Annotated in this window: 82 protein-coding genes, 2 tRNA genes and 5 pseudogenes (1 of these 89 cut by a window edge); 41 read left to right on the top strand and 48 right to left on the bottom strand. The window is 72.0% G+C overall.

Features of this window, described 5'->3' with window-relative positions:
- From KKZ08_RS14030 to KKZ08_RS14015, 4 genes are all read right to left on the bottom strand, one after another.
- Positions 1-278 carry the 5' portion of a GH1 family beta-glucosidase gene (locus tag KKZ08_RS14030; RefSeq protein ID WP_223774770.1) on the bottom strand. Its footprint begins 1,168 nt before the window's first position, so 278 of the gene's 1,446 nt are visible here — the first part of the coding sequence; the start codon lies at positions 276-278; its stop codon lies beyond the left edge, outside the window.
- Positions 279-368: 90 nt separating this feature from the next.
- Positions 369-1,241, bottom strand: coding sequence for a carbohydrate ABC transporter permease (locus tag KKZ08_RS14025; protein WP_223774769.1), 873 nt, complete (start codon positions 1,239-1,241; stop codon positions 369-371).
- Positions 1,238-2,242 carry a sugar ABC transporter permease gene (locus KKZ08_RS14020; protein WP_223774768.1) on the bottom strand — a complete coding sequence of 335 codons (1,005 nt, stop codon included), beginning with the start codon at positions 2,240-2,242 and terminating at the stop codon, positions 1,238-1,240. Before KKZ08_RS14020 ends, KKZ08_RS14025 begins: the two co-directional genes overlap by 4 nt.
- 5 nt (positions 2,243-2,247) lie before the next feature.
- Positions 2,248-3,561, bottom strand: a complete 1,314-nt coding sequence (locus tag KKZ08_RS14015; protein ID WP_223774767.1) for an extracellular solute-binding protein — start codon at positions 3,559-3,561, stop codon at positions 2,248-2,250.
- 301 nt (positions 3,562-3,862) lie between these two features.
- Here KKZ08_RS14015 and KKZ08_RS14010 point away from each other — a divergent pair, with 301 nt between their 5' ends.
- Positions 3,863-4,918 carry a LacI family DNA-binding transcriptional regulator gene (locus KKZ08_RS14010; protein ID WP_223774766.1) on the top strand — a complete coding sequence of 352 codons (1,056 nt, stop codon included), beginning with the start codon at positions 3,863-3,865 and terminating at the stop codon, positions 4,916-4,918.
- 101 nt (positions 4,919-5,019) lie between these two features.
- Here the strand turns inward: KKZ08_RS14010 and KKZ08_RS14005 are convergent.
- From KKZ08_RS14005 to KKZ08_RS13990, 4 genes are all read right to left on the bottom strand, one after another.
- Positions 5,020-5,092, bottom strand: a tRNA-His gene (locus tag KKZ08_RS14005).
- A gap of 111 nt (positions 5,093-5,203) precedes the next feature.
- Positions 5,204-5,806, bottom strand: coding sequence for an oligoribonuclease (orn, locus tag KKZ08_RS14000; RefSeq protein WP_223774765.1), 603 nt, complete (start codon positions 5,804-5,806; stop codon positions 5,204-5,206).
- A gap of 10 nt (positions 5,807-5,816) precedes the next feature.
- The gene (locus KKZ08_RS13995; protein WP_223774764.1) at positions 5,817-7,046 is read right to left on the bottom strand and encodes a helix-turn-helix domain-containing protein; all 1,230 of its coding nucleotides are present in this window, start codon (positions 7,044-7,046) and stop codon (positions 5,817-5,819) included.
- A gap of 423 nt (positions 7,047-7,469) precedes the next feature.
- Positions 7,470-7,742 (bottom strand): hypothetical protein, encoded by a 273-nt coding sequence (locus tag KKZ08_RS13990; protein ID WP_223774763.1) that lies wholly within the window; start codon positions 7,740-7,742, stop codon positions 7,470-7,472.
- Positions 7,743-8,279: 537 nt separating this feature from the next.
- Here KKZ08_RS13990 and KKZ08_RS13985 point away from each other — a divergent pair.
- Positions 8,280-8,804, top strand: a complete 525-nt coding sequence (locus KKZ08_RS13985; protein WP_223774762.1) for a universal stress protein — start codon at positions 8,280-8,282, stop codon at positions 8,802-8,804.
- A gap of 295 nt (positions 8,805-9,099) precedes the next feature.
- Here KKZ08_RS13985 and glmS read toward each other — a convergent pair whose 3' ends face one another.
- The 3 genes from glmS to KKZ08_RS13970 form a co-directional block, all read right to left on the bottom strand.
- Positions 9,100-10,917, bottom strand: coding sequence for a glutamine--fructose-6-phosphate transaminase (isomerizing) (gene glmS / locus KKZ08_RS13980; RefSeq protein ID WP_223774761.1), 1,818 nt, complete (start codon positions 10,915-10,917; stop codon positions 9,100-9,102).
- Between the two features lie 10 nt (positions 10,918-10,927).
- Positions 10,928-11,185 (bottom strand): hypothetical protein, encoded by a 258-nt coding sequence (locus KKZ08_RS13975; protein WP_205034437.1) that lies wholly within the window; start codon positions 11,183-11,185, stop codon positions 10,928-10,930.
- Positions 11,186-11,283: 98 nt separating this feature from the next.
- The gene (locus KKZ08_RS13970; RefSeq protein ID WP_223774760.1) at positions 11,284-12,171 is read right to left on the bottom strand and encodes a DUF4429 domain-containing protein; all 888 of its coding nucleotides are present in this window, start codon (positions 12,169-12,171) and stop codon (positions 11,284-11,286) included.
- Between the two features lie 166 nt (positions 12,172-12,337).
- On the opposite strand from KKZ08_RS13970, the gene KKZ08_RS13965 reads away from it, so the two are divergent.
- Positions 12,338-13,963, top strand: a complete 1,626-nt coding sequence (locus KKZ08_RS13965; RefSeq protein WP_223774759.1) for a beta-N-acetylhexosaminidase — start codon at positions 12,338-12,340, stop codon at positions 13,961-13,963.
- Between the two features lie 79 nt (positions 13,964-14,042).
- On the opposite strand, the gene KKZ08_RS13960 is transcribed toward KKZ08_RS13965, so the two are convergent.
- The 5 genes from KKZ08_RS13960 to KKZ08_RS13940 form a co-directional block, all read right to left on the bottom strand.
- Positions 14,043-15,098, bottom strand: coding sequence for an ABC transporter substrate-binding protein (locus tag KKZ08_RS13960; protein ID WP_223774758.1), 1,056 nt, complete (start codon positions 15,096-15,098; stop codon positions 14,043-14,045).
- Between the two features lie 126 nt (positions 15,099-15,224).
- On the bottom strand, positions 15,225-16,379 hold the full coding sequence (locus KKZ08_RS13955) for an acyl-CoA dehydrogenase family protein (protein WP_223774757.1): 1,155 nt from the start codon (positions 16,377-16,379) through the stop codon (positions 15,225-15,227).
- Between the two features lie 7 nt (positions 16,380-16,386).
- Positions 16,387-17,331 carry a hydroxymethylglutaryl-CoA lyase gene (locus tag KKZ08_RS13950; protein WP_223774756.1) on the bottom strand — a complete coding sequence of 315 codons (945 nt, stop codon included), beginning with the start codon at positions 17,329-17,331 and terminating at the stop codon, positions 16,387-16,389.
- Positions 17,328-19,319: an acetyl-CoA carboxylase biotin carboxylase subunit gene (locus KKZ08_RS13945; protein WP_223774755.1), complete on the bottom strand. Its 1,992-nt coding sequence runs from the start codon at positions 19,317-19,319 to the stop codon at positions 17,328-17,330. The genes KKZ08_RS13950 and KKZ08_RS13945 overlap by 4 nt, the downstream gene beginning before the upstream one ends.
- A 65-nt stretch (positions 19,320-19,384) precedes the next feature.
- A complete protein-coding gene (locus tag KKZ08_RS13940) occupies positions 19,385-21,016 on the bottom strand; it encodes a carboxyl transferase domain-containing protein (protein ID WP_223774754.1) in 1,632 nt (543 codons plus the stop codon).
- Between the two features lie 88 nt (positions 21,017-21,104).
- On the opposite strand from KKZ08_RS13940, the gene KKZ08_RS13935 reads away from it, so the two are divergent.
- The 4 genes from KKZ08_RS13935 (at position 21,105) to KKZ08_RS13920 (ending at position 24,903) form a co-directional block, all read left to right on the top strand.
- Positions 21,105-21,698, top strand: a complete 594-nt coding sequence (locus KKZ08_RS13935) for a TetR/AcrR family transcriptional regulator (protein ID WP_223774753.1) — start codon at positions 21,105-21,107, stop codon at positions 21,696-21,698.
- A 101-nt stretch (positions 21,699-21,799) separates the two neighbouring features.
- On the top strand, positions 21,800-22,957 hold the full coding sequence (locus KKZ08_RS13930; RefSeq protein ID WP_223774752.1) for an acyl-CoA dehydrogenase family protein: 1,158 nt from the start codon (positions 21,800-21,802) through the stop codon (positions 22,955-22,957).
- A 36-nt stretch (positions 22,958-22,993) separates the two neighbouring features.
- A complete protein-coding gene (locus KKZ08_RS13925) occupies positions 22,994-23,902 on the top strand; it encodes an acyl-CoA thioesterase II (RefSeq protein WP_223774751.1) in 909 nt (302 codons plus the stop codon).
- A gap of 20 nt (positions 23,903-23,922) precedes the next feature.
- Positions 23,923-24,903 carry a cation diffusion facilitator family transporter gene (locus KKZ08_RS13920; RefSeq protein ID WP_223774750.1) on the top strand — a complete coding sequence of 327 codons (981 nt, stop codon included), beginning with the start codon at positions 23,923-23,925 and terminating at the stop codon, positions 24,901-24,903.
- Here KKZ08_RS13920 and KKZ08_RS13915 read toward each other — a convergent pair.
- Positions 24,864-25,652, bottom strand: coding sequence for a phosphatase (locus tag KKZ08_RS13915; protein ID WP_223774749.1), 789 nt, complete (start codon positions 25,650-25,652; stop codon positions 24,864-24,866). The two genes, KKZ08_RS13920 and KKZ08_RS13915, sit on opposite strands and share 40 nt — an antisense overlap.
- 189 nt (positions 25,653-25,841) lie before the next feature.
- Positions 25,842-27,326: a PucR family transcriptional regulator gene (locus KKZ08_RS13910; RefSeq protein WP_223774748.1), complete on the bottom strand. Its 1,485-nt coding sequence runs from the start codon at positions 27,324-27,326 to the stop codon at positions 25,842-25,844.
- Positions 27,327-27,487: 161 nt separating this feature from the next.
- Here KKZ08_RS13910 and KKZ08_RS13905 point away from each other — a divergent pair, with 161 nt between their 5' ends.
- The 7 genes from KKZ08_RS13905 to KKZ08_RS13875 all read left to right on the top strand — a co-directional run bounded on the left by KKZ08_RS13905 (position 27,488) and on the right by KKZ08_RS13875 (position 38,749).
- Positions 27,488-28,945, top strand: a complete 1,458-nt coding sequence (locus KKZ08_RS13905; protein WP_223774747.1) for a sodium:solute symporter — start codon at positions 27,488-27,490, stop codon at positions 28,943-28,945.
- A 105-nt stretch (positions 28,946-29,050) separates the two neighbouring features.
- Positions 29,051-30,052, top strand: coding sequence for an agmatinase (gene speB / locus KKZ08_RS13900; protein WP_223774746.1), 1,002 nt, complete (start codon positions 29,051-29,053; stop codon positions 30,050-30,052).
- The gene (locus tag KKZ08_RS13895) at positions 30,049-31,737 is read left to right on the top strand and encodes a thiamine pyrophosphate-binding protein (protein ID WP_223774745.1); all 1,689 of its coding nucleotides are present in this window, start codon (positions 30,049-30,051) and stop codon (positions 31,735-31,737) included. The genes speB and KKZ08_RS13895 overlap by 4 nt, the downstream gene beginning before the upstream one ends.
- A 176-nt stretch (positions 31,738-31,913) precedes the next feature.
- Positions 31,914-32,855 carry a serine hydrolase gene (locus tag KKZ08_RS13890; RefSeq protein ID WP_223774744.1) on the top strand — a complete coding sequence of 314 codons (942 nt, stop codon included), beginning with the start codon at positions 31,914-31,916 and terminating at the stop codon, positions 32,853-32,855.
- A gap of 87 nt (positions 32,856-32,942) precedes the next feature.
- The gene (locus KKZ08_RS13885) at positions 32,943-36,665 is read left to right on the top strand and encodes an ABC transporter ATP-binding protein (RefSeq protein ID WP_223774743.1); all 3,723 of its coding nucleotides are present in this window, start codon (positions 32,943-32,945) and stop codon (positions 36,663-36,665) included.
- Positions 36,666-36,784: 119 nt separating this feature from the next.
- Positions 36,785-37,192: a hypothetical protein gene (locus KKZ08_RS13880; protein ID WP_223774742.1), complete on the top strand. Its 408-nt coding sequence runs from the start codon at positions 36,785-36,787 to the stop codon at positions 37,190-37,192.
- A 117-nt stretch (positions 37,193-37,309) separates the two neighbouring features.
- The gene (locus KKZ08_RS13875) at positions 37,310-38,749 is read left to right on the top strand and encodes an aminopeptidase (RefSeq protein ID WP_223774741.1); all 1,440 of its coding nucleotides are present in this window, start codon (positions 37,310-37,312) and stop codon (positions 38,747-38,749) included.
- A gap of 41 nt (positions 38,750-38,790) precedes the next feature.
- On the opposite strand, the gene KKZ08_RS13870 is transcribed toward KKZ08_RS13875, so the two are convergent.
- The 3 genes and pseudogenes from KKZ08_RS13870 to KKZ08_RS13860 form a co-directional block, all read right to left on the bottom strand.
- Entirely contained in the window at positions 38,791-39,453 is a 663-nt protein-coding gene (locus KKZ08_RS13870; protein WP_223774740.1) for a hypothetical protein, read from the bottom strand.
- A gap of 165 nt (positions 39,454-39,618) precedes the next feature.
- Positions 39,619-41,486: pseudogene (locus KKZ08_RS13865) on the bottom strand (glycoside hydrolase family 3 protein).
- Between the two features lie 97 nt (positions 41,487-41,583).
- Positions 41,584-42,480: a LysR family transcriptional regulator gene (locus tag KKZ08_RS13860; RefSeq protein WP_223774739.1), complete on the bottom strand. Its 897-nt coding sequence runs from the start codon at positions 42,478-42,480 to the stop codon at positions 41,584-41,586.
- Positions 42,481-42,572: 92 nt separating this feature from the next.
- Between KKZ08_RS13860 and KKZ08_RS13855 the strand changes: the two genes are divergently transcribed.
- Positions 42,573-43,580 carry an EamA family transporter gene (locus KKZ08_RS13855; RefSeq protein ID WP_223774738.1) on the top strand — a complete coding sequence of 336 codons (1,008 nt, stop codon included), beginning with the start codon at positions 42,573-42,575 and terminating at the stop codon, positions 43,578-43,580.
- Here the strand turns inward: KKZ08_RS13855 and KKZ08_RS13850 are convergent.
- The 3 genes and pseudogenes from KKZ08_RS13850 to KKZ08_RS13840 form a co-directional block, all read right to left on the bottom strand.
- A pseudogene (locus KKZ08_RS13850) lies at positions 43,555-44,247 on the bottom strand (sugar phosphate isomerase/epimerase family protein); the annotation flags it as partial. The gene KKZ08_RS13855 and the pseudogene KKZ08_RS13850 sit on opposite strands and share 26 nt — an antisense overlap.
- 49 nt (positions 44,248-44,296) lie before the next feature.
- Positions 44,297-44,743 (bottom strand): Uma2 family endonuclease, encoded by a 447-nt coding sequence (locus KKZ08_RS13845; RefSeq protein ID WP_223774737.1) that lies wholly within the window; start codon positions 44,741-44,743, stop codon positions 44,297-44,299.
- Positions 44,744-44,864: 121 nt separating this feature from the next.
- A complete protein-coding gene (locus tag KKZ08_RS13840; RefSeq protein WP_223774736.1) occupies positions 44,865-45,464 on the bottom strand; it encodes a LysE family translocator in 600 nt (199 codons plus the stop codon).
- Positions 45,465-45,492: 28 nt separating this feature from the next.
- On the opposite strand from KKZ08_RS13840, the gene KKZ08_RS13835 reads away from it, so the two are divergent.
- Positions 45,493-47,028 (top strand): PLP-dependent aminotransferase family protein, encoded by a 1,536-nt coding sequence (locus KKZ08_RS13835; protein ID WP_223774735.1) that lies wholly within the window; start codon positions 45,493-45,495, stop codon positions 47,026-47,028.
- 39 nt (positions 47,029-47,067) lie between these two features.
- Here KKZ08_RS13835 and KKZ08_RS13830 read toward each other — a convergent pair whose 3' ends face one another.
- Positions 47,068-48,111, bottom strand: a complete 1,044-nt coding sequence (locus KKZ08_RS13830) for a LacI family DNA-binding transcriptional regulator (RefSeq protein WP_223774734.1) — start codon at positions 48,109-48,111, stop codon at positions 47,068-47,070.
- Positions 48,112-48,308: 197 nt separating this feature from the next.
- Here KKZ08_RS13830 and KKZ08_RS13825 point away from each other — a divergent pair, with 197 nt between their 5' ends.
- From KKZ08_RS13825 to KKZ08_RS13815, 3 genes are read left to right on the top strand one after another with little or no spacing between them, the layout of a single operon-like run.
- Entirely contained in the window at positions 48,309-49,460 is a 1,152-nt protein-coding gene (locus KKZ08_RS13825; protein WP_223774733.1) for a Gfo/Idh/MocA family oxidoreductase, read from the top strand.
- Positions 49,457-50,626, top strand: a complete 1,170-nt coding sequence (locus KKZ08_RS13820; protein ID WP_223774732.1) for a dihydrodipicolinate synthase family protein — start codon at positions 49,457-49,459, stop codon at positions 50,624-50,626. The genes KKZ08_RS13825 and KKZ08_RS13820 overlap by 4 nt, the downstream gene beginning before the upstream one ends.
- Positions 50,623-51,486 (top strand): sugar phosphate isomerase/epimerase family protein, encoded by an 864-nt coding sequence (locus KKZ08_RS13815; protein WP_223774731.1) that lies wholly within the window; start codon positions 50,623-50,625, stop codon positions 51,484-51,486. The genes KKZ08_RS13820 and KKZ08_RS13815 overlap by 4 nt, the downstream gene beginning before the upstream one ends.
- Positions 51,487-51,510: 24 nt before the next feature.
- On the opposite strand, the gene KKZ08_RS13810 is transcribed toward KKZ08_RS13815, so the two are convergent.
- On the bottom strand, positions 51,511-51,678 hold the full coding sequence (locus KKZ08_RS13810; protein ID WP_223774730.1) for a DUF937 domain-containing protein: 168 nt from the start codon (positions 51,676-51,678) through the stop codon (positions 51,511-51,513).
- A 347-nt stretch (positions 51,679-52,025) separates the two neighbouring features.
- Here KKZ08_RS13810 and KKZ08_RS13805 point away from each other — a divergent pair, with 347 nt between their 5' ends.
- Together KKZ08_RS13805 and KKZ08_RS13800 are read left to right on the top strand one after the other, a co-directional pair.
- On the top strand, positions 52,026-54,260 hold the full coding sequence (locus KKZ08_RS13805; protein ID WP_223774729.1) for an ATP-dependent RecD-like DNA helicase: 2,235 nt from the start codon (positions 52,026-52,028) through the stop codon (positions 54,258-54,260).
- A gap of 205 nt (positions 54,261-54,465) precedes the next feature.
- Entirely contained in the window at positions 54,466-55,764 is a 1,299-nt protein-coding gene (locus KKZ08_RS13800; protein ID WP_223774728.1) for a citrate synthase, read from the top strand.
- Positions 55,765-56,171: 407 nt separating this feature from the next.
- On the opposite strand, the gene KKZ08_RS13795 is transcribed toward KKZ08_RS13800, so the two are convergent.
- From KKZ08_RS13795 to KKZ08_RS13775, 5 genes are all read right to left on the bottom strand, one after another.
- A complete protein-coding gene (locus KKZ08_RS13795) occupies positions 56,172-58,451 on the bottom strand; it encodes a heavy metal translocating P-type ATPase (RefSeq protein ID WP_223774727.1) in 2,280 nt (759 codons plus the stop codon).
- A 94-nt stretch (positions 58,452-58,545) separates the two neighbouring features.
- Complete coding sequence (locus KKZ08_RS13790) at positions 58,546-58,869, bottom strand: heavy-metal-associated domain-containing protein (protein WP_223774726.1); 324 nt, start codon at positions 58,867-58,869, stop codon at positions 58,546-58,548.
- 134 nt (positions 58,870-59,003) lie between these two features.
- On the bottom strand, positions 59,004-59,201 hold the full coding sequence (locus KKZ08_RS13785; protein WP_127912920.1) for a MerR family transcriptional regulator: 198 nt from the start codon (positions 59,199-59,201) through the stop codon (positions 59,004-59,006).
- Between the two features lie 374 nt (positions 59,202-59,575).
- Positions 59,576-60,466 (bottom strand): helix-turn-helix transcriptional regulator, encoded by an 891-nt coding sequence (locus KKZ08_RS13780; protein WP_223779044.1) that lies wholly within the window; start codon positions 60,464-60,466, stop codon positions 59,576-59,578.
- 122 nt (positions 60,467-60,588) lie between these two features.
- On the bottom strand, positions 60,589-61,488 hold the full coding sequence (locus KKZ08_RS13775) for a sugar phosphate isomerase/epimerase (protein WP_223774725.1): 900 nt from the start codon (positions 61,486-61,488) through the stop codon (positions 60,589-60,591).
- Between the two features lie 180 nt (positions 61,489-61,668).
- Here KKZ08_RS13775 and iolC point away from each other — a divergent pair, with 180 nt between their 5' ends.
- The 6 genes from iolC (at position 61,669) to KKZ08_RS13745 (ending at position 69,596) form a co-directional block, all read left to right on the top strand.
- The gene (gene iolC / locus KKZ08_RS13770; RefSeq protein ID WP_223779043.1) at positions 61,669-62,598 is read left to right on the top strand and encodes a 5-dehydro-2-deoxygluconokinase; all 930 of its coding nucleotides are present in this window, start codon (positions 61,669-61,671) and stop codon (positions 62,596-62,598) included.
- Positions 62,595-63,533, top strand: a complete 939-nt coding sequence (locus KKZ08_RS13765; protein ID WP_223774724.1) for a deoxyribose-phosphate aldolase — start codon at positions 62,595-62,597, stop codon at positions 63,531-63,533. Before iolC ends, KKZ08_RS13765 begins: the two co-directional genes overlap by 4 nt.
- Before the next feature lie 28 nt (positions 63,534-63,561).
- Positions 63,562-64,374, top strand: coding sequence for a 5-deoxy-glucuronate isomerase (gene iolB / locus KKZ08_RS13760; protein WP_223774723.1), 813 nt, complete (start codon positions 63,562-63,564; stop codon positions 64,372-64,374).
- Complete coding sequence (gene iolD, locus KKZ08_RS13755; protein WP_223774722.1) at positions 64,371-66,260, top strand: 3D-(3,5/4)-trihydroxycyclohexane-1,2-dione acylhydrolase (decyclizing); 1,890 nt, start codon at positions 64,371-64,373, stop codon at positions 66,258-66,260. Before iolB ends, iolD begins: the two co-directional genes overlap by 4 nt.
- A gap of 17 nt (positions 66,261-66,277) precedes the next feature.
- On the top strand, positions 66,278-67,780 hold the full coding sequence (mmsA, locus tag KKZ08_RS13750) for a CoA-acylating methylmalonate-semialdehyde dehydrogenase (protein WP_223774721.1): 1,503 nt from the start codon (positions 66,278-66,280) through the stop codon (positions 67,778-67,780).
- A 388-nt stretch (positions 67,781-68,168) separates the two neighbouring features.
- The gene (locus KKZ08_RS13745) at positions 68,169-69,596 is read left to right on the top strand and encodes an APC family permease (protein ID WP_223774720.1); all 1,428 of its coding nucleotides are present in this window, start codon (positions 68,169-68,171) and stop codon (positions 69,594-69,596) included.
- A gap of 77 nt (positions 69,597-69,673) precedes the next feature.
- Here KKZ08_RS13745 and KKZ08_RS13740 read toward each other — a convergent pair whose 3' ends face one another.
- On the bottom strand, positions 69,674-70,906 hold the full coding sequence (locus tag KKZ08_RS13740) for a pyridoxal-phosphate dependent enzyme (protein ID WP_223774719.1): 1,233 nt from the start codon (positions 70,904-70,906) through the stop codon (positions 69,674-69,676).
- A 181-nt stretch (positions 70,907-71,087) separates the two neighbouring features.
- Here KKZ08_RS13740 and KKZ08_RS13735 point away from each other — a divergent pair, with 181 nt between their 5' ends.
- The 3 genes and pseudogenes from KKZ08_RS13735 to KKZ08_RS13725 all read left to right on the top strand — a co-directional run.
- Positions 71,088-73,754 carry an alpha/beta fold hydrolase gene (locus KKZ08_RS13735; RefSeq protein WP_223774718.1) on the top strand — a complete coding sequence of 889 codons (2,667 nt, stop codon included), beginning with the start codon at positions 71,088-71,090 and terminating at the stop codon, positions 73,752-73,754.
- Positions 73,751-74,614, top strand: a complete 864-nt coding sequence (locus KKZ08_RS13730) for an ABC transporter permease (protein ID WP_223774717.1) — start codon at positions 73,751-73,753, stop codon at positions 74,612-74,614. The genes KKZ08_RS13735 and KKZ08_RS13730 overlap by 4 nt, the downstream gene beginning before the upstream one ends.
- Positions 74,615-74,733: 119 nt before the next feature.
- Positions 74,734-76,222, top strand: a pseudogene (locus KKZ08_RS13725) (von Willebrand factor type A domain-containing protein); the annotation flags it as partial.
- A 132-nt stretch (positions 76,223-76,354) separates the two neighbouring features.
- Here the strand turns inward: KKZ08_RS13725 and KKZ08_RS13720 are convergent.
- From KKZ08_RS13720 to KKZ08_RS13710, 3 genes are all read right to left on the bottom strand, one after another.
- Positions 76,355-79,519, bottom strand: a complete 3,165-nt coding sequence (locus tag KKZ08_RS13720) for a glycoside hydrolase family 2 TIM barrel-domain containing protein (RefSeq protein ID WP_223774716.1) — start codon at positions 79,517-79,519, stop codon at positions 76,355-76,357.
- Positions 79,520-79,637: 118 nt separating this feature from the next.
- Complete coding sequence (locus KKZ08_RS13715) at positions 79,638-81,329, bottom strand: hypothetical protein (RefSeq protein WP_223774715.1); 1,692 nt, start codon at positions 81,327-81,329, stop codon at positions 79,638-79,640.
- Between the two features lie 66 nt (positions 81,330-81,395).
- Positions 81,396-81,875 (bottom strand): SCP2 sterol-binding domain-containing protein, encoded by a 480-nt coding sequence (locus tag KKZ08_RS13710; protein ID WP_223774714.1) that lies wholly within the window; start codon positions 81,873-81,875, stop codon positions 81,396-81,398.
- A gap of 231 nt (positions 81,876-82,106) precedes the next feature.
- On the opposite strand from KKZ08_RS13710, the gene KKZ08_RS13705 reads away from it, so the two are divergent.
- Positions 82,107-84,050, top strand: coding sequence for an AMP-dependent synthetase/ligase (locus KKZ08_RS13705; protein ID WP_223774713.1), 1,944 nt, complete (start codon positions 82,107-82,109; stop codon positions 84,048-84,050).
- Here KKZ08_RS13705 and KKZ08_RS13700 read toward each other — a convergent pair whose 3' ends face one another.
- Both KKZ08_RS13700 and KKZ08_RS13695 read right to left on the bottom strand, forming a co-directional pair.
- On the bottom strand, positions 84,051-86,501 hold the full coding sequence (locus KKZ08_RS13700) for an NB-ARC domain-containing protein (RefSeq protein ID WP_223774712.1): 2,451 nt from the start codon (positions 86,499-86,501) through the stop codon (positions 84,051-84,053).
- Between the two features lie 151 nt (positions 86,502-86,652).
- Positions 86,653-88,452 carry a hypothetical protein gene (locus KKZ08_RS13695; RefSeq protein WP_223774711.1) on the bottom strand — a complete coding sequence of 600 codons (1,800 nt, stop codon included), beginning with the start codon at positions 88,450-88,452 and terminating at the stop codon, positions 86,653-86,655.
- Between the two features lie 594 nt (positions 88,453-89,046).
- Between KKZ08_RS13695 and KKZ08_RS13690 the strand changes: the two genes are divergently transcribed.
- On the top strand, positions 89,047-91,437 hold the full coding sequence (locus tag KKZ08_RS13690; protein WP_223774710.1) for an Orn/Lys/Arg decarboxylase N-terminal domain-containing protein: 2,391 nt from the start codon (positions 89,047-89,049) through the stop codon (positions 91,435-91,437).
- Between the two features lie 166 nt (positions 91,438-91,603).
- Positions 91,604-91,831: a hypothetical protein gene (locus KKZ08_RS13685; RefSeq protein ID WP_223774709.1), complete on the top strand. Its 228-nt coding sequence runs from the start codon at positions 91,604-91,606 to the stop codon at positions 91,829-91,831.
- A 249-nt stretch (positions 91,832-92,080) separates the two neighbouring features.
- On the opposite strand, the gene KKZ08_RS13680 is transcribed toward KKZ08_RS13685, so the two are convergent.
- From KKZ08_RS13680 to KKZ08_RS13670, 3 genes are all read right to left on the bottom strand, one after another.
- Positions 92,081-92,677, bottom strand: coding sequence for a hypothetical protein (locus KKZ08_RS13680; protein WP_223774708.1), 597 nt, complete (start codon positions 92,675-92,677; stop codon positions 92,081-92,083).
- 377 nt (positions 92,678-93,054) lie between these two features.
- Entirely contained in the window at positions 93,055-93,513 is a 459-nt protein-coding gene (locus tag KKZ08_RS13675; protein ID WP_223774707.1) for a type II toxin-antitoxin system VapC family toxin, read from the bottom strand.
- Positions 93,514-93,972: 459 nt separating this feature from the next.
- Positions 93,973-94,045: transfer RNA gene (locus tag KKZ08_RS13670), tRNA-Arg, on the bottom strand.
- 310 nt (positions 94,046-94,355) lie between these two features.
- Between KKZ08_RS13670 and KKZ08_RS13665 the strand changes: the two genes are divergently transcribed.
- From KKZ08_RS13665 to KKZ08_RS13635, 7 genes and pseudogenes are all read left to right on the top strand, one after another.
- Positions 94,356-96,026, top strand: a complete 1,671-nt coding sequence (locus KKZ08_RS13665) for a GTPase domain-containing protein (protein ID WP_223774706.1) — start codon at positions 94,356-94,358, stop codon at positions 96,024-96,026.
- Positions 96,023-98,035 (top strand): annotated as a pseudogene (locus KKZ08_RS13660) (GTPase). Before KKZ08_RS13665 ends, KKZ08_RS13660 begins: the two are co-directional and overlap by 4 nt.
- Positions 98,036-98,205: 170 nt before the next feature.
- The gene (locus KKZ08_RS13655; protein ID WP_223774705.1) at positions 98,206-98,625 is read left to right on the top strand and encodes a single-stranded DNA-binding protein; all 420 of its coding nucleotides are present in this window, start codon (positions 98,206-98,208) and stop codon (positions 98,623-98,625) included.
- 330 nt (positions 98,626-98,955) lie between these two features.
- Positions 98,956-100,346: pseudogene (locus KKZ08_RS13650) on the top strand (Cys-Gln thioester bond-forming surface protein).
- Positions 100,347-100,511: 165 nt separating this feature from the next.
- Positions 100,512-102,176: an energy-dependent translational throttle protein EttA gene (ettA, locus tag KKZ08_RS13645; RefSeq protein WP_223774704.1), complete on the top strand. Its 1,665-nt coding sequence runs from the start codon at positions 100,512-100,514 to the stop codon at positions 102,174-102,176.
- Positions 102,177-102,183: 7 nt separating this feature from the next.
- Positions 102,184-102,624 (top strand): thioesterase family protein, encoded by a 441-nt coding sequence (locus KKZ08_RS13640; RefSeq protein WP_223774703.1) that lies wholly within the window; start codon positions 102,184-102,186, stop codon positions 102,622-102,624.
- Positions 102,621-103,307 (top strand): hypothetical protein, encoded by a 687-nt coding sequence (locus tag KKZ08_RS13635; RefSeq protein ID WP_223774702.1) that lies wholly within the window; start codon positions 102,621-102,623, stop codon positions 103,305-103,307. Before KKZ08_RS13640 ends, KKZ08_RS13635 begins: the two co-directional genes overlap by 4 nt.
- 41 nt (positions 103,308-103,348) lie before the next feature.
- On the opposite strand, the gene KKZ08_RS13630 is transcribed toward KKZ08_RS13635, so the two are convergent.
- A complete protein-coding gene (locus KKZ08_RS13630; protein WP_223774701.1) occupies positions 103,349-103,762 on the bottom strand; it encodes a globin in 414 nt (137 codons plus the stop codon).
- Between the two features lie 125 nt (positions 103,763-103,887).
- Between KKZ08_RS13630 and KKZ08_RS13625 the strand changes: the two genes are divergently transcribed.
- Positions 103,888-104,850, top strand: a complete 963-nt coding sequence (locus KKZ08_RS13625) for a methyltransferase domain-containing protein (protein ID WP_223774700.1) — start codon at positions 103,888-103,890, stop codon at positions 104,848-104,850.
- Between the two features lie 33 nt (positions 104,851-104,883).
- On the opposite strand, the gene KKZ08_RS13620 is transcribed toward KKZ08_RS13625, so the two are convergent.
- The 7 genes from KKZ08_RS13620 to KKZ08_RS13590 form a co-directional block, all read right to left on the bottom strand.
- Positions 104,884-106,161 (bottom strand): FHA domain-containing protein, encoded by a 1,278-nt coding sequence (locus KKZ08_RS13620; protein ID WP_223774699.1) that lies wholly within the window; start codon positions 106,159-106,161, stop codon positions 104,884-104,886.
- Positions 106,162-106,242: 81 nt separating this feature from the next.
- The gene (locus KKZ08_RS13615; protein WP_223774698.1) at positions 106,243-107,598 is read right to left on the bottom strand and encodes a VWA domain-containing protein; all 1,356 of its coding nucleotides are present in this window, start codon (positions 107,596-107,598) and stop codon (positions 106,243-106,245) included.
- A 70-nt stretch (positions 107,599-107,668) separates the two neighbouring features.
- Positions 107,669-108,970, bottom strand: coding sequence for a PP2C family serine/threonine-protein phosphatase (locus KKZ08_RS13610; RefSeq protein ID WP_223774697.1), 1,302 nt, complete (start codon positions 108,968-108,970; stop codon positions 107,669-107,671).
- A gap of 3 nt (positions 108,971-108,973) precedes the next feature.
- Entirely contained in the window at positions 108,974-111,514 is a 2,541-nt protein-coding gene (locus KKZ08_RS13605; protein ID WP_223774696.1) for a serine/threonine-protein kinase, read from the bottom strand.
- A complete protein-coding gene (locus KKZ08_RS13600; RefSeq protein WP_223774695.1) occupies positions 111,511-112,830 on the bottom strand; it encodes a hypothetical protein in 1,320 nt (439 codons plus the stop codon). Before KKZ08_RS13600 ends, KKZ08_RS13605 begins: the two co-directional genes overlap by 4 nt.
- A gap of 85 nt (positions 112,831-112,915) precedes the next feature.
- On the bottom strand, positions 112,916-113,908 hold the full coding sequence (locus tag KKZ08_RS13595; protein ID WP_223774694.1) for a glutamate ABC transporter substrate-binding protein: 993 nt from the start codon (positions 113,906-113,908) through the stop codon (positions 112,916-112,918).
- Between the two features lie 32 nt (positions 113,909-113,940).
- Positions 113,941-115,332: a hypothetical protein gene (locus KKZ08_RS13590; protein WP_223774693.1), complete on the bottom strand. Its 1,392-nt coding sequence runs from the start codon at positions 115,330-115,332 to the stop codon at positions 113,941-113,943.
- Positions 115,333-115,343: the final 11 nt, after the last annotated feature.

The following is a 115,343-nucleotide window of genomic DNA, read 5'->3' as shown; positions in this document are numbered from 1 at the left end:
GACCAGGAGACGGAGAACCGGTAGGCGTTCAGGCCGAGGTCCGCCATGAGCGCCACGTCGTCGCGGTAGCGGTGGTAGTGCTCGACGGCGACGTCACCGGTGTCACCGCCGACCGTGCGTCCCGGCGTATGGCTGAAGGTGTCCCAGATGGAGGGGGTGCGGCCGTCCTCGCGCACGGCGCCCTCGATCTGGTACGCGGAGGTAGCGGCGCCCCAGAGGAAACCGGCGGGAAAGGTGAGGGGGGAGAGAGGGGTGAGGGGGGTGAGGGATTCGGGCATGGAAGCGCTCCCATAGAGGGGTGAGAGAAGTGCGGGGAAGGGGGAACAGGGGGAGGCGGCGGTGTCCGGGGCCCGTGGGCCCCGGACGGCTCAGCCCTTGACCGCGCCCTGCATGATGCCGCTCACGATCTGCTTGCCGAACAGGACGAACGCCAGGAGCAGCGGCAGCGTGCCGAGCAGGGCGCCCGCCATGATCACCGCCCGGTCGGGGATGTACCCCGTGCCGAGGGAGTTGAGCGCCACCTGCACGGTGGGGTTCGACTGGTTCAGCGCGATGATCGGCCACAGGAAGTCGTTCCAGGCCATGACGAACGTCAGCAGGCCGAGCACGGCCATCGCGGGCCGCGCCGCCGGGAACACCACGTGCCAGATGATGCGCAGGCTGCTCGCCCCGTCCATCCGCGCCGCCTCGATCAGCTCGCTGGGCAGCGCCTGGAGCAGGTACTGCCGCATGAAGAAGACACCGAAGGCGCTCACGAACGTCGGCAGGATCACGGCCTGGAGCTGGTTGGTCCACTGGAGGTCGGCGACCCACAGATACAGCGGTACGACGCTCAGCTGCGGCGGCACCATCATCGTGCCGATGGTCAGCAGCAGCAGCGCCCCGCTGAAGCGGAACTTCAGCTTGGCGAAGGCGAATCCGGCGATCGTGGAGAACAGGACGGTGCCGATGGTGATGCTGCCCGCCACGATGGTGGTGTTGAGCATCGCGTCGCCGAGGCTCGCCTCGGTCCAGGCCCGTTCCAGGTTCTTGAAGAGGTTCCCGCCGAACCACAGGGGCGGCGGCGTCTGGGCGAGCCGCCCGCTGGTGCGCGAGGCCGCGATCGCCGTCCAGATCAGCGGGGCCAGCGAGACGGCGGTGAACAGCGCGAGGACGAGGTAGGTGAGCGGCCCCGCGTGCATCGTGCGGCCGGCCTTCAGGCCCATGGGGCGGGACGTCGGGCCCGTGGCGCGGGACTTCATCGGTCCTTCCTCAGACGTCGGGCGATCAGCAGATTGACCGCGGCGATAAGCAGCAGGATCGCGAGCATCAGCCAGGCGACCGCGGACGCCCGCCCCAGGTGGCCGTTGATCCAGCCCTGGTCGTACAGATACAGGCCGAGCGTCTGGAACTGGTGGTCCGCGCCGCCCTTGGACCCGGCCGTCCCGCCGAACAGCAGCGGCTCACCGAAGAGCTGGGTCGCGCCGATGGTCGAGACGACGACCGTGAACAGGATCGTCGGCCGCAGCATCGGGATCGTCACGTGCCGGAACTGCTGCCAGCGCGAGGCGCCGTCGAGGGAGGCCGACTCGTACAGGTCGTGCGGCACGGCCTGCATCGCCGCCAGGTAGATCAGCGCGTTGTAGCCGGTCCACCGCCAGATGACGATGGACGACACCGCGAACTGCGAACCCCACGACGACTCCCGCCAGTTGACGGGGTCGAAGCCCACCGACCCGATCATCCAGTTGACCATGCCGCCGTCCCACGCGAAGAGCAGCGTGAAGACCAGTGAGGCGCTCGCCACCGAGGTGGCGTACGGGGCGAGCATCGCCACCCGCCACAGGGTGGAGCCGCGCAGTTTGTAGTTGAGCAGGTGCGCGATGCCGAGCGCGACGGCCAGCTGCGGGACGGTGGAGATGACACCGATGGTGAAGGTGTTGCCGAGCGCGTTCCAGAAGTAGTCGCTCTGGAGCAGGTTGGTGTAGTTCTCCAGGCCGAGCCAGGTGCTCTCGTCGAGGTTGGTCAGCTCCAGGCGGTGCAGCGAGGCCCACCCGGTGTAGAGGAGCGGGAAGAGGCCGAAGGCGCCGAAGAAGAGGAAGAACGGCGCCACGAAGACGTACGGCGACGCCTTGATGTCCCAGCGGTACAGGCGGCTGCGCCACGAGGACGTGGGGGAGTCCTTGCGGCTCCCGGACGCGGCCGGGGCCGCGTCCCCCTCACCGGGGGACGCGGTCTCGGCGTACTCAGCGGTCTCGGACATGGGCGTCACTGTCCCAGAACATCCTTGATCTCCTTCTGGGCGGCGCTCCAGCCCTCCTCGGGGGACTTGCCCTGCTGCTCCACCTGGAGCACACCGATGTCCGTGATGGACTGGCCGATCTGGGCGTCCTTGAGGCCGTAGACGGCCGAGGGGGTGTTCTTGGCGATGCCGGCGAAGATCTCCGTGATGGGGGCGTCACTGAAGTACGCCTTCGTCGCCGGCGACGGCTTCAGCGTGTCGTAGACCGCCGGGGTGGAGGGGAAGCTGGCCTGCTTGGCGAAGACCTTCGCGAGCTGCTCGGGCTGGGTGAGCCAGACCGCGAGCTCGGTCGCCTCCTCCTTGTGCTTGCCCGCGCTCGGCACACCGAGGAACGTGCCGCCCCAGTTGCCGTCCGTCGGCGCCTTGGCCATGTCCCACTTGCCCTTGCCGTCCGGGCCCGTCTTCTCCTGGATGTAGCCGGCCATCCAGGCGGGGCAGGCCACGGTGGCGAACTTGCCGTTGGCGAAGCCCTGGTCCCACGTCGGGTCGAACTGCTTGAGCTTGGCGGACATGTCGCCCCGCGCGACCTTCATGGCCGCGTCCCAGGCGTCCTTGCGGCCCTGGCTGTCCTCGTAGATCTCCTTGCCGCTCTTGTCGTAGTACCGCTCCTTCGCACCCGCGAAGACGGCGTTGTAGACACTGGAGGCGGAGTCGACGAACTTGGTGCCGTCGGGCGCCTTGTCCATGTACTTCTCGCCCATCGCGACGTACTTGTCCCAGTCGCCCTCCCACTCCTTCGCGAGCTTCTCGCGGTCGGTGGGCAGCCCGGCCTTCTCGAAGAGGTCCTTGCGGTAGCAGAGCGCGGTCGGGCCGATGTCGACGCCGAGGCCGATCGTCTTGCCGTCCTCGGTGGTGGCCTGCTTCCACTTCCAGTCGAGATACGTCGACTTCTGTACGCCGTCCGCCTTGCCCAGATCCTCGAACTTGGCGCCCTGGGTCTGCACGACCTCGGTGATGTTGCTGACCTCTATGGCCGCGACGTCGTTGACACCGGCGCCTGACTGGAGCTGGGTGAGGAGCTTCGGGTAGTAGGCGTCGTTCCGCTCGATGACGTTCTCTTTGATCTCGATGTTCGGGTGGGCCTTCTCGTACTCCTCGTACAGACCTGCCTGCTTGAGGCCCAGCACACCGAACGTGCCCACATTGAGCGTGATCTTGCCGTCGCCGCCCGCTGAGCCGCTGTCGTCGTCGCTCGAACAAGCGGCCAGCAGGCTCGTGGCCAGCGCGGTCACGGCCGCGTAGGTCACGATCCTTCGGGTCCGGCGGGAACTGCTGTGCATGACGTCCTCCTGTTGCCTGACGTGCCGACCCCCCGGCCAACTGCACTGCTGGGCCCGTTGGTTCACTCTGCGGCTCGGGCGGGGAACGTGCGGGATGTGTACGTGTCAGGTACTGTGGGAGCGCTCCCACGGGTGATGAGTTGAAGACTCGTGGTTGGGGGCGGGGGTGTCAAGGGACCGGACAGAGAGTTCTGTCTTCGGTTATCGGGCCGTTACGGGCGGCCGCGGTTTCGGCCCAGGCGCCAGGCGAAGATCCGGCTGTTACATTCCTCGCCGGGGGACGTGTGACGGGAGGCGGACAATGGCAGGTCACGCAGCGCGCGGCCGCGGCGGCGGACGACCGACTCTGGAGGAGGTCGCCGCGCGGGCGGGAGTGGGCCGGGGGACGGTGTCCCGCGTGATCAACGGCTCGCCCAGGGTCAGCGCGGCCACCCGGACGGCCGTCGAGGCCGCCGTTGCGGAACTGGGCTACGTACCCAACACCGCGGCCCGCGCCCTGGCCGCCAACCGCACGGACGCGATCGCCCTGGTCGTACCCGAGCCCGAGACCCGCTTCTTCGCCGAGCCGTACTTCTCCGACGTGCTGCGCGGGGTGGGCGCCCAGCTCAGCGAGACCGAGATGCAGCTGCTGCTGATCTTCGCGGGGAACGACCAGCGGCGGCAGCGCCTGGCCCAGTACCTCGCGGCCCACCGCGTCGACGGCGTACTGCTGGTCTCCGTGCACGCCGACGACCCGCTGCCGGACCTGCTGAGCCAGCTGGAGATCCCCGCGGTGATCAGCGGCCGCCGCTGTGCCGATGAGCCGCTGCCCTCGGTCGACTCCGACAACTTCGCCGGGGCGTGCGCGGCGGTGGACCACCTGCTGGCGCGCGGGCGCACGGCCATAGCCACCATCACCGGCCGCCTCGACGTGTACGGCGCCCAGCGCCGCCTCGACGGCTACCGCGCCGCGCTGCGGGACGCGGGCCGCCCGGTCGACGAGCGGCTGATCGCGCCGGGCGACTTCACGGAGGAGGGCGGCCGCCGCGCGATGCGGGAGCTGCTCGCGGCCTGCCCCGAGGTGGACGCGGTCTTCGCGGGCTCCGACGTGATGGCGGCGGGCGCCCGGCAGGCGCTGCGGGAGGCGGGCCGCCGGATACCCGACGACGTGGCGCTGGTCGGCTTCGACGACTCGGCGATCGCCCGCCACATGGATCCGCCGCTCACCAGCGTGCGGCAGCCGATCGAGGAGATGGGGCGGGCCATGATCGACCTGCTCCTCGCGGAGATCGCCGACGACCGCCCGGCGGCCGTCCGCCGCCTGGAGCGACGCCAGCTTGTGCTCCCGACGGAACTGGTGGAGCGGGACTCTTCCTGAGCCCGCCCGGATTCCCCGCCATTCCCCGCCCTCCGGGAGCCGGGGAGCCGCGGAACGCGGAAAGGGCCCCGGTTCTCTCGAACCGGGGCCCTTTCCTTCAGGGTGAGTGACGGGACTTGAACCCGCGGCCACCTGGACCACAACCAGGTGCTCTACCAACTGAGCTACACCCACCATGTCCGGTCGTTTTGCTTTCTTCCGACCGGCCGAGAAAAAGTGTACAGGGTCCGAAGGGGTGCTCGCGCACACGTTTTCCGGACCCCGTACACGGAGCCCCCGCGAGGGCTACTCCGAGGCCAGCACGTGCTTGGCCGCGATCGACTTGGCGGTGTCCGAGTCCGGCCCGGGCTGCGGGACGAAGATCGCCTCGCGGTAGTAGCGCAGCTCGGCGATGGACTCGCGGATGTCGGCGAGCGCGCGGTGATTGCCGTTCTTGTCCGGGCTGTTGAAGTACGCCCGGGGGTACCAGCGCCGCGCGAGCTCCTTGATGGAGGAGACGTCGACGATCCGGTAGTGGAGGTACTCCTCCAGCATCGCCATGTCCCGCAGCAGGAAGCCGCGGTCGGTGCCGACCGAGTTTCCGCACAGCGGAGCCTTCCGCGGCTCCTTGACGTGCTCGCGTACGTACGCCAGGACCTGCTCCTCGGCGTCGGCCAGCGTGGTGCCGCCGGCCAGCTCGTAGAGGAGCCCCGAGGCGGTGTGCATCGCGCGCACCACCTCGGGCATGGTCTCCAGCGCCGCGTCCGGCGGGCGGATCACGATGTCCACACCTTCGCCGAGCACGTTCAGTTCCGAGTCGGTGACCAGTGCGGCCACCTCGATAAGTGCGTCATCCGTCAACGAGAGCCCGGTCATCTCGCAGTCGATCCACACCATGCGATCGTTCATGCGTCTTACCCTACGGCGCGCTCCTCTGGCCGGGCAGAGGAGGACGGCCCGGCGCGTAGACGTCCGAGTGCGGCTTGCCGGGCTCGGCGGGCATGGAAGCCGACGGTCCGAGGGCGCTTGCGGCCGCCGTACGCCGGGTCTGCGTCGGCACCGGGCCTGCCTCCACGAGGGTGGGCACGGCCTGCGAGGACGCCTGGGCGGCCTCCAGCGCGCGCTCGCCCTGCGGCCTGCGGGCGCGGTAGGCGGCCCGGTAGGCGGCGGGGGATGAGCCGAGCTGACGGCGGAAGTGGCCGCGCAGCGCGACCGGTGAGCGGAAGCCGCAACGGCCCGCGACCTCGTCGACGGAGTAGTCGGAGGTCTCGAGGAGCCGCTGCGCCTGGAGCACCCGCTGGGTGATCAGCCACTGCAGGGGAGCGCTGCCGGTGAGCGAGCGGAACCTGCGGTCGAAGGTGCGCCTGCTCATATAGGCGCGCGCGGCGAGCGTCTCCACGTCGAACTGCTCGTGGAGGTGCTCAAGGGCCCAGGCGACGACCTCGGCGAGCGGGTCGGCGCCGATCTCCTCGGGTAAAGACCTGTCGAGATAGCGCTCCTGACCGCCGGCGCGGCGCGGCGGCACCACGAGCCTGCGGGCGAGCGCACCCGCCGCTTCGTTGCCGTGGTCCGTGCGCACGATGTGCAGACAGAGATCGATTCCGGCCGCGGTGCCCGCGCTCGTCAGGACGTCTCCGTCGTCGACGAACAGCTCACGGGGGTCCACGTGGACGGACGGATAGCGCTTCGCGAGCGTCGGCGCGTACATCCAGTGGGTGGTCGCGGGCCGCCCGTCGAGCAGTCCCGCGGCAGCGAGCACGAACGCGCCGGTGCAGAGCCCGACGATGCGGGCCCCTTCCTCGTGCGCGCGGCGCAGCGCGTCCAGCGCCTCGGGGGGAGGCGGCGAGGTGATCGACCGCCAGGCCGGCACGACGACCGTCCCCGCCCGGCCGATCGCCTCCAGGCCGTGCGGCGCCGTCAGTTCGAGACCGCCGGTGGTCCGCAGCGGTCCGTCCTCACCGGCGCACACCAGCAACCGGTAACGGGGGACGCCGGCGTCCTGCCGGTCGATGCCGAAAACGGAGAGCGGTATGGAACTCTCGAAGATGGGACCACCGCTGAAGAGCAGCACCGATACGATCTCCCGGCGGCGGCGCCCGGAGAGCTTCCGAGCCGTGGTCTCCGGCGCGGCAGTGGAGTCGTGACTCATGGTGCTAAACCCCCCTCGGTCGTAGCGGCTCCCTGTGCTTGACGTTCTTGACGTTCTTGACGTTTTTCACGTGCTTGCTGGGCCTGTCGCTCCTGCACGTTTCCCCTCGGTCCTCCACCAGTCCCCCGCCGTAATACAGTCAAGATCGAATCTACTGTGTCCCGTGCTGCCGGGGTGACCAGTTCAGCACCCGGCAGATTGTCGACATGGCAACTTGGCGTGAAGCTTTCGATCACGAAGCGTTGCACTCGTGGGCCCGACAGGGAAGTGCGCCTCTGCTCCATGGCCGGTCCCCGTAGGGTGCGCAGGCCCTCGGTGCACCTTTCAGTCCTGGTCGGACCGGGGTTGAGGGCCCGTTCGGCCAAGGAATGCCCGACCTCCGGAAGTTGGCTGAAAAGCTACGGGATCGTGTGTGCGAATCGGTCAGTCGACCGGCGTGCTCCCGGAGCCGTGCCGCACGCCCCGGTGCGCCCCTGTACCCGTCCTGCTGTGCCGTCCGCGGTGCCCGCCGTTCTGTTCCGCGAGCTGCCGCGCGGCGCCCCGCTCGGACTGCCGCAGCAGCACTCGGCAGACCCCGGTGACGGCCGCCAGGCCCAGCGCGGCGCCACCCGCTCCCGCCAGGGAGGTCCCGTACCCCACAAGGACGACCGGAACCAGGACGCAGCTGAACGCCGCCCAGCGCACCACGTCGCCCACCGAGTCCTGCGGGGCCGCCCGCCGGGGCCCCCGGGCCCGGGGCCCGGAGGCCGGGCGGCGCCTGCGGCCGGGCGGAGACGGTGGAGGCGGTGAGGACGGTGAGGACGGTGAGGACGGTGGGGACACGGTCGGGGGTCCAGGCACGGCGTGCTCCCTGTCGCGGTGGCGTACGGGGGTTCAACGCGCGTTCGGGCGACCGGTCACTGGTGAGCCGCGGGGCGGCCGCCGGACGGGTGCGCAAACCGCCTGTACGAGGCAGCAACCATTGCCATACGGGCGAGGCTCATGCATGCTCCGGTGAACGCCGGGAGGCCCTGTGCACGGCCCGGCGCGGGCCCGCACGGGCTCTTCGCAGGCTCTGGGCAGGAAAGGAGTGTCGCCGTACCCTTGGGGGTATGGGGTTGGGAAGATGATTCCCGGACGACCTTCAGGTCTTGATCTTTCTCGGACTTCCCTGAACTCCCCTGAACCTTCCTGAACTGCCGCACCACCTGAACAGCAGACCCTCCCACAGAGGACTCCTTCGCCGAGACACCCATGGCCGGTCACGAATTCTTCGAACCCGCGGACCGCAAGCGGCAGGTCGCCGATCCGACAGCGACCCCCCGAGCGGCGGAAGAACCGCGTCATTCCTGCGATCCGGCGTTCCGTCACGGCGTCGTCGTCGGCTTCGACGGCTCGACCTCCAGTGAGCGCGCCCTCGCCTATGCCATCGGCATGGCCCACCGCTCGGGATCGGGCCTGATCATCGTCCATGTCGCCAACCGGCTGCCCACCACGGTGTGGGCGGGCTGCGAGCCGCCGGTCTTCGTCGACGTGCCGGACCACCGCACCGAGGTGCTCGGCCTGGAGCTGGCCTGCGCGGACTATCTGACCGAGGTGCCCTGGATCCTCGTCGAGCGCGGCGGCGACATCTGTCACGAGCTGGAGGAGGTCGGCCGCGAGTACAGCGCGGACGCGATCGTCGTCGGCTCCACGCACGGCATCGTGGGGCGCATCTTCGGTTCCGTCGCGGGGCGGCTGGCGCGGCGCGCGCAGCGTCCCGTCATCGTCATCCCCTGACGGACCATACGGTTCGGCCGGCCCGTACGGCTCCCAAGTCCCCTGGGTAGCAGCCCCGTTGGGCAGATAAATCTACTCGCGCGTAGAGGTGGTTCGCGCCCTCGGGGCGGGTACATAGAGGTCGCAGGCATACCGCCCTGTCGGCCCGGGGGGTGACGGCCGCCGGACGCCGAGGGCGCGGGTCGGGGTAATGGGCGACCCCGGCCCCTGAGGAACGACCCCCTGCGCGCCGGTGGCACGCGCAGGGGGTCGTTCACATGTCCGCGGCGGGGGCAGCCCCAGGCGGGGGGCGGCCCTACTCGACGGTGACCGACTTCGCGAGGTTGCGCGGCTTGTCGATGTCCCGGCCCAGCGCCAACGCCGTGTGGTAGGCGAGGAGCTGGAGCGGGATGCCCATCAGGATCGGGTCGAGCTCGTTCTCGTTCTTCGGGACGATGATCGTCTGGTCGGCCTTCTCCTGCTCCTGGTGCGCGACCGCGAGGATCTTGCCGCTGCGGGCCTTGATCTCCTCCAGGGCGGCGCGGTTCTTCTCCAGGAGGTCGTCGTCCGGGACGATCGCGACGGTCGGCAGGGCGGGCTCGATGAGCGCGAGCGGGCCGTGCTTCAGCTCGGACGCGGGGTAGGCCTCGGCGTGGATGTACGAGACCTCCTTGAGCTTGAGCGAGGCCTCGCGGGCGACGGGGTAGCCGCGTACGCGCCCGATGAAGAGCATCGAGCGGGCGTCGGCGTAGCTCTTGGCGATCTTCTTGATCTCGTCCTCCTGCTTGAGGATCTCCGAGATCTGGCCGGGCAGCTTCCGCAGGCCCTCGATGATCCGCTTGCCGTCGGAGACCGACAGGTCGCGGATGCGGCCGAGGTGCAGGGCGAGCAGGCCGAAGGCGACGGTGGTGTTCGTGAAGCACTTCGTCGATACGACGCAGACCTCCGGGCCCGCGTGGACGTACACGCCCGAGTCGGCCTCACGGGCGATCGCCGAGCCGACCACGTTGACCACACCCAGGACGCGGGCGCCCTTGCGCTTCAGCTCCTGGACGGCGGCCAGCACGTCGTACGTCTCACCGGACTGGGAGACCGCGATGTAGAGGGTGTCGGGGTCCACGACCGCGTTGCGGTAGCGGAACTCGGACGCCGGCTCCGCGTCGGCGGGGATGCGGGCCAGCTCCTCGATCATCTGGGCGCCGATCATGCCCGCGTGGTACGAGGTGCCGCAGCCGAGGATCTTGACGCGGCGTACCTTGCGGGCGTCGTGCGCGTCGAGGTTGAGGCCGCCGAGGTGCACGGTGGAGAAGCGGTCGTCGATGCGGCCGCGCAGCACGCGGTCCACCGCGTCGGGCTGCTCGAAGATCTCCTTGTGCATGTACGTGTCGTGGCCGCCCATGTCGTACGACTCGGCCTCCCACTCCACGGTGGTCGGCGAGGCGGTCGTGCGGGAGCCCTCGGTGGTGTACGTGCGGTAGTCGTCGGCCTTGATGGTGGCCATCTCGCCGTCGTCGAGGGTGACGACCTGGCGGGTGTGGGAGACGAGCGCGGCGACGTCCGAGGCGACGAACATCTCCTTCTCGCCGATGCCGAGGACGACGGGGGAGCCGTTGCGGGCGACGACGATGCGGTCGTTGAAGTCGGCGTGCAGGACGGCGATGCCGTACGTGCCCTCGATGTGGCGCAGCGCCTCGCGCACCTTCTCTTCCAGGGTGTCGGCCTGGGAGCGGGCGATCAGGTGGGTGAGGACCTCGGTGTCCGTCTCGGAGAGGAACTCGACGCCGTCGGCGGTGAGCTTGGCGCGCAGCTCGGAGGCGTTGTCGATGATGCCGTTGTGGACGAGGGCGACCTTGCCGTCCTGGGACAGGTGCGGGTGGGCGTTCTCGTCGGAGGGGGCGCCGTGCGTGGCCCAGCGGGTGTGGGCGATGCCGGTGGTGCCCTTGAAGCGGGCGGGCACCTTGGCCTCCAGGTCGCGTACGCGACCCTTGGCCTTCACGGTCTTCAGGCCCGTGGCCTTGGGACCGGTGACGGCGATGCCCGCCGAGTCATAGCCGCGGTACTCCAGGCGCTGGAGGCCTTCGAGGAGCAGCGGGGCGACGTCACGCTTGCCGATGTAACCGACGATTCCGCACATAGAGGGTGTCCTAGCCGTAGATGATGCGGCGCAGCTGCCTGAGGCTCAGCTCGGGCGGCGCGACCGCGCGGTATTCGAGGTCCGCCGAGATCTGCTGGAAGATCGCCGCGTTCAACAGGCCCTGACCCTGCAGCTCGCGGTGGCGGCGACGGACGAAGTCTTCGGTCGTCTCGTCGAAGTAGGCCAGCACGTCCTGGATGACCCGCAGGGCTTCGCCCCGCTGGAGCGGGGTGCTGCGGGTGAGGTGGTCCACCAGGTCGTCGTGCATTCGATGATCCTGGGGGATCTTCTCCGCTTTCGCAAGAATCCTGCCCGGAATCGGGCAGGAGCGTGGCGTGATGGGCCGGAGGGTGGTTTCTGTGGGGCTCACATACGGCGCAGGACCGCCTGCTTGGCCGCGGTGAACTCGTCCTCCGTGAGGATCCCCGCCCGGTGCAGTTCGCCCAGCTCGCGCAGGCGCCGCAGAAGGGCGTCGTGGTCCTCGGCCGGGGGCGCCGGGGCCGTGGACTTCGTGAGGGCGGGCGGCGCGTCCTCGGGGGCCGCCGGGGCGGTGGGCGCCGAGGGGTGGGGGAGGCGGGCCTGGACCGCGGCGGCGACCAGGGCCATCAGCGGGTCCTTCTTGAAGCCCCAGAGTTCCACCGCGTTGGGGTCGTACTTCGGCGGGGTCTTGCTCGGGGTGTTGCGCACGGTGAAGCGGAGGTAGCCGTTCTCCAGGCCGACCGCCGGCTGCCACTCCACCGCCGCGACCTCGGCGAGCGGCAGGGACCGGGTGCCGGACGCCGACTTCGCCTCCTCCGTCTTCCAGTTCCACTCCAGGCGTATCCGCTCCCCGTCGAAGCTCGCGGTGCCGTCCCCGGCGGAGACCGACAGCGGCACGGACGGGCCGGGGAGGAGGTAGGCCTGGCAGGGGGCGGTCGGCACCTGTTCGATCAGATGGGCGTTGCGCACCTCGTCGACCAGGTACTCCGCCACGCCGTACCGGTCGGGTTCCACGATCAGCTGATACGGGTCGCTGTCCGCCAGCTTGCCGCCCGTCGCCTGGAGCAGCGGGTCGGCGCCGTCGCGCAGGCGCAGCCGCAACCGGCCCGACTTCTTTCCGTGCTCGAAGGCGATGCCCGCCAACGCGCCCAGCGATACGGTCAGTTCGCCCAGTGTCTTGCGGAGCAGGGAGACGCTCTTGTCGTGGCCCGGCACGAGCCGCAGCGTCTGTCCGTCGAAGGTCCAGGTCCCGTCGCGCTGGATGATTTCCGCCATGCGGGGATTCTCGCACCGCTCCGGGGACAGCTGGTCTACACCCCTTGACCCCTAGTGGGGGCCGGGTTACCAATGGGAACCGTTCGAACGGTATGCACCACAGCTGCGCCCCCGTCGAAGGGACCCGCTTGTGAGAACGCACCACAGAACACCGAGCGCACAGAGAGTGCACAGAACACCGAGAGCACACCGCCGGACGTCACGGCTGCTCGGCTCGCTGCTGCTCGTGGCGGCCGCCGGGATCTCCTCCTTCGCCGCCGCGCCCGCGCCCGCGGGGAAGCCGAAGCCCCCCCTCACCCCGCTCGGCCAGATCGTCCCGGCGCCCCTGAAGGCCGAGCCGGGCGGTGCCGGGTACGAGATCACCGCGAAGACCCGCATCCGCGTCGGCAAACCGGAGGAGAGGCGCATCGGCGAGTACCTCGCCAAGGTGCTGCGCCCCTCCACCGGCTACGAACTGCCCGTCGTCACCGGCGAGGGCGGCGACGGCATCCGCCTGCGCATCAGCGCCGAACCGGAGAACAAGGTCCTCGGCAACGAGGGCTACCGGGTCATCTCCACGCGCGGCTCCCTCACCATCACCTCCTGGTCGGACGCCGGGCTCTTCCACGGCGTCCAGACAGTGCGCCAGCAACTGCCCGCCGCCGTCGAGAAGAAGACCAGGCAGCGCGGCCCGTGGCGGATCGCGGGCGGCACCATCAGGGACATGCCGCGCTACGGCTACCGCTCCACGATGCTCGACGTCTCGCGGCACTTCTTCACCGTCGAGCAGGTCAAGCGCTACATCGACCAGGCGGCGCTCTACAAGATGAACAAGCTGCACCTGCACCTCAGCGACGACCAGGGCTGGCGCATCGCCATCGACTCCTGGCCGCGCCTGGCCGCATACGGCGGCTCCACGCAGGTCGGCGGCGGCAAGGGCGGCTACTACACCAAGGCCCAGTACAAGGAGATCGTCGCCTACGCCGCGTCGCGTCACCTGGAGGTCGTCCCGGAGATCGACATGCCGGGGCACACCAACGCGGCCCTCGCCTCGTACGCCGAACTGAACTGCGACGGCGTCGCCCCGCCCCTCTACACCGGCACCGCCGTCGGCTTCAGCTCGCTGTGCGTGAAGAAGGACGTCACGTACGACTTCGTGGACGACGTGATCCGCGAGCTGGCCGCCATGACGCCCGGCAAGTACCTCCACATCGGCGGCGACGAGGCGCACTCCACCAGCCACGAGGACTTCGTCGCCTTCATGGACAAGGTGCAGCCGGTGGTCGCCAAGTACGGCAAGACCGTCATGGGCTGGCACCAGCTCACCGGCGCCGAGCCCGCCGAGGGCGCCGTCGCCCAGTACTGGGGCTACGACAGGACGGGCGCCGCCGAGCGCGAGCAGGTCGTGGACGCCGCGAAGAACGGCACCAAGCTGGTCCTCTCGCCGGCCGACCGCTCCTACCTCGACATGAAGTACACCAAGGACACCCCGCTCGGCCTGTCCTGGGCGGGCCTCGTCGAGGTGCAGCGCTCGTACGACTGGGACCCGGCGACCTACCTGAAGGGCGCGCCCGCGGACGCCGTCATGGGTGTCGAGGCGCCGCTGTGGACGGAGACGCTCTCGACCTCCGCGCACCTGGACTACATGGCGTTCCCGAGGCTGCCCGGGATCGCCGAGCTCGGCTGGTCGCCCGCGGCCACGCACGACTGGGAGAAGTACAAGGTGCGGCTCGCCGCGCAGGCCCCGCGCTGGGACGCGCTCGGCATCGGCTACTACAAGTCGCCGCAGGTCCCCTGGCCGGCCGTCGGCTAGGCGTACCGGATCCGGACGGACAGGCGGGGCCGCCGGGGACCGTCCCGGGGACCCCGCCCGGGCGGGCGGAACGTAGGGGTCAGGCGCCCTTCTTGAGCTTCTTCGCCTTCTCGATCGCGTCGGCGAGGTCCTCGAGGATCGGCGCGCACTTGTCGTACGAGAAGATCGGCTCCGTGACGCGCGGGATGACCTGCCCGGCCTTGACCGCGGGGAGCTTGCGCCAGGTCGGCTTGGACTCGTCGAGGACGGCCGGCTGGAGGGCGGAGGTGCGGTTGTCCATCATGATGAGGTCGGCGTCGTACTGGTCGACGTTCTCCCAGCTGAGGTTCTCGAACCAGCCGCCGGACCCCTTCTTGGCCTTCTCCGGCGGCTCGATGATGTTCACGCCGAGCGCCTTGAAGTACTCAAGGTCGACGGAGAGGTTCGAGCCGGAGACGTAGAACAGCTCCTGGCTCGCGGAGCCCACGAGGACCTTGATGTCCTTGTGCGCCTTGGCGACCTCGCGCAGCCGCTCGGAGGCGTCCTCGAAGCGCTTCTTCGCCTTGACGACCTTGTCGGACTTCACGTCCGCGCCGAGCGACTCGGCGAGCGCGAGGATGCGCTGGAGCGGCTGGGTCATCTGACGGTCGTAGACGCTGATGCCGACGCTCGGGGCGAGCTTGAGGATCTTGTCGCTGGGCTCCTCCGGCACGTACCAGAGGGTGCCCTTGGCGTCGAACATGGTGGAGATCAGCACGTCGGGGGCGAGGCTCGCGTACTTCTCGACGCTGAACCGGCCCCATTCGTTGCCGAGGACCGTCAGCTTGCTGACGTCCATGTCGCCGGCCTGCACGTCGGCCTTGCCGTCCTTGGTCTTCGTCGGGCCGAAGACGCCCTTGCACTCGATGCCGTAGTCGAACAGGGCGGCGGCGACGCCGGTGAACGCGACGATGTTCTTCGGTGCCGCGTCGCGCTTCGCCGTCTCGCCCCGGTCGTCCTTGAAGCTCCAGGGGCCGGAATCGGCCGCACCGCCCTTGGTCTTCTTCCCGTCCTTTTTCTCGCTGCCGCAGGCCGCCAGGACGGCGGTCAGGCCGAGGGCGCCACCGGCGGCGAGCATGCCGCGGCGGGAGAGGTGGGAGGGACGGGACTGGGGCATGGGGTCTCTGCTTTCGTGACGGTACGGTGGCCGGAGCCACTGGCCGGAAGTAGAGCTTAGGCTAGCCTAAGCTCACTCCGGTTCCAGGGGTCCCTCACGCACCGTCGGCCGGGCAGGGCGGCCGGCTCAGCCCGCGAAGCCCAACTCCCGGGCGATGAGCATCCGCTGCACCTCGCTGGTGCCCTCACCGATCTCCAGGATCTTGGAGTCCCGCCACATCCGGGCCACCGGGTACTCGTTCATGAAGCCGTATCCGCCGTGGATCTGCGTGGCCTCGCGGGCGTTGTCCACGGCGACGGTCGAGGAGTAGAGCTTGGCGATCGCCGCCTCCTTCTTGAACGGCTCCCCGGCGACCAGGCGCGACGCCGCGTCCCGCCAGCCGACCCGGGCCATGTGCGCCCGCGTCTCCATGTCGGCGATCTTGAACTGGATGGCCTGGTTCGCCCCGATCGGCTTGCCGAAGGCGTGCCGCTCCTTGGCGTACTTCACCGACTCGTCCACGCAACCCTGCGCGAGGCCGGTGGCGAGCGCGGAGATCGCGACCCGGCCCTCGTCCAGGATGCGCAGGAACTGGGCGTAGCCCCGGCCCTCCTCGCCCAGGAGGTTCGCCGCGGGCACGCGGACGTCGGAGAAGGACAGCTCTCGGGTGTCCGAGGCGTTCCAGCCGACCTTCGAGTACGGCGCCGCGACCGTGAAGCCCGGTGTCCCCGACGGGACGATGATCGAGGAGATCAGCGGGCGGCCGTCGGCCTTGCGGCCGGTGACGGCGGTGACCGTGACCAGGCCGGTGATGTCCGTACCGGAGTTGGTGATGAAGCACTTCGAGCCGTTGATCACCCACTGGTCGCCGTCGCGCACGGCCGTGGTGCGGGTGCCGCCCGCGTCCGAGCCGCCGTCCGGCTCGGTCAGGCCGAACGCGCCGAGCATCTCGCCGGAGCACAGCTTCGGCAGCCACTGCCGCTTCTGCTCCTCCGTGCCGAACAGGTGCAGCGGCATCGCGCCGAGCGAGACGCCCGCCTCCAGGGTGATCGCCACCGACGAGTCGACGCGGGCCAGCTCTTCGAGGGCGATGCCGAGCGCGAAGTAGTCGCCGCCCATCCCGCCGTACTCCTCGGGGAAGGGCAGGCCGAACAGGCCCATGCGGCCCATCTCGCGGACGATCTCGTACGGGAACTCGTGGCGCTCGTAGAAGTCGCCGATCTTCGGGGCGACGACGTCGTGCGCGAACGCCTCGACCGTGCGGCGCAGTTCCTCGTGCTCGGGGCTCAGACGGTGGTCCATCTTCTCTTCACTGCTCCTGGTGGGTCAGGGCGCGGACGGTGCGGGACGGGCTGGGTCGGCCCAGGTGGCCGGCCATCCAGGCGCTGGTGGCGCAGAGACGGCCGAGGTCGACCCCGGTGTCGATGCCGAGGCCGTGCAGCATCCAGACGAGGTCTTCGGTGGCGAGATTGCCGGTGGCGCTCTTCGCGTACGGGCAGCCGCCGAGACCGCCCGCGGAGGCGTCCACCGTCGTCACGCCGTGGCGCAGGGCGGCCAGGGTGTTGGCGAGCGCCTGGCCGTACGTGTCGTGGAAGTGCACGCCGATCCGGTCGGTCGGGACCTCCGCCTCGTTCAACGCGGTGAGCAGGGCGGCCACATGGCCCGGGGTGGCCACGCCGATGGTGTCGCCGAGGCTCAGCTCGTCGCACCCCATGTCGAGCAGCGCGCGGCAGACGTGAACGACCTGCTCGACGGGGACCGGGCCCTCCCACGGGTCGCCGAAGCACATCGAGAGATAGCCGCGCACGTGCATCCGCTGCTCACGCGCGCGGGTGACCACCGGGTCGAACATGGCGAGGGCCTCGTCCACCGTGCGGTTGAGGTTGGCCTTGGCGAAGGACTCGGTGGCGCTGGCGAAGACGGCGACGCGGTGGGCGCCGAGCGCGAGGGCCCGCTCCAGGCCGCGTTCGTTCGGCACGAGGACCGGCAGGCGCACGTCCTGGAGGTCGCCGAGGAGGGGGAAGAGCCGCTCGGCGTCGGCCAGCTGGGGCACCCACTTGGGGTGCACGAAGCTGGTCGCCTCGACCGTGGTCAGGCCCGCGTCGGCCAGGCGGTGGATGAACTCCGCCTTGACCTCGGTGGGGACGACCGCCTGCTCGTTCTGCAGGCCGTCCCGGGCGCCGACCTCGTGGATGCGGACGCGGGGCGGCAGCTGCGGGTCCGGGACGGTCATCGGGAGCCCGGCGGCGGTCATCGCCCTGCCTCGTGCGCTTCGTCGTGTGTCCCGCCGTGTGCCTCGTCGTGTGCCTCGTCGTCCGGGAGGACCACCGCGAGGACCTGGTCCATGGCGACCGTGGTGCCCGCGGTGACGTCCAGCTCGGTGACCGTGCCGGCGTGCGGGGCGCAGATGACGTGCTCCATCTTCATCGCCTCGACCACCAGCAGGCTCTGACCCGCGCTCACCCGGTCGCCGGGGGAGACCTTCACGACCGTGACGGTGCCCGGCATGGGGGCGGTGAGCGCGTCGGCCCCGGCGTGCGCGGCGCCGGTGAGGCTCGCCTCCACGGGGTCGTGGTCCCGCACCTGCCAGGCGTCGCCGTCCCGGCCCAGCCAGTCGCCCGCGCGGTGGAAGGTGTGCCGGGTGCCGTCGACGGTGACCGAGACGCGGTCGGGGGTGACGGTGTGGCCGCTTCCCCGGAGCTGGTGAGTGACGGGTTCAAGTCCCGACGCGTGCAGCCAGTGGGTCAGGGGCGCCGGGGTGCCGCCGAGCCGCCAGCCGCTCGGCACGGAGAAGGGGTCCCGCCAGCCGTCCTCCGCGTCCGCCGGCGCGAGCGCGGCCCGGCGCACGGCGGCCGCCGCCTCGTACACCTCGTCGGGCACGCCGTCCGGGACCAGGCCGTCCACCTCGCGCTCCACGAGGCCGGTGTCCAGCTCGCCCGCGACCACCGCCGGGTGGGCCAGCAGTCTGCGCAGGAAGCCCGCGTTCGTCGGCACGCCCAGGGTGACCGTCCCGGCGAGCGCGGCCCGCAGCTTGCGCAGGGCCGTGGCGCGGTCGGGGCCGTACGCGATGACCTTGGAGAGCATCGGGTCGTAGAGGCTGCCGACCTCCGTGCCCTCGCTCAGGCCGGAATCCGTGCGCACGCCGTCACCCTGCGGCTCGCGCAGGGCGAGGACGGTGCCGCCCGAGGGGAGGAAGCCGCGGGAAGGGTCCTCGGCGCAGATCCGGGCCTCCACCGCGTGCCCGGTGAGGGTGATGTCCTCCTGCGCGAACGGCAGGCGCTCCCCGGCGGCCACCCGCAGCTGCCACTCCACCAGGTCGAGGCCGGTGACCAGCTCCGTGACGGGGTGCTCCACCTGGAGGCGGGTGTTCATCTCCATGAAGTAGTACGAGGAGGGGTCCTTGACCGGCACGATGAACTCGACCGTGCCCGCGCCCGCGTACCCGCAGGAGCGGGCCGCCTGGACCGCCGCCTCGCCCATCGCCGCGCGCGTGGCCTCGTCCAGGAGGACGCTGGGCGCCTCCTCGATGATCTTCTGGTGGCGGCGCTGGAGGGAGCACTCGCGCTCGCCGAGGTGGATCACATGTCCCTGGCCGTCCGCGAGGACCTGGATCTCGATGTGCCGGGGGCGGTCGATCCACCGCTCCACGAGCAGCGTGTCGTCGCCGAAGGAGGCGCGGGCCTCCCGGCGGGCCGCCGCGATCTCCTCGGCGAGCAGGGCCTCGTCGCGCACCAGGCGCATGCCCTTGCCGCCGCCGCCCGCGCTCGGCTTGAGCAGCACCGGGGTGCCGATCTCCCGCGCGGCGGCGGCCAGTTCTGCGTCGGTCAGGCCGCTCCCTGAGGAGCCGGGGACGACCGGGACGCCGGCCTCCTTCACCGTCTCCTTGGCGCGGATCTTGTCGCCCATCAGCTCGATCGCCGAGGCGGGCGGGCCGATGAAGACGAGTCCGGCGTCGGCGCAGGCCCGCGCGAACGTGGCGTTCTCCGCGAGGAATCCGTAGCCCGGGTGGATCGCCTGGGCGCCCGAGGCGGCCGCCGCCGCGAGGATGCGCTCCACGGACAGATAGCTTTCGGCGGCCGGCGCGGGGCCGAGCCGCACCGCCGTGTCCGCCTCGCGCACATGGCGGGCGTCCGCGTCCGCGTCGCTGAACACGGCCACCGAGCGGACGCCGAGCGCCCGCAGCGTGCGGATGACGCGGACCGCGATCTCGCCGCGGTTGGCGACGAGCACCGTGTCGAACATGGTCCCTCTCCCCGAGGTGGTCCCTTGCCTGGTGCCTTGCTGGAAGTCGCTCATCGTCCCGCCCCTCACATCCGGAAGACGCCGAAGCCGGGCGCCGCGGGGTCCCTCTGGGGAAGTGGGGCGCCCGCGCACGCGGTCAGCGCCAGGCCGAGCACCTGCCGGGTCTCCAGGGGGTCGATCACGCCGTCGTCCCAGAGGCGGGCCGTGGCGTAGTAGGCGTTGCCCTGGTCCTCGTACTGCGCGCGGATCGGGTCCTTGAAGGCCTCCTCGTCCTCGGCCGCCCACTGCTCGCCGCGCGCCTCCAGCTGGTCGCGCTTGACCGTGGCGAGGACGGAGGCGGCCTGCTCGCCGCCCATCACGGAGATCTTGGCGTTCGGCCACATCCACAGGAAGCGGGGGCTGTAGGCCCGGCCGCACATCGAGTAGTTGCCCGCGCCGTACGAACCGCCGACGACGACCGTCAGCTTCGGGACGCGGGCGCAGGCCACGGCCGTGACCATCTTCGCGCCGTGCTTGGCGATGCCGCCCGCCTCGTAGTCCTTGCCGACCATGAAGCCGGAGATGTTCTGGAGGAAGACCAGGGGGATGCCGCGCTGGTCGCACAGCTCGATGAAGTGGGCGCCCTTCTGGGCGGACTCGGAGAACAGGATGCCGTTGTTCGCGACGATCCCGACCGGGTGGCCGTGGATGTGCGCGAAGCCGGTGACCAGCGTCGTGCCGTACTCCGCCTTGAACTCCTGGAAGCGCGAGCCGTCCACCACGCGCGCGATGACCTCGCGGACGTCATAGGGGGTGCGGGAGTCCGTCGGCACCGCGCCGTACAGGCCCAAGGGGTCGACCTTGGGCTCCTCCACGGGCTGTACCGCCCACGGCAGCTCCCCGCGCGCGGGGAGGGTGGCCACGATGTTCCGCACGATGCGCAGCGCGTGCGCGTCGTCCTCGGCGAGGTGGTCGGTGACGCCGGAGGTGCGGGAGTGGACCGCGCCGCCGCCCAGCTCCTCCGCGGTCACGACCTCGCCGGTCGCGGCCTTCACCAGGGGCGGGCCGCCGAGGAAGATCGTGCCCTGCTCGCGCACGATCACCGCCTCGTCGCTCATCGCCGGGACATACGCCCCGCCGGCCGTGCACGAGCCGAGCACGGCCGCGATCTGCGCAATGCCCGCGCCCGACATCCGCGCCTGGTTGTAGAAGATCCGCCCGAAGTGCTCGCGGTCGGGGAAGACCTCGTCCTGCATCGGCAGGAAGGCGCCGCCCGAGTCGACGAGGTAGAGACACGGGAGGCGGTTCTCCAGGGCCACCTCCTGGGCGCGCAGGTGCTTCTTCACCGTCATGGGGTAGTACGTGCCGCCCTTGACCGTGGCGTCATTGGCGACGATCACGCACTCGCGGCCCGAGACCCGGCCGATCCCGGCGATGACACCGGCCGCCGGGGCGTCCCCGCCGTACATCCCCTCGGCCGCGAGGGGAGCCAGCTCCAGGAAGGGCGAGCCGGGGTCGAGGAGCGTGTCCACCCGGTCCCGGGGCAGCAGCTTGCCGCGCGCCACATGGCGGGCGCGGGCCCGCTCGCCGCCGCCGAGCGCGGCCGCCGCGAGCTTGGCCCGCAGCTCTTCGACGAGGGCGGTGTGCGCCGTCTCGTTCGCCCGCCACGCCTCCGACGCGGGATCAGCCGCGCTCGTCAGCACTGGTGCCTGCCGCATCAGTTCGAGCCCCCTTGCCCGGTTAATGAGCGTTAACGCGTTTCCCTCAGGTTAACGACCGCTAACCGGCCTGTCTAGAATCAATTCCATGGCCACCAGAACCGACGCCCCCACCCGCCGCGAGCAGATCCTCAAGGAGGCTGCCCGGCTCTTCGCCGAGCGCGGCTTCCACGGGGTCGGGGTGGACGAGATAGGGGCCGCCGTGGGGATCAGCGGACCCGGTCTCTACCGGCACTTCGCGGGCAAGGACGCGATGCTCGCCGAGCTGCTTGTCGGCATCAGCGGGCAGCTCCTGACGGGCGGCAAGCGGTGCCTGGCCGACACGGACGGGGCGCCCGGGCGGGTGCTGGACTCGCTCATCGAGGGCCACATCGACTTCGCCCTCGACGACCGCTCCCTGATCACCCTGCACGACCGCGAGCTGGACCGCCTGCGGGACAGCGACCGCAAGCTGGTCCGCCAGCTCCAGCGGCAGTACGTGGAGATCTGGGTGGAGGTGGTGCGCAAGGTCTACCCCGACCTCGCCGAGAAGGCGGCCCGGGTCGCGGTGCACGCCGTCTTCGGGCTGCTGAACTCCACGCCGCACCTCAGCCGCCGCGACGTGCTGCCCAGCCGGGCCGGCATGGCGGAGCTGCTGCACCGCCTCGCGCGGGGGGCCTTCGCGGCGGCGGCCGCCGAGTGACGTGCGTCTCTGGACGCCTCTGGTGACCGCCGGGTAACCTGCCTCTGAGCAAGCGCTTAGTCCGCTGAGTCGACGTTGGCAGTAGGCAGAGGGAGTTCTCCGTGCGCCGTACCGTTTTCAATGAGGACCACGAGGCGTTCCGGGAGACCCTGCGCGCCTTCATCGAGGCCGAGGTCGTACCCGTCCACGATGAGTGGTTCGCCGCCGGTCAGGTCCCCCGCGAGTTCTACTACAAGCTCGCCGACCTTGGCCTCTTCGGGATCAACGTCCCCGAGGAGTTCGGCGGCGCCGGCCTGGACACGCACAAGTTCGAGGCCATCCAGTACGAGGAGACGGCCCGCGCGGGCGTCAGCTTCGGCGGCTCCGGCGTCCACGTGCTGCTCGCCCTGCCCTACATCAAGATGCTCGCCACCGACGAGCAGAAGAAGCGCTACCTGGAGAAGTTCGTCTCCGCCGAGGAGATGTGGGCCCTCGCGATGACCGAGCCGGGCACCGGCTCCGACGTCGCGGGCATGAAGACCACCGCCAAGCTCTCCGAGGACGGCACCCACTACGTCCTCAACGGCGCCAAGACCTTCATCACCGGCGGCGTGCACGCCGACCGTGTCATCGTCTGCGCCCGCACCTCCGCGCCCACCGCCGAGGACCGCCGCTTCGGCATCTCCCTCTTCGCCGTCGACACCAAGTCCGAGGGCTACTCCGTCGGCCGCAAGCTCGACAAGCTGGGCCTGAAGACCTCCGACACCGCCGAGCTGGCGTTCGTCGACGTGAAGGTGCCCGTCGAGGACCTCCTCGGCGAGGAGAACAAGGGCTTCTACTACCTCGGCAGCAACCTCCCCTCGGAGCGCTGGGGCATCGCCTTCGGCGCCTACGCCCAGGCCAAGGCCGCCGTCCGGTTCGCCAAGCAGTACGTCCAGGAGCGCACCGTCTTCGGCAAGCCGGTCGCCTCCTTCCAGAACACCAAGTTCGAGCTGGCCGCCTGCCAGGCCGAGGTGGACGCCGCCGAGGCCGTCGTCGACCGCGCCCTGGAGGCCCTGGACGCGGGCGAGCTGACCGCCGCCGAGGCCGCCTCCGCGAAGCTGTTCGCCACCGAGGTCGCGCACCGCGTCATCGACAAGTGCCTCCAGCTGCACGGCGGCTACGGCTTCATGAACGAGTACCCCATCGCCCGCCTGTACGCCGACAACCGCGTCAACCGCATCTACGGCGGCACCAGCGAGGTCATGAAGATGATCATCGCCAAGGACATGGGCCTGTAGGGGCACTCTCCGTAGAAGCCCGGTAGAACTACCTTTATGAACCAGGCACTTGACGCCCTCCTCGATCTGCTCGACCTGGAGCAGATCGAGGAGGACATCTTCCGGGGCGTGAGCCGTTCGGCGCTCGTGCCCCGCGTCTTCGGGGGTCAGGTCGCCGCGCAGGCCCTGGTCGCCGCCGGGCGCACCGTCCCCGACGACCGTTCCCCGAGCTCTCGGCTTCGCTCGAGCAGGGGAGGCCCCAATGCCCACTCCCTGCACGCGTACTTCCTGCGCCCCGGTGACCCCGGCGCGCCGATCGTCTACACCGTCGACCGCATCCGCGACGGCCGCTCCTTCACCACGCGGCGCGTCGTCGCCGTCCAGCACGGGCAGCCGATCTTCCACCTCTCCGCGTCCTTCCAGACGTACGAGGAGGGCCTGGAGCACCAGGCCGTGATGCCGCACGCGCCCGACCCCGAGACGCTGCCGACCGCCGCCGAGACGCTCCCCCTCCATCTGCCGGGACACGTCGCCGAGCGGCTCATCGAGGCGCGCGCCGCCGTCGACCTTCGCTACGCCGACGTGCCGCCCTGGGGGACCGTCGGGCAGCCGCGCGAGCCGCGCTCCCAGGTGTGGTTCCGGACCAACGGCAAACTCGCCGACGACGCGCCCGGCTCCCTGCTGCACGTGTGTCTCGCCACGTACGTCTCCGACATGACGCTGCTCGACTCGGTGCTGCTCGCGCACGGCAGGGGCGGCTGGGCGGTCGGCGACGTCGTCGGCGCCTCGCTCGACCACGCCATGTGGTTCCACCGGCCCTTCCGCGCGGACGAATGGCTGCTCTACGACCAGGAGTCGCCGTCCGCCTCGGGCGGCCGGGGCCTCGGGCAGGCGCGGATCTGGACGCAGGACGGGCGGCTCGCGGTGACGGTCATCCAGGAAGGCGTGGTTCGCGTTCCGCGCTGATCGGGCATACCGTCCGGTATATGAGTGAGGAACCGTCAGAGAAGCCTCAGGGCGGCGGCGAGAGCACCTTCACGGTCATCGTCGCCGCCGTCGCCAACCTCGGCATCGCACTGGCCAAGGCGGTCGCCGGCGTCCTCAGCGGCTCCAGCGCGATGCTCTCCGAAGCGGCGCACTCCGTCGCCGACACCGTCACCGAGCTGATGCTGCTCGCCTCCCTCAAGGCCGGCGCACGGCCCGCCGACGAGGAACACCCGCTCGGCTACGGAGGGGCCCGCTACATCTGGGCGCTGCTCGCCTCCGTCGCCACCTTCGTCGGCGGCGGCGTCTTCGCCGTCTACGACGGCATCCACACCCTGACCCACGGTCATGAGCCGGGCGACCCGCTCATCTCGTACATCGTCCTCGGCGTCGCCTTCCTCCTGGAGGGCTACTCCCTGCGCACCGGTCTCAAGCAGGCGCGCGGGGAGGCCGACCGCTACGGAGTGCGGCTCAAGCGCTATCTGCGCCACACCCCCGACACGGCGGTCAAGGCCGTCGTGATGGAGGACTCGGCGGCGCTCGCGGGCCTCGTGCTCGCCGCGGCCGGGCTGCTCGGCGGGCAGCTCACCGGGTCCGGGGTGTGGGACGGCGCCGCCTCGCTCTGCATCGGCGTGCTGCTCGTGTACGTCGCCTGGGTCCTCGGCCGTGCCAACTCCGAGCTGCTGATCGGCCGGCCGCTGCCGCGGGAGATGCGGGAGGCGGTGCGGGCCGAGCTGCTCGCCGACCCGGACGTGGTGGACGTACTGGAGCTGACCACGCTCCTCCAGGGGCCCGACGAGGCCTTGGTGGCCGCGAAGGTGGACTTCCGGGACGTGTCGACGGCCGGGGACGTCGAGCAGGCCTGCGACCGCATGGCGCGGCGCGTGCGGGCGCGCGTTCCGGCGATCAGGCGGGTGTACCTGGACCCGACGCCGGGGCCGGGTCAGGACTCGGGGAGCAGCCCCGCCGCGTTCAGCAAGTAGGCCGTCATCGGGTCGTAGTGGCGGGGGCTCGTCACGTGGTCGTCCAGGGGGACCGTCACCTGCACGGTGCCCTCCGCCTCGCCGATGAACAGCGCCGGGTCGTTGCAGTCCGCGTAGCCCATCGAGTCCAGGCCCCGCTGGCCGGCACGGCCCGCCCAGCCGTGGTCGGCGACCACCAGGTCCGGCTGCGGGCGGCCCTCGCGCTCCAGGCCGTCCAGGATCGCGTTCATCGGCTCGGGGGAGTGCGTGTGCCACAGCGTCGCGCCGCGCTCAAGGACCGCCACGTCCGCGAACTGGAACACCATGCCCTCGTCGGCCATGAGGCCCTCGGGGATCACCACGATCTCGCAGCCCGCCGCGCGCAGGGCGGCGGCCGTCGCGCGGTGCACGTCGAGCAGACCGCCGGGGTGGCCGGTGGCGAACAGGACGCTCTCCTTGCCGGCGGCCGCCTTGCGCAGGCGGGCCGCCATGCGCTCCAGGGCGTCGACCGTCAGCTCCGGGTCGATGGTGTCCTGGCCCTGCCGGTGCCCGGGGTCGTCGATGACGCCGCAGCGCTCGGCCATCACCGCGAGGACGTCCTGCTCGTCGCTCCAGCGGTCGCCGAGCTCCAGGCCGAGCCAGTAGTGGCGGTCGCCGTTCGCGAGCTTCCTGTAGTGGCTGAGGTTGTTCTCACGGGGAGTGGCGACGTCGCCCGCGATGCGGGTGCGGACGAGGTGATCGACGAGCGCGGGACGGGTGGGTATCGGCATGGCTCCTATTGTGCGGGACGAGTGCTCTGCGCTGGGCGGGGTTTGGTGATCGTCAGGTGCGGGTGGGTGGGGGCCGGTCGCGCAGTTCCCCGCGCCCCTGGGGGGGGGTGGGGGTCGGGGTGTGGTTCCTTCAGTGCGGGTGGGGTGTGGCTGGGTGCGCAGTTCCCCGCGCCCCTGGTGGGGCGACGCTTAGTGGGGGCGGTTGAGGGTGAACCAGAGTTCCATTCGTACGTCTGGGTCGTCCAGGTCTGACTGGAGCAGGGACGCGCAGCGTGTGATTCGTTGGCGGACCGTGTTGCGGTGGACGGAGAGTGCTACCGCCGTGCGGTCCCAGCTGCCGTGCAAGGAGAGCCACGTGCGCAGGGTCTCCAGCAACGTGGCGTTGTCGCCCAGGGGAGCGAGCAGCACGCGCGCGTGGGCGTCGGCCTCCTCCGGGGCGACCAGCGCGGCGAGGCCGCTCGCGTGGTGGCGTACGAGGGGGCGGCGGGTGGCCTCCGCGCGGCGCAGGGCGCGGGCCGCCTGGGTGTCGGCTGCCGCGAGGTCGCCCGGGGCGGCGGGGGCGGAGATACCCAGGGTCCAGCCGTGGGCGGGGGCGACCTCGCGGTCGGCGGGCAGGAGCAGGCGTACGACGTCCTCGCCCGGGTCGACCAGACCGCTGCCGAGCGCCGCGGCGAGCGCCGAGGCGGCCAGTGGGGTGCGCTCCCCGCGCGCGTGGACGACGGTCCACGTTTCGCTGCCCAGGAGAGGGCCGGTTTCCTCGGGGGCGGCACCGAGGAGCAGCCGTACGAGCGCCGCCGAGCGGGCCGCTTCGGAGGCACCCTGGTGTTCACCGGTGAGCAGGGAGAGCAGCACGACCGCCGCTCCCGCGATGGTGTGGTCACCGGGTTCGCGGCGCTCCGTGGCGACCCCGAGCGTGAAGCCGCGGCCGCCGCCGAGCGCGTACGCGGCGAGGTGCGTGGTCCCTGCCGTGTCGGCGGCGGACGCCGGGGCGGCGGGCGTGGCGCGCCGCACGATGCCGGTCAGCTCCGCAGGCTCCGCGCGCCGCCTCCCGGGCCCGCCCTCAACCTGCAGCTCCGTGCCGTCGGGCCCGTACAGCACCGCGAGCCCGCCGAGCCGCGCCGCCAGCTGGCGCAGGACGGCGGGGACGGGGTCGGGCCGCGCGGCGGCCGTCGCGAGGCCCTGCTGCGCCTCCGCGACCCGGCGCAGCTCCACATGCCTGGCCTCGCTCATCAGCCGCCACACCGCGCGGGCGACGCCGCTGAACGTGGTCTGCGGCGGTACCTCGAGGAGGGGCAGGCCGTGCCGGTCGCAGGCCGCGACCAGGGCGTGGGGCACGGTGTCGTGGACCGGCGCGACACCGAAGCCGAGGGCCGCGCCGCCCGCCGCGACGATGCGGGCCACGTAGGCGTCGAGGTGGGCCTGCGACGCCTCCGGACCGGTGATGTGGACGCCCGCCGTCAGGAGCAGCTCGCCGCCGAGGAGGTACGGGTACGGGTCCGCCATCTCCGAGGTGTGCACCCACTGCACGGCCGTCCCGGCTGCCTCCGGGCCCGCGATCTGCCGCAGCCCGAGCTCTTCGCGGGCCAGCAGCGCGGCGAGCGGGACCGGCGGGGTCGGGGGCGCTGCGGGGCCCCGGGCGCCGGCGGGGTCGGCCATGGCGGACGTTCCATCCATCTAGGTCACGGTAAGTGGATGAAACGTACACTTCAGGGTTGCTTTGCGGCCACCTAAGGTCGTGCCGACCGCAGGCCGCGGGTACGGGCGGATGTCCCCGCGGCGGTCTTCACCCCCATCTGCACGACACGCCACCGAGGTGCGCGAAGGAGGCCCCCCTTATGGCCGTCGACTACACAGTGATCGTCGTCTATCTCGCCGGGATGCTGGCCATGGGCTGGTGGGGCATGCGCCGCGCCAAGTCGAAGTCCGAGTTCCTGGTCGCCGGGCGGCGCCTCGGGCCGTGGATGTACTCCGGGACCATGGCCGCCATCGTCCTCGGCGGGGCCTCCACCATCGGCGGCGTCGGCCTCGGCTACCAGTACGGGCTCTCGGGCGCCTGGATGGTCTTCACCATCGGCCTCGGACTCCTCGCGCTCAGCGTGTTCTTCTCGGCCCGCATCGCGCGCCTGAAGGTCTACACCGTCTCCGAGATGCTCGACCTGCGCTACGGAGGGCGCGCGGGCGTCATCTCCGGAGTGGTCATGTGGGCGTACACGCTGATGCTCGCGGTCACCTCGACCATCGCGTACGCCACCATCTTCGACGTCCTGTTCGACATGAACCGCACGCTCGCGATCGTCCTGGGCGGCTCGATCGTCGTCGCCTACTCGACGCTCGGCGGCATGTGGTCCATCACCCTCACCGACATGGTGCAGTTCGTGGTGAAGACCATCGGTGTGCTGTTGCTGCTTCTGCCCATCGCCGTCGTCAAGGCCGGCGGGTTCGGCGAGATGAAGGCGAAGCTGCCGACCGAGTACTTCGACCCGCTGGGCATCGGCGGCGAGACGATCTTCACGTACGTGCTGATCTATACGTTCGGCATGCTCATCGGGCAGGACATCTGGCAGCGCGTCTTCACCGCGCGCAGCGACAAGGTCGCCCGCTACGGCGGCACCGTCGCCGGTACCTACTGCCTCGTCTACGCGATCGCGGGCGCCGTCATCGGCACCGCCGCCAAGGTGATGTACCCGAAGCTGCCGAACGCCGACGCGGCCTTCGCGACCATCGTCAAGGACGAACTGCCCATCGGCGTACGGGGACTCGTCCTCGCCGCCGCCCTTGCCGCCGTCATGTCGACGTCCTCCGGAGCGCTCATCGCCTGCGCGACCGTCGCCAACAACGACATCTGGTCGCGGCTGCGGGGGAGGGGCGCCCCGGAGGGCGAGGGGCACGACGAGGTCAAGGGCAACCGCGCCTTCATCCTCATCATGGGCGTCGCCGTGATCGTCATCGCCATCGCGCTCAACGACGTGGTCCAGGCGCTGACCGTCGCCTACAACCTGCTCGTCGGCGGCCTGCTCGTGCCGATCCTCGGCGGCCTGCTGTGGCGCCGCGGCACCGCTCCCGGCGCACTCGCCGCCGTCACCGCCGGCGGTCTCTCCGTCATCGGGCTCATGTGGGGGTACGGAATCCTCGCCACCGAGCCGGTCTACTACGGCCTGCTGATCTCGCTCGCCGTGTACGTGGCGGTCTCCCTCGCCACGAAGCCCACCGACGCGGCCGTGCTCGCCGCCTGGCGCGAACGCCTCGCCGGGCGGGGGGCCACCACGGAGCCCCAGGCTCCGGTGGCCGTCTAGATCTCCGCGCGGCCCACTGCCGCCGTTGTCAGCGTTGTCAGCGTTGTCAGTGGGTCGCGCGACACTTGAAACGCAGTACTCGCACCAGCAGGAGGAACACCGACCATGAGCACCGCCGAGAACCCGACGACCCCCCGCGGCCCCGTCGACTCCTCCCGCATCCCCCGGTACGCGGGCCCGGCGACATACGCGCGGCTGCCGCGGCTCGACGAGGTCGGCGGCAAGACCGACGTCGCCGTGGTCGGTGTGCCCTTCGACTCCGGTGTCTCCTACCGCCCCGGCGCCCGCTTCGGCGGCAACGCGATCCGCGAGGCCTCCCGCCTCCTGCGCCCCTACAACCCCGCGCAGGACGCCTCCCCCTTCGCGCTCGCGCAGGTCGCCGACGCCGGTGACATCTCCGCCAACCCCTTCAACATCAACGAGGCGGTGGAGACCATCGAGGCCGCCGCCGACGACCTCCTCGGCTCCGGCGCCCGCATGATGACCCTCGGCGGCGACCACACCATCGCGCTGCCGCTGCTGCGTTCCGTGGCCAAGAAGCACGGCCCGGTCGCGCTGCTGCACTTCGACGCCCACCTGGACACCTGGGACACGTACTTCGGCGCCGAGTACACGCACGGCACGCCGTTCCGCCGCGCCGTGGAAGAGGGCATCCTCGACACCGAGGCGCTCTCCCACGTCGGCACGCGCGGCCCGCTGTACGGCAAGAAGGACCTCACCGACGACGAGAAGATGGGCTTCGGCATCGTCACCTCGGCGGACATCTACCGCCGTGGCGCCGACGAGGTCGCCGACCAGCTGCGCCAGCGCATCGGTGACCGCCCGCTGTACATCTCCATCGACATCGACTGCCTCGACCCGGCCCACGCGCCCGGCACCGGCACCCCCGAGGCGGGCGGCATGACCTCCCGCGAGCTCCTGGAGATCCTGCGGGGCCTCGCCTCCTGCAACCTCGTCTCGGCGGACGTCGTCGAGGTCGCCCCGGCCTACGACCACGCGGAGATCACCGCGGTCGCCGCCTCCCACACGGCGTACGAACTGACGACGATCATGTCCCGCCAGATCGCCGAGGCGCGCCTGCCCCGCCAGGCGGTGAGCGAGCGGTGACCCACGATCACGATGTCGTGCTGCGGCCCACCGCCGCGCAGACCGAGGCCGCGCTGAACCCGCCCCCGGGGCGCAACGGCGGCGACCTCGTCATGGAGACCCTGTCCGGCCTCGGCGCGACCACCGTCTTCGGTCTGCCGGGCCAGCACGCGCTCGGCATGTTCGACGCGCTGCGCCGCTCGTCGTTGTCGTACGTCGGCCTGCGCGTCGAGAACAACACGGCGTTCGCGGCGGACGCGTACGGCCGGATCACCGGTGAGGTCGCCCCGCTGCTGCTCTCCACCGGGCCCGGCGCGCTGACCTCGCTCGCCGCGCTCCAGGAGGCGGCGGCGGGTTCGTCGCCGGTCCTCGCCATCGCCAGTCAGGTGCCGGTGGCGGGGCTCGGCGGCGGCCGCCACGGCTACCTGCACGAGCTGCGCGACCAGCGGGCGTCCTTCCGCGACATCGTGAAGTCGGTCCACCCGGTGCGCACGGCCTCCCAGATCCCGTCGGCGATCGCCGCGGCCTGGGAGTCCGCGCTCACCGCGCCGCACGGCCCGGTCTGGGTGGAGATCCCGCAGGACGTACTGCTCGCGGAGACGACGCTGCCGGTCGTCACGGCCATGGACGCGACGCCGGACGAGGTCGTGCCGCGCCCCGAACTGACGGCCGTCGCCGCCGACCTCCTCACGCGCGCGGAGCGGCCGGCGATCATCGCGGGCGGCGGCGTCATCCGCTCGGACGCCTCCGGGAAGCTCCTCGCCCTGGCGGAGCTGGTGAACGCCCCCGTGGTCACGACCTTCGGCGGCAAGGGCGCCTTCCCCTGGGAGCACCCGCTGTCCCTCCAGTCCTGGCTGGAGGACAGCCACACCACGGACTTCCTGGAGGACGCGGACGTCCTGCTCGTGGTCGGCTCCGGCCTCGGTGAACTGTCCTCGAACTACCACACCTTCAAGCCGCGCGGCCGGGTCATCCAGATCGAGGCGGACGCGGGGAAGCTGGAGTCCAACCACCCCGGGCTCGGCATCCACGCGGACGCGCGGCTCGCGCTGTCGGCCCTCCTGGAGACGATCGACGCGCCCCGCGAGGACCCGTCGGCGCCCGAGCGGGTGCGGGCGGTGCTGGACCGCGTCCGGGAGCGGATCGCCGCGCAGGACCTCACGCTGGAGCAGCAGGTCCTGGCCGCCGTCCGTGAGGCGCTGCCGGACGCGGCGCCGTCCTTCTGGGACATGACGATCCTCGCCTACTGGGCCTGGTCGGCGTTCGACGCGCGGCGCCCCAACACGATGCACTCGGCGCAGGGCGCGGGCGGCCTCGGCTACGGCTTCCCGGCGGCGCTGGGCGCCGCCGTCGCCGACCCCTCCCATCCGGTCCTCGCCGTCTCGGGTGACGGCGGCGCGATGTACTCGATAGCGGAGCTGGCGACCGCGCGGCAGTACGGGCTCAACGTGACGTGGCTGATCGTCGACGACGGCGGTTACGGCATCCTGCGCGAGTACATGTCCGACGCGTTCGGCGAGGCGACCGGCACGGAGCTGGCGCGGCCCGACTTCGTGGCGCTCGCGGAGTCCTTCGGGGTGCCGGGTGTGCGCACGTCCCCGGAGACGCTCCGGGACGACCTGGCGAAGGCGCTGGCGGAGCCGGGGCCGTCCGTGGTGGTGCTCCCGGCGGTGCTGCGGATGTTCGCGCCCACGCATCTGGGCTGACCTGCCGGGCCGACCTGCTCGGCCGAGGGGCAGGACCGAGGGGCCGGGCCGAGAGGCCCGGCCCCTCGTACAACCTTCACCGCCACCGGTGAGTCATGTGGTGAGAGTGCGCCGGGGGCGCGCTCGTACGGGCCCACGGGGGATCCCGTACGGATCAAGGGGATGGGACAGACTTCATGACGCACCACCCGGTAACCGGGATATCCCGGCGTGCCCGCCTGCTCTCGGCGGGGCTCGCCGCCGGCGTCCTCGTGCCGCTCGGCGCGGTCGCGGGCTCCGCGCCCGCCGTCGCCGCGCCCGCGCCGACCGTCAGCTGCACGTCCGCGCAGGCCGGCCTCGCCGCCAAGCTCACCAAGGACATCACCGCCGCGCTGAAGAACCGCAAGGGCACCATCGCCATCGGGCTTCACGACCGCGCCACGGACACCACCTGCACCCTGCGCTCGACCACTTCGTTCGACTCGGCCAGCGTCGTCAAGGCGACCGTCCTCGCCACGCTCCTGTGGGACGCGAAGAAGACCGACCGCAAGCTGACGGAACGCGAGTCGGACCTCGCGTACGCCATGATCACCAAGTCGGACAACACGGCGACCAGCACACTCTGGCGCCAGCTCGGCACCGGAAAGATCAACGCCTTCCTCAAGGCCGCGAAGATGACGAAGACCGTGCCGGGCTCCGGCGGCTACTGGGGCCTCACCCGGATCAACGCGGCCGACGAGCAGAAGCTCCTCGCGCTGATCACCGCCAAGAACTCCGTCCTGAGCGACAACGCGCGCGCCTACATACTGAAGCTGATGGGCAAGGTCGTCTCCGCGCAGCGCTGGGGCACTCCGGCGGGCGCGCCCTCCGGTGTCGCCATACACGTCAAGAACGGCTGGCTCCAGCGTTCGACCCACGGCTGGCGCGTGCACAGCATCGGCGCGTTCAAGGGCGGCGGCCACGACTACACGATCTCCGTGCTCACGCATGGCAACAGCACCATGAACTACGGCGTCGCCACCATCCAGGGCGTCGCCAAGGCCATCCACAAGGACCTGACGCCCCAGGCCCCCGCCGCCCACCGCTACGTCCCGACGGACACCCCGCGTGAGGCGTTCGTGGCCGTGCCCGGCAGCTGACGGGCCCCGTTTTTGTTGCGGCGGGATGAAATCGGCTCGTCGCGGCGTTGGTGCCTTCCGGCAGTACGGACGACCGGGAGGCACTGAGTGACAGAGCAACGGGGATGGGCGCGGCGGCTCACCGGATACGCCTGGCGGTATCCGAAGGACGTCGTGCTCGCGCTCGGTTCCTCGCTCGCCGGCATGGCCGTCATGGCCGTCGTACCCCTGATCACCAAGGTGATCATCGATGACGTCATCGGGGAGGACGGCAAGGGCGGCGGCAGCTCCATGGGCCCCTGGGCGGGGGCCCTGATCGGCGCCGCCGTCCTCGTCTACGTCTTCACCTACATCCGCCGCTACTACGGCGGCCGTCTCGCCCTCGACGTCCAGCACGACCTGCGCACCGAGATGTACGGGACGATCACGCGGCTCGACGGGCGGCGCCAGGACGAGCTGTCCACCGGGCAGGTCGTCGGCCGCGCGACCAGCGACCTCCAGCTCATCCAGGGCCTGCTCTTCATGCTGCCGATGACCATCGGCAACATCCTGCTCTTCGTGATCTCCCTGGGCATCATGGCCTGGCTCTCGCTGCCGCTCACCCTCGTCGCGCTCGCCGTCGCCCCCGCCCTGTGGTTCATCGCCCGCCGCTCCCGCTCCCGGCTGCACCCCGCCACCTGGTACGCGCAGGCCCAGGCCGCCGCCGTCGCCGGAGTGGTCGACGGCGCCGTCAGCGGCGTACGCGTGGTGAAGGGCTTCGGGCAGGAGGACCAGGAGACCGGGAAGCTCCGCGAGGTCGGGCGCAAGCTCTTCGCGGGGCGGATGCGGACCATCCGCCTCAACTCCCGCTACACCCCCGCCCTCCAGGCCGTCCCCATGCTCGGCCAGGTCGCCATGCTGGCCCTCGGCGGCTGGCTGGCCGTGCGCGGCGAGATCACGCTCGGCACGTTCGTCGCCTTCTCCACCTACCTCGCGCAGCTCGTCGGGCCCGTGCGCATGCTCGCCATGGTCCTCACCGTCGGGCAGCAGGCCCGCGCGGGCGTCGAGCGCGTCCTCGAGCTCATCGACACCGAGCCGAGCATGAGCGACGGCACCAAGGAGCTGCCCGCCGACGCCCCGGCCACCGTCGAGTTCGACGACGTGGGATTCGCGTACGAAGACGACCGTCCCGTCCTCGACGGGCTGACCTTCCAGATAACCCCCGGCGAGACCCTCGCCGTCGTCGGCTCCTCCGGCAGCGGCAAGTCGACCGTGTCGCTGCTGCTGCCCCGCTTCTACGACGTGACACACGGCGCCGTCCTCATCGGCGGGCACGACGTGCGCGAGCTGACGCTCGACTCCCTGCGCTCCGCCATCGGGCTGGTGCCCGAGGACTCCTTCCTCTTCTCCGACACGGTCCGCGCCAACATCGCCTACGGCCATCCCGACGCCACCCAGGAGCAGATCGAGGCCGCCGCGCGCGCCGCCCAGGCCGACCGGTTCATCTCCGAACTGCCCGACGGGTACGACACCACGGTCGGCGAGCAGGGCCTCTCCCTCTCCGGAGGCCAGCGCCAGCGCATCGCGCTCGCCCGCGCCATCCTCACCGACCCCCGCCTGCTCGTCCTCGACGACGCGACGTCGGCGGTGGACGCGCGCGTGGAGCACGAGATCCACGAGGCGCTGCGCGGCGTCATGGCGGGCCGCACCACCCTGCTCATCGCCCACCGCCGCTCCACCCTGAACCTCGCCGACCGCATCGCCGTCCTCGACGACGGGCGCCTCGCCGACGTCGGCACCCACGAGGAACTTCAGGAGCGCTCCGCCCTCTACCGGCGCCTGCTCACCGACCCCGACGAGCTGGGCGGCGTCTCGCCCGGCCACGCCCGCCCGGCGGACCCGCCCGAGGACACCTCCGTACGAGACGAGCTGGACGCCGAGTTCGACGCCGAGCGCGGCATCACGCCCGCCCTGTGGAGCGGCGACCGCGAGGCCGGCTCCGCCAAGGACCCGGCGCTCTCCGGGATGCCGTCCACGCCCGAGCTGCTCGCCCAGGTCGAGGCGCTGCCCCCGGCGGACGACAAGCCCGGCATCGACGAGGCGCGTGCCGTGCGCCCCGAGGAGTCGTACGGCCTGCGCAGGCTGCTGGGCGGCTTCGGGCTGCCGCTGCTGCTGAGCCTGCTGCTCGTCGCCGTCGACGCGGGCATGGGCCTGCTGCTGCCCGTCCTGATCCGGCACGGCATCGACGAGGGCGTCAACCAGCTGGCGCTGGGCGCCGTGTGGACGGCCGCAGGGCTCGCGCTCGCCGCCGTCGCCGTGCAGTGGGTGGCGCAGACGGGCGAGATGCGGATGACCGGACGTACGGGCGAGCGGGTCCTGTACTCGCTGCGGCTCAAGATCTTCGCGCAGCTCCAGCGGCTCGGGCTCGACTTCTACGAGCGGGAGCTGACCGGGCGCATCATGACCCGGATGACGACCGATGTGGACGCGCTGTCCACGTTCCTCCAGACCGGCCTCGTCACCGCCTTCGTCTCCGTCGTCACCTTCTTCGGCATCATGGCCGCCCTGCTCGTCATCGACGTGGAACTCGCCCTCGTCGTCTTCGCGACCCTGCCGCTGCTGATCGTCGGCACGTACTTCTTCCGCAAGTCCAGCGTGAAGGCGTACGAACTGGCCCGCGAGCGCGTCTCCGTCGTCAACGCCGACCTCCAGGAGTCCGTCGCCGGGCTGCGCATCGTGCAGGCCTTCCGGCGCGAGCGCTCCGGTGCCGAGCGGTTCGTCCGCAACAGCGACAGCTACCGCCGGGCCCGCATCCGCGGCCAGTGGCTGATCTCCGTGTACTTCCCGTTCGTGCAGTTCCTGTCGTCCGTCGCCGTCGTCGCCGTCCTCATCGTGGGGGCGGGCCGGGTCCAGGCGGGCACGCTGACCACCGGCGCGCTCGTCGCCTACCTCCTCTACATCGACCTGTTCTTCGCGCCCGTCCAGCAGCTCTCCCAGGTCTTCGACGGCTACCAGCAGGCCACCGTCTCGCTCGGCCGCATCCAGGAGCTGCTCCGGGAGCCGACGTCGACCAAGGCCGCCGACGAGCCGCTGGACGTGCTGTCGCTGCGCGGCGAGATCGCCTTCGAAGACGTGCGGTTCGCGTACAACGGCGAGGAGGAGGCCCTCACCGACGTGCGGCTGCGGATCCCCGCCGGGCAGACCGTCGCCTTCGTCGGCGAGACCGGCGCCGGCAAGTCGACGCTGGTCAAGCTCGTCGCCCGCTTCTACGACCCCACGAGCGGGCGGGTCACCGTCGACGGCACCGATCTGCGCTCCCTGGACCTGACCGCGTACCGCCACCGCCTCGGGGTCGTGCCGCAGGAGGCGTACCTGTTCGAGGGCACCGTGCGCGACGCCATCGCCTACGGGCGGCCCGACGCCACGGACGCCGAGGTCGAGGCCGCCGCCCGCGCGGTCGGCGCGCACGACATGATCGCCACCCTGGACGGCGGTTACCTCCACGAGGTCTCCGAGCGCGGCCGCAACCTCTCCGCCGGTCAGCGCCAGCTCATCGCGCTGGCCCGCGCCGAACTGGTCGACCCCGACATCCTGCTCCTGGACGAGGCCACCGCCGCCCTCGACCTCGCCACCGAGGCGCAGGTCAACCAGGCCACCGACCGCATCGCGGGCAGGCGCACCACGCTGGTCGTCGCGCACCGCCTGACCACCGCCGCCCGCGCCGACCGCGTCGTCGTCATGGACCAGGGGCGCGTCGCGGAGGACGGCACGCACGAGGAACTGCTCGCGCGAGGCGGGCGGTACGCCGAGCTGTGGCGGACGTTCGTGGGCGAGCCGGTGCAGGCGGTCTGAACGCGCGGGGGCGCGCCGCACGGGAGAGCGCAGAAAAGCCGGGGGTTCCCGCAACCACAGGGGCGGTGGGCTGCGTCCGTACATCAGTACGTGATGCCGAAGTGGCGGGAGGGGACTCCGTGAGCAGTGGTCGCGGCCGTGGCCGGATACGACGGCGGCTGACGCTCGGCGCCGCCGGGCTCGCCGCCTCCGTCCTGCTCGCCCTCGCGGGCCCCGGCGTCGGCGCCGCCCACGCCCTCGCGGGCCCGTGCGTCGGGCACAAGGTGCGCACGCTGCCCTTCAGCACGGGCCGGGTCGAGGTCTTCAAGACCCGCGGTTACGTCTGTGCCGTGACCGTCGCCAAGCGCCCCGGGGCCCGCAAGACCATGTCCGTCAGCGTCCAGGCGCGCGGTGGCCGCCCCGTGCGCGACAAGGGGCGCTACACCCGCCGCGCGGGCCCGGTGACGGTCCACGCGGGCCACCGGTGCGTGCGCGTGACGGGGACGGTCTCCGGGCGTGGGGTCAGTTCGGGCTGGATCCTCTGCTGACGTCCGCTGTCGTCGGATAACTCCCCGTCATCCGCTGTCGTCCCATAACTCCCCCTGGTGTGGGCCCAGTTGCTCCGTTAGGTTCCGGGGCATCGCAGTGTCGACAGGGGAGGGTGCATGCGCAAGGTGCTCAGATGGGTGTTGTCGCTCGTGGTGCTGATAGGCACGGTGGGCGCGGCCGGAGCGACGACGACCGGGGCGGCCACGGCCGCGGAACCGGCCGCGGAACCGGTCACCACCGAGACCACGGACATCAAGGACAGGCTGCTCGCCATACCCGGCATGAGCCTGATCGAGGAGAAGCCCTATCCCGGCTACCGCTTCTTCGTCCTGAACTACACCCAGCCGGTGGACCACCGCCGCCCGTCCAAGGGCACGTTCAAGCAGCGCCTGACGGTCCTGCACAAGGACACCAGCCGCCCGACCGTCTACTACACCAGCGGCTACAGCGTCTCCACGAACCCCAGCCGCCGTGAGCCGACGCAGATCGTCGACGGCAACCAGATCTCCATGGAGTACCGCTTCTTCACGCCCTCGCGCCCCGAGCCCGCCGACTGGTCGAAGCTCGACATCTGGCAGGCGGCCACCGACCAGCACCGCATCTACCGGGCGCTCAAGCCCATTTACGGCAAGAAGTGGCTGGCCACCGGCATCTCCAAGGGCGGCATGACCGCCACGTACTACGAGCGCTTCTACCCGCGCGACATGGCCGGCATCGTCGCCTACGTAGCGCCGAACGACGTCGTCGACAAGGAGGACTCCGCCTACGACGAGTTCCTCGCGCACGTCGGCACCAAGGAGTGCCGCGAGCGGATCCAGGCCGTGCAGCGCGAGGCGATGGTCCGCAGGGAGCCGCTGTCGCGCAAGCTCGCCGCCTACGCGGAGGCCGAGGGCCACACCTTCAAGACCGTCGGCACGCTGGACAAGGCGTTCGAGGCTGTTGTCATGGACCTGGTCTGGGGCTTCTGGCAGTACCAGCCCGCGGCCACCGCCTGCGGCACCATCCCCGACGCGGCCACCATGACCGACCAGGCGCTCTTCGACTACGTCGACTCGGTGGGCGGCTGGTCCTCCTACACCGACAAGGGCCTCACTCCCTACACGCCGTACTACTACCAGGCGGGCACCGAACTCGGCGCGCCCACCATCCGCCAGCCCTGGCTCGGCGACCTGAGCCGCTACGGCTACCAGCCGCCCCGCAACTTCGTGCCGCGCGAGATCCCGATGCGCTTCAGGCCGCACGCGATGCGGGACATCGACACGTGGGTGCGGCACCACGCCCACCGGATGATGTACGTCTACGGAGAGTACGACCCGTACGGCGCCGAGAAGTTCCGTCCCGCGCGGGGCGCCGAGCACGACAGCCACGTCTTCACCGCGCCCGGCGCGAACCACGGGGCGACCGTCTCGCAGCTCGTCCCGAACGAGAAGGCGAAGGCCACGCAGCGCATCCAGGCGTGGGCCGGGGTCGCGTCGGCCTCGGGCAAGCCGCTGGCCCCGTACGACGCGAAGCTCGACCGGCGGGACGTGAAGAAGGAGCAGACGCTGCGGCCATAGGGCCGCCGGCGCCCTCGGGTGTGGCGCACTGGAGCGGTGCGCTACACCCGCACGGCGCACCCCACGGGACGCGTCCCGCCCAGCGTCACGTACAGGGCGGTCGAGGTCCCGCACGCCGCCCTGCTCCGCACCGCCGCCGTCACGCGATACTCCGGCCGCCGCTTCCCGGAGCCGTCGCAGGCGGTCTCCCGCACCTCGCCGCGCCCCGCGCCGTACACGCAGTCCCCGACGACGGTCCGCGGCCCGCCGCCCTCTCCGGGGTCGCCGGGGTGCGGGGGTTCAAGGTTCCGCATGCAGGCGTGGCCGCGCGGGACGCTGCCGTCGCCGTCCTCGTCGACGGCGGGCCTGCTCTCGCTGATGTGCAGGACGAAGTCCGTGCGGGCCGGGCAGGAGGGGCGCTGCCCGGCCCGCACGTCGTGCCGGGCGACGACCCGCGCCGCCGCCCGCTCACTGGTGCACGGCACCTCCGTGAACGTCTCGCGCCCCCGCGAACTGCACTCGCCGACCGCGAGGAACACCGCGCCGCCGGAACCGGTCGGGCGCGAGGCTGCGGGCGTCTGGTCGTCGGCGCGGCCCGACGCCGGACCGTCCGACTTCTGGCACCCCGTCACCCCGGCCAGCGCCACCGCGACGGCGAGCAGCGGCGCGGCGAGCACCCGCACGGCCACACGCGGCCGCCGCCGTGCCGTGCCGCGGGCAGGCATGGCTCGTCCCCCGACATGTGCCCTCACCCGTCCCCCGACGTGTGCCCCGGCGCGGTCTGCCCCGGCGCGGCGTGTCCCCAGCGTGGCCCGGCGCGGGGGCCGCGCCAGCCGCACGGGGCGCTTTGGGGCAGCGGGCGGTGGTGCGCCGGTGGCGCGGCGTACGCCTCAGTACGTCAGCCCGTGGCCGATCGGGTACAGCACCTGTGCCGGGTCGTCCGCCCGCCGCACCGGCACGGGCAGCCGCGCGGGGCGGCGCGGCCCGCGATGACCCGGGCGGCGGCGCGCAGTTCGACGTCCGTCCAGCAGTACGCGGCGAGCGCGGCGTCGACGGCGGGCAGCCGGGCCACGTCATAGGGGTTGCGGACGGCGAGGGTGATCACGGGCACGCCGGTGGCCTTGAGCGCGGCCACCAGGGCGATCTGGCCGTCCGCGGCCGCCGCCGGGTCCTGCGCGGTGGCGGGGCTCCCGTCCAGGGCGGCGTTCGCGGCCTGGGTGTTGTCCCGCGCCGTGGCGGCGTGCGTCGCGACGTTGTACGTGGCGACGAGGACCGCGTGCTTGCCCCGGGCCGCCGCCACGGCCTTCTCCACCGCCGCGGCGTCCGGGGCGGTGCCCGTGGACAGGGCCGTGGCCGTGAAGCCGAGGCCGGTCAGGGCGTCCGCGAGGACCGTGGTCGGCGGGCCGGTCGTGCCGGACGGCGAACGGGGGTCGGCGCCGACCACCAGGACGTCGCGGTGCGTACGGGGCGAGAGGGGCAGCAGGCCCCCGTCGTTCTCCAGCAGCGTGGTCGTGGCCTCCGCGATGCGGTCGGCGGCGGCGAGATGGGCGGGGGCGCCCACCACGGCGTCCACCGTGGCGTCCATCGCGGCCGCCGTGATCTCCTCGGGCGCGGTGCCGTCCTCGGGCAGCAGTCCGACCCGCGCCTTCATGCGCAGGACGCGCAGGACCGATTCCTCGACGCGCTCCTCGGTCAGCTCGCCGTCCCTGACGGCTTGGAGCACCGCCTCCCACGCGACCTGCGGCCGCGGCGGGTTGAGCAGCTGGTCCACGCCCGCCTTCAGCGCGAGCACGGCCACGCGATCGTCGCCGTACTTCGTGCGGACCCCGCGCATCGCCAGCGAGTCGGTGGCGACCACGCCGTCGTAGCCGAGTTCCTCACGCAGGATGCCCGTCACGATGGGGTACGAGAGCGTCGCCGGATCGCCCGACGGGTCCAGCGCGGGCACCACGATGTGCGCGGTCATCACGGAGTCCACGCCCGCGGCGACCGCCGCCCGGAAGGGCGGGGCGTCGAAGCGGTCCCACTCCTCGCGGGTGTGGTGGATGTACGGCAGCTCGGTGTGGCTGTCGTCGGTGGTGTCGCCGTGCCCGGGGAAGTGCTTGGCCGCGGTCGCGATGCCCGCGCTCCGGTAGCCCTCGATCTGCGCGGTCACGAAACCGGCGACGGCTTCCGGGTCGGCGCCGAAGGAGCGTACGCCGATGACGGGGTTGGCGGGGTCGACGTTCACGTCGGCGTCCGGGGCGTGGTCCTGGCGGATGCCGAGGGCGCGCAGCTCGGTGCCCGCGATCCGGGCCGCCTCGCGGGCGAGCTCGTGCGAACCGGAGGCGCCGAGGGCCATCGCGCCCGGCAGCAGCGTCGCGGGGGCGCCGACGCGGGCCACGGCGCCGTGCTCCTGGTCCACGGAGATCAGTACGGGGACGGCGGAGGGCAGGGCCTTCGCCGCGGCTTCCTGGATGCCGCGGGAGAGGGCGGCGATCTGGTGCGGGGAGCGGGTGTTGTGGGCCCAGCCGAAGTAGATGACGCCGCCGAGGCGGTAGCGGGCGATGAGTTCGGCGGCGTCGCGGACGCCGAGTTCCCTGAGGTTGGTATCGACGTCGCTCTGGTCGGGGTCGGTGGCCGTGTGCCCGTACACGTGCATCACGAAGAGCTGGCCGACCTTCTCCTCCAGGGACATCTTGGCGATGAGACCGCGGAGCCGGTCGTCGTCGGGGATGTTGCCGGGGCCGTCGTGGGGACCGTCGTCGGGCTGGGGCACGGGCGCTCCTGCGGGCCGGAGGAAACTTTCAGGGTTCACGGATATCCCGAAGATTTCCGCCGGTCAAGGACGGCCCCGCCGAAGCCGCCGGGCGCCGTCACACCGTCCAGTGGGCCCGCAGCACCCGTACCGTCTCGGTGATGGCGGGCCGCCGCGCGGCCCCCGCGCGCCACAGCGCGTACAGCCGCCGCACCGGGACCGGATCGAGGCGGACGCTGACCGCGCCGTCCGGGATCGGGCCGCGCCCCAGCCGCGGCACGAGCGCGATGCCGAGCCCCGCCGCGACGAGCGCGACCAGCGTCGGGTTCTCCTCCGCCTGGTGGGCGATGTCGGGCTCGCAGCCGGCCTCCCGCAGGGTCCGCACCAGCCACTCGTGGCAGACGAGCCCCGGCGGCTGGGTGATCCAGCGTTCGTCCTTCAACTCCTCGCGCCGCACCGACGTACGCCCCGCCAGCCGGTGCCCCTCCGGGACGACGAGGTCGCAGAAGTCGTCGCCGATGACCGCCTGTTCGACGCCGGGCGGAGTCGGCAGGGGCGCGATGTCCCAGTCGTGGACGACGGCCACGTCGACCGCACCCTTGGCGACCAGGCCGATCGAGAGGTGCGGGTCGATCTCCGACATACGGGCGTCGAGCGCCGGATGGCGCCGGGCGAGGTCCGCGAGCGCCCCCGGCAGCAGCCCGCGCGCCGCCGAGGCGAACGCCGCGATGGTCAGGCGCCCCGCCGGCACCCCGCGCCGCTCCTCGAGCTCGGTCTCGGCGCGCTCCATGATGGCCATCAACTGCCGGGCCGTCTCCGCGAGGTGGAGCGCCTCCTCGGTGAGCGCGACGCCCCTGCCGCGGCGCTCCAGAAGGATGGTGCGCGTCTCCCTCTCCAGCTTCGCTATCTGCTGCGAGACGGCGGACGGGGTGTAGCCGAGCGCGGTGGCGGCGGCGCCCACGGTGCCGTGCACGGAGACGGCGTGCAGGGCGCGGAGCCGGGCGAGATCAAGCACGGGGGGCCTCCGGGATCGTTCAGTGCCGCTTCATCCAATCATGCAGAGATCCGTGCTGGTCCTACACGGTCGTGCCGGGTGATCCTCGACGCATGCGACCCGCACATGTCTGTCTGGCCGTCCTCGTCGCCGCCGTCTGGGGCGTCAACTTCGTCGTGATCGAAGTGGGGCTCGACCACTTCCCGCCGCTGCTCTTCTCCGCCCTGCGCTTCCTGGTGGCGGCGCTGCCCGCGGTCTTCTTCGTGGGGCGGCCGAAGGTGGCGTGGAAGTGGCTGGTCGGGGTCGGCCTGGTCCTCGGCGTGGCCAAGTTCGGGCTGCTCTTCATCGGCATGGACGCGGGGACGCCCGCGGGCCTGTCGTCCCTGGTGCTCCAGAGCCAGGCAGTCTTCACCGCCCTCTTCGCCTTCGTGGCGCTCGGCGAACGGCCGGGACGGGTCCGCGTGACGGGCATGGTGATCGCCCTCGCGGGCATCGCGGTCGCAGCCGTCGATGAGGGGGAGACGGGGCCGCTCACCGCGTTCGCGCTGCTGATCGGCGCCGCGGCCTGCTGGGGCGTCTCCAACGTCCTGACCCGCAAGGCGTCCCCGCCCGACGCCCTGAACTTCATGGTGTGGGTGAGCACCGTTCCCGTACTGCCGCTGCTCGGGCTCTCGTTGCTCTGGGAGGGGCCGTCGAGGGACCTGGAGGCGCTGCGCTCCCTCGACTGGCAGGGCGCGGGCATCATCGTCTACGTCGCCTGGATCACCACCGTCTTCGGCTTCGGCGCCTGGGGCTACCTGCTGCGCCGCCACCCGGCGTCCACCGTCGCCCCGTACTCCCTGCTCGTCCCGGTCTTCGGGATGTCCGGCGCGGCCCTGGTGCTCGGCGAGTCGGTGAGCGCCCTGAGGTGGTGCGCGGCCGCCCTGCTGGTGGGCGGCGTCGCGCTGACCTCGTTCTCGAAGGCTTCGTTCTCGAAGGGGGGCGGTGTCAGCCGGAGCGGGACACGAGGCGTGACAGGAAGTCACGGCCCGGGCCGAGGAGTTGAGCCAGCGGCGGCGCCTGCTCGTACCACCGCTTCTCGTACTCCCAGCACAGCCAGCCGTCCCAGCCCTCCGCGCTGAGCACGTCCACGCACTCGGCGAGCGGCAGGACCCCGGCACCGAGTGCGAGCGGCGTCGTGTCGTCCGCCGAGGCGATGTCCTTCACCTGGACGTAGCCGAGGTAGGGGGAGAGCGCGGCGAAGGTGTCGGCGGGGGACTCGCCGCCGAGCCAGGTGTGCATCACGTCCCACAGGGCGCCGACCTGGCGGTGCCCGACCGTGCCGAGGACGCGGGTGGCGTCGGCGCCGGTGCGGTGCGAGTCGTGGGTCTCGACGAGGATGCGTACGCCGGCGTCGGCGGCGTACCGCGCGGCGGTGCCGAGCCGCCTCGCGGCCGTCGCGTCGGCCTCCGCCTCGCCCTGGTCGGTGCCGCCGCCGGGGAAGACGCGGACGAAGGGGGCGCCGAGGTCACGGGCGAGCGCGACGAGGGAGTTCAGCTCGTCGAGGACGGGTTCGTCGTCACCGGGCGCCGCCACGCGCGCGTACCCCGCGACGGTGAGGATCTCGACGCCGGCCGCCTTGAACTCGGCGGCCACGTCGGCCCGCTCGACGAGCCCGAGCCCGGGGTGCACCGGCTCCTCGGGGTGCGCGCGCAGTTCGACGCCCTGATAGCCGTACTCGGTGGCGAGCCGCAGCACGTCGGGGACGGGCAGACCGGGCACACCGAGGGTGGAGAAAGCGAATTTCATGGTCCTGACAGTAGGGGCGGCCATGTGGCTGCGGTCAACCCCGCCCCCCTCAGTCGAGGTCACCGGCCTTCGGGAAACCCTCCGTCTTGACAGTGATCTCCCGCCCGGCGAGCGGCAGGACGAGGTCCGCGCCGAACGGGACCTCCGTCTCGTCCTCGTACGCCCCTGTCCGGGTGGGGCGGCGGTGGACGGTACAGACCCCGGCCTCGGGGTCGATCACCACGTACACCGGGATGCCGCATTCCGCGTACAGGCGGACCTTCTTGTCGAAGTCGTTGTCCCGGCTGCTCTTCGAGACGACTTCGAGCACCGCCTCGAGGCTGTGCCACTCGAAGCGGCCACGGCTGTTGCGCTCCGCTCCCGGCGCGATGACCGCCAGGTCGGGCGCGTAGCCGTACTGGCTGGACGGGAAGTCGATCATGACGTCGGAGAGGATGTCACCCTGGGAGGTGAGTTGCTGCTTGATCTGGGGGCGGTCCGGAGGACGACCTTCCACCGATACTCGTCTCGCGGGGCCATGATGATTTTCCCGGCGGTGATCTCGACACGGTAGCCGCGGGGGAGCGTCACGCCGTCCAGTACGTCCCAAGCGCTGGGCATCCATGCCCCCGACTGTCTCAGAGGAACGCCAGCCGCGCCCCCAGCGCCGCGAACGCCGTCGCGAAGGTGCGGCGCATCCAGCTCACCACCCGGGGGCGGGAGATCACGTGGCTGCGCATCGCCGCGGCGAAGCGGCCGTACGCCACGAAGACCGCGAACGTGATCAGCATGAAGTACGCGCTCAGCTCCGTCATGCGCAGGAACGCGTACGGCTCGTCGGTGCTCACGAACTGCGGCAGGAACGCGAAGAAGAACAGCGTCAGCTTCGGGTTGAGGATGTTGATCAGTACGCCCGTCAGGATCGTGCGGCCCGCCGAGCGCGGCTCGCTCTCCCGTTCGGCGGTCAGGTCACTCTTGTCCCGCAGCGTGCTCCACGCCATGTACAAGAGGTAGGTCACGCCCAGGTACTTGAGGGTCTGGAAGGCGACCGCGCTGGCGTTCAGCAGGGCCGCGAGGCCGGTGATCGCGGCCACCATGTGCGGGACGACGCCCAGCGTGCAGCCGACGGCCGCGATCACCGCGGCCCGCGTGCCGCGCGAGAGCCCCGCCGCGATCGTGAACAGGACACCCGTGCCGGGCGTCACACAGACGACGAGGGAGGTGAGGAGAAATTCCATGCCTTGACCCTGCCGCCACAATGGCTCCATGAACAGGTCCAATGGATCTTCTTCCGACCGGTCCATAACCACGGGCGGTGCGGACATCGGGCACGCTCGCACCACCACCACCTCCTCCTCTTCCTCTTCCGACTTCCTCCAGCTCGACCCCCGCGAGGCCCCGAGGGGCGGCCTCGGCGACTGGCTGGCGCGGCGGATCAGGGAGGCCATCGCGGACGGCCGCCTCACCACCGGCGCCAGGCTCCCCGCCACCCGCACCCTCGCCGCCGAGCTCGGCGTCTCGCGCGGCGTCGTCACCGAGGCCTACCGGCGGCTCACCGAGGACGGGCACGTCGCCGGAAGGGGCCGGGGCGGCACGGTCGTCCTCGCCGTGCCGTCACCACCCCGGTCCCCCTCCCGGCAGGGCCACAGCACAAAGGCTCCCGCGAGCCGCCCCGGCCTCTTCACCGCCCCGCCCGACCTCGGCGTCTTCGACGCCCTGCGCGCCGTGCCCACCCGCGTCGACCTGACCCCGGGCCTCCCCGACCTCGCCGCCTTCCCGCGCGCGGCCTGGCTGCGCGCCGAACGCGCCGTGCTCGCCGGGCTGACCCCCTCCGACTTCGGGTACGGGGATCCGCGCGGCACCCCGGCCCTGCGTACCGCCGTCGCGCGCTGGCTCTCCCGGAACCGCGGGATCGTCGCCGACCCGGACGACGTGATGATCGTCAACGGCACCGCCCAGGCCCTGCGGCTGCTCGTCGACGTACTGCGTGCCGAGGGGATCACGGACGTCGCGGTCGAGGAGCCGGGATCACTCGGCGTGCGCCAGCATCTGCGGCCCCTGCGCACCCCGCCCGTCCCGGTCGACGCCCACGGCGTCCGCGTCGACGCGCTGCGCGCCACCGGAGCCCCCGCCGTACTCCTCACGCCCGCCCACCAGTTCCCCACCGGCGTGGTGCTCGGCGGCGAGCGGCGGCGCGAGCTGACGGACTGGGCGCGCGAGGGCGGTCTCGTCATCGAGGACGACTACGACGCCGAGCACCGCTACGACCGCCCCGCCGTCCCCGCCCTGCGCGCCCAGCTCCCCGAACACGTCTGCTATGCGGGCAGCGTCTCCAAGCTCCTCGCGCCCGCCCTGCGCCTGGGCTGGCTGCTCGCGCCGCCCGCCTACCGGACCGCGCTGGTGGACGCCAAGCGCCTGATCGACCTCGGCAACGCGGCCCTGCCGCAGCTCGTCCTCGCCCACCTCATGGAATCCGGCGACCTGGAACGCCATCTGCGGCTCATCCGCAGGCACCACCGCAGGCGCAGGGACGCGATGATCGAGGCGATCCGCACGCATCTGCCGGGAGCGGTCGTGCACGGCGCGGCGGCCGGACTGCACCTGATGATCACCCTCGGCGAGCAGACACACCCGGGCTCCGACGCCGACCTCGCCACCGCCGCCCTCGCCCACGGCGTCAAGGTCCACCCCCTGTCGTGGCACACCCAACTCCCGCACCCGCCGGGCCTGGTCCTCGGCTACGCGGCCGGCAGCCCGACACAGATCACGGAGGGCATACGGGTGATCGGCGGGTTGGTGTGAGGGGCCGCGCCCCTACCCGGTGGTGTGAGCGGCCGCGCCCTACCGCGGCCCCGCCGTGGACCCCCGCACCATCAGCTCCCCGTGCACCGTCGCCACACCCCCCGGCGGCGGCTCCTCCTTGCCCATGGCGATGCGGCCCGCCCGCGCGCCCGCCTCGTGCAGCGGCAGCCGTACGGTCGTGAGCGCGGGCACGGCGTCGACGCTGAACGGCAGGTCGTCGAAGCCCGCCACCGAGACGTCGTCGGGGATCCGCAGCCCCTTGTCCCGCAGCGCGGCGCACGCGCCGAGCGCCACCGTGTCGTTGGCGGCGACGACGGCCGTCAAGTCCGGGGCGCGGCGCAGGAGTTCGTCCGTGGCGTCGTACCCCGAGCACCGGTCGTAGGGGCCGTGCACGGTGAGCGCGGGGTCGTCCTCGACGCCGTGCGCGGCCAGCGCCGCCCGGTGGCCCTCCAGGCGGTGGCGCGTGGTGGTGCGTTCCCGCGGGCCCGCGATGTAGCCGACGCGCCGGTGGCCGAGGTTCAGCAGGTGCTCGGTGAGCTGCCGGCCGCCGCCGCGGTTGTCGAAGGTGAGCGCCACCGCGTCGGTGTCCGGCGAGGGCGGCCGCCCGCACAGCACCACCCGGGTGCCCGCGTCCGCGAGGCGCCGCAGCTTCCCGGCGATGGCGGCGGCGTGCTCGGCGTCCTCGATGGCGCCGCCGGTGAGGATCACCGCGGCGGCGCGCTGCCGCTGGAGGAGCGTGAGGTAGGTCAGCTCGCGCTCCGGGGAGCCGCCGGTGTTGCAGACCACCGCCATCCGCTCCCCGCCCGCACGGCCGCCGGGGCCGCCGATCTCGGACTGCACGGCGCCCGCCATGATCCCGAAGAAGGGGTCGGCGATGTCGTTGACGAGGATGCCGACCAGGTCGGAGGTGGCCGCGGCGAGCGCGCTCGCGGGGCCGTTCAGGACGTAGTCGAGGTCGTCCACGGCCCGCAGGACCCGCTCACGGGTGGCGGCGGCCACGGGGTAGTTGCCGTTCAGCACGCGGGAGACGGTCGCGGGGGAGACCTGCGCGCGCGCCGCCACGTCCGCCAAGGTCACGGTCATCTCGTCGTCCTCCGGTCTCTGCACCGGCCCGGCGCCCTTGTCCGAACCTTGTGCGGCAGGCTAGCTTCTCCGTAGATAGAAAGCGCTTGCTACGCGTGCGGTGCACGCAACCAGTGCACGCATGAGGTGCACGCGTGCAGTGCACTGGTTGCCGTGCACGCCGAGAAGCGCCGCCACCCGCTTACGGAGGGACTTTCGTGACACGCAAGACGGTGCGCATCGCCATGAACGGCGTCACCGGACGCATGGGCCACCGCCAGCACCTCGTCCGCTCGATCCTCGCCCTGCGCGAACAGGGCGGCCTCGACCTCGGCGACGGCACGGTGCTGTGGCCCGAGCCGGTCCTGGTGGGCCGCAGGGAACACGCGCTGCGCGCGCTCGCCGAGCGGCACGGCCTGGAGCATTTCTCGACCGATCTCGACGCGGCCCTCGCCGACCCGGCCGTCGACATCTACTTCGACGCGCAGGTCACCTCCGCCCGCGAGGCCGCCCTCAAGAAGGCCATCGCCGCGGGCAAGCACATCTACACCGAGAAGCCGACCGCCACCGGCCTGGACGCCGCCCTCGGCCTCGCCCGCCTGGCCAGGGACGCCGGCGTCAAGCACGGCGTCGTCCAGGACAAGCTCTTCCTGCCGGGCCTGCTCAAGCTGAAGCGGCTCATCGACGGCGGCTTCTTCGGCCGCATCCTGTCCGTGCGCGGCGAGTTCGGCTACTGGGTCTTCGAGGGCGACCGGCAGAGCGCCCAGCGCCCCTCCTGGAACTACCGCGCCGAGGACGGCGGCGGCATCGTCGTCGACATGTTCCCGCACTGGGAGTACGTCCTGCACGAGCTGTTCGGCCGCGTCCGCACCGTCCAGGCGCTGACCGCCACGCACATCCCGCAGCGCTGGGACGAGCGCGACAAGCCCTACGACGCCACCGCCGACGACGCCGCGTACGGCGTCTTCGAACTGGACGGCGGCGTGATCGCGCAGATCAACTCCTCCTGGGCGGTGCGCGTCAACCGCGACGAACTGGTGGAGTTCCAGGTCGACGGCACCGAGGGCTCGGCCGTCGCGGGGCTGCGCAACTGCCGCGTCCAGCACCGCGGGACGACACCGAAGCCGGTCTGGAACCCCGACCTGCCCGCCACCCACTCCTTCCGCGACCAGTGGCAGGAGGTCCCGGACAACGGCGAGTTCGACAACGGCTTCAAGACGCAGTGGGAGCTCTTCCTCAAGCACGTCTACGCCGGCGCGCCCTACCACTGGGACCTCCTCGCGGGCGCGCGCGGCGTGCAGCTCGCGGAGCTCGGCCTGAAGTCCTCCGCCGAGGGCCGCCGCCTCGACGTGCCGGAGATCGAGCTGTGACCCGGCCCCGCCAGGTGCTGCTGCCGGCCGGGCGAGGCGGCACGCGCGCGTACACCCCACGTGACGAACCCCTCCGTGTCGCCGCCGACGGCCCGCCCTTCACCTCCCGCACCGTCTTCTCCGCGGCCCACGTCGTCGCCGACCCCCTCGCGGACGTCTCCCCGGACGGCCCCGCCGCCGTCGACTGGGACGCCACGCTCGCCTTCCGCCGCCACCTGTGGTCGCACGGCCTGGGCGTCGCCGAGGCCATGGACACCGCCCAGCGCGGCATGGGCCTGGACTGGGCGGGTGCCGCCGAGCTCATCCGCCGCTCGGCCGCGGAGGCGAAGGCGGTCGGCGGCCGCGTCGCGTGCGGCGTCGGCACCGACCAGCTGACCCTGCCCGCGACGCTGGCCCAGGTCAGAGAGGCGTACGAGGAGCAACTCGCCCTCGTCGAGGCGGCCGGCGCCCAGGCGATCCTGATGGCGTCGCGTGCCCTCGCCGCCACGGCCGCCTCACCGGACGACTACGCCGAGACGTACGGCCACCTCCTGCGCCAGGCGAGCGAGCCGGTGATCCTGCACTGGCTCGGCCCCATGTTCGATCCCGCTCTGGAGGGCTACTGGGGCTCGGCCGACCTGGACGCGGCGACCGACACCTTCCTGGAGGTCATCACCGCCCACCCCGACAAGGTCGACGGCATCAAGATCTCGCTCCTGGACGCGGACCGCGAGGTCGCCCTGCGCCGCCGCCTCCCGCAGGGCGTGCGCTGCTACACCGGCGACGACTTCCACTACCCCGAGCTGATCGCGGGCGACGACCACGGCTTCAGCCACGCGCTGCTCGGCATCTTCGACCCGCTCGGGCCGCTCGCCGCCGAGGCGGTGCGGGTCCTCGACACGGGCGACGTGAAGGCCTTCCGCGCCCTCCTCGACCCCACCGTCGAGCTCTCCCGCCACCTCTTCCAGAGCCCCACGCGCTACTACAAGACCGGCGTGGTGTTCCTCGCCTGGCTGGCCGGTCACCAGACACACTTCACGATGGTGGGCGGCCTCCAGTCGGCCCGCTCGCTCCCGCACCTCGCCCGCGCCTACGAACTGGCCGACGCCCTCGGCCTGTTCCCCGACCCCACCCTGGCGGCGTCCCGGATGCGCTCGCTGCTGGCCGTCCATGGAGTACCGCAATGAGCACCGCGCCGCCGAACCCATCGCCGTTGTCCCGATTGCCGCTGTCCCGCCTGAGCGTCAACCAGGAGACCGTCAAGCAGCTCTCCCTCCCCGAACTCGCCGAGGGGTGCGCCAAAGAGGGCATCACCGCCGTCGGCCTGTGGCGCGCGCCGGTCCAGGAGTACGGGGTCGAGCGCACCGCCCGCCTCATGCGCGACGCGGGCCTCGCCGTCACCAGCCTGTGCCGGGGCGGCTTCCTCACGGACACCGATCAGGCGGCACGCGCGCGTGCCCTGGACGACAACCGCGCGGCGATCGACGAGGCGGCGGCCCTCGGCACGGACACGCTGGTCCTCGTCTCGGGCGGACTGCCGCCCGGCAGCCGCGACCTGGCCGGGGCGCGGGAGCGCGTCGCGGACGCCCTCGCGGTCCTCGCGCCCCACGCCGAGGAGCGGAGCGTACGCCTGGCCGTCGAGCCGCTGCACCCGATGTTCGCCGCCGACCGCTGCGTGGTCTCCACGCTGGGCCAGGCACTCGACCTCGCGGAGCGCTTCCCCGCGCACCAGGTCGGCGTGGTGGCGGACACCTACCACGTCTGGTGGGATGACCAGGCGCCCGCGCAGATCGCGCGCGCCGGGCGGGGCGGCCGGCTGTACGCCTTCCAACTGGCGGACTGGGTCACGCCGTTGCCCGCCGGCGTGCTGCTCGGCAGGGGCCAACTGGGCGAGGGCAGCGTCGACTTCAAGGCCTTCCGGGCGCTCGTGGAGGCCGCCGGGTACGCCGGCCCGATCGAGGTCGAGATCTTCAACGAGGCGCTGTGGGCGCGGGACGGGGGAGAGGTGCTGCGGGAGACGGCGGAGCGCTTCCGTACGCACGCGTGAGGAACCCCCGGGACTCTCCGGTCGCTACCCCTTGCCGCCCTTCCTGCGCGCCGCCTTCTTGGAGACCACCGCGATCACGACCGGGGCGAGCATCTCGATGCCGCGCGTGACGGTCTGCACGGGGATGCCGGTCTTCTTGGAGATCGCCTTGGCCACCGGCCTGCTCATCTTCGTGACGACACCGAACATCATCTCTCCAGGCTCTCGAGGCTCCACGGGGGCCGACCGGACATCGACACTCCTGGGCCAACGCTACGTCCACCCCCGCGCGTCGGCACCCGGAAGCCGGTCACGGAAGCCGGCCACGGAAAATTCCTCGGCAACGCCGTGCAACCCTTCGGGCACGACGCGTGTCGTACTTGGCGTCAGGACTTTCCGAGGGGGAAATCCGGGGGGATTCCGGGGGGATTCCGGGGGGAATCCGGGGGGCTTCTGGCACATGGGGGAGGGATCGAGGGGGCCCGGTCGAGAGACCGGGCCCCCTCGACAGTTGTCCACAGGGTGTCCGCGCTGTCGGTGCCGGGCGGTAGCGTCGGATCATGTCGAGTCCAGCTGTAGCGACGGCGGTGGTCGAGGGCGTCCTCGAACGCATCACGTACGCCAATGAGGAGACCGGGTACACGGTCGCGCGCGTCGACACCGGCCGCGGCGCCGGCGACCTGCTCACCGTCGTCGGTTCGCTGCTCGGCGCCCAGGTCGGCGAGTCCCTGCGGATGCAGGGCCGCTGGGGCTCCCACCCGCAGTACGGCAAGCAGTTCACCGTCGAGAACTACACGACGGTGCTGCCCGCCACCATCCAGGGCATCCGCCGCTATCTCGGCTCCGGCCTCATCAAGGGCATCGGCCCCGTGATGGCCGACCGGATCACCACCCACTTCGGCGTGGACACCCTCGACATCATCGAGACCGAGCCGAAGCGGCTCGTGGAAGTTCCCGGCCTCGGCCCCAAGCGGACGAAGATGATCGCCGCCGCCTGGGAGGAGCAGAAGGCCATCAAGGAGGTCATGGTCTTCCTCCAGGGAGTGGGCGTCTCCACCTCCATCGCCGTGCGCATCTACAAGAAATACGGCGACGCGTCGATCTCCGTGGTGAAGAACGAGCCGTACCGCCTCGCCGCCGACGTATGGGGCATCGGCTTCCTCACCGCCGACCGCATCGCCCAGGCCGTCGGCATCCCGCACGACAGCCCGGAGCGCGTCAAGGCCGGTCTCCAGTACGCCCTTTCGCAATCCACCGACCAGGGCAACTGCTACCTCCCCGAGGAGCGCCTCATCGCCGACGCGGTGAAGCTGCTCCAGGTCGACACCGGCCTGGTCATCGACTGCCTCGCCGAGCTGGCCGGGGAGGAGGAGGGAGTCGTCCGCGAGACCGTCCCCGGACCGGACGGCGGCGACGACATCACCGCCGTCTACCTCGTCCCCTTCCACCGGGCCGAACTGTCCCTGGCCGGACAGATATCGCGCCTCCTGAAGACCCCCGAGGACCGCATGCCCGCCTTCCGGGACGTCGCCTGGGACAAGGCGCTCGGCTGGCTCGCGGACCGCACCGGGGCCACGCTCGCCCCCGAGCAGGAAGCGGCGGTGCGGCTCGCGCTGACCCGGAAGGTCGCCGTGCTGACCGGCGGGCCGGGGTGCGGCAAGTCCTTCACGGTCCGCTCCATCGTCGAGCTGGCCCGCGCCAAGAAGGCCAAGGTCGTCCTCGCCGCCCCCACCGGCCGCGCGGCCAAGCGCCTCGCCGAACTGACCGGAGCCGAGGCCTCCACGGTCCACCGCCTGCTGGAACTGAGGCCCGGAGGCGACGCGGCGTACGACAAGGAGCGGCCGCTCGACGCCGACCTGGTCGTGGTCGACGAGGCCTCGATGCTCGACCTGCTCCTCGCCAACAAGCTGGTGAAGGCCGTACCGCCCGGCGCCCATCTGCTCTTCGTGGGCGACGTGGACCAGCTGCCGAGCGTGGGCGCGGGGGAGGTCCTGCGGGACATGCTCAGCGAGGGCAGCCCGGTCCCCGCCGTCCGCCTCACCCGCATCTTCCGGCAGGCCCAGGAGTCGGGCGTGGTCACCAACGCCCACCGCATCAACTCCGGCCTGCCGCCCCTCACCCAGGGCATGAAGGACTTCTTCCTCTTCGTCGAGGAGGAGACGGAGGACGCGGGCCGCCTCACGGTGGACGTCGCCGCCCACCGCATCCCCCGCAAGTTCGGCCTCGACCCACGCCGTGACGTCCAGGTCCTCGCGCCCATGCACCGAGGCCCCGCGGGCGCCGGAAACCTCAACGGGCTCCTCCAGCAGGCCATCACCCCCGCCCGTCCCGGCCTGCCGGAGAAGCGGTTCGGTGGCCGGGTCTTCCGCGTCGGCGACAAGGTCACCCAGATCCGCAACAACTACGAGAAGGGCCAGAACGGCGTCTTCAACGGCACGGTGGGCGTCGTCACCGCCCTCGACCCCGACGAGCAGCGGCTCACCGTCCTGACCGACGAGGACGAGGAAGTCCCCTACGACTTCGACGAACTGGACGAGCTGGCCCACGCATACGCCGTGACGATCCACCGCTCCCAGGGCAGCGAGTACCCGGCCGTGGTAATCCCGGTCACCACGGGCGCCTGGATGATGCTGCAGCGCAACTTGCTCTACACCGCCGTGACACGCGCCAAGAAGCTGGTGGTCCTCGTCGGTTCGCGCAAAGCTCTGGGGCAGGCCGTACGCACGGTCTCCGCGGGCAGACGTTGTACGGCACTGGATTTCAGGCTCTCGGGGCGCCGCGGAGAGACCTCGTGACGTTTTGATCGATCAAACGAGTCGGAAACGTCACACAGCACTTCCGGAACCAGGGCGAAGGGGGCAGGATGAGCAGGTTGGCGGCACTGAGTGCCGCCAATAGGCCCAATGGTCGACCCCGAGTGCACTCTCCAGGGCCAAATGGGGGATGGTAGAGACAGTCAGGGCACCTCGAAGAAGAGGCACAACGTCGGTGAGGGATGACGTGAGCGAGAACGGTAACAACGCTGTAGTACTGCGGTACGGCGATGGCGAGTACACCTACCCGGTGATCGATTCGACCGTCGGCGACAAGGGCTTCGACATCGGGAAGCTCCGCGCCCAGACCGGTCTGGTGACCCTGGACAGCGGCTATGGCAACACCGCCGCCTATAAATCCGCCATCACCTATCTCGACGGTGAGCAGGGCATCCTCCGGTACCGCGGCTACCCGATCGAGCAGCTGGCCGAGCGCTCCACCTTCACCGAGGTGGCGTACCTGCTGATCAACGGCGAACTGCCGAAGGTCGACGAGCTGGCCTCGTTCAAGAACGAGATCACGCAGCACACCCTGCTGCACGAGGACGTCAAGCGGTTCTACGACGGCTTCCCGCGCGACGCCCACCCGATGGCCATGCTGTCGTCCGTGGTCAGCGCGCTGTCGACGTTCTACCAGGACAGCCACAACCCCTTCGACGAGAAGCAGCGTCACCTCTCGACGATCCGCCTGCTCGCCAAGCTTCCGACGATCGCCGCGTACGCCTACAAGAAGTCCGTGGGCCACCCGGTCGTCTACCCGCGCAACGACCTCGGCTACGTCGAGAACTTCCTGCGCATGACCTTCTCGGTGCCCGCCGCCGAGTACGACCTGGACCCGGTCGTCGTCGCCGCGCTCGACAAGCTGCTGATCCTGCACGCGGACCACGAGCAGAACTGTTCGACCTCCACCGTGCGTCTGGTCGGCTCCTCGCAGGCGAACATGTTCGCCTCGATCTCGGCCGGCATCTCGGCCCTGTGGGGCCCGCTGCACGGCGGCGCCAACCAGTCGGTCCTGGAGATGCTCGAAGGCATCCAGGCCTCCGGCGGCGACGTCGACACCTTCATCCGCAAGGTGAAGAACAAGGAAGACGGCGTGAAGCTCATGGGCTTCGGGCACCGCGTCTACAAGAACTTCGACCCCCGGGCGAAGATCATCAAGGCGGCGGCGCACGATGTCCTCTCGGCGCTCGGCAAGTCCGACGAGCTGCTCGACATCGCGCTGAAGCTGGAGGAGCACGCGCTGGCCGACGACTACTTCGTCGAGCGCAAGCTCTACCCGAACGTGGACTTCTACACCGGTCTCATCTACCGGGCCATGGGCTTCCCGACCGAGATGTTCACCGTGCTGTTCGCGCTGGGCCGCCTGCCGGGCTGGATCGCGCAGTGGCACGAGATGATCAAGGAGCCGGGTTCGCGGATCGGGCGTCCGCGGCAGATCTACACCGGCGAGGTTCTTCGGGACTTCGTCCCGGTCGAGAGCCGCTGAGCGCCTACCAAGCGGAAAGCGCCCCGCCGTCGATCCCCCACGGGTCGACGGTCGGGGCGCTTCCCTTTTTCCCGGTGCGGATTCCCCCCACGGGATCCGGCCGGGCGTCTGTGGTTGCCCTGCGGTCTGCCGGGACGCGTACTGACGGGAGGGCCGCTCAAAGCTCCCCGACGCACGTGCCCCGGCCAACGCATGCCAAGGACATCCCCCAAGATGTCCTCTGATGTCAGAAGACGTCCCCCAAGACATCTTCTGGCATCGTCCCATTAGACTCGCGACCCCCCAAGATGGTTACGTTCGGATCACTGTGATCTGCGTCTCTTGCATATGTCGCGAACATGCGCAAGAGACCCGATATGGGGATCTACGCACCTGCGTGAGGATGCTGAAACGGTCCTGTGAAGAGCTTATGAGAACGCTCGCAGACGCAGGCTGTTCGTGACCACGAAGACCGAGGAGAACGCCATCGCGGCGCCCGCGATCATCGGATTCAGGAGCCCGGCCGCCGCCAGCGGCAGCGCGGCCAGGTTGTAGCCGAAGGCCCAGCAGAGATTGCCCTTGATGGTGGCGAGAGTTCTGCGGGAGAGCCTGATGGCATCGGCCGCGACCCGCAAGTCCCCGCGCACCAGCGTCAGGTCGCTCGCCTCGATCGCCACGTCGGTGCCGGTGCCCATCGCCAGGCCCAGATCGGCCGTGGCCAGCGCCGCCGCGTCGTTCACCCCGTCCCCGACCATCGCCACGACCCGGCCCTCGTCGCGCAGCCTCGTCACGACGTCGACCTTCTCCTCGGGCAGGACCTCCGCGTACACGGCGTCGGGCGCGATCCCCACCGCCCGCGCCACGGCGTCGGCGACGGTCCTGTTGTCGCCGGTGAGCAGCACCGGCGTCAGGCCGAGCGCCCGCAGCTCGCGCACCGCCTGAGGGCTCGTCTCCTTCAGGGCGTCGGCGACCGTGAGCACGCCGCGCGCGACGCCGTCCCAGGCGACCAGCACGGACGTGTGCCCGGCGGCCTCCGCCTCCTCGCGCAGCGCGCTCAGCGCGTCCAGGCCGGTGACACCGGCCTGGACCAGGAGCCGCTCGCGCCCCGCCAGCACCTCGTGCCCGTCCACCGTGCCGCGCACGCCGTACCCGGCGACGTTCTCGAACCCCTGGGGCGTCGGCAACTGGCCGACGGCGGTGCCGAGGCGCTCGGCGGCGCCAGCCGCCACGGCCCGGGCGACGGGGTGCTCGGAGGCGTGCTCCAGGGCGCCCGCGAGGCGCAGCAGCTCCTTCTCGTCCGTCTCCCCGGCGGCGTACGCGTCCTTCAGCTCCATGCGGCCCGTGGTCACCGTCCCCGTCTTGTCCAGGACGACGGTGTCGACGCGGCGCGTGGACTCCAGCACCTCGGGGCCCTTGATGAGGATGCCGAGCTGGGCGCCGCGCCCGGTGCCGACCATGAGGGCCGTCGGGGTGGCGAGGCCCAGCGCGCACGGGCAGGCGATGATCAGTACGGCGACGGCGGCCGTGAACGCGGCCGTCACGTCACCCGTGGCGCCCAGCCAGCCGGCGAGCGTGCCGACCGCGATGAGCAGGACCACCGGCACGAAGACCCCGGCGACGCGGTCGGCGAGGCGCTGCGCCTGGGCCTTGCCGGTCTGTGCGTCCGCCACGAGCCGTGCCATGCGCGCCAGTTGGGTGTCGGCGCCCACCCGCGTGGCCCGCACCACCAGGCGCCCCGAGGCGTTCACGGTCGCCCCCGTGACGGCGTCGCCGACGCCGACGTCGACCGGCACGGACTCACCGGTCAGCGTCGAGGCGTCGACCGCGGACGCGCCCTCGACGACGGTGCCGTCGGTCGCGACGGTCTCTCCGGGGCGTACGACGAAACGGTCGCCGACGGCCAGCCGCCCGACCGGGATCCGCTCCTCCGCGCCGTCGCGCAGCACGGTGACGTCCTTGGCGCCCAGTTCGAGCAGGGCCCGCAGGGCGGAGCCGGCCCGCCGCTTGGCGCGGGCCTCCAGCCAGCGGCCGAGCAGGATGAACGTGACGACGCCGGAGGCGACTTCGAGATAGATGGCCGAGGCGCCGTCCCCCGGCGAGGCCGTGAAGCCGAAGCCATGGCGCATCCCGGGCATCCCGGCGTCCCCGAGGAAGAGCGCCCACAGCGACCAGCCGAAGGCGGCGAGCGTGCCGACCGAGACGAGCGTGTCCATGGTCGCCGCGCCGTGCCGGAGGTTGGTGAACGCCGCCCGGTGGAAGGGTAGGCCGCCCCAGACGACGACGGGCGCGGCGAGGGTCAGCGAGAGCCACTGCCAGTTGTCGAACTGGAGGGCGGGGACCATCGCGAGCAGCACCACGGGCAGGGAGAGGACCGCGGAGACGGTCAGGCGCTGCCGCAGCGTGTCGGGCTCGGTGATGTCGGCGGTGGTCGGGGGCGCGGAGCCGTCGGCCGCCGCGGCCCCCGGGGTCCGCTCCGGTTCCGGCGGGGGCGGGAGGATCTCCTCGGCCGTGTAGCCCAGCTTCTCGACCAGGGCGATCAGCTGGGCGACCTCGACTCCGTCGGCGTACGAGACCTTGGCCTTCTCGGTGGCGAGGTTGACCGAGGCGGTCACGCCCTCCACGCGGTTCAGCTTCTTCTCGATGCGGGACGAGCAGGAGGCGCAGGTCATCCCGCCGACGGCGAGTTCGACTTCGGAGACTTCGGTCATGCCTCCTTGGTACTACTTCCCGGCGGGACGTGGTGGCGGGCCCTGTGGTGTCGGTGCCGAGACCACAGGGCCCGAAACCACGGGGCCCGGGGCCTCAGGCCTTGACGCCGACGAGCTCGTAACCCGCCTCGTCGACCGCGGCGCGCACCGCGGCCTCGTCGAGGGCGGCCTCGGAGACGACGGTCACCAGGCCGGAGGCGGCCACGGCCTGAACGGAGCTGACTCCCGCGATCTCGGAGATCTCGGCGGAGACGGCGCCCTCGCAGTGGCCGCAGGTCATGCCCTTCACCTCGTACACCGTGGTGACGGCACCCTGCGGCGCCTCGGCCGCGCCGCCGGAGTGGCAGGAACCGCTGGGGGAGCAGCAGGAGCCGGTCGTCTCGGACGCGGCCTGCGGGAGCTCGGTCTGGGCGCTCATGTCGTTCTCCTCGGGAGGCTTGTGACGTATGCGACGTTACGTGCAGGAGGGGACCCCGGAGTCCCGGGACCCCCTGACACACACCACACTATACCCCTAGGGGGTATTTCTCCAACGCGGTTCCGGTCGCGGCCTCAGTCTCTGCGTCCCCGGTTGCCCGGGCGGGACGCGACCCACGCGCGGACGGTGTCGGCGTACCAGTAGGGCTTGCCGCCCTCCACGTGGTCGGGATCCGGCAGCAGTCCGTGCTTGCGATAGGAGCGCACGGTGTCGGGCTGCACCCGGATGTGCGCGGCGATCTCTTTGTACGACCAGAGCCTGCGGTCCGTCATAGGTGGCACCTCCCTGCGCGCGCCCAGGGCGGCCGGAGGGCCGACGGGAGAACTGGACGCGACGCGCGGCGATCACTCAGCCTGTGCCCCGTGAACGACGCAGAGTGACCGCTGGAAGGCGGCTGTCGACTGCCTGTGACGCAAGATCCGCGCACATGTGACATGTGTGACAAGAAAAGAGTGTTTATGACGGAAGAGACGCATGCGCATGGCGGTGATCCGGCGTGGACACGGGGTGCGGCGCGCAAGCCGAGGTGGGCCGGGCCCGCTGCGCCGGGTCCGGCCCACCCGCTTCCCCGCGGTCCTCCGGCTTCCGGCTCGGAGGGGGTCGCGGGATCCCCCGCGGCAGTTGGCCCAAGGGCCACAGCGTGCCGTCAGCGCCGCCCTCCGGTCTTGGAGAAAAGCGCACTCGGCGCCGCGGGCCCGGCCCCGGCCGGGAGCACCAGACTCGTGGGCTGCCCGTCGAGCCGGTCCGCCGCGGGTGCGGACGCCGCGTGCCGCGCCCGCGTGAACTGGCGCGGCGTACACCCCGTCAGCGCCTTGAACTCGCCGCTCAGATGGGCCTGGTCGTAATAGCCGCAGGCCGCCGCCGTCTCGGCCTGGCCGTGGCCGGCCGCGAGCATCCCGCGGGCCCGCTGAAGCCGCAGGACCCGCGCCGCGGCCTTGGGCCCGATCCCGATCTGCTCCCGGAAGCGGTTCTCCAACTGGCGTACGCTCCAGCCGACTGCCTCGGCGAGGCGGCCGACCGGGGCGGTGCCCCCGGAGCGTACGAGCTCGCCCCAGGCCCGCACGGTGCGCGCCGAGGGCGGCGGGCCCGTCGCGGACCAGCGGGCGAACACCTCGTCCAGCAGATGGAAGCGAGCGGACCAGGAGGGCAGCGCGCCCAGCGCGTCCGCGAGCTCGGCCACGCTCGCCCAGCGGCCCGGATCCGGCCGGACGCCGAACGCGTCGGGGTCGAGCGTGCGGTCGGCGAGTTCGTGCAGCGCGGTGCCGAAGAGCGTGAACGCGGCCCATGGCATCAGGAGCACCTCGATGCCCGCGAGATGGCCGTCGTGCTCGCCGAGCACCGGTGTCGTGCCGAGCCCGGAGAGGACCGAGACGAGTGAGACCGGCGGCCGGCCCGGCCCGGCGCGCCCCGGCCGTTCGAGGCCCGAGATCCGCACCGGCCGGCCGAAGCCGAGCAGCAGGGTCACCGCGCCGATCGGCACCTCCAGGCGCCGCCGCGGCCCGGCCAGCGCGAGCCGTGTGCCGCGGTAGCTGATCACGCCGGGCCGCAGCCGGGGGTGCGGGTGCGCGAGGGCGATCTCCCAGCGCCCGTCGGGGGCCCGCAGGACGTCCGGGGCCCGCAGGGCTTCGGGGGTGCTCAGGGCGCCGGTACCGGGGGTCCTCAGGCTCCGCACGACCGCAGGAAGGCGCGGGTGCGGCGGGCGATCGGCAGCGGCTTGTCCGGCGGGCACGGGTACATGTCCTGCTCGACGATCGCGAAGAGGTCGACGTCCAGGCGCTGCGCCGCGGCGAGGACGGGCCCGAGGTCCGGCACCCCGGCGGGCGGCTCGCACATCACGCCGCGGGCCACGGCGGGCCCGAACGGCACCTCGTCCGCGCGCACGGCGGCGAGGATCTCCGGGTCGACCTGCTTGAGGTGCAGATAGCCGATGCGTTCGCCGTACGTCTCGATGAGCTTGACGCTGTCGCCGCCGCAGTAGGCGTAGTGCCCGGTGTCCAGGCAGAGCGAGACGAGGCCGGAGTCGGTGGCGTCGAGGAAGCGGGTGACGTTCTCCTCGGTGTCGATGTGGGTGTCCGCGTGCGGGTGGACGACGACCTTCAGGCCGTACCGCTCGCGGACCTCATGGGCCAGGCGTTCGGTCTGGGTGGTCAGTTCGCGCCATTGCGCCGGGGTCAGGGTGCGGTCCTCCAGGACGACGCCCGTCTTGTCGTCGCGCCAGAAGGACGGGATGACGACGAGATGTCCGGCGCCCATGGCCTGGGTCAGGGCGGCGATCTCGGCGACGTGCGCCCAGGTCTTCTCCCAGACGGAGGGTCCGTGGTGCAGGCCGGTGAAGACCGTGCCCGCGGAGACCTTGAGGCCGCGGCGGGCCGTCTCACCGGCCAGTTCCGCCGGGTCGGTGGGCAGATAGCCGTACGGGCCGAGCTCGATCCACTCGTAGCCGGACGCGGCGACCTCGTCGAGGAAGCGGCGCCAGGGGACCTGCCGGGGGTCCTCGGGAAACCACACGCCCCAGGAGTCGGGCGCCGAACCGATCCGGATGCGAGACAGCGTCGTCATGTCGGCAAGCCTCCAGGCCGCCTCGGAAGAGTGTCAAGGAGTGGTCCGAATGTAAGGACAAAATGTTGACAGGGCTCGTGGCGCGGGATTAGACCTGGGGCAGGCGCCGCCGAGAGGGAGTGCAGGGTGACGGACCCGACAGATCCGACAGACCCGAAAGACCCGTACGACGTGATCACCATGGGGCGGATCGGGGTCGACCTCTATCCGCTGCAGAGCGGGGTGCCCCTCGCCGACGTCACCACGTTCGGGAAGTTCCTCGGCGGCTCGGCCAGCAACGTCGCGGTCGCCGCGGCCCGCCTGGGCCGCCGGACCGCCGTCGTCACGCGCACCGGCGAGGACCCCTTCGGCGCCTATCTGCACCGGGCGCTGCGGGAGTTCGGGGTCGACGACCGCTGGGTGAGCGGCGTCGCGGGGCTGCCGACACCCGTGACGTTCTGCGAGATCTTCCCGCCGGACGACTTCCCGCTGTACTTCTACCGGCTGCCCAAGGCACCCGACCTGGAGATGTACGAGGACGAGCTCGACCTGGACGCCATCCGGGCGGCGCGGATCTTCTGGATGACGGGGACGGGGCTCTGCGCGGAGCCGAGCCGGTCGGCGACGCTGGCGGCGCTGGCCGCGCGGTCGGCCGGCGGCCGCACGGTGTTCGATCTCGACTGGCGGCCCATGTTCTGGGGTGATCCCACCGAGGCGCGGCCCCACTACGCCGCCGCCCTCGCGCACGCCACGGTCGCCGTCGGCAACGTCGACGAGGTGGAGATCGCCACGGGGGAGCGTGAACCGCGGGCGGCGGCAGGGGCGTTGCTCGACGCCGGGGTCGAACTCGCCGTCGTCAAGCAGGGACCCGAGGGCGTCCTCGCGATGAACCGCGCCGGGGAGTCGGCCGAGGTCCCGCCGCTGCCGGTGACGGTACTCAACGGGCTCGGGGCGGGGGACGCGTTCGGCGGGGCGCTGTGTCATGGGCTGCTCGCGGGGTGGGAGCTGGAGCGGATCATGCGGTACGCCAACGCTGCGGGGGCGATCGTGGCTTCGCGGCTGGAGTGTTCGTCCGCGATGCCGTTTTCCGGCGAGGTCGCCTCGGCGGTGGAAGCGGGGGCTGTGCTGTGAGCGCCGGTCGTGGGCACCGCGGGCTGGATCCTGGCGGCCGGAGGCAAGTCGTCGATGTCGCCGCCCTCAGCCGCACCCGTGCCCACCACCCCGAAGCCGTCGCCGAAGCCGCCGCGCGGCGGGGGCGGCGGCCCCTTCTCGGGGAGCGGGGGCGGTTGCTGATCATCGCCGCCGATCACCCCGCCCGGGGGGCCCTCGGCGTCGGCGGGGATCCGTTCGCCATGGCCCACCGCGGGGACCTCCTCGAACGGCTCTGCCTCGCGCTCTCGCGTCCCGGGGTCGACGGCGTGCTCGCCACCGCCGACATCCTCGACGACCTGCTGCTCCTCGGCGCCCTCGACGGCAAGATCGCCATGGGGTCGATGAACCGCGGCGGCCTCGCCGGGGCCTCCTTCGAGCTGGACGACCGGTTCACCGGATACCGCCCCGAGGACCTCGCGCGGCTCGGCTTCGACGCGGGCAAACTGCTGCTGCGCGTCGACTACGACGACCCCGGCTCCCTGACCACCCTGCACTCGGCCGCGCGCGCCGTCGACGCCATGGCGGAGCGGCGGATACCGGTCTTCGTCGAGCCGTTCCTGACCCGCCGCGGGGGACCGGACGGCACCGGACCGCCCCGCAACGACCTGAGCGCCGAGGCCGTCACCACGTCCATCGCCATCGCCTCGGGGCTCGGCGGGAGCTCCGCGTACACCTGGCTGAAGGTCCCCGTCACCGAGAACCCCGACGACATGGCCCGGGTCATGGAGGCGTCCACCCTGCCGGCCGTGCTGCTCGGTGGGGACATCGGGGACGATCAGGATGCCGCGTACGAGAAGTGGCGCGGCGCCCTGCGCCTGCCCACCGTGCGGGGCCTCGTCGTCGGCAGGGCGCTGCTCCATCCGCCCGACGGGGACGTGGCGGGGGCGGTCGACACCGCCGTCGGGCTGCTCTAGCGGAGCACAGGGGCTCAAGGAGGCTCATATGACGTACGTACCGAAAGGCAGTGCGGCGAAAGGTCCGTACGCCGTCGACATCGATCCGAAACGGGCGGGCTGGACGTACTCCGCGCTGCGCGTCATCGAGATCGGACCCGGCGGCACCCACGCCTTCACCACCGGTGAGAGTGAATGGATCGTGCTCCCGCTGACCGGCGGCTGTACGGTGCACACAGAAGACGGGATCATCGAACTCCTGGGCCGGGACAGCGTGTTCAGCGGAGTCACCGATTTCGCTTACGTGCCCCGAGACGCCCGGATCCAGATCGCCTCCGGCGCGGGAGGCCGCTTCGCCCTGGCAGGAGCGAAGTGCGAGCGTCGACTCCCCGCCCGCTACGGCTCCGCGCCGGAGGTTCCCGTCGAAAGCCGCGGCAGCGGCACGTGCGCCCGAGAGGTCCGCAATTTCGCCGCCGCGGACGCCTTCGACTGCGACCGCCTCATCGCCGTCGAGGTGATCACGCCCGGCGGCAACTGGTCCTCGTATCCGCCGCACAAGCACGACGAGCACCGCCCGGGCGCCGAGGCCGAGCTGGAGGAGATCTACTACTTCGAGATCGAGGCGCCGGATGGGCGGGAAGGCTTCGGGTATCAGCGGGTCTTCCCCTCCCGTGAGGGTGGTACGGACGTCCTCGCCGAGGTCCGCACCGGTGACGCCGTGGTCGTGCCCGACGGCTGGCACGGCCCCTCCGTCGCCCAGCCCGGCCATGCCATGTACTACCTGAACGTGATGGCGGGGCCCGGCGAGGAGAGGGAGTGGCGGATCTGCTTCCACCCCGACCACACGGAGGGATACCGATGACGGAGACCCCGTACAGGAGTGTCCGGCTCACCACCGCGCAGGCGCTCGTGCGTTTCCTGTCCCGGCAGTTCACCGAGCGGGACGGCGTGCGGCGGCGGCTGATCGGCGCGACGTGGGGAATCTTCGGCCACGGCAATGTCGCGGGCGTCGGGCAGGCCCTCGTCGAGTACGCCGATGAGATGCCCTTCCACCAAGGGCGCAACGAACAGGCCATGGTGCACGCCGCCGTCGGGTACGCCCGCCAGTGCGGCCGCCTCTCCACCCACGCCGTCACCACGTCCATCGGGCCCGGCGCCACCAACCTCGTCACCGGCGCCGCGCTCGCCACGGTCAACCGGCTGCCGGTCCTCCTCCTGCCCGGCGACACCTTCGCCACCCGGCCCGCCGACCCCGTGCTCCAGCAGCTCGAAGTGCCGTACGCGGGCGACGTGTCGGTCAACGACTGCCTGCGGCCCGTCTCGGCGTACTTCGACCGCGTCACCCGCCCCGAGGCCCTGATCCCGGCCGCCCTCGCCGCGATGCGCGTCCTCACCGACCCGGCCGCCACCGGCGCCGTCACCCTCGCCCTGCCGCAGGACGTGCAGGCGGAAGGCCACGACTGGCCCGAGGAGTTCTTCGCCGAGCGGGTGTGGACGGTGCGCAGGGCGGCCCCCGACCCGCGCGAACTGGCCGCCGCCGCGGACGCGGTGCGCGCGGCGCGGCGGCCCCTGGTCATCGCGGGCGGCGGCGTCCACCACAGCGCCGCCGAGGACGCCCTCAAGGAGTTCGCCGACGCCACCGGCATCCCCGTCGCCGCCACCCAGGCGGGCAAGGGCTCCCTGCGCTTCGACCACCCGGCGGACGTCGGCGGCATCGGCCACACCGGCACGGCGACCGCGAACGAACTGGCGCGCGCCGCCGACCTGGTGATCGGTGTCGGCACCCGCTACAGCGACTTCACCACGGCCTCCGGCACGCTCTTCGAACGGCCGGGGGTGCGCTTCCTCAACCTCAACGTCACGCCCTTCGACGGCCACAAGATGGCGGGCGCCACGCTGATCGCGGACGCCCGCGCCGGGCTCGAAGCGCTCACGGGGGCGCTGGGCGGCCACCGGGTCGAGCCCGCCTACACCGCCGAGTACACGGGCGACAAGGCGCGCTGGGAGCAGCGCGTCGACGCCGCGTACCAGGTGGACGAGGTGGACGTGCGCCCCACACAGGCCCAGGTCCTCGGCGCGCTCGACGCGCTGGTGACGGACGAGGACGTCGTCATCAACGCCGCCGGGTCCCTCCCGGGCGACCTGCACAAGCTGTGGCGGACGCGGTCGGCGCGGCAGTACCACGTCGAGTACGGCTACTCCTGCATGGGCTACGAGATCCCGGCGTCGATCGGCGTCGCGCTCGCCGCGCCCGGTCGGCCCGTGTGGGCGCTGGTCGGCGACGGCACGTACCTGATGAACCCGACGGAGATCGTCACGGCCGTCCAGGAGAACCTGCCGATCAAGGTCGTCATCCTCCAGAACCACGGCTACGCCTCCATCGGCGGCCTCTCCGAGTCCGTCGGCGCCGAGCGGTTCGGCACCGCCTACCGCTTCCGGGCGCCGGACGGGACGTACACCGAGGGCCCGCTGCCCGTCGATCTCGCCGCCAACGCGGCCTCGCTCGGGATGCGGGTGCTGCGCGCCAAGACCGTGCGTGACCTGCGGGAGGCCTTGCGGGAGGCGCGGGGCGCAGACCGTCCCACATGTGTCTATGTGGAGACGGAAACGGCAGACACAGTGTCGGGGCCGCCCCCGGCACAGGCGTGGTGGGATGTGCCCGTGGCCGAGACGGCGACCCGGGTGTCCGCGGTCAAGGCCAGGGAAGAGTACGACCGGCACGTCGCTGCCCGACGCCGCCACCTGTGAGAGTAGGGATGCTTGTCATGACGAAGACCGTCAACCACTGGATCGGTGGCAAGACCGTCGAGGGCGCGTCCGGCACCTTCGGCCCGGTCACCGACCCGGCGACCGGCGCCGTCACCACGCAGGTCGCCTTCGCGAACGTCGACGAGGTGGACGCGGCAGTCGCCGCCGCCCGCGACGCCTTCGCGACCTGGGGCACCTCCTCCCTCGCCAAGCGGACCGCGATCCTCTTCAAGTTCCGCGCGCTGCTCGACGCCAACCGCGACGCGATCGCCGAGCACATCGTCGCCGAGCACGGCAAGGTGCACTCCGACGCGCTCGGCGAGGTCGCCCGCGGCCTGGAGATCGTCGATCTGGCCTGCGGCATCACCGTGCAGCTGAAGGGCGAGCTGTCGACGGAGGTGGCGAGCCGCGTGGACGTGTCGTCCATCCGCCAGCCGCTGGGCGTCGTCGCCGGCATCACGCCGTTCAACTTCCCGGCCATGGTGCCGATGTGGATGTTCCCGCTGGCCATCGCCTGCGGCAACACCTTCGTCCTGAAGCCGTCGGAGAAGGACCCGTCCGCGTCGATGAAGATCGCGGAGCTGCTGAGCGAGGCAGGGCTGCCGGACGGCGTCTTCAACGTCGTACACGGCGACAAGGTGGCCGTGGACCGCCTCCTGGAGCACCCGGACGTCGCGGCCGTCTCCTTCGTGGGCTCGACCCCGATCGCCCGCCACATCCACGCCACCGCCTCCGCCAACGGCAAGCGCGTCCAGGCGCTCGGCGGCGCCAAGAACCACATGCTGGTCCTCCCGGACGCCGACCTGGACGCGGCCGCCGACGCCGCCGTCTCCGCCGCGTACGGCTCCGCGGGCGAGCGCTGCATGGCCATCTCCGCCGTCGTCGCGGTCGGTGCCATCGCCGACGAGCTGGTGGCGAAGATCAAGGAGCGCGCCGAGAAGATCAAGATCGGCCCCGGCAGCGACCCGGCGTCCGAGATGGGTCCGCTCATCACCGCCGCCCACCGCGACAAGGTCGCCTCCTACGTCACGGGCGCCGCGGCCGAGGGCTGCGAGGTCGTCCTCGACGGCACCGGCTACACCGTCGAGGGCCACGAGAACGGCCACTGGATCGGCCTCTCGCTGCTCGACCGCGTGCCGACGACCGCCAAGGCCTACCAGGACGAGATCTTCGGCCCGGTCCTGTGCGTGCTGCGCGTCGACACGTACGAGGAGGGCGTCGCCCTCATGAACGCCTCGCCGTTCGGCAACGGCACCGCGATCTTCACCCGGGACGGCGGCGCGGCCCGCCGCTTCCAGCTGGAGATCGAGGCGGGCATGGTCGGCGTGAACGTGCCGATCCCGGTGCCGGTGGGCTACCACTCCTTCGGCGGCTGGAAGGACTCGCTCTTCGGCGACCACCACATCTACGGCAACGACGGCACGCACTTCTACACGCGCGGCAAGGTCGTCACCACGCGCTGGCCCGACCCGTCGGACGCGCCGGCCGGGGTCGACCTGGGCTTCCCGCGCAACCACTGAGTCACGATTCGTCACAGCACGTAGAGCAGGGCCGTCCGGATTCCGGACGGCCCTGATTCTTTTTTGACGCCTCCCTTGCGGTTCCCGTGCACGGGGCGCAATCCGGGCAGTGAAAGCGGTCGCGTTCATACGCCTGCAATATGAAGGTCATCTCCGGTGTCGGCATGTTCATTGAGACCTGAATGGGCAAACTCTTGCGAAAGCGAGGCGACTTGGAGTGCGAGGGCGCTGCGGATTCCGTAGGTAAATGACCGTTGACGTTCCGGTTATCGCCGGGGTTCCATGACGCGCCGGGAGCCGAAGAAACACCCAGCTCAGCAGCGCTCGGAGGCGATAGGGCTCCCCCCCCCGCATCTCCTGCCGCACGAGTCGATCGGAATCGCGCTTCATGACCGACACGCTCCGCCCGCTCCAGACACCGGACGCCGCACCCCCGGCGGCCACGGCTGATCCGGTCGCCCCCGCGAGCCCCCAGAAGCTCAAGCGTTCCATCGGCGTCGTCGGCGGCACCCTGCTCACGCTGTCGTGCGTGACGCCCGCCTCCACGCTCTTCGTGGTCGTCCCCGACCTCTTCTCCTCGCTCGGCACCGCCACCGCGCTCACCATCGCGATCGGCTCGCTGCTCTGTGTGGGCGTCGCGTTCTGCTACTCCGAGCTGGGCACCCTCATTCCCAGCGCGGGCGGCGAGTACGCCATGGTCTCCACGATGGCGGGGCGGCTGGCCGGCTGGCTGGTCTTCGTCCTGTCGCTGCTCGTCGTGATGATCGTGCCGCCCGTCATCGCCATGGGCACGGCGGACTATCTGGCGCCGGTCGTCCACATCGACCCGTCCTACGCGGGCGCGGGCGTCATGATCTGCGCGACCCTCGCGGGCCTGCTCGACCTGCGCGCCAACGCGTGGATCACCGGCATCTTCCTGGTCCTCGAAGTCGTCGCGGCGGGCGTCGTGGCCGTCCTCGGCTTCGCCCACGCCGAGCGGGGCGCGGGCAGCCTGGTGGACCTCTCGGTCGCCGGCTCCGGCCCCGGCGGCGTCGACCCCGTCACGGCCATGCTGATCGTCTCCGGCCTCGCGATCGCGCTCTTCGTCACGCAGGGCTTCTCCACGGCGGTCTACCTCTCCGAGGAGCTGGAGAACCCGCGCCGCAACGTCGCCCGCACCGTCCTCGCCACCCTCGGCATCTCCGCCGTGATCATCCTGGTGCCGGTCATCGCGATCACCATGGGCGCGGAGAGCCTGACCGCGCTGACCGAGGGCGACATCAGCGCCATGGTGACGGCCTGGTCCAACTCCGCCGTCGGTACGTTCGTCAGCCTCTGCGTGGCCCTCGCGATCATCAACGCGGGCATCGTCATGGTCATCCAGAACTCCCGCGTCCTGTTCGCCTCGGCGCGCGACAAGGCGTGGCCCACGCCGGTCAACAAGGCGCTCTCGAAGCTCGGCGCGTCCGGCGCCCCCTGGATCGCCACGCTCCTGGTCGGCGTGCCCGGCGCGCTCCTGTGCTTCGTCAACCTCGACACGCTGTACGGCGTGACCGGCGTCTCCGTGACCGGCATGTACCTCCTGGTGGCGGTCGCCGCGCTGCTGGCCCGGCGGGGCTCCCACGGCCACGCGGCCGCCTGGCGGATGCCGCTGTGGCCCGCCGTGCCGGTGGTGCTGATCGCCGTCCTCGCGTACGTGCTGAGCCAGCAGGAGGCGGAGTACCTGGTGTGGACCGGCGGCATCGTGGTCGTGGCCACGCTGTACTGGGCGCTGTACCTGCGCCCCCGGCGGGACACGCGGTGGCTGGTGAGCGTGCCGGAGGACGGGCAGGGCTGAGCCCGCCCCTGCCGGACGGGCTCAATCTTGAGCCCGTCCGGCGGTTGAGGACGAGCCCGAAGGGCGATCGACAGACCTCAGACCCGCCCCACCCGCCGCTCCACCTCCGCCCAGTCCTCCGGATCCACCTCGGCGGCGACCGCCGAGTCCAGCAGGTCACGGTCCTTGAAGCCGCTCGACGTCGACACGCACACCACGGGCCCCTCGACCACCGCCGCCTGACCGAGCTGCCGGTACCCGGCGAGCCCCGCCGCGGCCGACAGCTCCGCCCACAGGCCCGCCCGCGCCAGCTCCGCCCGCGCCGCCGCCATCCGCTGGTCGGAGACGAGCAGCGCCCGGCCCCCGCTCTCCCGCAGAGCGACCACGCCCCGGTAACCGCCGACCGCGCAGTCGATGGCGTACGCCGCCGTCTCGCCGACTGGGACCCGCGTCGCAGGAACCCCGTCCCGCACCGCCGCCGCCAGCGGCCCCCCGGCCTCGGGCTCGCAGCTGTAGAGGCGGGGCACCCGGTCCGCGAGGCCCAGGGCGACCAGTTCCGCGAAGCCCTTCCAGACGCCGAAGAGCAGCTCTCCGTACCCGGTGGGCAGGAACACCGCGGCGGGGACGCCGAGTTCGGTGTAGATCTCGTAGGCGAGGGTCTTGTAGCCCTCGGGCCCGAACGCGTGCCCGGTGTGCGTGGGCGTCACATTGCTGACGGGGTGGTAGCCGAACCGCTCCACGATCCGCCGCAGCAGCGGCCACCGCGCGTCCTCCGGCACCGGCAGCACCACCGCGCCGTACGCCCGCAGGAACGCGTCCACCGCGGGCGGCCGCCCCGCCGAGCCGATCACCACGCACCGCAGGCCCGCCCGCGCCGCGTACGCCGCGGCGGAGGCGCCGTGGTTGCCCGACGAGGCGACGACGATGCCCTGCGCGCCCGCGCCGACCGCCGCGCTCACCGTGACGCGGTTGATGCGGTCCTTGTGGCTCCAGGTCGGATTGCGCGATTCGTCCTTGATCCACAGCCCGTCCCCGAGCGGGACGAGCGGCGTGCCGCCCTCGCCGAGGCCCGGCGCGCGCAGCGGCGGCAGGAGCGGGGCCCAGCGTTCGTGCCCGCGCGGCAGGCCGGACGCGGTGGTGAAGAGACCGGCGGGCACCTCGTCGTACGCGTAGTCGACCTCGACCGGGTACGACACGCTGTCCGTACTGGTCACCGGACACCCGCTGGTGAGCGGCGGCCACAGCGGGAAGCGGACGGACGGGTCACCGAGCGAGCGCTGACCGATGGCGAGGGAGGCCTGAGAGGCGCTGGGCGAGACCTGTGATGTCATAGGTGCAGCCTAAGTTCACCCCTGACGCGGCGCGTCCCGCTCAGCGGAGTTCCACCCGATCCGGATCTGACCGCGTACCACGCTCGCGGTACACGCGGCGAGGCGCCTACTCCCCGGGGAGACGCGAGAGTTCAGACCGGCGGCTGCTCCGGTTGTCGGTGGGCGCCCGTACGGTTGACGCATGGATCTACGACTGCCCAGGCCACCCAGGCTTCCCGGACCCCGCGGGCCACGCCGGCTGCTCGCCGCCGTGGCCGCCGTCGTGGTGCTCGCGGGAGCGGGCACCTGGACGGCGGTGGCATCGGACGACGGCCCGGCGGTGCACCGGTCGGACCGCACGCTCCGCACCGACGGCGCGCGGATCGACACCTCTTACTTCACCGCGGGGGACGCCGCCGCGAAGCGCCCCGCGGTCCTCATCGGCCACGGGTTCGGCGGCAGCAAGGCCGACGTCCGCGAGCAGGCCGAGGACCTGGCGAGGGACGGCTTTGCCGTGCTGACCTGGTCCGCGCGCGGCTTCGGCAGGTCCACCGGCAAGATCGGGCTGAACGACCCCAAGGGCGAGGTCGCCGACGTCTCGAAGCTGATCGACTGGCTGGCGAAGCGCCCCGAGGTGCGGCTCGACAAGGCGGGCGACCCGCGCGTGGGCGTCACCGGGGCCTCGTACGGGGGAGCGGTGTCGCTGCTCGCCGCCGGGCACGACCGGCGGGTGGACGCGATCGCCCCGCAGATCACCTACTGGAACCTCGCGGACGCCCTGTTCCCCGACGGCGTCTTCAAGAAGATGTGGACCGGTTCGTTCATCACCACCGGAGGCGGCTGCGAGAAGTTCGAGAAGCAGCTGTGCGCCATGTACGACCGGGTCGCGGTCGCCGGGGAGCCCGACCAGAAGGCGCGCGAGCTGCTCGCCGCGCGCAGCCCCGCCGCCGTCGGCGACCGCATCGAGGTGCCGACGTACCTCGTACAGGGCCAGACCGACTCGCTCTTCCCGCTCGGGCAGGGCGACGCCATCGCGCGGGCGGTCCGGGCCAACGGCGCGCCCGTGACGGTCGACTGGATCGCGGGCGGCCACGACGGCGGCGAGCGTGAGGCCGAGCGCGGCCGCGTCGAGAAGCGCGTCGGCGCGTGGTTCGACCGCTATCTGAAGGGCGACAAGGGCGCCGACACCGGCCCGGCGTTCCGCGTCACCCGCACCGGGGGCGTCGACTCCACCGACGGGGCGGCCCAGCTGCGGGGCGCGAGCGGCGACACGTACCCCGGCCTTCGGAGCGGCCCGCGCGCGGTGCCGCTCAGCGGGCGGGAGCAGACCTTCGACAACCCCGCGGGCGCGAGCCCGCCCGCGGTCTCCACCCTCCCCGGACTCGGCGGCACAGGCCTCTCCCGGCTCTCCTCCCTCGGTGTGGGCGTCTCTCTGGACATCCCCGGGCAGCACGCCAAGTTCGAGTCGAAACCGCTGAGCGAGGACCTGCGCATCACCGGCACGCCGACCGTGCGGGCCCATGTGAAATCCACGCGCGAGGACGCGGTGCTCTTCACGAAGGTGTACGACGTCGGGCCCGGCGGCAAGCAGCAGGTGCTGCCCTCCCAGCTCGTCGCCCCCGTACGCGTCGAGAACGCCCGGCAGGGCAAGGACGTCGAGCTGCGGCTGCCCGCCATCGACCACGAGGTGCAGAAGGGCCACCGGCTCCGTCTCGTCCTCGCCTCCACCGACCTCGGGTACGCCTCACCGGCCGAGCCCGCCAAGTACACCGTCTCCCTGAAGGGCGACCTGACGGTGCCGACGGCTCCCGGCGTGCAGACCGCCGCCGCGCCGCTGCCCTCCTGGGTGTGGTGGCTGCCGGTGGCCGGAGCGGTCATCGCCCTCGGCCTGCTGATCACCGGACGGCGGCGCACGACGGCGCCCGCACCCGACCCCGCGCTCGCCGAAGTGCCGCTCCAGATCACGGACTTGAGCAAGCGGTACGCGAAGTCCGCCGACCGGTTCGCCGTCCGCGACGTCTCCTTCCGCGTGGAGAAGGGCCAGGTGCTCGGCCTCCTGGGGCCGAACGGCGCGGGCAAGACCACGACCCTGCGCATGCTGATGGGCCTGATCCGGCCCGACGCGGGCGAGATCCGCGTCTTCGGGCAGGCGATCCGGCCGGGGGCGCCCGTCCTCTCCCGGGTCGGTGCGTTCGTCGAGGGCGCCGGATTCCTGCCGCACCTCAGCGGCCGGGAGAACCTGGAGCTGTACTGGAAGGCCACCGGACGCCCCGCCGAGGACGCCCACCTGACCGAGGCGCTGGAGATCGCCGGGCTCGGTGACGCCCTGACCCGCGCCGTGCGGACGTACTCCCAGGGCATGCGGCAGCGCCTCGCCATCGCCCAGGCCATGCTCGGCCTGCCGGACCTCTTGATCCTCGACGAGCCGACGAACGGCCTCGACCCGCCGCAGATCCGCGAGATGCGTGAGGTCATGATCGGCTACGCGCGCAGGGGCCGCACGGTCATCGTCTCCAGCCACCTCCTCGCCGAGGTCGAGCAGTCCTGCACGCACCTGGTCGTCATGGACCGCGGCCGCCTCGTCCAGGCGGGCCCGGTCGCCGAGATCATCGGCTCCGGGGACACGCTCCTCGTGGGGCTCGCGCGGGACATCTCCGACCCGCTGGTCGAGAAGATCGCCGCGCTGCCCGGCGTCGCCTCGGCGGTGCGCGCCGACGACGGCCTCCTGGTGCGGCTCGACGGCACCCCGGACGCGGGCGCCGCCCGGCTGCTGCCCGAACTGGTCCGCCTGGATGTGCCCGTGGAGTCCATGGGCCCGCACCGCCGCCTCGAAGACGCCTTCCTGACCCTGATCGGAGGCACCGCATGAGCGCCCCCACCCTGGAGCGCCCCACGGCGCCCGGCTACCGCGCCGGACGCACCCTGCCGCTGCGGGTCGAGGCGGTCCGCCAGCTGAAGCGGCGCCGCACGCTCGTGATGGGCGGCGTCATGGCGCTGCTGCCCGTCGTGCTGGTCATCGCGTTCGCCGTCGCAGGGTCGCCGGGGGAGCGCAACAGCGCGGTGACGCTGATGGACACGGCCACCGCGTCCGGCGTCAACTTCGCCGCGACGTGCCTGTTCGTCTCCGCGGGCTTCCTCCTCGTCATCCCCGTCGCCCTGTTCTGCGGGGACACCGTCGCCTCCGAGGCGAGCTGGTCCTCCCTGCGCTACCTGCTGGCGGCCCCCGTGCCGCGCGCCCGCCTCCTGTGGTCCAAGCTCGCCGTCGCGCTCGCCCTCAGCGCCGCCGCCATGGTGCTGCTCCCGCTGATCGCGCTGGCGGTCGGCACGATGGCGTACGGCTGGGGCCCGCTGGAGATCCCCACCGGCGGCGCGCTGCCCGCGACCACGGCGGCCCAGCGCCTGCTGATCGCCGTCGGCTACGTCTTCGTCTCCCAACTGGTCACCGCGGGCCTCGCGTTCTGGCTGTCGACGAAGACCGACGCCCCGCTCGGCGCGGTCGGCGGCGCGGTCGGCCTGACGATCGTCGGCAACGTCCTGGACGCGGTGACCGCGCTGGAGGACTGGCGCGACTTCCTCCCGGCCCACTGGCAGTTCGCCTGGGCCGACGCCCTCCAGGCCCGCCCCGAGTGGGGCGGCATGATCCAGGGCTCGGCGATCTCGGTGACGTACGCGCTGGTGCTGTTCGCGCTGGCGTTCCGGGGGTTCGCGCGCAAGGACGTGGTGTCCTGACCTGCGCGGCCGTGGTCCCGTAGCCGCATCGAGACCCATCCGCAACGTCCCATGGCGATCGTTCCCGGCCCCCCGCGCGTCACAGTCAGGAAAGCCGACGACGTGAGGGGGACGGGCGGATGCGGGCCAGGAGGATACGCCACGCGGTGCTCGCCGTGGCCATGGCGGGTGGGCTGCTGCTCACCGGGTGCACCGCAGGCGGCGGCGACAACCGCGCCACCGCCGACGGCAAGGAGAAGAGCCGGGGGAGCGGGGCCGCGCCGCTGCCCGCGCCGGACGCGCCCGGCACCGGCGAAGCCGTGCGCCCCGAGCGGCAGCGGGAGGCCGCGCCGCCCGACTACCTCTCCACCTTCGCCCTGGACGTCGACACGGCCTCCTACGGCTTCGCGCGCCGCACGCTCGCCGAGGGGCGCCTGCCCGATCCGTCGACGGTCCGGCCCGAGGAGTTCGTCAACAGCTTCCGGCAGGACTATCCGCGGCCCGACGGCGACGGGTTCTCGGTCAGCGTCGACGGCGCCCGCACCGGAGAGGGCGGCTGGTCACTGGTGCGCGTCGGGCTCGCCACCCGCGGCGCCGCGAAGGAGGGCGAGCGGCCGCCCGCCGCCCTCACCTTCGTCATCGACGTGTCCGGTTCCATGGCCGGGCCCGGCCGCCTCGACCTCGTGAAGAAGTCCCTCGGGATCATGACCGACCAGCTGCGCCCCGACGACTCGATCGCGCTCGTCACCTTCAGCGACACCGCCGAGACGGTCCTGCCGATGACCCGTCTCGGCGACACCGGGGACGGCCGCTCCCGCGTGCACGAGGCGATCGAGCGGATGGAGCCGACCCAGTCCACCAACCTGGAGGCGGGCGTCACCACCGGCTACGACACCGCCGTGCGCGGCAAGAAGAAGGGCGCGACCAACCGCGTCGTCCTGCTCTCCGACGCCCTCGCCAACACCGGCGAGACCAGTGCCGACGGCATCCTGGACCGGATCTCCGACGCCCGCCGCGAGCACGGCATCACCCTCTTCGGGGTCGGCGTCGGCAGCGACTACGGCGACGCCCTGATGGAGCGGCTCGCCGACAAGGGCGACGGCCACACCACGTACGTCTCGGACGAGAAGGAGGCCCGCGAGGTCTTCTGCGAACAGCTCCCCGCCCACATCGAGCTGCGCGCCCGCGACGCGAAGGCGCAGGTCGCCTTCGACCCCGCCACCGTCGAGCGGTTCCGCCTGATCGGCTACGAGAACCGCGAGGTCGCCGACGACGACTTCCGCGACGACTCCGTGGACGGCGGCGAGATCGGCCCCGGGCACACGGTGACGGCGCTGTACGCGGTGCGCACCAAACCGGGCGCCGACGGCCATCTCGCCACGGCCGGCGTGCGCTGGCTCGACCCCGACACCCGCGCCCCGCACGAGGAGTCGGGCCGCATCGAGGCCGCCGACCTGGACGCGTCACTGTGGCGGGCCGACAGCGGCCTCCAACTGGCCGCCGTCGCCGCCTACTTCGCGGACAACCTGCGCTCCGGGCCCGGCGGCCGCCACGACGGTGCGCGGCACACCGCCGCCCTGCCCGGCACCCTCCCTGGGCGAACTGGCGGGCCGCGCCCGCGCGTTGGCCGCGGAGGGGCGCAAGCCGGGAGCTGGCCACCGCCATCGACCGGGCCGGGGAGCTCACCGGCGCGGCCCCCACCCCGGAGGACCCCGGCGGGGAGCACCGGGGCGAGGTCCGTCCCGGCGAGCGCCTCGCCGGCTAGCCGGCGGCCCGCAGGCGGTAGCCGTAGGTGTACGTACGCCCCGCGTGCAGCAGGTACGGCTCCTCCGGCGGGGCGCCCCACGAGTCGTTGCCGCCGACGCCCATCTGCCGGTGGTTGACCCCGAGCACCGTCTCCGCGCGCCGCTTCACCTCATGCGGATGCCGTGGCCCGTCCAGGTCGAACGGCGTGTGGTGCAGGGCGCTGACCTCAAGGAACGGCTCGCCGTCCGCCGGGTCGGCGAGCACGGCGAGACCGCCGCCGGTCCGGTCGGTGAGCGCGATCCGCCGTACGTCGGTCATGTTGCCGGTCTGCTGCGGCCGGACGTACGGCGCGACCTGCGCGTCGACCGTCGAACGGTGCCGCCCCACGAACGCGGCCGACTTGCGGTCCTGGTAGTTCTCGTGCGGCCCGCGCCCGTACCAGTCGAGCCGCTCGAACCCGGCGGGCACGGTGACCAGCGCCCCCACCACCGGGATGTCCGGCAGCCCCGCCGCCGCCTCCAGGGTGTGCCGCACCCGCACCTCGCCGTCGCCGCGCACGGTGAACACCGTCCGCCAGGCCGAGGTCCGCGGCGCGGTCGGCAGCACGGCGCTCACCTCGATGGTGACCTCGCCGGGGGAGGGCCGCGCGACCTTCACCGCGGTGATGTCCGCCTTGGCGCCCGCGTCCCGCCACGTGGCGGCCTGCTGGTGGTACTTCCGCCCGATGTCGTTGTCCGTGGGCCCGCGCCAGAAGTTCGGCACCGGCCCCTCGGCGACCAGCAGCCGCCCCTTGACCTCGTACGAGGTCAGGGTGCCGGTGGCCTTGGAGAGCACGACCTCGACGTCCCGGCCGCCGACCCGCACCTCCTCGGCGTTCTCCGCCACCTCCAGGCGGGGCAGCGAGCCGGGCCCCGGATCGGCGGGCGCGGGGGCCCGCCAGTCGAGGCCGAGCTGTTCGGCGGCGACGGTGTGCCCGGCCGGGGCCCAGCTGGCCTTCTTCCGCAGGACGAGGACGAGGTCCAGCCAGTACTCGGCGCCGGGCGCGAGGCGGCCGGGCTTCTCGTACGGGAGGCGTACGGTCCCCGAGGCGCCGGGCGCCACGTCCGGCGCGGCCATGGTCCCGTGCTGGATCTCCTCGCCGTCCCGCGTGACGGTCCACCGCAGCTCGTACGCGTCCAGGCCGCTGAAGAGGTGCTTGTTGGCGACCAGCACGGTCCCGGCGGCGAGGTCGCCCGCGGTGAAGGCCACCGGCTGGTACACCTTCTTGATCTCCAGCAGCCCCGGGTGGAGGTCGCGGGTGGAGGCGACGAGGCCGTTGCAGCTGAAGTTGCCGTCGGTCGGGTAGCCGGGCTTCCAGTCACCGCCGTACGACAGGTAGGTGTGCTTCTTGTCGCCGGGTACAGGGCGCCGGATGTTCTGGTCGACCCAGTCCCAGACGAAGCCGCCGTGCAGGTTCGGGTACTTCTCGAAGACCGCCCAGTACTCGGGGAGGTTGCCGTTGCTGTTGCCCATGGCGTGCGTGTACTCGCAGAGCAGGTAGGGCTTGGGGTTGCCGGACCTGCCGTACTTCTCGACGTCGGCGGGCTTCACGTACATCTCGCTGTGCACGTCGGCCACGGAGTTCATGCCCTCGTAGTGCACGGGCCGCGAGTCGTCGCGGGCGTGCGCCCAGTCGGCCATGACCTTGAAGTTGTCGCCCTGTCCCGCTTCGTTGCCGAGCGACCAGGCGATCACGCACGCGTGGTTCTTGTCCCGCTCGATCATGGACCGCAGCCGGTCCACGCACGCGTCGGTCCACTCGGGCCGGGAGGCGGGGAGCCGGTCGCGCACCCCGTGCGTCTCCAGGTTCGTCTCGTCGATGACGTACAGGCCGTACTCGTCGCAGAGCTCCAGCCAGCGCGGGTGGTCGGGGTAGTGCGAGGTGCGCACGGCGTTGATGTTGTGCCGCTTCATCAGCAGCACGTCCTGGAGCATCACGGACTCCGGGACGGCCTGCCCGTGGTCGGGGTGGGACTCGTGGCGGTTGGTGCCGCGCAGCATGACGGGCTTGCCGTTGACCGTGTACGTGCCCGGACCGAAGTCCACTTGGCGGAAGCCGACCCGCGTCCGGTGCACGTCCACCGCCTTGCCGGTGCCGTCCCGCAGGGTGACGACGAGCGTGTACAGGTTCGGCTGCTCGGCGGACCAGAGCGCGGGCGCCTTGACGTCGGCCCTCAGGGTGAGCGGCTCGCCGGGCTCGGGCGCACCGCCGAGCCGCCCGCCCGGCACGGGCCGCCCCCGGTCGTCGTACAGCACGGCCTCGATCCGGTACGCGCCGCCGCCGTTGCCCCGCACCACCGTCGTCACGGACAGCGTCGCGTCCCGGAACGCGGAGTCCAGATCGGTCCGTACGAAGAGGTCGTGCACCCGCGCCTCGGGCACGGAGTACAGATACACGTCACGGAAGATCCCGGACAGGTCGATCATGTCCTGGTCCTCGAGCCAGCTGCCGTCGGACCACCGGTAGACCTCGACGGCCAGAAGGTTGTCGCCCGGCCGCAGGTACTCGGTGACGTCGAACTCGGCCGGGGTGTAGCTGTCCTCGCTGTAGCCGACCTTCTCGCCGTTGACCCAGACGAAGAACGCGGACTTCACGCCCTGGAAGGAGAGCAGGGTCCTGCGCCCCCGCCGGCCGCGCGGCACGGTGAAGGTGCGGCGGTAGGAGCCGACGGGGTTGAAGTCCTTGGGGACGTCGGGGAAGTCGGGCTTCTCGTAGCCCTCCCACGGATACTTGATGTTGAGGTAGATCGGCTCCGGATACCCCTCGATCTCCCAGTTCGAGGGGACGGGTATCCGGTCCCAGCCGCTCACGTCGTAGTCGTCGGCCTCGAAGCCGACCGGCCGCTTCTCCGGGTTCCTGGCCCAGTGGAAGGCCCACCGTCCGTTCAGGGAGCGGTGGTACGGGGACTTCGTGTGCTCGCCGCGCAGGGCGTCGGCGGCGGAGGCGAACGGGACGAGGCGGGTGCGGGCCGGCTCTCTGTTCACCTGGAAGACGCGGGGGTCGGCATTCCACTCGGGGCTCTTGGCGGCTCTCCCGGCGCTCGCGGCGAAGGCCTGCTTCTGCGCGGCGAAGGCGGCCCAGCCCGCCAGCGCGGTACCGGTGGCGAGGAAGGACCGGCGGTTCGGACGGTAGGCGCTCATGCGGCACTCCGAACGTAAGGCAACAAGAATCACCAGCGTCCGACACGTTCACTCACCGCACAAGGGCAATGCAAGCCACGGAGACCCCCCGCGCCCCACCCGCGCCGTCACGGGGTGGCTACCCGCACAACTCCCGCTCCGCCCGCACCGGATCGTTGGGGAACCGGAACGCCGTGAGCCCCGCGGCGCCCGTCAGATTCCGCCAGAACCGCCCGGCCGTCATCGGCGCCCGTGTGGCCGCCCGCAGTTCGGCGAACGGCTCGCAGCGCAGGGCGCGCCGGGCCGCCGCGACGCGCTTTGGGTCGAGCCCCTCCGGCAGCGCGCCCCTGACCCCCCGGTCGGCGACGATCCACTCGTCGGGGAGCCGCTTGTCGTGCCCCACCCGGCCGTTGATGGGCTGGGAGTGGGCCGCCAGCGGATAGGCGAGCCCGATCGGGTCGAGCGCGGCGCCGGACAGCGGGATCACGGAACCGCTGAAGCCGAGCGTGTTGTAGACCCCCGTGATCCCGGGCCGGGCCGCGGCGACCGGGCTCCTGGCGAGCAGCAGCGTGGGCGCGCCGTCCCGCGTCCGTTCCCGCACGAGACCGGCGTACGCCATGTTGCCGGGCTGCCCCGCGAAGGTGTGGTGCACGGGATGGCGGGCGTCGTTCTGGTGTACGTACACGCCTCGCTCGTCCGCGATCCCGCCGGGCCCGATCCGCCCCTCGTACGGCACCCGCAGCACGGCCGCGCACGTCACGGCCCACACCGCGACCCCGGCGCCGACGATCGTCCACGCGCGCGTGACGGGCACGAGGAAGACGGGCAGCAGCATCAGCAGCAGCCCCGGCAGGAACATCCGCCCGTGCATGAAGTCGCCGCCCACCTTGATGACGTAGAGCCAGCAGAGCGCCCCCGCGACCACCGGCGCGGCCACGACGACGCGTTCGCGCATCCGCCCGGACGCCAGGAGGCCCGCCACGATCATCAGCAGCGGCAGCCACAGCAGGTACGTACCGGCGAAGTCGTCGAGATAGTCGGCACCCCGCCACCACAGGCTCCGCGAGGCCTCCTTGGTGACGCCCGGCAGCGGCATCAGATGGCCGTAGTAGCCCATGCGGAAGATCTCGTACGCGACCGGCAGCGCCCCCGCGGCGCCCGCGCCCGCGAGCACCCCGCGCCAGGGCGGGCGCGCCACGGCCCACTGGGCGGCCAGGAAGACCAGCGACACCAGCGCCAGGTCGGGCCGCACGAGGGGGCCGAGCCCCAGCACCGCGCAGGTCGCCAGCGCGCGGGGCCGGGTGACGAGCATCAGCCAGGCGCCCGCGATCCAGCAGGTCGCGAGCCCCGTCTCCAGGCCGGACGTCGCGAAGTCCCAGACGGGCGGCAGCGCGAGGAGCACGAGGGCGCCGCAGGGCAGCAGGAGGCCGTCCCCGCCGCGCAGGCGCAGCGCGGCGGCCGCGGCGAGCGCGAACCCGGCGGCGGTCAGGAACAGCCCGCCGTACATCGCCGCCGTGGGGATGTCGAAGCCGGGCGCCCCGGCGGCGACCAGCAGCCACTGCCACAGGGTCCCGGTGGACGACTCGGCCCGCTCCCCGGCGTTGAAGACGGGGCCGTTGCCCGCCAGCACCTGGCGTACCGTCCGCACGTAGATGTGGCCGTCGTCGGACATCCACCGCCGCTGGAACCCGGCGACGGCGACGACGAGGGCCGGCAGGAAGGCGAGCCCGAGCCGCGCGGCCGTCCGCCATCGCTCGGCCCGGGCGTCGACGGGCAGCCCGGCCTCCGCGGTGCCGACACCGGAGGAGCCAAAGGAGTACGTAGACGTCATGGGCCCTACATCGGCGCAGCTCACCCCGGCCTTGAGCGCCGCCGGCCGGCTACGCCCCGCCCGGCATCACGCGCCCGGCCGCCCGGGGATGTCGAAGTACCGCGTGAGCCCCGCCGCCAGCGCGACATCCCCCGCGACCTTGACCTTGCGCAGCATGAACAGCGTGACGGGACTGGCGTTGCCCGAGACGAGCTTGAGGAACGGGGCGTCGCCCATGACGAACGTGACCCGTGGCTCCGCCTCCGAACGCCCCTCCCGCACGGTGCAGACGCCGTCCGCGATCCGCGTCTCGTACACGACCTCGGGGTTGTCACCGCTGCCCGTGACCCGCCACCGGAGCAGCGCCGCCAGCGAGCCGGCCGCCTCCGGCCTGAACTGCCGCTCCATGCGCCGGAAGACCTCGTCCAGGACGCGCTTGCGCAGGGCTCCGTCGCGGGCGATCCCGGCTATCTCCTTGTCGGAGAGGCCCTTCACGATGCGGGCGAACTCCTCCGGGGTGACGCTCGCGAAATCCAGTCCGGCGATCCTGCTGATGTCGTCCGCCACGGCCCGTCTCCTTAACCCGATCACCTTGGGGCAGTTGCTCCGGGGCAGCGTACGGCGGGGGCGGGCGGTGCGGGAAAACGTGTACGACTGCCGCTGCCCGGCCCATTGAATTTTCCTTACGGGCGAGTAAGTTGACGGCCGCGTAAGCAAGCGGGCCGTGAGCAAGCAGGCCGTGAGCAAGCGGGCACCACACCGAGCAGCACCTCCGTGAACCGGACCCCGGGAGCCGTCATGGGCGTACGCAAGGATCTGAGAAGGGCACAGCGCCGCAGCGGGCTCGCGGACGGCGCCCGGGTCGAACTCGTCAGGGACGAGCACGGCACCGTGCGCGAGGCCCGCACCGCCCCACTGGCCGCGCGGGCCACCACGGGCAGTACCGCCGACATCCCTTTCGTCAACGCGCACGAGGCCCCCGACGCCGTGGTGCTGCGCCGCAAGCAGGGCGGCCGGTGGCAGCCGGTGACGGCGGCGGCCTTCGCCCGCGAGGTGACGGAGACCGCCAAGGGCCTGATGGCGGCGGGCCTCGAACCCGGCGGACGCGTCGCGCTGATGTCGCGCACGCGCTACGAGTGGGCGGTCCTGGACTTCGCGATCTGGGCGGCGGGCGGCCAGAGCGTCCCCGTCTACGCCACCTCGTCGGCGGAGCAGATCGAGTGGATCGTCCGCGACTCGGGCGCCCGCCTCCTGATCGCGGAGACCGCCGAGAACGCGGCGACCGCCGAGGCGGCCCTCAGCGCTTCCGGTGGGACACCACCACGCGTCCGGCACCTCGACGGTGGCGCGATGGCGGAACTGACGCTGCTGGGCAGGGACGTGCCCGACGAGGAGGTGACGAAGCGGCGCGCCGCGCTGACCCCCGACACCATCGCCACCCTCTGCTACACCTCGGGCACCACCGGGCGCCCCAAGGGCTGCGTCCTCACACACGGCAACCTCCACGCCGAGGCGGCCAACACGGTCGAGCTGCTGCACCCCGTCTTCAAGGAGATCACCGGGCAGGTCGCCGCCACGCTCCTCTTCCTGCCGCTCGCCCACATACTGGGCCGCAGCCTCCAGATCGCGTGCCTGCTCGCCCGCATAGAGCTCGGCCACTGCCCGAGCATCAAGCCGGACGAACTCCGGCCGGAACTGCGCGCCTTCAAGCCCACGTTCCTCGTCGGCGTCCCGTACCTCTTCGAGAAGATCCACCACACCGGCCGGGCGACCGCCGAGAAGATCGGCCGCGCCGCGTCCTTCGACCGGGCGGAGCGCGTCGGGGTGCGCTTCGCCGAGGCGTACCTGGACAAGTTCCTCGACCCGCGCCGGCCCGGCCCCTCCCTGGGGCTGCGCCTCGGCTGGGCGCTGTACGAACTCCTCGTCTACCGCCGCATCCGCAAGGAGGTCGGCGGGCACCTGCGGTACGCGATCAGCGGCGGCTCCCCCCTGGACCGCGACCTCAACCTCTTCTTCTACGCCGCCGGGATCATCATCTACGAGGGGTACGGCCTGACGGAGACCACGGCCGCCGCCACCATCACGCCACCGCTGAGGCCGCGCCCCGGCACGGTCGGGCTGCCCGTGCCCGGCACGGCCGTGCGCATCGCGGAGGACGGCGAGGTGCTGCTCAAGGGCGGCATCGTCTTCAGCGGCTACTGGAACGACCCGGCGGCGACGGACGCCGTGCTCACCGGCGAGTGGCTGGCCACCGGCGACCTGGGCGCGCTCGACGAGGACGGCTACCTCACCATCACCGGCCGCAAGAAGGACCTCATCGTCACCTCCGGCGGCAAGAACGTCTCCCCCGCCGTCCTGGAGGACCGCCTGCGCAGCCGGGCGCCCGTGGGGCAGTGCATCGTCGTAGGGGACAACCGCTCCTACGTCGCCGCGCTCATCACCCTGGACCCCGAGGCCGTCGGCCACTGGCTCGCCGTACGCAAGCGCCCCAAGGACACGCCTCTCGCGGAGCTGGCCCGGGACCCGGAGATGACCGCGGAGATCCAGAAGGCGGTGGACCACGCCAACGCGGCGGTCTCCAGGGCCGAGTCCATCCGCAGGTTCGCCCTCGTCGAAGGGGAGTTCACGGAGGACAACGGGCTGCTCACCCCGTCCCTGAAGATCAAACGGAGCGCGGTGACGGCGGCGTACGCCAAGGAGATCGAGGCGCTGTACGACGGGGGCACGGCACCCAGCGGCTGATCACTCGGGAGGCGAACGGCGCGGCTCCTCCGCGGCGCGCAGCCGCTCGGCCAGTTCCCCGGTGAGCGGGCTCTCCATGTCCTTGTGGATGGCCAGGGCCCTGGCCAGGTCGTCCCGCAGCCGGGAGCGGTCGCCGCCCGGGCGTTCGGCGATGGCTGCCAGGTCGACCAGGGCCTCGGCTTCGTAGGCGTACGCTTCGAGGTCCTCCAGCGACCGCGCGGCCTCTCGCAGGACGGGTACGGCTTCACCGGTCCGGCCCAGGTGGTCCAGGCACCGGCCGAGCGCGGCGGTGGCCCGGGCCGCCATGCGGTGGTCGGGAGAAGGCAGGGCCAGCAGGTCCGTGCGGGCCTGCCGGAGGGTGGCGAGGGCGTGGGTGAAGTCGCCGCTCGCGTCCTCGGCCCGCCCGAGGAAGAAGGCGGCGATGGCGGCGCCGCGTGCCTCGCCGGCCCGGAGGTTCAGCTCCATGGAGCGCCGGTACGCCGCGATCGCACGGGCCGGATCGAAGCGGTCCCAGTAGCGGCCCGAGAACTCCAGCGCGGACGCGAGCAGCACCAGGTCACCGGAGACCTCCGCGCAGGCCAGCGCCGCGGTCAGCTCCCGCTCCGCCCTTTCGTGCTCGCCGAGGTCCATGAGCGGGCGGGAGAGCAGGCTGCGCAGCCGGGCCTCGGCTGCCGGGGCGACGGCGGAGCGCGCGTACCCGGCGCCCAGCTCCAGGGACTCCTTCCAGTCACCGAGGTGCCTGTGGTGCAGGAACAGCACGGTGAAGCACTCCGCGAGCTGCCATCCGGGCGTGTACAGCCGGTGGGCACCGGCTGCGCGCAGCACCGCCATGATGTTGGCCCGCTCGGCCGCCAGCCAGTCCAGCGGCCGGGGACCGGCGTGGGCCGCGAAGGGGTCGGCGCGCCCCGCGAGCAGCGGACGGAGGTCGGCCGCACGCGTCCGGTCGGCGCGCACCGAGCGGTCGGCGAACGCCGTGAGCGCCAGGTAGTGGGTCAGGACCCGCCGCACCACCGCGCCTTCGGCGTCCGCGGGCTCCTCGGCGGCCGCACGCTCACGGGCGTGGACGCGCACGAGCCCGTGGAACCGGTACCGGCGGTCCTCCGCCGTCTCCAGCAGGCTCATGTCCTCCAGGACGTCGAGGAGGAGCTGGGCGGCCGCCACGTCGGAGCCGAGCGCGGCAGCGGCTGTCGCCGCGTCGAAGCAGTGGCCGGGGACCCAGCCGAGAAGCCGGTACCCGTGCGCCAGCTCCGGTGACAGCTGCCGGTAGGAGGCGTCAAGGACGGCGGTGACGGGGGACTCGCCCCCCACGCTCAGGGCGGACAACCGGCGCTTGTCGTCGGCCAGTTCGGCGGCGAGCGAGGCCAGCGTCAGGCGCCGCTCGTTCACCAGCCGCGCCGCGGCCACCTGGAGGGCGACCGGGAGCCCGGAGCACAGGTCGGCGACCCGGCACGCGGCCTCCGGCTCGGCGGCGATCCGGTCCTCGCCGCACCGGTCGGCCAGCAGGAGAAGCGCGGCCTCCCGCGTGAAGGGCTCCAGGGGCAGCGGCCGGGCACCGTCCAGCGCGAGTTCGCCGAGCCTCGCGGTGCTCGTGGCGAGGACGGTGCTCCCGGGCCCCTGCGGGACCAGGGCCCGTACCTGCGCGGGCGAGGTCACGTCGTCCAGTACGAGAAGCACCCGCAGGTCGGCCGTCCGGCTCCGGAAGAGCGCGGTCCGCTCGGCCAGGGACGGCGGCAGCAGCGAGTCGTCGACACCGAGGGAGCGCAGACAGTGGCCCACGGCGTCCGTCACGTCCCCGCCGGCACCGGCGCGGTCCCGCAGCGCCGCGAAGTCGACGTACAGCCGCCCGTCGGGGAAGTGCTCACGCATGGTGTGCGCCCAGTGCCGCGCCAGGGCGGACTTGCCGACTCCGGGCGGCCCGGCCAGCACACGGACATCGACGTGCGAGGCGACGGCGGTGGCGCCTGCCGACGAGCCGTCCAGATCCGTGATCTCCGCCGTGCGGTTGACGAAGCGGGTGCGCAGTACCGGGACCTGGGAGGGCGGGCCGCCGGGGCGCGGGGCGGCGGGTACGTCGTACGAGATGCCGGTCGAGGCGGTCACGAACGGGGCTGCCGCACCGGCGCCTTCCCGTTCGCCCTCCGGATCCAGGTCACGGAGGAGCGAGACCAGTTCGCCGGCGACCGGGGACTCCTCCCGCAGCGAGTGGCGCAACCTGCGCCGCAGCCGGTCGGCGGCGTCCCCCAGGGAGTGCGGGTCCTCCGACTGAAACGCCGCCGCCAGCTCCTCCACGGCCGACTGGAGCTGCTGGTCCCCTGCCGTGGCGTCGTCCTGCCGACGGCTGAAGAGCCGGGTGACGAGGGCCCGCGTACGCGTCCACGCCTCGGTGACCGCGAGTCCGACCAGCGTGCTCGTCGCTCCCGACGCGGCGATGGCCGCCACCTCGATTGCCACTGGTCCCCCTTCGCGTATCGGCTGAGCCGCCGTATCGGCGGCAACCCGCGTGCTGACGACCACCGTAGTGTGATCAAGGAGGGCTGTGTAGTAGGGCACTTGGCGGCCGACGGACGCGGCAGACCTGCCGGGGAGCCGGTCGGCAGGGCGGTCACGGGGCCCAGGACGACAGAAGGACGTCGTCGCGGTGGGCGCCGACGCGCAGTGTCACGGAGCCGGCGGCCGGCGGCCGACCGGCCCGGAGACAGGTGTAGAGGGCTGCCGACACCAGCCCGGGGTCGAGGTTCCCGGCGCGGGCCGACGCCGCCCCGGGGTCGGGGCTCTCGGCGCAGGCCGTCGCCGCCCCGCGGTCGGGGTTCCCGGCGTCGGCCGACGCCAGCACGGTCCGGCCGTCACGGAGGACCACCAGGCAGTCCCCGGAGGTGAGCGCGGTCGCGGCCAGCAGGCTCCCGGGCCACGTGGCGAGCGCGTCGCGCCCCCAACTCCGGGCGGCGGCCGCCGTCGGCGCCGGATCCGAGGCCACCAGGACCGAGGCGCTCTCGGTCAGGCGCTGGTCACGTTCCTCACCGGGGCGGACCGAAAGATGCGAGAAGCACCCGTCCCCCGCACCTCCCTCGCCCTCCTCACTCCACGCTTCGCCGACGGCGGCGGGGACGCGGCGGACGGTCACGGCGGTCCGCCCCGCTTCCTCCGTCTCGATGCGGGTGCCGACCACCCAGGAAGTGACGTTCGTCGCGAGCGGGCCCGGCGGTACGAGGACCAGGGGAGCCGGTGGCGGAGTCGGCGGCGGCTCCAGACGGAGCAGGCCGTACAGCGCCGTGCGCAGCCGGGTGAGTGCGGTGCCGGGTTCGTCGAAGGCCCGGGAGACCGCCGGCGCGTACCGCTCGGGCTGGTCCGCGTGGGCCCGCAGCACGGCCTCGATCTGGCGCAGTGGGCCGCCCTGGGGTTCGAACCGAGGCGCGAGTTCCGCCAGGTCGGCGGCAGCGGTGCCGGGCACGGCTTCTTCTCCGTGCGCGGCCAGGGCCAGGGGCTTGGCCAGGGCGGCGCCGTACAGCGTCACCGAGCCGTGGTCGCCGATGACCGCGTCGGCGGCCACGAGCGCGGGACGCCAGTCGTGCACCGGCGGGATCAGCAGCAGCCCGGCGTCGAGGGCCTCGGCCAGCAGGGCCCTCAGGTGCCAGGCGCCGTGGGCCGACCACACGTTGGGGTGGAGGACCAGCGCGACGCGGTACTCGTCCCAGGGAAGATCGGCGAGGAGCCGCGCGGGCAGGCCGGGGTCACGGCCGATGAGCGACGTCGGCCCCCACGTGGAGGTCACGAGCACCAGCCGCTGCCCGTCCGCGACGCCCAGCGCCCGCCGGTAGTCGCCGCGCCGGTCCGCGCTGACGAGCAGTTCGTCGAGGCAGGGATCGCCGACGAGCAGGGTCCGCCCGGCGCTCTTCGGATGCGCGGCGAGCAGTTGCCGCTCCTGTTCCGGATGCGACACGGCGGTCCAGGCCCGGCCCGCCTCGAAGAGCGCGTCGGGCGCGACGCCCGACAGCCGCCTGCGGGGAGAGCGGGAGTCGGGCACGTACTTCTGGAAGCCGATGCCGTGCGGCAGCACGAGCACCGGGCACTCACCCTCGGAGACGTCGATGTTCTCGCTGGTGCTGAGGATCAGGTCCGGGGCGGCGTACGGCAGTTGCTCCCACGGCATGACACGGCAGCCCGCGTCGTGGAGCAGGTCGAGCGAGCCGTCGCTGAAAGCGGAGGTCGGATCGTGGGCGAAGACCACGGACACGCGGGGATCCGCGCGCAGCACCGGCGGCAGCGTCTCCAGGGCGCGGATCGTCGAGGTGAGCGTACGGGTGGCGACGACGAGCCGCCGCTCCCCCGGAAAGGTGCTCCAGCGGTGGGCATCGGGCCCGACGGGAACGCGCAGGAACGGAATGTCAGCGGAACGCGCGGCCATCCCGAACCTCCTCGCGCTCAGCGCGGCTTATGCGGTTCGCGGTTCGCGGTTCGCGGTTCGCGGTTCGCGGTTCGCGGTTCGCGGTTCGCGGTTCGCGGTTCGCGGTTCGCGGTTCGCGGTTCGCGGTCAGTGTGCTAGCGCACTTCAAGCCGTCCCGCAACCTCTCTGATCCGCGCCGGACCGGGCCGCGACGGCCTGGCGGCTTCATTGTAGATCGCGCCGGCGAGAGGCACTCCGGGAGCCGTCGCCCCAACAGGGAGGCGTGAATCGAGAAGTCCGCTTGAGGCCAGCGCGGGGACGCAGGCCATGTGTCCCGTGCTGGCGGCCCAGCGTCGCCGAACCCGAGTTCCGGACGGGCTGTGGGGGGATCGCGAAGCCGCTGATCCCGCCGTCGGGGGTGCGGCCGCAGGGCGGCGGAACGCAGGACACTCCTGATGAGACGCCGTGATCCGACGGTATCGGTGTCGGCGCGTCAGCCGATGGCCCCAGTTTTGCCCCAATGGAGTGGTTTGGCTGGAGTCGGGTGATCGTGCGTGCGGGGGCCGTCAACACTCGTGTTTCGGGGTGGCGCGGGCCACCGGGGAGGGGGACGGCATGGCCGATGGCACGGTTCTGGTCGCGGTGGCGGAGTACCCGGAGGACGCGGGCGCCACCGCCGGACAACTGGCCCGGATCGCCGAGGGGATCCGGGCGCGGGGCTTCCAGGTCCGCTGGGTGGTGAGCGTCTCCGATGCCGAGGCGGTGCTCAGGACGGAAGCCGGTCTGGCCGCTGCGGTGGTCGCCTGGGATCTTCCGTCCCGAGCCGGAGCCGGAGCGGAGGACGGGCCAGGCGGCGCGCTGGTTCTGCGCCGGATCGGGCGCCGGTTCCAGGATCTGCCGGTGTTCCTGGTCATGGCGGAGGAGGGGCTGCGTGAGCTTCCGCTGTGGGTGTCGCAGTCGGTGGTGGGATATGTGTGGCCGCTGGAGGACACGCCGGCGTTCATCGCGGGGCGGATCTCCACCGCCGCGCGCGTCTACCAGGAGGCCCTGCTTCCGCCGTTCTTCAAGGCGCTGCGGCGTTTCGACGACGCGCACGAGTATTCATGGCACACCCCGGCGCACTCCGGCGGTGTGGCCTTCCTCAAATCACCCGTGGGACGGGCCTTCCACGAATACTTCGGGGAGCGGCTGCTGCGCAGCGATCTGTCGATCTCGGTGGAGGAGCTCGGTTCGTTGTTCGAACACACCGGGCCGATCGGCGAGGCGGAGCGTAATGCGGCCCGGGTCTTCGGCTCCGACCGCACCTACTTCGTCCTGCACGGTGATTCCACCTGTAACCGTCTGGTCGGCCACTTCAGCGTGACCCGCGACGAGATCGCGCTGGTGGACCGCAACTGCCACAAATCGGTGCTGCACGGCCTGGTCGTCTCCGGCGCCCGGCCGGTGTACCTGGTCCCGAGCCGCAACGGCTTTGGCCTCGCCGGACCGCTGCCACCGGCTGAGATCGCAGCGGACTCGGTGGCGGCGCGCATCGCGGAGAGCCCCCTGACGGGGGGCGCGGTGTCGTCGCGCGCCCAGTACGCAGTGTTCACCAATTCCACCTATGACGGGCTGTGTTATGACGCGGGGGCGGCGGCCAGGGCTTTCGCGGCCGTCACCCCCCGGCTGCACTTCGACGAGGCCTGGTTCGCCTACGCCCGCTTCCATCCGCTCTATGCGGGGCGCTATGGCATGTCGGTGGACGAGAAGGCGTTCCCCGGCCCTGACCGGCCGACGGTCTTCGCGACCCAGTCCACCCACAAACTGCTGGCCGCCTTGTCGCAGGGCGCCATGGTGCACGTCCGGTCCGCGCAGCGGGCGCCGGTGGAGCACGACCGGTTCAACGAGACACTGATGATGCACGGCACGACGTCGCCGCTGTATCCGATGATCGCCTCGCTGGACGTGGCCACGGCGATGATGGACGGTCCGCAAGGCCAGTGGCTCGTGGACGAGGCAGTGTCGGAGGCGGTTCGCTTCCGGCAGGAGATGGTGCGCCTCGGGCGGCGGATCGAGTCCGCCGGGGACCGGCCGCCCTGGTTCTTCGGGGTGTGGCAGCCGGATGAAGTGACCGACCCCGGCAGCGGGACACGGCTGCCGTTCGACGAGGCCCCGCCGGAGCTGCTGCGGACCGAGCCGTCCTGCTGGCACCTCGACCCCGACGCCGACTGGCACGGCTTCCCCGGTCTGACCGACGGCTACTGCATGCTCGACCCGATCAAGGTCACCCTGACATGCCCAGGGCTCGTCGCGACCGGTGCGCTGTCGGACTGGGGCATCCCGGCTCGGGTGCTCACCGCCTATCTGACCACGCGCGGCATCGTCGTGGAGAAGACCGACAGTTACACCACGCTGGTGTTGTTCTCCATGGGCATCACGAAGGGCAAGTGGGGGACGTTGCTGGACGCCCTGATGGACTTCAAGGACCTCTTCGACGGTGACGCTCCTCTGGACCGTGTCCTGCCCGCCCTGGTCACCGAGCACCCGCGGCGTTACGCGGGACGGAGCCTGCGCGACTTGTGCCGGGAAATGCACGACCACCTGCGCGATGCCCGCCTGGTGGAACTCCTCGACCTGGCCTTTCAGCAGCTTCCGGAACCGGTCGCCCCGCCCCAGCTGTGCTATGAGCGCCTGATCCGTGGCGGCACCGAACGGATCCCGCTGTCGGACGCGCCGGGCCGGGTCGCTGCGGCGATGATCACGGTCACGCCGCCCGGCATCCCGGTCCTCATGCCGGGCGAGAGCGCCGGGCAGGAAGACGGCCCTCTCCTGCGCTACCTCAGGGCCCTGGAGTCCTTCGACCATCACTTCCCCGGCTTCGGCAGCGAGACGCACGGAGTGAGCCGTGACCCCGGCACCGGCGACTATCTGATCGAGTGTCTGCGTCCGGACCAGCAAGAAGAGCTTGCCGGGGCCACGACTCCAGCACAGCGGCGCGGGGAGGCGAGTGCCAGGGGAATGGGCTGAGACCTTCAGCGGCGGAGTGCCCGGGGCCCGTCCGGCAGCGGCCGGGCCGCAGCCTCCGACGGGGGGCCGGGCCCGGGTCCGGCTAGTCGGCGATGACGGCGCCGAGGATCATTCCGCCGATCAGTCCGGCGGCCCCGACTATCAGGGCGATGGTGGGGAGGCGTTCGTGTCGGGCGAGCTCGGCGATGAGGGCCAGGACCAGCTCGCCCAGCGACGCTTCGTCATCAACGCCGGCACCGTCCGACAGCTGATGCGATGGTGCGAGCAGTGGTCCGAGCGACGCTTCGCCGTCGAGGGCGCCAAAGGGCTCGGCCGCAGCCTCGCCCAGCAGGCCCGGTCTCTGGGCAACGGCGACGCCCGGTACTTGGGGACTCCTCCGCGGGTGAGTCATTGATTCCGTCTCGACTGTCCGCGCGCTGGCTGCGCTCGCTCTGCATGCGATAGGCCCTGGGGCGGCGGATTCCCCAGTGATCGCCGACGCGGTGCGGCCGGCAAACCCCAGCAGAGCGTCTGTTCGTACTGCTCGCGGTTTGAGCTAATCGCCGCCGTATTGCGACCATGTCCGGCACTCAGTCCGTCAGCCTATGAGGAGACATCCGCGGAGCGCGGAAATCCGCCTTGCCCTCCCGCAAGCCCCCCCGTATCAGACGCGTACGGCGCTGATAGACACTCCGTTCTGCGCCTGGATTTTCAGCGTCCGCCCGTCCCAGGACACGGGCAACGCGATGGGCGTCGTATCCACCGGCGAGCCCGCGTCAACAGGATCGGATGACGCGTCAGCTCCCCAGCGTAGAGTGAACGACGCGTCGTCCCCGACGGTACCCGGGAGCCCTGTACCGACCCAGACGTTTTCCGAACTTTGGCCGTTCACCGTGACCACGAGCTCGCGGCTGGTGAGTTCGTACGATCCAGTGACGTCCCCGTCATCGAGGCTCCACGTGCGGCCGGTGATGCTGATTCGCGTGTACTCGTCGTTGACCTGCCCCTTGGGGAGGATGGCCAGATCCCAAGAACCACGCGCGAACGCCGCGACCGCCGCTCCGGTGACCGTGGCCCGGACGGATTTGCTGCCTTCGGGGTTCGTCGTGCCGTTGCCGCTCTTCTTTCCGCCGCAAGCGGTCAGTACGAGCGACACCAGGCCCAGGCCTGTATACCTCAAGGCGTTTCGTCTGCCGACCGTCTTCTCTACCTGTCCGTACCACCCATTGAGCACCGCGTCGCCCTCCCTTACTCGCTTCAACCGGACTTCCTCTACTTCACCTCCGTGTGCCGCACACCAGAGTCTGGCGTACAGGAAGGTACTTCGGCGGCAGCTTTCCGATACTGGGGTGTGGGATGTCTCCACCAGGTGAGAGCGACGGAGGAACCGAATCGACCTGCGGAAATGGTTACGTGGCAAACGCATCGGAGTGCGGATCGCGCTGCTACAAAGACCTCGTCCGCCTCACCACGCAGGGCACCGTCTTAGAAGGTGTCAGAGGCTGAGCGATGTGCTCACCTGCGTACTCGCAGGCCGTTCGCGAACGAAAGCCGTTGAGGCGCTTGCTGTCACTCATGCGCTCATTGGCTGGGAACCGCCCGGTTCATCATGGGCCGAGCGGTCACTTAAGTGCGGTGCTACCGGTCATGCGGGATCTCGGGCCGGGATACGGGCACGATGGTGATCAAGTCATCGAGGCCCTTGAAGTCGTCGGGGTGCGTGGTGAAGAGGGGGAGTTCCTCAGCGGCTGCGGTGGCGGCGATCATCAGGTCGGCCACACGGCGACGGGGCTTGCGGCCTGCGGAGACGGCGGCGGCGGAGATCCTGCCGTAGATACGGGCCGCCTCCACGTCGAAGGGGATCGGGTCGAACTCGTTCTCGGCGCGCTGCAGCACGTCCATGCGGCGGGCCCGCTCGGCGTGTTCCTCGTAGTCGCTCTGCTCGCCGCTGCCCCGTACTTGGTGGGGGCCCGCGGAGAGTTCCGCGAGTGTGATGGCGCTGATGGCCATCTCGGCGGGCAACTCGTCGGCGTCGATCCACTTGCGCAGGATCATGATGTTGGTGTCGAGCAGGCCCTGCTCGTACTCAACGGCCATACGGGTCGTCCAACTCCTGCTCGACGACGGCGTCCTGGTCGTTGCGGAAGGCGTCCGGCGAAATGTCAGGGGCCGTGCGCGACGTGGTCACGAACTCGGCACGGGGAACGAACCGGCGACGGCGGCGGAGCGGGATCAGCTCGCCCAGGCGGTGTCCGTCGCGGGCGACAGTGAACGCCTGTCCCCCTGAACGGCGTCCATGATCTCCTTGGAGCGGGTACACAGATCGCGCTGAGTGATCTACGGCTGCGCTGTCATGCTGTCCACGATAGGGGAGGTGTGCTACCCGGTGCCACACGTGTTTCGGATGCGGATCAGCTGACGGGGGTGTGTCGCCGTGGCGCCGCAGTTCGTCTGCGCCCACGATCGCGGCCGGGTGGAGGCGCTTGCTCTGCGAGCGATGTGCACCCGGACATTGAAAGAGCCCCTCGCCCGCTTCCGCAGGTGAGAGGCCGTGTGTGCCCCCGGCAGGACTCGAACCTGCGGCCAAGCGCTTAGAAGGCGCCTGCTCTATCCACTGAGCTACGGGGGCCGGGTGTGGCCGGGTGGCATGGGGTTCGGATGTTGGGGGAGATCCGTGACCTTGCCGGGGACAAGGATAGGGCTCCCGGCTCCCTGTCCCTGGTGCTTCGCCTCCGCGCCGCGATGTGGAGGTTCGGTGAAGCGGTCCTGATAATCGCAGGCAGGTGCGAATCTCGCATCGCTTTTGGCGCCTCGCGCCACGGGTGTTGTGCACTCGTTATGCCTGCGCCCCAGTCGTCCCTTCCCTCCGTGGTGTCCGATCGGCGCGCAGAGGCTCTCATATGCTTCAGAAAACCATCAAAATTGGGCATTCTTCGCATGTGGTGACCTTGGACGTACGGCCTCAATTGCTTGACGCACTCTCCGCCCTGCGCGAGCGTGTCGCCGCCGCACGCTTTCCGCTCCCCCTGCCGGGGGCGCCACGCGCGCGTGCCAATCGGGACGAGTTGCTCGCACAGCTCGACGACTACCTGGTGCCCCGGCTCAAGGCGCCCGAAGCGCCGCTGCTCGCCGTCATCGGCGGATCCACCGGGGCGGGCAAGTCCACCCTGGTGAACTCCCTCGTGGGCCGGCAGGTCAGCGAGGCGGGCGTGCTGCGGCCCACGACGCGGACGCCGGTGCTCGTCTGCCATCCGGATGATCATCACTGGTTCGCCGGGATGCGCGTCCTGCCCGACCTCACCCGCGTGTGGATGCCCCCGAAGAAGTCCGTGCAGGGCGGCGAAGGGGAGGACGAGGAGGACAACGACGACGACATGCCGACGTACGGCGACGGCGGCGGGGGCGGGGAGGAGCAGGAACGCGCCCTGCGGATCGAGACCGCTCACACCCTGCCGCGCGGGCTCGCCCTCCTGGACGCGCCCGACGTCGACTCGCTCGTCCCCGACAGCCGCTGCCTCGCCGCCGAGCTGATCTCCGCGGCCGACGTATGGGTGATGGTGACCACCGCTTCCCGGTACGCCGACGCGGTGCCCTGGCATCTGCTGCGTACCGCCAAGGAGCACGACGCCACCCTCGTCACCGTCCTTGACCGCGTGCCCCACCAGGTCGTGACGGAGGTGTCACGGCAGTACGGCGCCCTCCTCACGAAGGCGGGGCTCGGCGACGTACCGCGTTTCACCGTGCCGGAACTGCCCGAGTCCGCGGGCGGTGGCGGGCTGCTCCCCGCCACCGCCGTCGCACCGCTGCGGGCCTGGCTCACGCACCGGGTCCAGGAACCCGCCGCCCGCGCCGCCGCCATCGCCCGCACGGCACACGGTGTCCTGCACTCGCTCGACTCCCGGCTCCCCGAACTCGCGGGCGCCGTCGCCGCCCAGTACGCCGCCGCTCTGCGGCTCACTTCCGCCGTCGACGAGGCGTACGACAACGAGTACGCGCGCGTGAAGGGGCGATTGCAGGCCGGTGGCGTACTGGCGGGCGACGCCCTGAAGCGGTGGCGCAGCTATCCGCTCGACTGCGGGCCCGGCGAACTGCTCGACGCGATCGCCGAGAGCCTGGAGGCGCTGCTGCTGTGCGCCGTCACGGCCGCCGACGAGCGCATCGACGAGGCCTGGCGGCGCGAACCCGCCGCGGGCGCCCCCGGGCTCGCCGACCGCGATCCGGAGGTGGAGAGCGCCGAGCACCGCATCGGGATGGCGGTCCGCAGATGGCGGCGCGTCCTGGAGGAGTACGCCGATGACGAGGTGCGCGGCCTGGAGCGCATCGACAGGAACGGCCTGCCCGACCCCGAGGTCGTCGCCGCGCTGCTCGCCACGGCCCTCCTCGGCGGGCACCGGGCCCGCGCGGCCGGGGAGATCCTCGCGGAGCGGATCGGCGCCCAGGGCGCGGTCCGGCTGCGTGACCGGGGCGGGCGCCTGCTGACCGAGTACCTGGAGAAGGTCCTCGCCACCGAGCGCGAACGGCGGCTCGCACCCCTGTACGCCCTCGACGTGCATCCCGAACCCCAGGCCGAGCTGATCGCCGCCCTGTCCGTACTTCAGAAGGAGAGGTGACCGCGGTGACTGCCGTCACTGATCACACCGAACGCGACGAGCGGGAGGAGCGAAAGGAGACAGAGGGGCGGGCCGAGCGGGAGGGGGCGGCTGCCGGGCGCGCGGGGCTTGCGGGGCGCGCGGCAGGCCCGGCGAACGAGCCGGGCATGACGGGCACGACGGTCACGGCAGGCGCGGGGCATCCTGAAGAGGGCGGTCGGTCAGGTCAGGCCTCCGCCCGCACCGGGCAGACGTCCGCCCGCACCGAGCAGAAGCCCGTCCGGTCCCCTGAAGGCCTCGGCCAGCCCGCCGACGACCCCGAGGACGCCTGGGGCGACGGCCTCATCGCACGCCGCGTCGCGGATGCCTCGAAACCCGCCACCACCCCCCGCGCCTACGCCCCCACCGCGCCCCCCACGCCGTACGACGGACCCCTGCGCGCACGGCTCGACGCGCTGCGCGAACTCGTCGGGCTCTCCCGCACCCGGCTCGACGCCGGCACCCTCGCCGAGGCGGGCCGGGTCCTCGACGAGGCGGACGCCCGGCGGCGGCTCTCCGAACGGCACACCGTCGTCGCCATCGCGGGCGCCACCGGCAGCGGCAAGTCGACGCTCTTCAACGCCCTCGCCGGCGTGATGATCTCGGACACCGGCGTACGCAGGCCGACCACCGCCGCGCCCATCGGGTGCAGCTGGACGGACGGCGCCGCCGGGCTGCTCGACCGGCTCGGCATCCCGGGGCGGCTGCGCCGTCGCCCCCTCCAGGGGCCCGGTGCCGACGAGCTCCAGGGGCTCGTACTGATCGACCTGCCCGACCACGACTCGGCGGTCGGCGAGCACCGCGAGCACGTCGACCGGATCCTGGCACTCGTCGACGCCGTCATCTGGGTCGTCGACCCGGAGAAGTACGCGGACGCGATGCTCCACGAGCGGTATCTGCGGCCCATGGCGGGGCACGCCGAGGTCACCTTCGTGGTGCTCAACCAGATCGACCGGCTGCCCGGAGACGCCGCCGACCAGGTCCTCGACGACCTGCGCCGGCTCCTCGACGAGGACGGCATCGCACTCGGCGAACACGGAGAACCCGGTGCCACCGTGCTCGCCATCTCCGCGCTGACCGGCGACGGGATCGGCGAACTGCGGGAGGCACTCGGCCAGTTCACCCAGGAACGGGGCGCCGCCGTCCGCCGGATCTCCGCCGACCTGGACGCCGCCGCGGAACGCCTGCGTCCGGTCTACGTCGCCGGGGCGCCCCGGGGCCGCCGCCCCGGGCGCGTCGGACTCAGCGAGGAGGCCCGCGAGGAGTTCGCGGACCGTCTCGCGGACGCGGTGGGCGCCGCGGCGGCCGGGGACGCGGCGGAACGGGCCTGGCGCAGACACGCGGGCAAGGCGTGCGGCGACCCCTGGCTCAGACTCTGGCGGTGGTACGAGTCGCAGCGCTCGCCGCACGGCGCCGCCGCGACGCCGGTGGGCCTGCCCGTGGTGGACGAGGAGGTGACGGCGCGCCAGCGGGTGGAGCACGCCGTGCGCACGGTGGCCGACGAGGCGGCCGCGGGCTGCCCGTGCCCTGGGGCCAGGCCGTGCGGGAGGCCGCCGCGCGCGCGCCGAAGGGCTGCCGAGGCGCTCGACAAGCTGGCGGTGACGGCGGGCGTGCCGGTCGGACGTCCGCCGCGGCCCAACTGGTGGCCTGCGGCGGTCCTCGCGCAGGCCGCGATGTCGATGCTCCAGGTCGTGGGCGGGCTCTGGCTGCTGGGGCAGATCATCGGCATCGCCGACCCGAACCTCGGCGTGCCGGTGCTGCTGATGCTGGCGGGCATCGCGGGCGGCCCGTGCGTGGAGTGGGCGAGCCGGCTGGCCGCGCGGGGGCCCGCGCGACGGTACGGGTACGAAGCGGAGCGGCGGCTGCGGGAGGCGGCCGCCGGGTGCGGGCGGGCCCGGGTCCTCGATCCGGTGGCCGCCGAGCTGCTGCGGTATCTGGAGGTCAGGGAGCAGTACGTGCGCGTGACGGGGACGCGCGGGGCTCTTGGGTGAGGTCGCCTCAGCGGCCGCGGGCGGGGGTGGAGGGCCCCTTCGGGTGACCGAGTTATCCACAACCGGTGGGTAGCGCACAGGGCTCAGCGGGCTCGGCCGGACGGGTGCAGTCTGAGAGCGCCGCCGCGGAAGGCGCGGCGGCACGGACGGACGCACGGGAGGGGCAGGACATGAACGAGACGATGGTGACCGTGGTGGGGAACGTCGCGACGACACCGGTGTACCGGGAGTTGCCGTCGGGACCGGTGGCGCGGTTCCGGCTCGCGGTGACGGCGCGGTACTTCGACGCGGTGAAGAACACCTGGAACGACGGACACACCAACTTCTTCACCGTCTGGGCCAGGCGCGCGCTCGGCAGCAATGTGCAGGCATCGCTCGCGGTGGGCGAACCGGTCATCGTGCAGGGGCGGTTGAAGGTGCGCGACGAGGAGCGCGGAGGTCAGCACTGGACCTCGGCGGACATCGACGCGCAGGCCATCGGTCACGATCTGTCACGCGGGACCGCGGCGTTCCGGCGGGTGGGCAGGCCGGACGCGTCGCTGACGGACTGTCCGCCCCTGCGAGAGCCCGAACCGGAGCCGGTGGGCTGATGGTGATGATCCGTCAACCAGCGTGCCACCGCTCGGAATGCCCGTTGATTTGTCGATAAGCCCAGCTCGCGCGGGTGGTTGGCGATAACGATTACGAGTCGGAACGGTTATCCGACGGTATGACTGAGGGTCATGGTGCGCCGCTTCCCTAGGATGCCGGACGTAGCTCACGGGGCAGTTGGCAGGAGATGCCATGCAGGTGGCAGGTGTTCCTGCCCCTTTCAATCTGCTGGCGGGACCACCCCCCTCGTTGTGAACGGGTCCCGCCCGGAGGGGAATTCAGTGTTTTCTGCGTTTACCGCGCTTTCCGCGTCCGCTGCTTCGGCTGCGGTGCCGCCACGCGGCCGAGGCGTCGCCCGCCTCGCCGCCGTGACCGCGGCGTCAGGGCTCCTCGCCGCGGGGCACTGGTCGGCGCGGGCCCGGCGGCGGCCGAGGAGGCGCCGCAGCACCGGGGCGGCGCGACCGCGACGCTGGGCGGGTTGCAGACGTACGACCAGGCGGTCGTCCACGAGAACGGCAGCTCGCAGCAGGTGCCCGCCGGGCTCTTCGAGATGGCCGTGGAGGATGGCGGCACCCTCCAGACGTACTGCGTCGACATCCACAGCCCCACGCAGAAGGACGCCAGATACCAGGAGACCCCCTGGAGCGGCACGTCGCTGAACGGCAACCGTGACGCCGGCAGGATCCGCTGGATCCTCCAGCACTCCTACCCGCAGGTGAACGACCTCGCGGCGCTCGCCAAGAAGGCGGGTGCGACGTCCCTCACCGAGCAGACCGCCGCGGCCGGCACCCAGGTGGCGATCTGGCGGTACTCGGACGGCGCGCACGTCGACGCCGTCGACCCGCAGGCCGAGAAGCTCGCCGACTATCTGCAAAAGAGCGCACGCGCCGGCGTGGAGCCCAAGGCGTCGCTGACGCTGGAGCCGCCCGCCGTCTCCGGACGCGCGGGGGAGCGGCTCGGCCCGGTCACCGTGCGGACCGACGCGGAGGCGGTGACCGTGACGCCGCCCGCCGACTCCGTGGCCAGCGGAGTGAAGGTGGTCGGCAAGGACGGCAAGCCCGTGAAGTCCGCGGGCGACGGCAGTCGGCTCTACTTCGACGTGCCGAAGGACGCGCCGGACGGCTCGGCCGCGCTCTCCGTACAGGCGTCGACCACCGTGCCGGTCGGCAGGGCCTTCACCTCCGAGACCAGGAGCCAGACGCAGATCCTCGCGGGCTCCAGCGAGTCGACGGTGTCGGCGACGGCGACGGCCGACTGGGCGGACAAGGGTGCGATACCGGCACTGTCGGCGGAGAAGAACTGCGCCAAGGGCGGCGTGGACATCACGGCGAGCAACAACGGCGACGCCCCCTTCACCTTCCGGCTGATGGGCTTCAAGCACACGATCAAGGCGGGCGCGTCGCAGACGGTGACGATCCCGTTGCAGGAGGACCAGCCCTACGACTTCACGATCACCGGACCCAACGGCGTACAGAAGCGCTTCAAGGGCGTACTCGACTGCCGGACCGAAGGCGACGCGCTCGACAACAAGGCGCAGCCCGCCTCACAGCCCAGCCCCGCGTCGGCGGGCGGCACCTCGGGCGGCGGCGACCTGGCCGAGACCGGCAGCTCCGGCAATACGCCGCTGATGGCCGGCATCGCGGTGGGGTTCGTCCTGCTCGGCGGCGCGGCGGTCTTCTTCCTCCGTACCAAGAAGGACCCGACGCGGACCCGGCAGTGAAGACCCAGGGTGACCAGAGGCGACCCACGGTGACGGACGCGGTGCCGTCACCATGCACGGAACCCCGGATCAGAGCCCGCCAGGCCATACCCGTTTCCCCCGAGGGGTGGCGGTCGGGCAAGATGGGGTGTATCTGCCCACTCACTGATTGCCGGACGGTTTCTCTTGGCTGAGTACATCTACACCATGCGCAAGACGCGCAAGGCGCACGGCGACAAGGTGATCCTCGACGATGTCACCTTGAGCTTCCTTCCTGGCGCGAAGATCGGTGTCGTGGGCCCCAACGGCGCCGGTAAGTCCACGGTGCTCAAGATCATGGCGGGCATCGAGCAGCCCTCCAACGGCGACGCCTTCCTCTCGCCCGGTTACACCGTCGGCATGCTCCTCCAGGAGCCGCCCCTCGACGAGTCCAAGACCGTCCTGGAGAACGTGCAGGACGGGGCGAAGGAGGTCATGGGCAAGCTCAAGCGCTTCAACGAGGTCGCCGAGCTCATGGCGACCGACTACTCCGACGCGCTGATGGAGGAGATGGGCAAGCTCCAGGAGGACCTGGACCACGCCAATGCCTGGGACCTCGACGCCCAGCTGGAGCAGGCCATGGACGCGCTGGGCTGCCCGCCCGGCGACTGGCCCGTCACCAACCTCTCCGGTGGCGAGAAGCGCCGCGTCGCGCTCTGCAAGCTGCTCCTCGAAGCCCCCGACCTGCTGCTCCTCGACGAGCCCACCAACCACCTGGACGCCGAGTCCGTGCAGTGGCTGGAGCAGCACCTCGCGAAGTACCCCGGCACCGTCGTCGCCGTCACCCACGACCGGTACTTCCTCGACAACGTCGCGGGCTGGATCCTGGAGCTCGACCGCGGCCGCGCCATCGGCTACGAGGGCAACTACTCCACGTACCTGGAGACCAAGCAGACCCGTCTCAAGGTCGAGGGCCAGAAGGACGCCAAGCGGGCCAAGCGCCTCAAGGAAGAGCTTGAGTGGGTGCGCTCCAACGCCAAGGGACGCCAGGCCAAGTCCAAGGCGCGTCTGGCGCGCTACGAGGAGATGGCCGCCGAGGCGGACAAGATGCGGAAGCTGGACTTCGAGGAGATCCAGATCCCGCCGGGCCCGCGCCTCGGCAACATCGTCGTCGAGGTCAACAACCTCTCGAAGGCCTTCGGCGAGAAGGTCCTCATCGACGACCTGAGCTTCACCCTGCCGCGCAACGGCATCGTCGGCGTCATCGGTCCGAACGGCGCGGGCAAGACCACGCTGTTCAAGATGATCCAGGGCTTCGAGGAGCCGGACTCCGGCTCCATCAAGGTCGGCGACACGGTCAAGATCTCCTACGTCGACCAGAGCCGCGCCAACATCGACCCGAAGAAGACCCTCTGGGCGGTCGTCTCGGACGAGCTGGACTACATCAACGTCGGCCAGGTCGAGATGCCGAGCCGCGCGTACGTGTCCGCCTTCGGCTTCAAGGGGCCGGACCAGCAGAAGCCCGCGGGCGTGCTCTCCGGCGGTGAGCGCAACCGCCTGAACCTCGCGCTCACCCTCAAGCAGGGCGGCAACCTCCTGCTCCTTGACGAGCCGACCAACGACCTGGACGTCGAGACCCTGTCCTCCCTGGAGAACGCCCTCCTGGAGTTCCCGGGCGCGGCCGTGGTCGTCTCCCACGACCGCTGGTTCCTGGACCGCGTCGCCACGCACATCTTGGCGTACGAGGGCGACTCCAAGTGGTTCTGGTTCGAGGGCAACTTCGAGGCGTACGAGAAGAACAAGATCGAGCGCCTTGGCCCGGACGCGGCCCGTCCGCACCGTGCCACCTACAAGAAGCTGACGCGAGGCTGAGGCGGCGGTGGCTCGACACATCTACCAGTGCCCGCTGCGCTGGTCGGACATGGACGCCTTCGGGCACGTCAACAACGTCGTCTTCCTCCGGTACCTGGAGGAGGCGCGCATCGACTTCATGTTCCGGCTGGCGCCCGGTGACGGGTCCCCGTCGTTCTCCGGCGGTTCGGTCGTGGCCCGCCACGAGATCGACTACGTACGGCCGTTGGTGCACCGGCACGAGCCGGTCACCATCGAGTCGTGGGTGACGAAGATCGGTGCGGCGTCGCTGACCATCGCGTACGAGATCAAGGACGCGGACCAGGTGTATGTGCGGGCCTCGACCGTGGTCGTCCCCTTCGACCTGGAGGCGCAGCGGCCCCGGCGGATCACCGCCGAGGAGCGGCAGTTCCTCCAGGAGTACGTCGACGATTGTGCCGACGGCGGTTCGGGGGCGCTCGCCGCATGACCGCGCGGCTGCACTTCGCCGATGCCGGGGAGGCGGCGGACCTCGCCGCCTTCCTGGCCCGGCTGATCCACTACGACAGGGCGGCCGCGGTGCGGTTGCAGGCCGCCGGGGACACGCTCGCCGTGTTCGGGCGGCCGCCGTCCTTCGAGGTCCTCGCCATCCGCACGGCGCGGCTCGCCAAGCCGTACGAACACGCGCCCGACACCACGCTCGACGTCACCGTCTCCGCGGGTGAGTTCCTGGAGTCCGTGGGGGAGGCGGCGCAGTCCGTGACGTCGGTGGGTGTCGCCGCGGTGCCGCAAGCCGTCACCGGACCGCCGTGGGCGGGCGTGCTGCCGCCGCGGGGCGGATGGCGGCAGGAGCCGGGGCTGCCGGCCCCGGACGCGGTGCGGGATCTCGTCCGGGTCGCCGTGGCCGAGTTCCGGGCCCGCGTCGAGGAGTTGCCCGCCGAGCGGCGGGTGCGGGCCGAGCTCGACCGGGTGGGGCGGGAGATCTGGTCCCGGCCGGTCGGGGACACGGGGCTGCCGGTGCGCGCCGCGCATGCCGCGCAGTCCCTCCGGTTCCTGCGGGGGGACACGCTGACCCTGCTGTCCTCGGGGGCGTGGCTCCGGCTGCGTACCGCCTATGGCTCCGTCGCCGTGCGGCGATCCGGTGTCGGAGGCCTCACGGTCACGCCCGCGTAGGCGGACCGCGGGCGCCCGGGTCCGGAGCCGCCTTGAGACCGTCAGCCTTCTGAGTTCACCATCGACGCCGCCGCGTACGTCAGGTAGTTCCACAGCGTCCGCTCGTGCTCCTCGGAGAGGCCGAGCTCGTCGACCGCCGCGCGCATGTGCTTCAGCCAGGCGTCGTGCGCCGCCCTGTCCACGGTGAACGGCGCGTGCCGCATGCGCAGCCGCGGGTGGCCGCGGTTGTCGCTGTAGGTGCGCGGGCCGCCCCAGTACTGCATCAGGAAGAGCGCGAGGCGCTCCTCGGCGGGTCCGAGGTCCTCCTCCGGGTACATCGGCCGCAGCAGCGGGTCCTCCGCGACTCCCCGGTAGAAGAGGTGCACCAGGCGCCGGAAGGTCTCCTCGCCGCCGACCTGTTCGTAGTAGGTCTGCTCCTGAAGCGTGCCGCGCGGGATCTCATTCACACCGTCCATGGTCTCAGACGGGGCGACCGACGACCGAAGGCTTAGGACCACCGGCCCCGGGCACCGGCCACGAGCCCCGGCTCCGCACCTTCCCGCCACTCGCATCGACGGCGTCCGCGCAGCACAGTGGACCCATGGAACCCGATCCTGCACTCGTGACCGAGGTCCGGTCCGCCCTCGTGCGCGAGATCGAGGCGAGCGGGGCCTGGCGGGACGACCCCGCCTGGCGGGCGGCCTTCGAGGCCGTGCCGCGGCACCTGTTCGTGCCCTACTACTACGCCACCAGTTCGGGCGGGGCCCACGAACGGCTGTGGGGCGAGGACTCCGACCCGGGGCGCCGCGCCCGCTGGCTGCGCGGGGCCTACGCCGACGCGCCCCTCGCCACCCGGGTGCGCGACGGCGAGCTGGTCTCCTCCAGCAGCCAGCCGTCCCTGATGGCGAAGATGCTCGTCGAGCTGGACGTACGGGAAGGAGATCGCGTCCTGGAGATCGGCGCCGGCACCGGCTACAACGCGGCGCTGCTCGCCCACCGGCTCGGCGACGACCACGTCACCACCGTCGACCTGGACCCGGAGATCACGGAGTCCGCGCGGCGGCATCTGGCGGCCGCCGGGTACCGCCCGGCCGTGGTCACCGGGGACGGGGCGGCCGGGTGCCCCGAGCGCGCGCCGTACGACCGGATCATCGTCACCTGCACCCTCACCTCGGTGCCCCGGCGGTGGCTCGCCCAGTGCACCCCGGGCGCCCGGATCCTCGCGCCGCTGGCCACCGGCCTGATCGCGCTGACCGTACGGGACGCCGAGCACGCCGAGGGGCGCTTCCTGCACACGCCCGCCTACTTCGTGCCACTGCGCGGCGGCGGCACGGGCGCCCCGCACGAGCAGCACATCGGGGGGCTGCCGCGCAGGGCTCTTCAGAACGAGCTCTTCCGGTTCCTGCTGGAGCTGACCGCGGGCAGCCTCGACCCGCACGAGGCGCTCGCGCTGTGGGAGCGCGAGGGCCGTCCGGTACGCGAACGCTTCGGGGTCTGCGTGCGCGGGCGGTACGAGTGGGCCTGGCTGGACGACCCCGAAGGGCCGTACGCCTGGCCACTGTGAGGTGACCGCCCGCGCCGCCCGCGGCAAGGGCTGCTAGTCGCGGCGGACCGTGATCGTCGTCCAGGCGCCCACGTGCACCTGGTCGCCGTCCTGGAGCGGTACGGGGACGAACGGCTGGATGGGGTCCTCGCCGCCGTTGACCGTGGTGCCGTTCGTCGAGTTCTGGTCGACGACCGCCCAGCTGCCGTCCTGCTGCTGGACCAGGACCGCGTGCTGGTGCGAGACGCCCGGGTCCTCCGGGGGCACCGACAGGTCGATGTCCGGGGTGTCGCCCGTGGAGTGGCGGCGGCGGCCGATGGTGATCTGGCTGCCGGCCAGCGGGCGCTGCTGCTCGGGCGAGTACGCGGGCAGGTTCAGGCCCGACGCCTCGGGGCCGCTGCGCTGCATCATCGCCCTGAAGTACTCGCGGTCGGGACCGATCGTCGCCGTCCATGTGCCCGGGGGCTGCGGCTGCGGGGGTGCCTGCTGCTGCGGGGGCCCCTGCTGGAAGGGGTCCTGCGACTGCGACGGCGGGCCCTGCTGGGTCTGCGGCTGCGGCGGGCCCTGCGGCGCCTGCGACTGCGGTGGGACCTGCTGGAAGACGTCCTGCCGCTGGAACGGCGGCTGGGCCGGGGGCGCCGGCGGTGAGATCACCCAGTCGTCGTCACCGCCGCCACCGCCTCCGCCGAAGGACGGGCCTGCGGAGCCGGGCGGCGGGGGCGGGGGACCCTGCGGGGCCCCCGCCCCCTGCGGGAAGGCGGGCGGCGCGGGCGGACCCGGCTGCTGGAAGGCCTGCGGAGCGCCGGGCGGGGCCTGACCGGGACCGGGCTGACCCGGCCTGCCGCCGTTGCCGTTGCCGAACGGCGGGATCGGCTCGGCCGGCCGGTTCATCTGCGAGGGACGCGAGCCCTGGTACTCGTACGAGTCCTGCCCGGGGTGGCCCGGCTGCCCGGGGCGCGGCGCGGGCGCGCCGGGTCCGCCCTGGGTGTTCGGCAGCGGCCGGATGGGCGCGGCCGGGGTGTAGGACGTCGCGGTGTTCGTCAGGAAGTTCCAGCGGCACTCCTCGCAGAACGGCGCGTTCGCCTCGCGGGGCGTGCGGCACTGCGGGCAGAGCTCCGCCTCGGGCGCCGGGTCCGGCACGGCGGCCAGGTGCGGGCGCCCGGGAGCGGGCTGCGAGAAGTTCGGGTCCTGACCGGGAGGCGGCGGCGGGTAGCCGTAGCCGGCCGCGGGCGGCGGCGGGGGCGGCGGCGGTACGGCACCGGCCATGCGGTGACCGCAGACCTCGCACCAGTCGTCGGAACCCGACTGGTGTCCGTTCGGGCAGGTCGGCATGTCGGCGCTTCCCCCTCTCCTTCTCCGGCCCGAGGGCCGTACGTACTGCGTCTGACGGTCGGCGGCGCGCTAAGCGCCGCGCTACTGCTTCTTCACGCGAACGGTCTTCGTCGACCGGGTCTCGAGGGTCATCTCGTCGGCCTCGGCGACCTTCGCCTTCAATCGAACAGTACCTTCCGCGGCATCCACCACGTCCACCACCTTCGAAAGCAGTTTCGCGGTATCGGCGTTGCCCGAGGCGGCGGCCAGCTGGACGGCGCGGCCGAGTTTCGCCGTCGCCCCGTCGAGATCTCCCGATTTGCGGGCGTCGAGCCCCTGCTGGATGACGTGCGCCAGTTCCGCCTGGCCCGTGTAGTGCGCGACCTGCGGGTTGATGGAGGTGGAGGCCGCCATGTCGTCCGTCCACACCGCCCGCACCAGGCCCTGCGACAGCGTCTGTGTGGTGCCGTCGGCCTGCGGCACGACCAGGGAGACCCGGGCCGCGAGCATCTCCTGGCCGAGGTCGGCGGTCGGCACCCGCACACAGATGTGATAGTCGCGCGACTCGTCGCCCCAGGACCCCGTCGGGTAGTCCCCGGCGCGTGGTCCCGCCTCCGTGCGACGGCCGGTCAACTCCTCGACCGTCGGCGCCACCTGCTTCACGAACTGGATCTCCACGCCCACCGGCGTCCACAGCCGCAGGCTGACGTCGGCGACCTCCTTGCCCATCGCCGCCTCCATCATCCGCGTGAAGTCGGCGGAGAGCCCGGCCGGGTCGGCGACGATGTCGGCGGTGCCGAGCAGCGCGGAGGCGATCCCCGTGACCTCCTTCACCTCCCAGTCCGTGCCGACGCCCCGGGCGTCGCAGGTGAAGCGGCCCGCACAGGAGTCCAGCGCGGCCTTGAGGTCCTCGGGCGACTCGTGTTCGTTGCGGCCGTCGGTGAGCAGGATGCCGTGGCGCACCGCGGACGCGGCGACATCGGCGGAGGCGAGCAGCCGGTCGGCGAGCCGCAGCCAGGTGCCGATCGCCGTGCCGCCGCCCGCGCTGAGCCTGCGCAGGGCCTGCTTGGCCTGCTCGCGGGTGGCGGGGTCGGCCACCGCGAGGCGGCCGTTGCCCGGATAGACCTCCTTGGCGACATGGGTGCCGCCGATCACCGCGAACCGCACGCCGTCGCGCAGGGCGTCGATCGCGGCCGCCGTGGCGTCCCGCGCGCCCCGCATCTTCGTCGGCGGGTAGTCCATGGAGCCGGAGCAGTCGACCATGATCGCCACGGCGGCGTCGGGACCCTGCCCCGCGGAGTACAGATGCGGCGCGCTCACCGCGGAGCCGATGGTCCCGCCTCCGGTGGAGGTCACCGTCGCGATGGCGTTGACCTCGCGGCCGCCCTCCGGCAGGAACTCGTTCTGGTAGACGTCGACCGAGAACTGCGGCACGTTCGACTTCGAGAAATTGGCCATGGATGCTGCTCCCCCTCAGATCCTCGGATCCTCAAAACCTCGGCAGCCCCGGTACGGCCCCCGTACGGCGCTAGGCCGATCCTGCCCCTTGGGGCGCGTACGGGAACGGGACGACCGCCACTGTTACGTTGTCGTGGCCCCCGCCGTCCAGCGCGTGGCCGACCAGGACCTGGGCGCTGTGCAGCGGCCGGACCGCGGCGTCGGCGGGCACGGCCCGCGCCATCTCGTCGACGGCTTCCGCGTAGTTCCACAGTCCGTCCGTGCACACCACCACTACACCCGCACGGTCCGGCTTGAAGGAAGCGGTGTGCGGCTCCAGTTCGTACGCGTCCGCGCCGAGCCAGCCCGTGATGGCGTGCGCGCGCTCGTCGGCGTAGGCCTCGGCCTCGTTCATCAGGCCCGCGGCGACCATCTGGGCGGCCCACGAGTCATCCTCGGTGAGGCGGACGGTGGGCCCGCTGCGGTCGTCGGGGACCCAGTAGGCGCGGCTGTCGCCGACCCAGCCGATCACGAGCAGGCCCCCGGCGACGACCGCGCCGACCAGGGTGCAGGCGGGCGCGTTCTGGTGCGGGCTGTGCTCGCGCGCGGAAGTGGGCTCGTCCGCCAGGGCGTTGACGGCGTCGGCCGCCGACAGGATGGCGTCGTGCATGGCCTGCTGCGGGTGCGTGCCGCGCGGCAGCGCGCCCTGGAGGGATTCGTTGGCGGCGCGGGAGGCGGCGAGCGAGGCCTCGTCGGGGCGGGTCGCGGAGGAGACGCCGTCGCAGACGATCGCGACGACGGCGGGAGAGCCGTCGGGCAGCGCGGCCGCGGAGATCGCGAACGCGTCCTCGTTGCGGTGGTGGCGCAGGCCCCGGTCGCTGACGGCCGCGACCGTGTCGAGCTCCTGTTCCATGTGGTCGCGCTCGCGCGGCTGGGCGTGTCCGCAGTTCTCGCAGTACCCGTCCGGGTCGACGCGGCCCGAACGGCACGCCACGCAGAGCTTGGTGCCCCCGGGCGGCGTGGGGTCGGGCGCGGCGGTGCGGGGGTCGGCGGCGGCTTCCGGGGCGGGCACGGCTTCCGGAACGGCGGTGGCTTCCGGCGCGGGCAGCGGGTATTCGTCCGGCTCCGGCTGCGCCAGCTCCGTCCCCGCCGAGTCGGTGCCCGGCAGGTCGGTGGGCAGATGGGTGGGTGCCGGGGTGTCGGAGCTGTCCGTCTCCGGGGCGACGGGCCACCCAGAGGGCTGCCCGGCCGCGCTCGCCACACCGCCCGGCGAGGTGGCGGGGCGGGCCGGCACCGCCGACAGGTCGTACCCGCACGCACCACAGAACAGGTCACCCGACTCCAGCGGCTCCTCGCAGCTGGGGCAGGCAGACAGTTGGGGCATCTGCGACATCACTCACACCCACGTCCGGGGGCGGAAACGGTTGGCCCGCTCCACCAGTTCGATCCTCTCCTCGCCACCCTGTGCGAGCCGGGCCAGTGTCCGGTACGAACGCTCCAGACCGAACCGGAGACCGCGCTCGTCCAGAGCACTGCCGAGCAGCACGGTCCGCGTTCCGGTGGTGGCCGGCGGCGCGGATACGTGACCAGAGTGCCTACCGGAGAGTACCCAGTCGAGCGCCGTCCCCAGAACCTCGGTCGACAGGCGCTCCCTGCGCACCGCGTCCAGACCGAAGCCCGCGAGCGCCTCGATCTGCCCCGCGGCCGCCGTCAGGTCGTCCAGGAACGCCGCGCCCGGCGCCGCCGCCTGACCCTCCATACGACGGCGAAGACGCGCCCGCACCGCCGCGACCCGGGCCGCGGTGTAGTGGATGGAGGACTCCGGCACCGACTCCAGGGTGCGCACCGCGCCCGCCCTGTCGTCGGCGGCGAGCCGCACCCTGGCCAGACCGAAGGCCGCGCTCACATAGCTCGGGTCGGTGGCCCACACCAGGCGGTAGTACTCGGCGGCGTTGTCCAGCTGGCCGAGGACCTCCGCGCACACGCCGAGCGCCAGCTTCGGCGCCGCCTCGCCGGGGAACGCGTCGTAGACCGCGTCGAAGGAGAGCGCGGCGCTCTCGAAGTCGCCGGTGACCAGGGCCGCGACGCCCCGGTACCAGACCACGCGCCAGTCGTCCGGATGGCGCCGCTCCAGGTCGGCGAGGGCCTCGGCGGCGGAGGCGACCTCCCCCATCGCGAGCCGCGCGCGCAGGCCGCGCAGCCGGAGCTCGACGGAGTCGGCGGGCGCCGCCCCGAGCGCGGTGATCAGCTCGGCGGGAGCGGACGCCATCAGACCGGCGAGGAAGCCCGCGTTCGGGTCGTTCGGGTCGACGCGCGGCACCGGCAGGGCGAGCGCGGTCGCCGCGCAGTCCAGGGGCCGCACGATGGCCGTCACCGGGGGCGCGGGCGGCAGTTCCCGGCGGGCCCTCGAACCCGCCGGGACGAGCGGCCGCACCCCGAGCCGAGACACCTCGCCCGGCAGCTCCGCGAACAGCTCCGTGTCGGTGACCTTCAGCTCGGGCCCGAAGAGCGTGGAGAGCGCGGGGCGCGGCCTGCCGGTCTGGAGCGCCACGACCTCCCGCAGCACGCCCGTGAGCTGCTCGGCCATCTCCTGCGCGGAGGCGAAGCGGCGGGCCGGGTCGGGGTCGGTGGCGCGCACCAGGAGGCGGTAGAACGACTCGTAGCGGCGGAAGACCTCGATGTTGTCGGGGTCGGGCAGGGTGTCCACGAACACGTTCGTATAACCCTGGAAGTCGAAGGTCAGCACGGCGAGGGTGCGCGCGACCGTGTAGAGGTCGGAGGCGACCGAGGGCCCCGTCTCGGCGACTTCGGGGGCCTGATAGCCGACCGTGCCGTAGATCGCGGACTCGTCGTCGTCCATCCTGCGGACGGCACCCATGTCGATGACCTTGAGCTGGCCCTCGGTCTGGATGGCGTTGTCGACCTTGAAGTCGCAGTACAGCAGATGGCGGCTGTGCAGGTGCCCGAGCGCTTCGAGGGCCTCGATGCCGTACGCGCACGCCTGCTCGACCGGCAGCGGATCGCGTCTGCCGTCGGGCGTGCGGCGGCCGTTGGCGATCTCCTTCAGGGACTTGCCGCCCACGTACTCCATGACGATGTAGCCGTCCATGGAGCCGGTGCGCTGGTCGAGGTGCTCGACGAAGTTGTAGATCCGCACGATGTTGGCGTGCTCGATCTCGGCGAGGAAGCGGCGCTCGGAGATCGCGGCGGCCATCGCGTCCTGGTCGCCCGTGTCGAGCAGGCCCTTGAGGACCACCCAGCGGTCGGAGACGGCCCGGTCGATGGCGAGGTAGACCCAGCCGAGGCCGCCGTGCGCCAGGCAGCCCACGACCTCGTACTGGCCGTGCACGATGTCGCCGGGGTTCAGCTTCGGTACGAAGGAGTAGGGGTGGCCGCACTTGGTGCAGAACCCCTCGGTGCGGCCGGGACGGTCCCCGCGCGCGCGGCCCACCGGCGCCCCGCAGTCCGAGCGCGAGCAGAACCGCTTGCGCTCGGGCACCTCGGGGTTCTGCTGCACCGCGCCGCGCGGATCGGGCCGCGGCACGTCCGGCACGGTGACCAGACCGACGCCGAGCCGCCCGCGCCCGGAGGACGACGGCGTCGACCCCGAGCTGCGCACCGACACCGAACGCGACGTCGACGCGCCCGACAGGGAGCGGGAGAGCCGCCCCGAGACCGACCGGCGTGAGGACTGCGAACGGGACGAGCGGGACGAGCGCGACGAAGCGCGGGACGAGCGTGATGCCGAGCGGGCGCTCGAACTGCCGGAGCCCCGCGCGCCCTTGCCCCCGCCCGTGACACCCGTCGGCGGCGAACTCACCGATCCGTTCGGCGCGACCACCGGGGCGAGACCGCACGTGTCGCAGTACAGCTCGCCGCCGCCGACATCCTCGTACGACCCCGTGCATCCGGGCCGCTGACACTGCCGCTGGCTCACGCTTCCCCCCTCCGGTCGGTGGGCCCGCCCTGCTGCGGGACCCTCGGCGCGAGCACCTCGGCGGCCGCCTGCTGATAGCGCAGCACCGCCTGCTCGGCCACGCGCAGATCACAGGGCGCGCTCCACAGCATCCGGCGCGCCGCGTCGTACCGCTCGACGAGAAGCGGGTCCTCGGCGTGGCCGTGCCGGGCGACCTTCGCCTTGTACGCGTCCAGGCGGCCGCGCAGCTCCGCGCGGACCGCGAGGGGCGCCGTGACGGCGGTCAGGGACTCGCGGGCGCGCAGCAGTTCGTCCTCGGCCTTCTCCTCCAGGGACTCCAGGAGCGGGGAGAGGCGGTGCCACTGGGCGTTCCTGCGGTAGTCGGAGGCTTTCGCCAGCTGCTCCTGGAGCGCGGTCGGCGGGCCGCTGACCGCGGGCACCTCGGAGGCGGCGATCTTCGCGAGCACCTCGCCGCGGGCGCTGCGGGCCTCGGCGAGGGTGCGGTCGGCGCGGGAGAGCACGTCGCGCAACCTGCCGAGGCGGGCCTCCGCGTCCTGGCGGACGGTGAGCACCGCCTCGATCTCGCGGCGCACCTCCTCCAGGGCGCGCGCCTCACGGTCGTACCGGTCGGTGTGCGCGCGGCCGCCGCCGGGCGCCGAACTGCCCTCCGCGCGCTGCCAGAAGGCGAGCGGGTCGCTGATCACCTGCTCGCGCAGGGCGGTCAGGCCGCGCGTGATGCGCTCCAGGTCGTCGCCCGCGGGATGCTCCCCGGGGCGTACGCCGACGGAGTGCGCGAGGTGGCGGGTGCGGGCCAGCTCGGCGGCGAGCAGATCGATGCGGGCGGGCAGCGCCGACCACACGGCGTCGGCGGCGACGACCATGTCGAGGGAGTGCGCGTACAGGTCGTTCATGCGGGCCACCAGCTCTTCGAGGGTGAACCGCTCGGTGAGCTTGGCGGGGCCGGTGACCGACGGCGAGTGGCCGGACCCGGCGCCGCCCGCGACGGTCACCGACTCGCCGCGCAGCAGTTCCGTCAGCTCGACCAGGTCGTCACGGCTGAGCCAGCGTCTGCGGGCCCGCAGGTCGTGCGCGGCGCGCAGGGCGCCGGCGTAGGCGTCGAAGTAGGCCCAGAGCAGGGTGATCCGGTGCTCCGTGGCCGCCCAGCGCTCCTGGGTGACGCCGGTGAGCGCGGCACCTTCCAGGAGCCGGCGTCCCGCGTGGTCCTGGAGGGCGAGCAGCGAGGTCTCGATCGCCTCGTGCTCGGCGTCGAGCCGCGCCAGCGCACGGTCCACCTCGTCCCGGTCCATCACCGGACCAGGGGGTCCCGTGACGCTCATCGATCACCTCTCCGCTCTGCGTTGCCGCAACACTTCAGTCGCATCGGGTCAGTTGTCCGCTCCGGGGGTCGCGGCCGTCTCCGCGTCAGTCGCGGTACTCGGCCCGCGGCGGGCCCGACACCTCGCCGAGGCCGCCCTTGAGCCACTTGTCGTAGGACTTCTGCCAGCCGTTCTTCCCGTCCTCGCGGTACTCCTCAAGCACCTTGTTGACCCGGCGCACCAGGTCGTCCGAGCCCTTCTTCATCGCCACGCCGTAGTGCTCGGTGGTGAACGGCTCCTCGCCCTTGAGCTCGACCGTCGGGTCCTGCGCGGCCTGGCTCGCGGCGAGCGCGCTGTCGGTCACCACGGCGTCCACCTCACCGAGCTGGAGCCGGACCAGGCAGTCGAGCTGGTTGGGCACCCTGGTGGAGATGTCGGCGCCGAAGTCCTTCTTCTTTAGCTCCTCCAGGGCGATGGAGCCCGCCGCCGAACAGACCTTCTTGCCCTTGAGGGTTTCGTTGTACCCCGTGATGTCGGACTTCTTGGGGGCGAGGACCTGCTGACCCGTCTGGAAGTACCCCGTGGAGAAGTCGACGTCCTTCAGGCGCTCGCAGTTGACCGTCATGGTGCGCACCACCATGTCGACCTGCCCGCTCTTGATGGCCGGGATGCGCTGGTTGGTGGGGATGGCGCGGAAGACCACGGCGTCGCGGTCGCCGAAGATCTCCTCGGCGATCTCGCGCGCGAGGTCGATGTCGAAGCCTTCGAGCTCGCCGCCCTTCTTGTTCGGGTCGCGGTAGCCCCAGCGGTAGCTGTTCTGGTCGACGCCGACGATGAGCTTCTTGACCTCGCGGTTCTTTATGGCGTCGATCGCCGGGCCGTCCTTGCCCGCGGGGCGCAGGCTCCGGTCGTTGCAGTCGTCGGCGTCCGCGCGCGCGGGCGCGGCCACCGTGACGCCGGTGCCGGCGTCGGCCGTCGCCGCGCCGCCGTCCTTGTGTGGCAGGGCCAGCGCGAGCGCACCCGTCAGGGCGCAGGCGACCCCCATCGCACCGACTCCGCCCCAGCCGCGCAGCCTGACCGTGCCACGTCGTGTACGCATCGTCTGCGCGCCCCCTTCCACCTCTGGCCCCATCACCGGTACTCCGAAAGCCTGCGGCCGATGCCGAGTACGGCGCCCGCCGCGCCGAGGACCGCGAGCACGGCGGCGCCGACCGGCAGTCCTGTCATGGCGCCCCTGCCGTCCGTGGCGGCCCGCTTGAACTCCTGCTGCTCGTGCCTGAGGGCGCGGTCCAGGGCCGCGTCCACGTTGTCGAAGCACTCGCCGGTCGGCTGGGCGCCCCGGCCGTTCTTGCCGCCTATGACCTTGTCGAGTGCTCCTTGGTAGTCACCGGAGTCGTCGCTGGAGCGGGCCTCCTTGTGGCGGTCCTTCCAGACGCCCACGTTCTTCGCGGCCTCGGCCACCGGGCGCTCGCCGTCCGGGTCGTCGGCGAGGTCGGCCGCCCTGCCCAGCAGGCCGCTCTCGGCGCCGCCGAGCCGCTTCATCTGCGCGCGGTAGGAGACGTCGAACTTGTCCTCGGTCTCGCCCGCCACCTCGGTGGTCTCCGCGCCACGGCTGACCAGCGTGAGGTTCTCGTCGCCCCGCGCCTTCAGCGAGCTGATGCGGGCGTCGTTGAGGACGTTCAGGGACCGCACGCCGTGGTCGTACGAGTCGTTGAGCCCCGAGCGGGCGAAGGTGTGGCCGACCACCAGCCAGAGCAGTACGACCGTGGTGGCGGCGGTCGCGGCGAGCAGCCCGTGGTTGAACACCCGGTTCGTGCGGCGGTAGTTGCGGCGCTGCGCCCAGGCGAGGGCGGCGAGCGCGAGGACGCCGAGGGAGATGGCGAACCACGGGTAGGGCTTGGCGTCGCCGTAGTCGGAGGTCAGGCGGGCGTTCTCCGCCTTGTAGAGCTTCTCGGCGGCCGGGAGCATCTGCGTCTGCATCTTGTCGTTGGCGTAGCGCAGATAGGCGCCGCCGAGCGGCAGGCCCTGGCGGTTGTTCGCGCGGGCGCGCTCGATCAGGCCCGTGTACTGGGGCAGCAGCTTGTTCAGCTTGCCGACGGCCGTGGCCGAGGAGGAGTCCGAGCCGGCGGCCGCCGCGGCGGTGGCGAGCTTCTGCGAGGCCCGCTCGATGTCGCGCTCGTACCGGTCGCGGACGGCGGCGGGTTCCTGGCCCCCCGCCAGGAAGCCGCTGGACGCAGCGGTGTTGGCGTCAGCCAGGGAACGGTAGATGGCCGCGGCGTCGGCGCTCAGCGGCTGGCTGCGGCGCAGCACGTCGTCCGCGGCGGTGGAACGCTCCGTCATCTGCCAGGTGGTGACCGCGCCGAACGCCACGACGAGCAGGGCGAGGACGGCACCGATGATGCGCAGCCTGCCCGGCTCCGTGGTCGCGGCGGCGCGCAGCCGGTCGGTGCCCTCGGCCCAGGCGGTACGGCGCGGCGCGGCGGCGGCGCTCGGGCGGCGGCCCTGCGGCGGCACGGCGGGCATCGTCGGCGCGG

This window comes from Streptomyces sp. 135 (assembly GCF_020026305.1).
GTDB lineage: Bacteria > Actinomycetota > Actinomycetes > Streptomycetales > Streptomycetaceae > Streptomyces.
This window is presented reverse-complemented; position numbering and strand designations above follow the sequence as displayed.

What these genes read in the sequence shown, in the direction of transcription:
- KKZ08_RS13790 (WP_223774726.1), bottom strand. Translation starts at nt 58,869, where the DNA reads ATGAGCGCCCAGACCGAGCTCCCGCAGGCCGCGTCCGAGACGACCGGC.
- KKZ08_RS14015 (WP_223774767.1), bottom strand. Translation starts at nt 3,561, where the DNA reads ATGCACAGCAGTTCCCGCCGGACCCGAAGGATCGTGACCTACGCGGCC.
- KKZ08_RS13785 (WP_127912920.1), bottom strand. Translation starts at nt 59,201, where the DNA reads ATGACGGACCGCAGGCTCTGGTCGTACAAAGAGATCGCCGCGCACATC.
- KKZ08_RS13795 (WP_223774727.1), bottom strand. Translation starts at nt 58,451, where the DNA reads ATGACCGAAGTCTCCGAAGTCGAACTCGCCGTCGGCGGGATGACCTGC.
- KKZ08_RS13855 (WP_223774738.1), top strand. Translation starts at nt 42,573, where the DNA reads ATGCGACCCGCACATGTCTGTCTGGCCGTCCTCGTCGCCGCCGTCTGG.
- mmsA (WP_223774721.1), top strand. Translation starts at nt 66,278, where the DNA reads ATGACGAAGACCGTCAACCACTGGATCGGTGGCAAGACCGTCGAGGGC.
- glmS (WP_223774761.1), bottom strand. Translation starts at nt 10,917, where the DNA reads ATGTGCGGAATCGTCGGTTACATCGGCAAGCGTGACGTCGCCCCGCTG.
- KKZ08_RS13730 (WP_223774717.1), top strand. Translation starts at nt 73,751, where the DNA reads ATGAGCGCCCCCACCCTGGAGCGCCCCACGGCGCCCGGCTACCGCGCC.
- KKZ08_RS13635 (WP_223774702.1), top strand. Translation starts at nt 102,621, where the DNA reads ATGACCGCGCGGCTGCACTTCGCCGATGCCGGGGAGGCGGCGGACCTC.
- KKZ08_RS13655 (WP_223774705.1), top strand. Translation starts at nt 98,206, where the DNA reads ATGAACGAGACGATGGTGACCGTGGTGGGGAACGTCGCGACGACACCG.
- KKZ08_RS13810 (WP_223774730.1), bottom strand. Translation starts at nt 51,678, where the DNA reads ATGATGTTCGGTGTCGTCACGAAGATGAGCAGGCCGGTGGCCAAGGCG.
- speB (WP_223774746.1), top strand. Translation starts at nt 29,051, where the DNA reads ATGAGCACCGCCGAGAACCCGACGACCCCCCGCGGCCCCGTCGACTCC.
- KKZ08_RS13995 (WP_223774764.1), bottom strand. Translation starts at nt 7,046, where the DNA reads ATGAGTCACGACTCCACTGCCGCGCCGGAGACCACGGCTCGGAAGCTC.
- KKZ08_RS13940 (WP_223774754.1), bottom strand. Translation starts at nt 21,016, where the DNA reads ATGCGGCAGGCACCAGTGCTGACGAGCGCGGCTGATCCCGCGTCGGAG.
- KKZ08_RS13945 (WP_223774755.1), bottom strand. Translation starts at nt 19,319, where the DNA reads ATGTTCGACACGGTGCTCGTCGCCAACCGCGGCGAGATCGCGGTCCGC.
- KKZ08_RS13805 (WP_223774729.1), top strand. Translation starts at nt 52,026, where the DNA reads ATGTCGAGTCCAGCTGTAGCGACGGCGGTGGTCGAGGGCGTCCTCGAA.
- KKZ08_RS13910 (WP_223774748.1), bottom strand. Translation starts at nt 27,326, where the DNA reads ATGGATGGAACGTCCGCCATGGCCGACCCCGCCGGCGCCCGGGGCCCC.
- KKZ08_RS13890 (WP_223774744.1), top strand. Translation starts at nt 31,914, where the DNA reads ATGACGCACCACCCGGTAACCGGGATATCCCGGCGTGCCCGCCTGCTC.
- KKZ08_RS13925 (WP_223774751.1), top strand. Translation starts at nt 22,994, where the DNA reads ATGAACCAGGCACTTGACGCCCTCCTCGATCTGCTCGACCTGGAGCAG.
- iolB (WP_223774723.1), top strand. Translation starts at nt 63,562, where the DNA reads ATGACGTACGTACCGAAAGGCAGTGCGGCGAAAGGTCCGTACGCCGTC.
- KKZ08_RS13705 (WP_223774713.1), top strand. Translation starts at nt 82,107, where the DNA reads ATGGGCGTACGCAAGGATCTGAGAAGGGCACAGCGCCGCAGCGGGCTC.
- KKZ08_RS13695 (WP_223774711.1), bottom strand. Translation starts at nt 88,452, where the DNA reads ATGGCCGCGCGTTCCGCTGACATTCCGTTCCTGCGCGTTCCCGTCGGG.
- KKZ08_RS13830 (WP_223774734.1), bottom strand. Translation starts at nt 48,111, where the DNA reads ATGACCGTGACCTTGGCGGACGTGGCGGCGCGCGCGCAGGTCTCCCCC.
- KKZ08_RS13875 (WP_223774741.1), top strand. Translation starts at nt 37,310, where the DNA reads ATGCGCAAGGTGCTCAGATGGGTGTTGTCGCTCGTGGTGCTGATAGGC.
- KKZ08_RS14010 (WP_223774766.1), top strand. Translation starts at nt 3,863, where the DNA reads ATGGCAGGTCACGCAGCGCGCGGCCGCGGCGGCGGACGACCGACTCTG.
- KKZ08_RS13870 (WP_223774740.1), bottom strand. Translation starts at nt 39,453, where the DNA reads ATGCCTGCCCGCGGCACGGCACGGCGGCGGCCGCGTGTGGCCGTGCGG.
- KKZ08_RS13720 (WP_223774716.1), bottom strand. Translation starts at nt 79,519, where the DNA reads ATGAGCGCCTACCGTCCGAACCGCCGGTCCTTCCTCGCCACCGGTACC.
- KKZ08_RS13905 (WP_223774747.1), top strand. Translation starts at nt 27,488, where the DNA reads ATGGCCGTCGACTACACAGTGATCGTCGTCTATCTCGCCGGGATGCTG.
- KKZ08_RS13840 (WP_223774736.1), bottom strand. Translation starts at nt 45,464, where the DNA reads ATGGAATTTCTCCTCACCTCCCTCGTCGTCTGTGTGACGCCCGGCACG.
- KKZ08_RS13745 (WP_223774720.1), top strand. Translation starts at nt 68,169, where the DNA reads ATGACCGACACGCTCCGCCCGCTCCAGACACCGGACGCCGCACCCCCG.
- KKZ08_RS13590 (WP_223774693.1), bottom strand. Translation starts at nt 115,332, where the DNA reads ATGCCCGCCGTGCCGCCGCAGGGCCGCCGCCCGAGCGCCGCCGCCGCG.
- KKZ08_RS13935 (WP_223774753.1), top strand. Translation starts at nt 21,105, where the DNA reads ATGGCCACCAGAACCGACGCCCCCACCCGCCGCGAGCAGATCCTCAAG.
- KKZ08_RS13955 (WP_223774757.1), bottom strand. Translation starts at nt 16,379, where the DNA reads ATGGACCACCGTCTGAGCCCCGAGCACGAGGAACTGCGCCGCACGGTC.
- KKZ08_RS13920 (WP_223774750.1), top strand. Translation starts at nt 23,923, where the DNA reads ATGAGTGAGGAACCGTCAGAGAAGCCTCAGGGCGGCGGCGAGAGCACC.
- KKZ08_RS13815 (WP_223774731.1), top strand. Translation starts at nt 50,623, where the DNA reads ATGAGCACCGCGCCGCCGAACCCATCGCCGTTGTCCCGATTGCCGCTG.
- iolD (WP_223774722.1), top strand. Translation starts at nt 64,371, where the DNA reads ATGACGGAGACCCCGTACAGGAGTGTCCGGCTCACCACCGCGCAGGCG.
- KKZ08_RS13915 (WP_223774749.1), bottom strand. Translation starts at nt 25,652, where the DNA reads ATGCCGATACCCACCCGTCCCGCGCTCGTCGATCACCTCGTCCGCACC.
- KKZ08_RS13775 (WP_223774725.1), bottom strand. Translation starts at nt 61,488, where the DNA reads ATGACGACGCTGTCTCGCATCCGGATCGGTTCGGCGCCCGACTCCTGG.
- KKZ08_RS13960 (WP_223774758.1), bottom strand. Translation starts at nt 15,098, where the DNA reads ATGCCCCAGTCCCGTCCCTCCCACCTCTCCCGCCGCGGCATGCTCGCC.
- KKZ08_RS13620 (WP_223774699.1), bottom strand. Translation starts at nt 106,161, where the DNA reads ATGCCGACCTGCCCGAACGGACACCAGTCGGGTTCCGACGACTGGTGC.
- KKZ08_RS13610 (WP_223774697.1), bottom strand. Translation starts at nt 108,970, where the DNA reads ATGTCGCAGATGCCCCAACTGTCTGCCTGCCCCAGCTGCGAGGAGCCG.
- KKZ08_RS13835 (WP_223774735.1), top strand. Translation starts at nt 45,493, where the DNA reads ATGAACAGGTCCAATGGATCTTCTTCCGACCGGTCCATAACCACGGGC.
- KKZ08_RS13715 (WP_223774715.1), bottom strand. Translation starts at nt 81,329, where the DNA reads ATGACGTCTACGTACTCCTTTGGCTCCTCCGGTGTCGGCACCGCGGAG.
- iolC (WP_223779043.1), top strand. Translation starts at nt 61,669, where the DNA reads ATGGGGCGGATCGGGGTCGACCTCTATCCGCTGCAGAGCGGGGTGCCC.
- KKZ08_RS13985 (WP_223774762.1), top strand. Translation starts at nt 8,280, where the DNA reads ATGGCCGGTCACGAATTCTTCGAACCCGCGGACCGCAAGCGGCAGGTC.
- KKZ08_RS14020 (WP_223774768.1), bottom strand. Translation starts at nt 2,242, where the DNA reads ATGTCCGAGACCGCTGAGTACGCCGAGACCGCGTCCCCCGGTGAGGGG.
- KKZ08_RS13630 (WP_223774701.1), bottom strand. Translation starts at nt 103,762, where the DNA reads ATGGACGGTGTGAATGAGATCCCGCGCGGCACGCTTCAGGAGCAGACC.
- orn (WP_223774765.1), bottom strand. Translation starts at nt 5,806, where the DNA reads ATGAACGATCGCATGGTGTGGATCGACTGCGAGATGACCGGGCTCTCG.
- KKZ08_RS13600 (WP_223774695.1), bottom strand. Translation starts at nt 112,830, where the DNA reads ATGAGCGTCACGGGACCCCCTGGTCCGGTGATGGACCGGGACGAGGTG.
- KKZ08_RS13970 (WP_223774760.1), bottom strand. Translation starts at nt 12,171, where the DNA reads ATGGCGGAAATCATCCAGCGCGACGGGACCTGGACCTTCGACGGACAG.
- KKZ08_RS13675 (WP_223774707.1), bottom strand. Translation starts at nt 93,513, where the DNA reads ATGGCCGTTGAGTACGAGCAGGGCCTGCTCGACACCAACATCATGATC.
- KKZ08_RS13740 (WP_223774719.1), bottom strand. Translation starts at nt 70,906, where the DNA reads ATGACATCACAGGTCTCGCCCAGCGCCTCTCAGGCCTCCCTCGCCATC.
- KKZ08_RS13615 (WP_223774698.1), bottom strand. Translation starts at nt 107,598, where the DNA reads ATGGCCAATTTCTCGAAGTCGAACGTGCCGCAGTTCTCGGTCGACGTC.
- KKZ08_RS13595 (WP_223774694.1), bottom strand. Translation starts at nt 113,908, where the DNA reads ATGCGTACACGACGTGGCACGGTCAGGCTGCGCGGCTGGGGCGGAGTC.
- KKZ08_RS13690 (WP_223774710.1), top strand. Translation starts at nt 89,047, where the DNA reads ATGGCCGATGGCACGGTTCTGGTCGCGGTGGCGGAGTACCCGGAGGAC.
- KKZ08_RS13950 (WP_223774756.1), bottom strand. Translation starts at nt 17,331, where the DNA reads ATGACCGCCGCCGGGCTCCCGATGACCGTCCCGGACCCGCAGCTGCCG.
- KKZ08_RS13625 (WP_223774700.1), top strand. Translation starts at nt 103,888, where the DNA reads ATGGAACCCGATCCTGCACTCGTGACCGAGGTCCGGTCCGCCCTCGTG.
- KKZ08_RS13975 (WP_205034437.1), bottom strand. Translation starts at nt 11,185, where the DNA reads ATGCACGACGACCTGGTGGACCACCTCACCCGCAGCACCCCGCTCCAG.
- KKZ08_RS14025 (WP_223774769.1), bottom strand. Translation starts at nt 1,241, where the DNA reads ATGAAGTCCCGCGCCACGGGCCCGACGTCCCGCCCCATGGGCCTGAAG.
- KKZ08_RS13735 (WP_223774718.1), top strand. Translation starts at nt 71,088, where the DNA reads ATGGATCTACGACTGCCCAGGCCACCCAGGCTTCCCGGACCCCGCGGG.